At 39.8% G+C, this 115,343-nt stretch carries 84 protein-coding genes, 4 tRNA genes and 1 pseudogene (2 of these 89 cut by a window edge); 31 read left to right on the top strand and 58 right to left on the bottom strand.

Annotated features, from left to right (window positions below; genetic code table 11):
* The 9 genes from ACRD64_RS03460 to ACRD64_RS03420 all read left to right on the top strand — a co-directional run.
* A protein-coding gene (locus tag ACRD64_RS03460) for an ABC transporter permease (RefSeq protein ID WP_430931768.1) crosses the window boundary here: on the top strand, nt 1–1,828 show its 3' portion. It extends 611 nt beyond the left edge of the window; the window shows 1,828 of its 2,439 coding nt (coding positions 612–2,439); its start codon lies beyond the left edge, outside the window; its stop codon occupies nt 1,826–1,828.
* Between the two features lie 202 nt (nt 1,829–2,030).
* Nucleotides 2,031–5,033 (top strand): protein translocase subunit SecDF, encoded by a 3,003-nt coding sequence (gene secDF / locus ACRD64_RS03455; RefSeq protein WP_430931767.1) that lies wholly within the window; start codon nt 2,031–2,033, stop codon nt 5,031–5,033.
* A 186-nt stretch (nt 5,034–5,219) separates the two neighbouring features.
* Nucleotides 5,220–5,642: a Sec-independent protein translocase subunit TatA/TatB gene (locus ACRD64_RS03450; protein ID WP_430931766.1), complete on the top strand. Its 423-nt coding sequence runs from the start codon at nt 5,220–5,222 to the stop codon at nt 5,640–5,642.
* Nucleotides 5,643–5,668: 26 nt separating this feature from the next.
* Nucleotides 5,669–6,595, top strand: coding sequence for a calcium/sodium antiporter (locus ACRD64_RS03445; protein ID WP_430931765.1), 927 nt, complete (start codon nt 5,669–5,671; stop codon nt 6,593–6,595).
* Between the two features lie 80 nt (nt 6,596–6,675).
* The gene (locus ACRD64_RS03440; RefSeq protein WP_430931764.1) at nt 6,676–7,326 is read left to right on the top strand and encodes an ABC transporter ATP-binding protein; all 651 of its coding nucleotides are present in this window, start codon (nt 6,676–6,678) and stop codon (nt 7,324–7,326) included.
* Between the two features lie 6 nt (nt 7,327–7,332).
* Complete coding sequence (locus ACRD64_RS03435; RefSeq protein ID WP_430931763.1) at nt 7,333–8,094, top strand: TIGR02757 family protein; 762 nt, start codon at nt 7,333–7,335, stop codon at nt 8,092–8,094.
* A gap of 106 nt (nt 8,095–8,200) precedes the next feature.
* A complete protein-coding gene (locus ACRD64_RS03430) occupies nt 8,201–8,911 on the top strand; it encodes a tRNA1(Val) (adenine(37)-N6)-methyltransferase (RefSeq protein ID WP_430931762.1) in 711 nt (236 codons plus the stop codon).
* 13 nt (nt 8,912–8,924) lie between these two features.
* Nucleotides 8,925–10,292 (top strand): MATE family efflux transporter, encoded by a 1,368-nt coding sequence (locus tag ACRD64_RS03425; RefSeq protein WP_430931761.1) that lies wholly within the window; start codon nt 8,925–8,927, stop codon nt 10,290–10,292.
* 28 nt (nt 10,293–10,320) lie between these two features.
* Complete coding sequence (locus ACRD64_RS03420) at nt 10,321–11,037, top strand: 2-phosphosulfolactate phosphatase (RefSeq protein ID WP_430931760.1); 717 nt, start codon at nt 10,321–10,323, stop codon at nt 11,035–11,037.
* 71 nt (nt 11,038–11,108) lie between these two features.
* Here ACRD64_RS03420 and ispF read toward each other — a convergent pair whose 3' ends face one another.
* From ispF to porU, 3 genes are all read right to left on the bottom strand, one after another.
* Nucleotides 11,109–11,588, bottom strand: coding sequence for a 2-C-methyl-D-erythritol 2,4-cyclodiphosphate synthase (gene ispF, locus ACRD64_RS03415; protein WP_430931759.1), 480 nt, complete (start codon nt 11,586–11,588; stop codon nt 11,109–11,111).
* A 216-nt stretch (nt 11,589–11,804) separates the two neighbouring features.
* Nucleotides 11,805–12,917, bottom strand: coding sequence for a type IX secretion system outer membrane channel protein PorV (gene porV, locus ACRD64_RS03410; protein ID WP_430931758.1), 1,113 nt, complete (start codon nt 12,915–12,917; stop codon nt 11,805–11,807).
* Nucleotides 12,918–12,974: 57 nt separating this feature from the next.
* Complete coding sequence (porU, locus tag ACRD64_RS03405) at nt 12,975–16,808, bottom strand: type IX secretion system sortase PorU (protein WP_430931757.1); 3,834 nt, start codon at nt 16,806–16,808, stop codon at nt 12,975–12,977.
* A gap of 431 nt (nt 16,809–17,239) precedes the next feature.
* Here porU and gldJ point away from each other — a divergent pair, with 431 nt between their 5' ends.
* Nucleotides 17,240–18,706 (top strand): gliding motility lipoprotein GldJ, encoded by a 1,467-nt coding sequence (gene gldJ, locus ACRD64_RS03400; RefSeq protein WP_430931756.1) that lies wholly within the window; start codon nt 17,240–17,242, stop codon nt 18,704–18,706.
* A gap of 240 nt (nt 18,707–18,946) precedes the next feature.
* Nucleotides 18,947–20,245 carry a UDP-N-acetylmuramoyl-tripeptide--D-alanyl-D-alanine ligase gene (locus tag ACRD64_RS03395; protein WP_430931755.1) on the top strand — a complete coding sequence of 433 codons (1,299 nt, stop codon included), beginning with the start codon at nt 18,947–18,949 and terminating at the stop codon, nt 20,243–20,245.
* A gap of 40 nt (nt 20,246–20,285) precedes the next feature.
* Here the strand turns inward: ACRD64_RS03395 and ACRD64_RS03390 are convergent, their stop codons facing one another.
* The 10 genes from ACRD64_RS03390 to ACRD64_RS03345 all read right to left on the bottom strand — a co-directional run bounded on the left by ACRD64_RS03390 (nt 20,286) and on the right by ACRD64_RS03345 (nt 30,782).
* Nucleotides 20,286–20,615, bottom strand: a complete 330-nt coding sequence (locus tag ACRD64_RS03390; RefSeq protein WP_430931754.1) for a winged helix-turn-helix domain-containing protein — start codon at nt 20,613–20,615, stop codon at nt 20,286–20,288.
* 258 nt (nt 20,616–20,873) lie between these two features.
* Entirely contained in the window at nt 20,874–21,956 is a 1,083-nt protein-coding gene (modC, locus tag ACRD64_RS03385) for a molybdenum ABC transporter ATP-binding protein (RefSeq protein ID WP_430931753.1), read from the bottom strand.
* Between the two features lie 17 nt (nt 21,957–21,973).
* Nucleotides 21,974–22,672, bottom strand: a complete 699-nt coding sequence (gene modB, locus ACRD64_RS03380; RefSeq protein ID WP_430931752.1) for a molybdate ABC transporter permease subunit — start codon at nt 22,670–22,672, stop codon at nt 21,974–21,976.
* A gap of 4 nt (nt 22,673–22,676) precedes the next feature.
* A complete protein-coding gene (modA, locus tag ACRD64_RS03375; protein ID WP_430931751.1) occupies nt 22,677–23,480 on the bottom strand; it encodes a molybdate ABC transporter substrate-binding protein in 804 nt (267 codons plus the stop codon).
* A gap of 105 nt (nt 23,481–23,585) precedes the next feature.
* Nucleotides 23,586–24,830, bottom strand: coding sequence for a hypothetical protein (locus tag ACRD64_RS03370; protein WP_430931750.1), 1,245 nt, complete (start codon nt 24,828–24,830; stop codon nt 23,586–23,588).
* 398 nt (nt 24,831–25,228) lie between these two features.
* Nucleotides 25,229–26,260 carry a glycosyltransferase family 2 protein gene (locus tag ACRD64_RS03365; RefSeq protein ID WP_430931749.1) on the bottom strand — a complete coding sequence of 344 codons (1,032 nt, stop codon included), beginning with the start codon at nt 26,258–26,260 and terminating at the stop codon, nt 25,229–25,231.
* Nucleotides 26,257–27,135: a lysophospholipid acyltransferase family protein gene (locus ACRD64_RS03360; RefSeq protein ID WP_430931748.1), complete on the bottom strand. Its 879-nt coding sequence runs from the start codon at nt 27,133–27,135 to the stop codon at nt 26,257–26,259. Before ACRD64_RS03360 ends, ACRD64_RS03365 begins: the two co-directional genes overlap by 4 nt.
* Before the next feature lie 2 nt (nt 27,136–27,137).
* Nucleotides 27,138–27,938: an inositol monophosphatase family protein gene (locus ACRD64_RS03355; RefSeq protein ID WP_430931747.1), complete on the bottom strand. Its 801-nt coding sequence runs from the start codon at nt 27,936–27,938 to the stop codon at nt 27,138–27,140.
* Nucleotides 27,939–27,970: 32 nt separating this feature from the next.
* Nucleotides 27,971–29,320: a tRNA (N(6)-L-threonylcarbamoyladenosine(37)-C(2))-methylthiotransferase MtaB gene (mtaB, locus tag ACRD64_RS03350; protein ID WP_430931746.1), complete on the bottom strand. Its 1,350-nt coding sequence runs from the start codon at nt 29,318–29,320 to the stop codon at nt 27,971–27,973.
* Nucleotides 29,321–29,459: 139 nt separating this feature from the next.
* Nucleotides 29,460–30,782 (bottom strand): PhoH family protein, encoded by a 1,323-nt coding sequence (locus tag ACRD64_RS03345; protein ID WP_430931745.1) that lies wholly within the window; start codon nt 30,780–30,782, stop codon nt 29,460–29,462.
* Nucleotides 30,783–30,885: 103 nt separating this feature from the next.
* On the opposite strand from ACRD64_RS03345, the gene ACRD64_RS03340 reads away from it, so the two are divergent.
* The 3 genes from ACRD64_RS03340 (at nt 30,886) to ACRD64_RS03330 (ending at nt 32,552) form a co-directional block, all read left to right on the top strand.
* Nucleotides 30,886–32,175: a bifunctional folylpolyglutamate synthase/dihydrofolate synthase gene (locus tag ACRD64_RS03340; RefSeq protein WP_430931744.1), complete on the top strand. Its 1,290-nt coding sequence runs from the start codon at nt 30,886–30,888 to the stop codon at nt 32,173–32,175.
* Between the two features lie 197 nt (nt 32,176–32,372).
* Nucleotides 32,373–32,447: transfer RNA gene (locus ACRD64_RS03335), tRNA-Val, on the top strand.
* Between the two features lie 30 nt (nt 32,448–32,477).
* Nucleotides 32,478–32,552: transfer RNA gene (locus ACRD64_RS03330), tRNA-Val, on the top strand.
* A gap of 109 nt (nt 32,553–32,661) precedes the next feature.
* Here ACRD64_RS03330 and ACRD64_RS03325 read toward each other — a convergent pair.
* From ACRD64_RS03325 to ACRD64_RS03150, 36 genes are all read right to left on the bottom strand, one after another.
* A complete protein-coding gene (locus ACRD64_RS03325; protein ID WP_430931743.1) occupies nt 32,662–33,162 on the bottom strand; it encodes an N-acetylmuramoyl-L-alanine amidase in 501 nt (166 codons plus the stop codon).
* On the bottom strand, nt 33,156–33,779 hold the full coding sequence (locus ACRD64_RS03320; RefSeq protein ID WP_430931742.1) for a 3TM-type holin: 624 nt from the start codon (nt 33,777–33,779) through the stop codon (nt 33,156–33,158). The genes ACRD64_RS03325 and ACRD64_RS03320 overlap by 7 nt, the downstream gene beginning before the upstream one ends.
* 307 nt (nt 33,780–34,086) lie before the next feature.
* Complete coding sequence (locus tag ACRD64_RS03315; RefSeq protein WP_430931741.1) at nt 34,087–35,721, bottom strand: hypothetical protein; 1,635 nt, start codon at nt 35,719–35,721, stop codon at nt 34,087–34,089.
* Between the two features lie 384 nt (nt 35,722–36,105).
* The gene (locus ACRD64_RS03310) at nt 36,106–38,100 is read right to left on the bottom strand and encodes an alpha-amylase family glycosyl hydrolase (RefSeq protein ID WP_430931740.1); all 1,995 of its coding nucleotides are present in this window, start codon (nt 38,098–38,100) and stop codon (nt 36,106–36,108) included.
* A gap of 174 nt (nt 38,101–38,274) precedes the next feature.
* On the bottom strand, nt 38,275–38,430 hold the full coding sequence (locus tag ACRD64_RS03305; RefSeq protein ID WP_430931739.1) for a hypothetical protein: 156 nt from the start codon (nt 38,428–38,430) through the stop codon (nt 38,275–38,277).
* A gap of 439 nt (nt 38,431–38,869) precedes the next feature.
* Complete coding sequence (locus ACRD64_RS03300; RefSeq protein WP_430931738.1) at nt 38,870–42,025, bottom strand: hypothetical protein; 3,156 nt, start codon at nt 42,023–42,025, stop codon at nt 38,870–38,872.
* Between the two features lie 19 nt (nt 42,026–42,044).
* Nucleotides 42,045–42,848, bottom strand: coding sequence for a hypothetical protein (locus ACRD64_RS03295; protein ID WP_430931737.1), 804 nt, complete (start codon nt 42,846–42,848; stop codon nt 42,045–42,047).
* 164 nt (nt 42,849–43,012) lie between these two features.
* Complete coding sequence (locus ACRD64_RS03290) at nt 43,013–44,215, bottom strand: hypothetical protein (protein ID WP_430931736.1); 1,203 nt, start codon at nt 44,213–44,215, stop codon at nt 43,013–43,015.
* 755 nt (nt 44,216–44,970) lie between these two features.
* The gene (locus ACRD64_RS03285) at nt 44,971–45,750 is read right to left on the bottom strand and encodes a hypothetical protein (RefSeq protein ID WP_430931735.1); all 780 of its coding nucleotides are present in this window, start codon (nt 45,748–45,750) and stop codon (nt 44,971–44,973) included.
* 25 nt (nt 45,751–45,775) lie between these two features.
* The gene (locus ACRD64_RS03280) at nt 45,776–46,069 is read right to left on the bottom strand and encodes a hypothetical protein (RefSeq protein ID WP_430931734.1); all 294 of its coding nucleotides are present in this window, start codon (nt 46,067–46,069) and stop codon (nt 45,776–45,778) included.
* 51 nt (nt 46,070–46,120) lie between these two features.
* A complete protein-coding gene (locus ACRD64_RS03275; protein WP_430931733.1) occupies nt 46,121–47,431 on the bottom strand; it encodes an ATP-binding protein in 1,311 nt (436 codons plus the stop codon).
* Nucleotides 47,432–47,437: 6 nt separating this feature from the next.
* On the bottom strand, nt 47,438–48,562 hold the full coding sequence (locus ACRD64_RS03270) for a hypothetical protein (RefSeq protein ID WP_430931732.1): 1,125 nt from the start codon (nt 48,560–48,562) through the stop codon (nt 47,438–47,440).
* A 29-nt stretch (nt 48,563–48,591) separates the two neighbouring features.
* Entirely contained in the window at nt 48,592–50,958 is a 2,367-nt protein-coding gene (locus ACRD64_RS03265; RefSeq protein ID WP_430931731.1) for a DUF4157 domain-containing protein, read from the bottom strand.
* An 8-nt stretch (nt 50,959–50,966) separates the two neighbouring features.
* Entirely contained in the window at nt 50,967–51,299 is a 333-nt protein-coding gene (locus ACRD64_RS03260; protein ID WP_430931730.1) for an LEA type 2 family protein, read from the bottom strand.
* 14 nt (nt 51,300–51,313) lie between these two features.
* A complete protein-coding gene (locus ACRD64_RS03255; protein ID WP_430931729.1) occupies nt 51,314–53,149 on the bottom strand; it encodes an eCIS core domain-containing protein in 1,836 nt (611 codons plus the stop codon).
* 3 nt (nt 53,150–53,152) lie between these two features.
* Nucleotides 53,153–54,592, bottom strand: coding sequence for a contractile injection system tape measure protein (locus tag ACRD64_RS03250; RefSeq protein WP_430931728.1), 1,440 nt, complete (start codon nt 54,590–54,592; stop codon nt 53,153–53,155).
* Nucleotide 54,593: 1 nt separating this feature from the next.
* A complete protein-coding gene (locus ACRD64_RS03245; RefSeq protein ID WP_430931727.1) occupies nt 54,594–58,796 on the bottom strand; it encodes a hypothetical protein in 4,203 nt (1,400 codons plus the stop codon).
* 11 nt (nt 58,797–58,807) lie between these two features.
* The gene (locus ACRD64_RS03240) at nt 58,808–61,576 is read right to left on the bottom strand and encodes a hypothetical protein (RefSeq protein WP_430931726.1); all 2,769 of its coding nucleotides are present in this window, start codon (nt 61,574–61,576) and stop codon (nt 58,808–58,810) included.
* On the bottom strand, nt 61,564–64,800 hold the full coding sequence (locus ACRD64_RS03235; RefSeq protein WP_430931725.1) for a hypothetical protein: 3,237 nt from the start codon (nt 64,798–64,800) through the stop codon (nt 61,564–61,566). Before ACRD64_RS03235 ends, ACRD64_RS03240 begins: the two co-directional genes overlap by 13 nt.
* 32 nt (nt 64,801–64,832) lie before the next feature.
* Nucleotides 64,833–65,249 (bottom strand): GPW/gp25 family protein, encoded by a 417-nt coding sequence (locus tag ACRD64_RS03230; RefSeq protein ID WP_430931724.1) that lies wholly within the window; start codon nt 65,247–65,249, stop codon nt 64,833–64,835.
* Between the two features lie 337 nt (nt 65,250–65,586).
* Nucleotides 65,587–65,877 carry a PAAR domain-containing protein gene (locus ACRD64_RS03225; RefSeq protein WP_430931723.1) on the bottom strand — a complete coding sequence of 97 codons (291 nt, stop codon included), beginning with the start codon at nt 65,875–65,877 and terminating at the stop codon, nt 65,587–65,589.
* A 6-nt stretch (nt 65,878–65,883) separates the two neighbouring features.
* Complete coding sequence (vgrG, locus tag ACRD64_RS03220) at nt 65,884–67,629, bottom strand: type VI secretion system tip protein VgrG (RefSeq protein WP_430931722.1); 1,746 nt, start codon at nt 67,627–67,629, stop codon at nt 65,884–65,886.
* A gap of 5 nt (nt 67,630–67,634) precedes the next feature.
* Complete coding sequence (locus ACRD64_RS03215; RefSeq protein WP_430931721.1) at nt 67,635–68,336, bottom strand: CIS tube protein; 702 nt, start codon at nt 68,334–68,336, stop codon at nt 67,635–67,637.
* A gap of 283 nt (nt 68,337–68,619) precedes the next feature.
* On the bottom strand, nt 68,620–68,778 hold the full coding sequence (locus ACRD64_RS03210) for a DUF5908 family protein (protein ID WP_430931720.1): 159 nt from the start codon (nt 68,776–68,778) through the stop codon (nt 68,620–68,622).
* Nucleotides 68,779–68,780: 2 nt separating this feature from the next.
* Nucleotides 68,781–69,212 (bottom strand): phage tail protein, encoded by a 432-nt coding sequence (locus ACRD64_RS03205; RefSeq protein ID WP_430931719.1) that lies wholly within the window; start codon nt 69,210–69,212, stop codon nt 68,781–68,783.
* A 2-nt stretch (nt 69,213–69,214) separates the two neighbouring features.
* Nucleotides 69,215–69,649, bottom strand: coding sequence for a phage tail protein (locus tag ACRD64_RS03200; RefSeq protein ID WP_430931718.1), 435 nt, complete (start codon nt 69,647–69,649; stop codon nt 69,215–69,217).
* 30 nt (nt 69,650–69,679) lie between these two features.
* Nucleotides 69,680–71,596 carry a phage tail sheath family protein gene (locus ACRD64_RS03195; protein WP_430931717.1) on the bottom strand — a complete coding sequence of 639 codons (1,917 nt, stop codon included), beginning with the start codon at nt 71,594–71,596 and terminating at the stop codon, nt 69,680–69,682.
* 18 nt (nt 71,597–71,614) lie between these two features.
* Nucleotides 71,615–72,400 (bottom strand): hypothetical protein, encoded by a 786-nt coding sequence (locus tag ACRD64_RS03190; RefSeq protein ID WP_430931716.1) that lies wholly within the window; start codon nt 72,398–72,400, stop codon nt 71,615–71,617.
* A gap of 89 nt (nt 72,401–72,489) precedes the next feature.
* Nucleotides 72,490–73,083: a DUF4255 domain-containing protein gene (locus tag ACRD64_RS03185; protein ID WP_430931715.1), complete on the bottom strand. Its 594-nt coding sequence runs from the start codon at nt 73,081–73,083 to the stop codon at nt 72,490–72,492.
* Nucleotides 73,084–73,315: 232 nt separating this feature from the next.
* Nucleotides 73,316–73,981 carry a LuxR C-terminal-related transcriptional regulator gene (locus tag ACRD64_RS03180; RefSeq protein WP_430931714.1) on the bottom strand — a complete coding sequence of 222 codons (666 nt, stop codon included), beginning with the start codon at nt 73,979–73,981 and terminating at the stop codon, nt 73,316–73,318.
* 237 nt (nt 73,982–74,218) lie between these two features.
* Complete coding sequence (locus ACRD64_RS03175; RefSeq protein ID WP_430931713.1) at nt 74,219–76,738, bottom strand: glycoside hydrolase family 2 TIM barrel-domain containing protein; 2,520 nt, start codon at nt 76,736–76,738, stop codon at nt 74,219–74,221.
* 101 nt (nt 76,739–76,839) lie between these two features.
* Nucleotides 76,840–78,645 (bottom strand): arylsulfatase, encoded by a 1,806-nt coding sequence (locus tag ACRD64_RS03170; RefSeq protein WP_430931712.1) that lies wholly within the window; start codon nt 78,643–78,645, stop codon nt 76,840–76,842.
* A gap of 362 nt (nt 78,646–79,007) precedes the next feature.
* Entirely contained in the window at nt 79,008–80,603 is a 1,596-nt protein-coding gene (locus ACRD64_RS03165) for a sulfatase family protein (protein WP_430931711.1), read from the bottom strand.
* A gap of 116 nt (nt 80,604–80,719) precedes the next feature.
* The gene (locus tag ACRD64_RS03160; protein ID WP_430931710.1) at nt 80,720–82,915 is read right to left on the bottom strand and encodes a T9SS type A sorting domain-containing protein; all 2,196 of its coding nucleotides are present in this window, start codon (nt 82,913–82,915) and stop codon (nt 80,720–80,722) included.
* A gap of 143 nt (nt 82,916–83,058) precedes the next feature.
* Nucleotides 83,059–84,540 carry an alpha-L-fucosidase gene (locus ACRD64_RS03155; protein WP_430931709.1) on the bottom strand — a complete coding sequence of 494 codons (1,482 nt, stop codon included), beginning with the start codon at nt 84,538–84,540 and terminating at the stop codon, nt 83,059–83,061.
* A gap of 56 nt (nt 84,541–84,596) precedes the next feature.
* Nucleotides 84,597–85,781, bottom strand: a complete 1,185-nt coding sequence (locus tag ACRD64_RS03150) for a uroporphyrinogen decarboxylase family protein (protein WP_430931708.1) — start codon at nt 85,779–85,781, stop codon at nt 84,597–84,599.
* A gap of 149 nt (nt 85,782–85,930) precedes the next feature.
* On the opposite strand from ACRD64_RS03150, the gene ACRD64_RS03145 reads away from it, so the two are divergent.
* The 14 genes and pseudogenes from ACRD64_RS03145 (at nt 85,931) to ACRD64_RS03080 (ending at nt 101,047) form a co-directional block, all read left to right on the top strand.
* Nucleotides 85,931–86,791 carry a helix-turn-helix domain-containing protein gene (locus tag ACRD64_RS03145; RefSeq protein ID WP_430931707.1) on the top strand — a complete coding sequence of 287 codons (861 nt, stop codon included), beginning with the start codon at nt 85,931–85,933 and terminating at the stop codon, nt 86,789–86,791.
* A gap of 208 nt (nt 86,792–86,999) precedes the next feature.
* Nucleotides 87,000–88,510: pseudogene (locus ACRD64_RS03140) on the top strand (IS1634 family transposase).
* Nucleotide 88,511: 1 nt separating this feature from the next.
* Nucleotides 88,512–89,573 carry a transposase gene (locus ACRD64_RS03135; protein ID WP_430931706.1) on the top strand — a complete coding sequence of 354 codons (1,062 nt, stop codon included), beginning with the start codon at nt 88,512–88,514 and terminating at the stop codon, nt 89,571–89,573.
* A gap of 157 nt (nt 89,574–89,730) precedes the next feature.
* A complete protein-coding gene (locus tag ACRD64_RS03130) occupies nt 89,731–91,404 on the top strand; it encodes an N-acetylmuramic acid 6-phosphate etherase (protein ID WP_430931705.1) in 1,674 nt (557 codons plus the stop codon).
* Between the two features lie 255 nt (nt 91,405–91,659).
* Nucleotides 91,660–92,133 (top strand): hypothetical protein, encoded by a 474-nt coding sequence (locus ACRD64_RS03125; RefSeq protein ID WP_430931704.1) that lies wholly within the window; start codon nt 91,660–91,662, stop codon nt 92,131–92,133.
* A 579-nt stretch (nt 92,134–92,712) separates the two neighbouring features.
* Nucleotides 92,713–93,282 carry a DUF502 domain-containing protein gene (locus tag ACRD64_RS03120; RefSeq protein WP_430931703.1) on the top strand — a complete coding sequence of 190 codons (570 nt, stop codon included), beginning with the start codon at nt 92,713–92,715 and terminating at the stop codon, nt 93,280–93,282.
* 80 nt (nt 93,283–93,362) lie between these two features.
* A complete protein-coding gene (locus ACRD64_RS03115; protein WP_430931702.1) occupies nt 93,363–94,322 on the top strand; it encodes a calcium/sodium antiporter in 960 nt (319 codons plus the stop codon).
* A gap of 93 nt (nt 94,323–94,415) precedes the next feature.
* Nucleotides 94,416–94,853: an ATP-dependent zinc protease family protein gene (locus ACRD64_RS03110; protein WP_430931701.1), complete on the top strand. Its 438-nt coding sequence runs from the start codon at nt 94,416–94,418 to the stop codon at nt 94,851–94,853.
* Complete coding sequence (rimK, locus tag ACRD64_RS03105; RefSeq protein WP_430931700.1) at nt 94,850–95,758, top strand: 30S ribosomal protein S6--L-glutamate ligase; 909 nt, start codon at nt 94,850–94,852, stop codon at nt 95,756–95,758. Before ACRD64_RS03110 ends, rimK begins: the two co-directional genes overlap by 4 nt.
* Before the next feature lie 11 nt (nt 95,759–95,769).
* On the top strand, nt 95,770–96,705 hold the full coding sequence (locus ACRD64_RS03100) for a succinylglutamate desuccinylase/aspartoacylase family protein (protein WP_430931699.1): 936 nt from the start codon (nt 95,770–95,772) through the stop codon (nt 96,703–96,705).
* 431 nt (nt 96,706–97,136) lie between these two features.
* Nucleotides 97,137–97,958: a mechanosensitive ion channel family protein gene (locus ACRD64_RS03095; RefSeq protein WP_430931698.1), complete on the top strand. Its 822-nt coding sequence runs from the start codon at nt 97,137–97,139 to the stop codon at nt 97,956–97,958.
* Nucleotides 97,948–98,763: a magnesium transporter MgtE N-terminal domain-containing protein gene (locus tag ACRD64_RS03090; protein WP_430931697.1), complete on the top strand. Its 816-nt coding sequence runs from the start codon at nt 97,948–97,950 to the stop codon at nt 98,761–98,763. Before ACRD64_RS03095 ends, ACRD64_RS03090 begins: the two co-directional genes overlap by 11 nt.
* A gap of 19 nt (nt 98,764–98,782) precedes the next feature.
* Nucleotides 98,783–100,090: a magnesium transporter gene (locus tag ACRD64_RS03085; RefSeq protein ID WP_430931696.1), complete on the top strand. Its 1,308-nt coding sequence runs from the start codon at nt 98,783–98,785 to the stop codon at nt 100,088–100,090.
* A gap of 111 nt (nt 100,091–100,201) precedes the next feature.
* Nucleotides 100,202–101,047 (top strand): transglutaminase family protein, encoded by an 846-nt coding sequence (locus tag ACRD64_RS03080; RefSeq protein ID WP_430931695.1) that lies wholly within the window; start codon nt 100,202–100,204, stop codon nt 101,045–101,047.
* Between the two features lie 133 nt (nt 101,048–101,180).
* Here the strand turns inward: ACRD64_RS03080 and ACRD64_RS03075 are convergent.
* The 3 genes from ACRD64_RS03075 to mutS form a co-directional block, all read right to left on the bottom strand.
* Nucleotides 101,181–101,267: transfer RNA gene (locus ACRD64_RS03075), tRNA-Leu, on the bottom strand.
* A 22-nt stretch (nt 101,268–101,289) separates the two neighbouring features.
* Nucleotides 101,290–101,362, bottom strand: a tRNA-Gly gene (locus tag ACRD64_RS03070).
* 215 nt (nt 101,363–101,577) lie between these two features.
* Nucleotides 101,578–104,202 (bottom strand): DNA mismatch repair protein MutS, encoded by a 2,625-nt coding sequence (mutS, locus tag ACRD64_RS03065; RefSeq protein WP_430931694.1) that lies wholly within the window; start codon nt 104,200–104,202, stop codon nt 101,578–101,580.
* Nucleotides 104,203–104,413: 211 nt separating this feature from the next.
* Here mutS and ACRD64_RS03060 point away from each other — a divergent pair, with 211 nt between their 5' ends.
* The 3 genes from ACRD64_RS03060 (at nt 104,414) to ACRD64_RS03050 (ending at nt 107,141) form a co-directional block, all read left to right on the top strand.
* Nucleotides 104,414–105,766, top strand: a complete 1,353-nt coding sequence (locus tag ACRD64_RS03060; protein ID WP_430931693.1) for a saccharopine dehydrogenase C-terminal domain-containing protein — start codon at nt 104,414–104,416, stop codon at nt 105,764–105,766.
* A 666-nt stretch (nt 105,767–106,432) separates the two neighbouring features.
* Nucleotides 106,433–106,795 (top strand): CoA-binding protein, encoded by a 363-nt coding sequence (locus ACRD64_RS03055; RefSeq protein WP_430931692.1) that lies wholly within the window; start codon nt 106,433–106,435, stop codon nt 106,793–106,795.
* A 13-nt stretch (nt 106,796–106,808) separates the two neighbouring features.
* Nucleotides 106,809–107,141 carry a thioredoxin family protein gene (locus ACRD64_RS03050; RefSeq protein WP_430931691.1) on the top strand — a complete coding sequence of 111 codons (333 nt, stop codon included), beginning with the start codon at nt 106,809–106,811 and terminating at the stop codon, nt 107,139–107,141.
* 177 nt (nt 107,142–107,318) lie between these two features.
* Here ACRD64_RS03050 and ACRD64_RS03045 read toward each other — a convergent pair whose 3' ends face one another.
* The 6 genes from ACRD64_RS03045 to ACRD64_RS03020 all read right to left on the bottom strand — a co-directional run.
* Complete coding sequence (locus ACRD64_RS03045) at nt 107,319–109,331, bottom strand: urocanate hydratase (RefSeq protein ID WP_430931690.1); 2,013 nt, start codon at nt 109,329–109,331, stop codon at nt 107,319–107,321.
* 160 nt (nt 109,332–109,491) lie between these two features.
* Nucleotides 109,492–110,763 carry a hypothetical protein gene (locus ACRD64_RS03040; protein ID WP_430931689.1) on the bottom strand — a complete coding sequence of 424 codons (1,272 nt, stop codon included), beginning with the start codon at nt 110,761–110,763 and terminating at the stop codon, nt 109,492–109,494.
* A 166-nt stretch (nt 110,764–110,929) separates the two neighbouring features.
* Nucleotides 110,930–112,417, bottom strand: a complete 1,488-nt coding sequence (gene nrfA / locus ACRD64_RS03035; protein WP_430931688.1) for an ammonia-forming cytochrome c nitrite reductase — start codon at nt 112,415–112,417, stop codon at nt 110,930–110,932.
* A 103-nt stretch (nt 112,418–112,520) separates the two neighbouring features.
* Complete coding sequence (nrfH, locus tag ACRD64_RS03030; protein ID WP_430931687.1) at nt 112,521–113,102, bottom strand: cytochrome c nitrite reductase small subunit; 582 nt, start codon at nt 113,100–113,102, stop codon at nt 112,521–112,523.
* A 227-nt stretch (nt 113,103–113,329) separates the two neighbouring features.
* Nucleotides 113,330–114,775, bottom strand: a complete 1,446-nt coding sequence (locus ACRD64_RS03025; protein WP_430931686.1) for a sensor histidine kinase — start codon at nt 114,773–114,775, stop codon at nt 113,330–113,332.
* Nucleotides 114,765–115,343: the 3' portion of an alpha/beta fold hydrolase gene (locus tag ACRD64_RS03020; RefSeq protein WP_430931685.1), read on the bottom strand. 252 nt of this gene lie beyond the right edge of the window; the window shows 579 of its 831 coding nt (coding positions 253–831); the start codon falls outside the window, past its right edge; its stop codon occupies nt 114,765–114,767. Before ACRD64_RS03020 ends, ACRD64_RS03025 begins: the two co-directional genes overlap by 11 nt.

Here is a 115,343-nt window from a genome sequence, read left to right as displayed (position 1 = left end):
CAGAAAATTGTTCAAAGGCAAAAAAGAATATGCCGAACCGGAGAAACCTGACTGGCTAAGAATCGATTGGTACACTTACTTTGTTTTGCGCAACAAAAAAGATGCAACTTTGCTGGAGGAAAGAATTCAAAAAGAACTTCACAACAAGGTACAAAATCAAATTGCCGGTCACATAGAAAATAAAGATAGTGCGATTAATGAGATCAAATCCCTCTCGTTTCACCTCCAGCCAGTGGAAAGCATTCATTTACATTCTAATTTGGATGACGAACTTGAACCGAACTCCAAATATATTTATGTGGCCCTATTCCTAACGTTGGCCATATTTGTATTGTTGATTACCTGCATCAACTTTATGAATTTGACAACGGCCAGGGCTTCGATACGAATAAAAGAGATCGGTGTGCGTAAATTGGTTGGCGTAAATCGCAAGTCGTTGATGATGCAATTTGTGGTGGAGGCTATCACGTATAGCTTTGTGGCACTTTTCATTGGTTTGGTGCTGGTTGAGCTTTTACTCCCTGTTTTTAACTCCTTGTTCGATTTAAACCTGGGATTAAATCGGATTGAGGGACGTTTCGATCTCTTATATATTATTTTGCTAACCTTTTTGGTTGGTATTTTTTCGGGTATTTACCCTGCTATTTCTTTCTCCCGGCTAAACGAAATCTCTATTTTCAAAGAGGGTTTTCAGCCCCAAAAAAAAGGTGTGATAGTGAGAGGGGTATTGGCAGCTATGCAAATGACGGTAACCACATTCCTTATCATACTTTGTTTGTCAATGCTATGGCAGATCCAATACCTGAGGAACAAGGATTTAGGTTTTAACAGCGATAATATTATTGTTGTAGAACGCGGCTATTCTATTGGCAAAGAACTTGATCAATTTAAAAGGGTACTCAAATCCATACCCAACATACAAGAAGTTTCGGCCTGTTCCATTTTACCCGGAGAAAAAGCCTCACTAAATTCAATTAATTATCCTAGCAAGTCCGGCGACAAACTCGTACTTCTCCCCCTCAATTTTGTTGAAAAGGATTTTTTTAAAACCTTAGATCTAAAATTGGAAGCCGGAGCCATTTGGGATGATAAAAAGAATGAACACATCCCAGATTTGGTTATCAACAAACAAGCACAGGATTTTCTGAAAATGAATAAACCCCTGGGGCAACGAATGACCATCATGGGTAAACACAGCAAGGAATCTTCCATTAAAGGAGTGGTGAAAAACTTTCATTTCGAACCGGTTCAATTTCCCATCAGACCTTTGATTCTGCAGAATATACATCAGGACAGTTTTTACGACAACCTGCTAATCAAAGTTGGCCCCAAAGGCGACCTTAACCACATTATAAAGCAAGTTAATGCCCAGTGGAATAAGTTTACAGATAACGATCCGTTCGAATACAAAATGCTCAACGAAACCTTATCCGATAATTTAAATGAAGAATCCCTGGTTTTAAAAATATCACTGATCATTATGCTCTTGTCCATGTTGGTGGCCTGGTTAGGGTTACGGGCTTTTGCCGCTTATATTGGCGAAATGAAAGAGAAAGAATTCAGATCGAAAAAAATTATTGGGGCATCATCAAATCAAATATTGTCCGAGTTATTTATGTCTATCAGTCATTATGTGCTGCCCGGAATTCTACTCTCTATTCCAATCTCGTTTTTTGTGATTTCATTATGGCTTAATGGTTTCGCATATTATAGCCGCTTGCCGTTACTGTTTATGTTTGTTATTTCAGTAATTGTCTGGGGCATTTGCTTTCTATTGGTGCTAATTCATTCCGGCAAAAGTGTTAAATCAAGCCCCGTTGATATTTAATACGATTACACTGCCGAATACTTTCTCATCCTCACGAAATCTGTATTGATATATTCTTTGGGTTGATTTGGAGCATATTAAATCTAAATAAATGCCCTTGTAATTTAAGAACTGGTATTTCTAAAAAAAAACAATATATTTGCGCAATTCTAGAGAACAGAATCAAATTTAATACGACAATAAAAATAAATCTTAAGTACAGATGCAAAACAAAGGAGCAATCAGGGTTTTTGCTATCCTTCTGGCTTTGGTGAGTTTATACCAATTGATATTTACTTATCACACCAGACAGGTAGAAAAAGAGGCAAAAGAAATTGCATTGGGGGATCCACAAGCAGAAATTAATTATTTGGATTCAATTGCTAACGAACCAGTATATAATTTCTTAGGAATAAGGAAATACACTTACAAAGAGTGTAAGGAAAAGGAAATTAACTTTGGCCTCGACCTAAAAGGGGGTATGAACCTTATCCTTGAGGTAAAAGTGGCCGATATCCTTAAAGCCCTTTCCAATTACAACACGGACCCTACATTTAATGAGGCTTTACAAATAGCTGAACAGAAAGAAAAAACATCTTCCGAGGACTTTATCACACTATTTTATAATTCTTTTAAAGAATTAGATAGCGAAGCTCGTTTGGCGGCCATCTTCAACACGGTTGAACTAAAAGGTAGAATCGACTACAACACGTCCAACGATGAAGTCATTAAAGTGGTTAGAGAAGAATCCTCAAGTGCCATCGATAACGCTTTTAACATTCTTCGTACCCGTATCGACCGCTTTGGTGTTACCCAACCAAACATACAGCAACTTGAAAAAGCCGGTCGTGTATTGGTTGAGCTTCCCGGTGTTAAAGATCCCCAAAGGGTTCGTAAACTATTACAAGGGACTGCGAGTCTTGAGTTTTGGGAAACATATGAAATTGGAGAGTTGGTTCAGAACTTGATTCAAGCCAACCAGAAAGTGATTGAAATAGAAACTGCTAAAGCTGAATTGGCAAAAAGCGACGTACCTTCTGAAGTAACCGAAGAGGTTGAGGCGGTTCAAACAGCCGAAAATGCTGCCAGTGATTTATTAAGCCAGTTAGATTCGGATAGCACACAGGTAGATTCTTTGGCTACGCAGGAAATGAGCAGGTCACTTTTCAGTGTTCTTTCACCAAATCAGCGTCAGCAAGGACCTCTTGTTGGTTATGCCTTAGCCAAAGATACATCAAAGGTAAATGCATACTTGCAAAATGAGCATGTTAGCGCTTTGTTTCCAAAGAACGTAAGATTTATGTGGGGTGTTAAACCACTACCTCAAAGAGAGCTGGCTGATGGAACAAGAAGCAAAGACGAGATTTATGAGTTGATAGCTATCAAAGTTTCCAGCCATGACGGTCGTCCTCCGCTGGAAGGTGACGTAGTTACCAGCGCACGCGCCGAAACAGGACAAAGTGGCGATTATGAAATCAGTATGGGCATGAACGCCGAGGGTTCTAATGTATGGGCTCGTCTAACAAAAGCAAATATAGGTAAAAGTGTAGCTATCGTTTTAGATGGTTATGTATACAGTTATCCAACCGTAAATGTTGAAATTAAAGGCGGCAGAAGTTCTATTACAGGAAACTTTACGCCTGAAGAGGCGAAAGACCTTGCCAACATTCTTAAGTCAGGTAAACTGCCCGCCCCTGCACGTATCGTTGAGGATACGGTAGTGGGACCTTCTCTGGGAGAAGAAGCTGTAAACTCAGGTTTTTCATCTTTCATCTGGGCATTTATCGTGGTACTTGCTTACATGATTTTCTTCTACGGGTTTAAAGCTGGTACGGTATCCGACCTTGCGTTATTGGCTAACATGTTCTTTATCCTGGGAGTTCTTGCTTCTTTTGGTGCGGTATTAACTTTGCCGGGTATTGCCGGTATTGTACTTACCATTGGTATGTCGGTGGATGCTAACGTACTTATTTATGAGCGTATCCGCGAAGAAATGGCTGCGGGCAAAGGTGTTCGTTTAGCTATTGCCGATGGTTATAAGAATGCATTCTCAGCCATTATTGACTCCAACGTAACTACCTTCCTAACCGGTCTCATCCTGTTCGTATTCGGTACAGGGCCTATTAAAGGTTTTGCGACTACCCTGATGATTGGTATTGCCACTTCATTCTTCTCGGCAATTTTTATCACTCGCTTAACTTATGAGTGGTTATTAAACAAAAAGATTGAAGTCAAATTCAGCACTAAATTGACGGAAGGGTTCATGAAGAACACCAAGATTAAATTCTTGGAGAAAAAGAAATCTTTCTTTATCATTTCAGGAATTATACTCTTGGCCAGTGTTATTTCTTTAGCTACACATGGTTTAAAATCGGGGATCGACTTCTCGGGAGGACGCACGTATGTGGTTCGTTTCGAAGAAAAGGTTTCAGCTTCAGATATTCAAAAGGCTTTGGCCACAGAATTTGAAGATGCGCATGTTGAAGTAAAAACTTTTGGTGGTGAAAACCAGGTAAGAGTAGCTACAAACTACATGATTGACGAAAATGGCACCGAAGTGGATAACGTTATTGAAGAGAAACTTTTTAACGGTTTAAAGGGAACTTTAGGCGCTGATGTTTCATTTGAGAAATTCATCAACGATTACCGAATGAGTTCACAAAAAGTGGGACCAACCATTGCTTCCGACATTAAAGCTAAAGCGTATAGAGCCATCTTATTCTCACTAATTGTTATCTTCTTGTACATCCTTATCCGTTTCCGCAACTGGGAATACGGTTTAGGCGCATTGGTTGCGTTGGTGCACGATGTTATTGTGGTATTAGGAATTTTCTCCATGTTATACAGCATAGTACCTTTTAGTCTTGAAATTGACCAGGCATTTATTGCTGCCATACTTACGGTAATTGGTTATTCGATAAATGATACCGTGGTTGTATTTGACCGTATCAGGGAATATTTAGGTTTGCATCCGAAACGCGACAGAGTAGGAGTGGTAGATTCTGCCTTGAACTCAACCATCAGCCGTACCATTAATACGTCATTAACAACCTTTGTGGTATTATTAGTCATCTTCTTATTTGGTGGCGAAGTAATTCAAGGGTTTGTGTTTGCGTTGATGTTAGGTGTTGTGATAGGTACCTATTCTTCATTGTTTATAGCAACTCCAGTTGCCTTCTCGGTAATTGAAGCAAGAGAAAAGAAGAAAATAAAAGCTAAAAAATAAGCACTGTTAACTTATAATTTGCTCACCCTTTAAACCTTTGTGTTTAAAGGGTGTTTTGTTTTTATTATCTTTGGGGAATTAAAAAATACCATTCATCGGATAACTCAGTAATATACTGACTTTAGTGTTCTGATGAATCGTTATCAAGTAATCCGGTTTATAATCTAATAGTCTAAACAAAAAAATATGTATTTCGGTTTGTTTTCTTTTGGTGGTGGAGAAATTTTCATCGTATTGATCGCTGTTTTGGTGTTATTTGGGGCGAACAAAATTCCTGAATTAGCCAGAATGCTGGGCAAAGGAATGAATGAGTTCCGAAGAGCTACCGACGACATTAAGCGCGAGTTCAGAGAAGGAGCCGACGAGTTTAAAAAAGACCTGGAGGACAGCAAAAAGGACATCGACAACCATATTCACGAAATAGGGGAAACATTTACGGAACAGGATGACTACGACCCGTACGAGGATTTGGATGAAGATGAAAACGAAGACAAAACGAGTAAGGATGTTACCTCCATTGAAGAAAACACATCAAGTGATGACAAAACGGATCCTGAAAGCTTCACTCAGCCCCGCCCTAATAAATCAGACAAAACAGAAACTGAATAGAGAAGGAGAATTAAATGGCGTTTTTAATGGTACTGGCAGGATTCGTCCTGCTTTTTTTTAGTGGTGATTGGTTGGTGAAGGCCAGCGTCCAAATGGCCAGATACTTTAAAATATCCACCTTGGTGGCTGGTATTACCGTAGTGGCTTTTGGCACCTCGGCCCCCGAATTGATTGTGAGCCTAAACGCCGTTTTTGATGGCGTACCGGATATCTCAGTGGGAAATGTCATAGGTTCCAACATTGCAAACATAGGGTTGGTACTCGGGATAGTTGCTGTTATTATGCCCATAAGTGTAAAAAAAGACAGCTCTGTATTTTTCGATTGGCTAATCATGATGGTGGCCTCTCTTCTATTTTTATTATTTGTACAAAACCAAAAACTGGAACTGTACGAAGGAGTAATATTCGTGGTTTCCATTACGCTATACTTAATATACTCGGTGTATAAGTCGCGCAAGACGATGGGCAAAACAGGTGAGACAATCCAAACACCAAGCATGAAGATTATCTATGCTATCGGATTATTGACAATTTCAGCCGTTGGTCTTTATTTTGGTTCTGAGTTACTAATTGATGGAGTGGTTATCATTGCCAAGGGATACAATATCAGCGAGCGGGTTATTGGAATCTCGGTAGTGGCTTTGGGCACCAGTGTTCCCGAGCTGGCTACATCCATTATGGCAGCCATCAAAAAAGAAACAGCCATTTCCATCGGTAACATCATCGGATCCAACATATTTAACATATGGGCCATTTTAGGAATAACATCTATACTTAAGCCTGTTCATGTTTCACAAGTATTAATTTCGGTGGATGTGTGGTGGATGATTGGCGTGGCCGTTTTGTTACTGGTTACTTTGTTACCTATGAAACGAAGCGTGATAACAAGGTGGGAAGGCCTGATAATGATGTGCACATATCTATTGTATATGTTTTTACTTTTTAGTTCATAATACAAGAAGGTTCTCATGCATGAATATGTAAAATTCCACAAATTCATGGGTGGGTTCTACTTTTGAATAAATACAATTTAATGATTTCAGCAAAAGGCATCAAAAAACAGTTTGGCGATTTGCAAGTTTTAAAGGGAATAGACCTTGACATCAAAGGTGGCGAGGTGGTTTCAATTGTGGGACCCAGTGGCGCCGGCAAAACTACCCTTTTGCAAATATTGGGCACCCTGGACAAACCCAATGCAGGAAATGTCATTATCAACAATACCCCTATTCAAAATTTGTCTGAGCGGGAATTAGCCAAATTCCGCAACGAGAATATAGGTTTCGTTTTCCAGTTTCATCAGCTGTTGCCTGAATTTAATGCGGTCGAAAATATTATTCTCCCTGCCCTTATTGCCGGAAAAAACAAAGCCCAAAGCGAAGAGAAAGCGCGCCATCTGCTTTCCTTTTTAAACTTAAAAGACCGGGAAACACATAAACCTGCCGAACTTAGTGGCGGCGAGAAACAACGTGTTGCCATTGCCCGTGCCTTAATAAATGACCCTGCAGTAGTTTTTGCCGATGAGCCAACCGGTAGTCTGGATTCGCAGAACCAGGAGGAACTGCATAAGTTGTTTTTTCAGCTGAGAGACGAGTTTAAACAAACTTTTGTAATTGTGACGCACGATTTACATCTGGCACACTTAAGCGACCGGGAAATAAAAATGAAAGACGGTTTTATACAGTAATCGGATATGGATTTTAATGAGCTCAAATCTTTTTTAGATGAAAAAGTACTGCAATACAATGCACCTTCGTTCATAGAAACCGATCCCATATCCTTACCTAAACTTTTTACGAGAAAAGAAGATATTGAAATAGCAGGTTTTATGGCCGCAACCATTTCGTGGGGACAACGCAAAGCTATTATTAAAGCAGGGCATAAAATACTGGATTGTATGGCACATGAACCATACGATTTTGTGATAAACGGAGATATCGATGCAATTCCCGACGGTTCGGTATACCGAACCTTCAAAGGGGAGGATTTAAGATATTTCCTGAAAGCTTTACGCAATATGTACCAAACCCACGGCGGACTCGAGACCGTTTTCACCCAGGGTTACCTGCCCAATAAAAGTATGAAAGATTCTATTGCACACTTTCGTGAGACATTTACTTCGTTTCAAGAACCTGTGCGTACGGCCAAGCACTTGGCCAATGTACTTAAAGGATCCTCGGCAAAACGGATTTGCATGTATCTCAGGTGGATGGTCAGACAAGATAAGATGAAGGTGGATTTTGGACTCTGGAAAAATATCGACTCCGCAAACCTGATGTTACCTTTGGATGTACATACCGGCAATGTGGGAAGAAAACTGGGCATCTTAACCCGAAAACAAAGCGACTGGAAAGCTGTGGAAGAAATTACCGCCAATCTAAGAAAGTGCGACCCTAATGACCCAATTAAATACGATTATGCACTGTTTGGGTTAGGAGTTTTTGAAAAGTTTTAGTTATACCGATTATTTACAGAACCTAGTGCCAGATTCGCTATGCTGCTGAGCACCATTCATGAATATATCGATGTTAGCCGAGGTATTAATTTTAACATAAGGAATCATGCCCAACAACTATTTTAAATTTAAGCAATTCACAGTACATCAGGGATTGGCTGCCATGAAAGTAGGTACCGATGGCGTTTTACTGGGTGCTTGGGCTTCGGTTGAAGGAGCAAAATCAATATTAGATATTGGAACCGGGACCGGCCTCATCGCCCTCATGCTGGCTCAACGTAACTCAACTGCTAGAATAGATGCCATCGAAATAGATGAACAGGCCTGTGAACAAGCCATCATTAATTTTACGGAATCAGCTTGGGCTGAAAGATTACACATAGTCCACACTGATTTCCAATCGTATAAAGTGGATATAAAATATGACCTAATTGTCAGCAATCCACCATATTTTAACCATGCATTGAAAAACGATTGTGAAAAGAAAAGCAAGGCCCGGCATACCGATAGTTTAAGTTTTTATGACTTAATAAAAGGTGCTGGCAAACTATTAAATGCGGACGGTCTATTTTGTGTTGTTTTACCCGCAAACGAAAAAAACAATTTTAAAATGTTGGCATCCCAGAATAACTTATACCTAAATAATGTGTTAAACATTAAGCCAACGCCAACCAAGCCTGCTAAAAGGGTATTAATGAGTTTTTCATTGACAGAAACAAAGTTAACTGAAGAGGAATTAATTGTTGAGGAGTTTGGTAGGCATCAATATTCAGAACGCTACAAACAACTCACTGAGGATTTTTACCTGGCATTTTAATATCAAAACGTTCATGTTTAAATATTGTAAAAAATCGTTTTACCAGGACTTCACTCCCCATTACATGCCTAACATTAAACTGGCCTTACCCGTGGTATTGTCGCAAGCCGGACAAATGGTAGTCGGTTTAGCCGACACCATTATGGTAGGTCAGTTGGGAGCAACAGAACTGGCCGCGGTATCCTTTGCCAACAGTATTTTTATCATTGGTTTAGTGGTAAATATTGGGCTGTCCATTGCCGTTACGCCATTAGTTGGCAAAGCCCATGGAGCTGCCCATCCCGAAAAATGCGGTTACTGGCTAAAGCAAGGTTTATCAGCGAACCTAATCTTTGCCTTGTTGCAGGTAGTCATTATGTATGCTGTCTCCTTCGCTATGCCATTAATGGGTCAAGAGGAAGCGGTGGTTCAAACGGCGAACTCCTATTATTTAATTCTGGTATCTTCGATTATTCCTTTTAGCATTTTTATGGTATTTAAACAATTTGCAGAGGGAATTGCGAACACCAGAATTGCGATGATTATTACACTTGCTGCCAACACCATCAACATCATCCTTAATTACCTCTTAATTTTTGGCAAAGGCGGATTTCCTCAACTAGGGATTGACGGTGCCGGATGGGCAACATTTATCTCCAGAATTATTATGCCCATGGCTTTTGCAGGAGCCTTTATGCATCTATCCTTTTTCAAACGATACAAGGAAGCCTTTATAAAAACAAAAATTCACCTTAAGGAAATACTAACTGTCATAAAGGTAGGCGTTCCCATTGGGGGACAGATGGTTATTGAAGTATTTGCTTTTAGCATGGGTGCCATCATGATGGGATGGATCAACCAGGAATCAATGGCAGCGCACCAAATAGTAATTTCCATGGCCAGTGTTACGTATATGATGTCTACAGGCCTGGCCTCGGCAGCTACTATCAAGGCAAGCAACTACCACGGTGCCGGAGAATGGGACAATCTAAAATATTCTGCTTACGCCATTATTCATAAGGTGATGATATTTATGGCTTTCACGGGTATTTTATTTATTTCGTTACGCCACTTTCTACCCACCTTGTTTGTGGATGATGCCCACGTAATATCCATTGCTGCCAGATTAATGGTTGTGGCCGGTATTTTTCAGTTGTTCGATGGCTTACAAGTGGTTTGGCTGGGCGTATTACGAGGCCTGGAAGATGTTAAAATGCCTTCGGTAATCGCATTTATCACCTGGATAGTATTGGCTCTTCCCATTTCTTATATTTGCACCTTCTCTTTAAAGATGGGTGCAGTAGGCATTTGGATTGGATACCTTACAGGATTATTTGCAGGAAGCGTGTTTTTGCAAATCAGGTTTGCAAACATTTATAGAAAACTAACCTCGATGAAATAACAAATCAGAATCGACTAATTAAAAAAATATGACTGTAGACATAATATTAACTGCCCGAGAAATATATCCCGAAAAAGTTGAAGGGAAAACTGTGATTGTTATCGATGTGCTTAGAGCTACTTCCGTTATGACAACCGCATTAGACAATGGAGCCAAACAAGTTATTCCGGTATTAACTCCCGAAGAAGCCTTCGAGTTACAAAAAAAGATGGGAAAAGAAAAGGTGGTGTTGGGTGGCGAACGAAATGCGGTGCCCATTGAAGGATTTGACTTTGGAAATTCGCCCTTTTCGTACACACCGGAAATCATCAAAGACAAAACTTTGGTTATTACAACCACCAACGGAACCCGGGCCATAGTAAATGCTAAAGGGGCTAAAAATCTTTTTGTGGGTTCGTTCCTTAATGATAGGGCCATTGTTGAAACGGTCAGAAACGAACAGGAAGTGGTAATAGTAGCTTCCGGATCGCACAATTTATTTACCATGGAAGACTCGCTTTGTGCGGGCAAAATAGCGCATGACCTGGAACAACGGGTCGGCGCTCAGCTTAGCGATGTAGCCATTGCTATGGCCAGCTTATACGAGCAAAATAAACACGATATCCATGCTTTGGCATCAAAAGGAAGACATTATAACAGGTTAAAAGGATTGGGTGCTGAAAAAGACCTGGCATATTGTTTTAAGTCGAATGAAACAGATGTGGTTCCCGTTTATACCAAAGACGGAACTTTGGTGCGGTGGTAACATCAAAGAATTGGCAGTAAACCTAACAGGATTACGTAACCTGTTAGGTGTTATCCGTTCGACAATTACCCCTACCCATTCTGAATCAAAACCGTGGCATAAGCGGCTATACCTTCTTGAGTCCCCACAAAACCAAGTTTTTCGGTGGTAGTGGCTTTAATTGCTATATCTTCAACATCCATTGCCATCACCCTGGCCAAAACCGACTGCATCTCAGGTATCAGATCTTTCAACTTTGGTTTTTCCAGGCATATAGTACTGTCAATGTTATTTATTTCGAATCCTTTTCCTTTTATCAAGTCAATTGTCCTGCCTAAAAGTATTTTACTGTCAATACCTTTTAAGTCCTCGGATGTATCCGGAAAGTGAAAACCTATATCGCGCATATTTGCAGCCCCCAGTAAGGCATCGCAAATAGCATGTATCAATACGTCACCATCGGAATGGCCTATGGATCCCTTGATGTGCGGAACGTGAATTCCACCGATCCACAACTCTTCCCCTTCACCTAATTTATGAACGTCGTATCCAAAACCTACTCTTATTTTCATGTATATAAATTTAGACAAGAGATTGTGAGATATTAGATAAGAGATTACAGTCGCTTTCTAATTCCCATCTCCGAATTTAATCCGGAGCAGGCTATGCCCTTGTTTTTTAATTAATTTTCAGTTATCCAACCGATAATCGAATATATGCACCATGTAAGCATATAAAAAATCCCGAACAAAATAGTTCGGGATTGAATAATATAATGTTATAAATAATTATCTTCCAATTTCATCCAGGTTAAAACCAAGAGAGAAACGAATGGTATTGGCCAATGGATTATTCTGGGCCACAGCAATAATGTATGAGGCATCAATGGTGAACATATTAAATTTAAGACCTGCGCCTGCCGTGGCAAATTTTCTGTTACCAATCACCTCATCCTCGTGATAGTAACCAGCTCTAATGGCAAACTGCTCGTTATACCAATACTCACCACCAACCGAGATTCTTAAATCCTCAACGGCAAAGTCACCAAACGACTGGAAGAATGAAGCAGGTACAGAAAGGTCGCTTTTATCGTTACCCTCTTCATTTTTTGCCACCATTATTCTATTTACATCCAGTGAGAAGCCTACCTTGTTGTATCTGTCAATTTCCACATTGTACGCACCTCCTATTCTTAAATTGGCAGGCAAGAATTCCTGGCTTGCCCCATCATCATACGATATTTTTGATCCGATATTAGAAATATTGATACCTGCAGAAACATCTCCTTTTCTGCCGCCCCATTTTACTTGATCCAGATAAAAAAAGTTTAAATCAGCCGCAAAGGCGTTCCCGGCAACAGCATCACCTGTACTTGATCCATTGTTTATATCTGAACGGATATATCTGAAAGCCACCGAACCCGATATATTATCGGACAGTTTTAACGAATAGGCTGCATCAATGGCAAATTCATTGGGATTACCTCTAGCCGTCTCAAGACCTTCGTTATCCGTAAATATGATTGAACCCAATGAGAAATACCTTAACGAAGCACTCACCGTTTGCATTTTATCAATACGGCGAAAAAAAGTAAGATAGTACAAATTGATATCATCTACTAAATCCCTTAACCACGGGGTATATGAAAGGGACACTCCCATCTCCTGATCCAGGAATGCATACTTCGACGAGTTCCAGTGCTGTGAATAAATGTCGGGTGAGGTTGCTACACCCACGTCTCCCATGGCTCCTCCCCTTGATTCAGGCGTAATGGTTAAGAACGGCGTTGTTGTACGCGGAAAGGCTTCTGTTTTGTTAACCGTATTCTGACCATTCGCTCCAACAGCTGAAATTACAATGAACGAAAGGATGACCAACGTTCTAACATATGTGTTATGCATAAAAATGTTCATTAATTATTTAGGACTACAAATGTAAACTCAAAAATTCTAAAAATATTATTGCGCTACCATAAATTTTCCTGAAACTACCCCTTTTCTTCCCGTTTGGGAATAAACAACAACTTTATATAGATAAACGCCAGGATCAAGAGCGGCGCCGTCGCTTGTCTCTGCCTTCATCTCAATGGGCGGAACGCTATCTATCAAAGATATCACCGAGCTATTTTGTTGCGATACAAGCTGGCCTGCCAAATTAAAAAACATAATTTGGACTTCGAGCCTCGAATTTGGATCATCATGGTTAAATGACAAATAACTCTCGATACCTTGTTTAACTGGGTTTGGAAATACAACTGGATCAGAAACTGCCAAAGCACCATCGCTCGATACCATAAAGTTTATACTACTGGTTGACGAATTATTATGCGTATCCCAAACCTTAAGCGTTAAACTGTGACTCCCCTCTACCAACGACGATAATTGATAGTTAAGGTACCCGTGTTTATAGTTATCAATTGCAGCTTCAAAATTATCGTTTAATATGATTGGATTGGATTGGACCCCATCAATAACACATGTAATATCATGGCCAATACCACTTCCTGTTGTGTTAATTCCCGAAGCATCTAAAATTTCAGCTAATAATACGGGATTGTTTCCTACCTTGTCTCCACTACTGAAGCTTTTATTGTTCAACCAAAGGTTTATTTGAGGCCCCTCATTGTCTTCTTCTGCACTATTATCAATCCCCCCTACAATCACATCCGAAAATGCACCGAATGCTTGTTGGGTGCTTTCGTCGGAAAAAGCATAATAACTAATTTTACCATTATCAAAATTATACCTTATATCCTTAGGTACAACAAATTCCAATTTAAACTCACCATTATTAACGCTGGCCGGCCCCTTAAAAATAACGTTGTCAAAAGTTTCATACTGAAATGGTTCTGCACCATCGTTACCCCTGGTGGTAATTTGAGTCTGCTTATCAAACACTGAAACAAAAATTTCACCGTCAAAATCAACCCTCGACGTATCTGACAGGTCCACTACTTCACCCATTAAGCTAATTGCACTCAACGCCTTGATGGTATCTATTGGCCCAGATTCAGCACCTTCAACCATTTTATCATTAATTTTCAAAGTCCTGGTGCCCAGTTCTGGATATATTAATCGAATTGCAGGATCCCCCAGCAGCGAGAAATTTAATTTATTGACACTGGCAGAAAGACCGTTTTTGGTATGCATCATAATCTCGCCCAATGTATACGGTTTGCCATCATCGTCACGCTCAAAGGCAAAATTGTAAAAACTGGTATTAAGTGCTTTATTTAAACTTGAATATACAATTCGGGTCGTGGTATACAACGCAATCCCTCCGCCCAGCGGGTTTAAGAAAACCTCCTCTCCTGCCGAAGTATAATCTTTATCGTCGTAACGGCTAAACTCACAGGTAGCAGTTACAAACAAGGCCAGTTTGTCAATATTGTTCCAAGTGCTAATATGCTCTTTGGTAATAATTCTTTCATGCGCCAATACGGAGGTCCCTCCGTGGCCGGTATAATTGAATACTAGCGTACCTTCATCAATGGCATTTGCTATATCCTCTTCTATTTCGGGTATTGAGTGTCCTGAAATGGTAGTGACTTTTTCGTAATTATCGAAATAAAACTTTGAGATATTGTATTCAGGATGACTCTTTGCCAATTTGATGGTCAAACCATTGGCATCGTCCATATGGATATTGTTATCACCATCATCCCCAACAAAAGTTAAATCACTTTTCCATTGATCGTTGGCTTGTTCGTAATAATATTTGTAGGTTTTATCAACAGCATTCTTGGCTTCTTCAATTGTATTAACAGGAAAACGACCAATACCTATGTCCAATTTATCCGATGTAATATTATCTCCTTCGCCATCATCCAAAAGACCCATATAATCATCCGTTACATACGAGTTGGTATTATGGATAGAGTTATCCGATTGATAGGTTAGAATTTTATCCGTGTTATTCGCAATCCCTTGTCTATTATCATAGGAACCGTCACCAAACAACAACAAGTTTTTAGGTTTATCACTATTGTCTTCTCCAGCCCTATCGTACAACATTTTAACAAAACTACGTATCGCGGTCACATCCGGTTTACCCGATGAAAACTCGTTGTAAATTTGTTCACTGGTTACCACCAGGTACGTTGTACCGTTATAATCATTGTGTATTTGGCCAAGTCGGTTTGCTTCACTTACAAAATCAACATGACTGACTATTACATAATCTACAAAGTCACTGGCATGCAAGTCCTGGTTGGCCACATTAGCTTCAAATTCAGGCGAAGGAAAATTGCCCGTAGGATCAAAGGCCACAAACTGTTTTAAATCGTCGGCTTCATAGTTAAAACTTGAGGAAGTACCCGACGACAATAGACTTATTTTTAAAGGAACCAAAGGGTTTGTGACATCCCAAAGTTCCACTCCCTGACTGTTCCCGATATTATATTTAACCGTATTGCCATCATAGACTACATCTATGTTTCTGAACAAAAGTTCGTCTTCCACAAAGCTCAATTCGCGCTCCACATTCAAACATAAATAATCCAAATAACCAATGGCAGAAGCACTTGTCTCGTCCAATTCGAAATCTATTAATAAGTTAATACTGTTTAAAGTATTGGTAAACTCCCCTTTTAAGAATCCTTCGCGCGCATAATAGCTGGTATGGCTTGACGTATTGATATTATAGATATCCACTCTGTCAATTGTCTCGCCATTGGCTGACATTGCGTAAGACGTTGACACACCAGACCTGGCTGCCAACTTTGCATATGCCTTGGCTTTGGAAGCAGTCCTCACATTGTCAAAGTTGAAATCAAAACTGTGACTTTGCTGAGCGTAATAATCAAATTTTTCCCCGTACCACACATTTCCCGATTTCAACAAGTTTAAGTTATCCTCCTCATGATACTCATAGTCTTGAAAATAATCTACTTCCTGATTGTAACTGTCTGACTGCAAATCAGATTCCTGTACTATTAGCGAAGACGCATTTTTTTCAGTAATAAAATAGTACGAAAAATTACTGTATCGGTGTTTTTCGTGAATGAACATCCCGGCAGAAGTGTTGTAGTCCCACACAACCGGGCCTTCCGCAAAAAAATATATGGCATTATTATAATGCCATATCGCATTTTCCACCAAATCGTCATTACGAAACGCACTATTGTCAGCCGGAATCATCCTACCTCCATTACCGTATATCCCAACATTTTGAGGGTTTGAAATGCCCCAGTCGGCTAGTTTGGAATAGCTAATTTTGTGAATTCCTGTTTTCTCGACACTAACTTTTACCCAATCACCGGAATTAAGCACCGAATTTTGGGCATAATTATCCGATTCAAGCGCACTTTTCAAGGATTTCTTTTCTTGTTTATTGTAAGCGATATTTATCGTATAGGACACCAGCTTCTTAAATGTTTGCGCATCAGCCGGTTTTATCAACGGATCTAAGGTAAAATCAACAAAGTAATTATTCCCACTTTGTGATATTGAATACTGAAAATCAACCTGTTCTTGTCTTACTTTATCAACAAATAAAACATGCTCTTTGGGTGTTGGCCACACAAATTCCATATTACTAATCTGAACAATAATATCTTCAGGTTTACCAGCTGTAGCAAGTTTAATTGATTTTGATAAGGCAGGAATTTCTGTTTCCGGATTGATATCTCCCATATCGGAAAACTGCAGTAACGTAATCTGTTCCCCGTGCTGATCAATAGTTACCGGCTCCGACCACTCTACCGTGTTTTCGTGTTTTTCATTAATTTGCCCATTAAGAGCCATGCTTAAAACACCCAACAATCCCCACAACCCAATCTTTTTAAATCTCATATATCAATGTTTTCTAGCTAACAAATATCTATATCTTGTAAACGCCACAACCTCGCTTGTTGTTTTACAGTGAGCCACAAAAGTAAAAAAAAGTATAAAAAAACTCTTCTTATACACGATTTCAGAAAATATAACGTTTACTTACAATGAAATATTACATGCAATTATTACAGTTCAACGAAAATAAGTGGAAAGAGGTTACTTTTAAGGAAGAGGCAAAGAGTTAATAATCCCTATTTTAATAGGCTGATTTGCTAAACTTAAATAAAAAAATGACAAGAAAAATTTCAGGATTATAACCTTTTTCTATTTTTGCAGTATAAGGCTACAGATGTAATTTCCAATAGAGATTGAATACGTACAATTGAACAAAAGAGATAACTTAAAGATTATATTTCGCTATGAGGCTTAAAATTAGACTTTTCCACGTCATGCTTGCACTAGGAGTTGTAGCACTGACTTCTTGTAGTAAAGGTGGTTCCGGTAATGTTTCTTCCGCAACAGGATGGGAGTATAACACTCCAGAAAACGGGGGATTTGAATATTATGAAGGATACGAACAAGAACTTGGCCCCGGACTTAGATTTATTGAAGGTGGTACCTTTATAATGGGTAGGGTTGAACAGGACGTACTTTACGATTGGAACAACGTACCTCGACGTGTGACTGTTCCTTCGTTCTATATGGATGAAACAGAAGTTAAAAACGTTGATTACCGTGAATATTTATATTGGATCAACAGGGTTTTTGTTGAATATCCCGAAGTATACAGAAAAGCACTTCCGGATACTTTAGTATGGCGAAGAGCATTGGCTTATAATGAGCCTATGACTGAAAACTATTTCCGACATACTGCTTATAGCAAATATCCGGTTGTTGGTGTCAACTGGTTACAGGCTAACGATTTCTGCCAGTGGAGAACAGACAGGGTAAATGAGAAAATTCTTGTTGATATGGGCGTTCTTGAAATGGACGTAAACCAGCAGGGCGAAAATAACTTTAACACAGAATCATATTTGTACGGACAATACGATGGGATTGCCGGCAAAAAACCTATAGAAGATTTAGATCCTAATAAAGATAGCAGACGTGTTCGTTGGGAAGATGGATATCTTTTACCGCGTTACCGTCTCCCAACCGAAGCAGAGTGGGAATATGCTGCACTTGGTTTGATTGGCAACTCTCAGGAAGAGCGTATGACTAATCGCAGGATTTATCCTTGGGACGGACATATCACCAGAAATGCCGATAAAAAAGAAAGAGGTAGAATGATGGCCAACTTTGTTAGAAGCCGAGGTGATTACATGGGTATGGCAGGGGACCTTAACGACGGTGGTGACATAACCGTTGATGTTCACTCATATTATCCTAACGATTACGGATTGTATTGTATGGCAGGAAACGTTAACGAGTGGGTGGCTGACGTATACCGTCCGCTTTCTTTCGACGAAGTTGATGAGTTCAGTCCGTTTAGGGGCAATGAGTTTAAGACCAAAGTACTGGACGAAGAAGGGTACCTGATTGAAAAAGATAGTTTGGGTAGAATCCGTTATAGAATTGAAACTGACAAGGATATCTTAGACAGAAAGAATTACCGAACCGGCGACAACCGTAACTTTAGTGATGGTGATGCACAATCGAACATTTCAACTGGTGATCAGTGGTTAGACAATGAGCGGGACACCAAGAACATGTACGGACAACACACCGGAACAATGGGTTCGTTAATCTCGGATAGGACGCGTGTATACAAAGGAGGTTCCTGGAGGGATAGAGCTTACTGGTTAAGCCCGGGTACCAGAAGATACCTGGACGAGCGTGAAGCTCGCGACGATCTGGGCTTCCGTTGCGCAATGACCAGGGTTGGTAGTCCTATAGATGCTGGAAACAGAAAGTAATATTGAAAAAGTAAAACATAAATACCCGAAAGGCTGGTTCATTTGAACCAGCCTTTTCTTTTTGCAAAACTTAACCTTTTATTAAGTTAAAAGTCAGGAATAAATGGTTTCATGCCTGTTGGCGTTTCCTTGAATCAGCATTGTTCGGTACTGATTATGTAATCAATTTAGCATTTAGAGCACTTTGTTTATAAATGTTGCTTATTTTTGGCATCATACAAGAAGTATAATTTTTGCAATATGATGAGCATAAAAGATATCTACCAAGTCTTTAAAACTTCTACGGGAGTTTGTACCGATACCAGGCAAATCAAAAAAGACGGTCTGTTTTTCGCCCTTAGAGGAGCTAACTTCAACGGGAACCTATTTGCATCGCAGGCGTTGGAACATGGTGCAGTAAAGGTCGTTGTTGATGATGCCGATGTTGCCAAAAACGAAAATTATATTTTGGTAGAGAATGTTCTAGCAACCTTGCAGGAACTTGCTACCTTTCACCGCAGAGAATTAAATATCCCAATTGTTGGAATTACAGGAACCAACGGAAAAACCACCACCAAAGAATTGGTAAAAACCGTTTTGGATAAGAAATATAGATCTTTTGCCACGGTTGGTAATTTCAACAACCATATAGGCGTACCACTCACCCTTTTATCGATAGATGAAAAAATAGAAATTGCCGTAGTAGAAATGGGAGCCAATCATCCAGGAGAAATAGATTTTTTATGCAAAATAGCAGAACCTAACGTAGGCTTAATAACCAATGTAGGCAAAGCCCACCTGGAAGGATTCGGCTCGTTTGAAGGAGTAAAAAAAACCAAGGGAGAATTATACCGCTTTATCGAAAGCAAACAAGGACTTTTGTTTGTCAACAAATCCAACACGCATTTGTTAGGCATGCTAAATTCCGGTGCCGAACTGTTTTATTATGGCCATAATACCGATTGCAAGGTGCGCGTTACAGAATTGCGCAACACGCCAAATCTATCCTTTGGATGCAAAATAAACGAAGAAGAAATCCACATAAATGCCCAACTGATGGGAGGATACAATCTGGAAAATGCACTGGCCGCCATTTCTGTCGGCACATACTTTGGTGTGGAACCCCATAAAATTGCCGAGGCAATTAACGAATATACTCCAGAAAACAATCGGTCGCAAATGGTGATTTCCGATAAGAACAAAATTCTATTTGACGCTTATAACGCCAATCCAACCAGCATGAAAGCGGCATTAGAGAATTTTGTTGCTTTAAATGAAAAAAACAAGGTTGCTATCCTGGGTGAAATGAAAGAACTTGGTGACGACAGCAGGCAGGAACATATGAAAGTGCTCCACTTTTTACGAAATAAGAATCTGACGGATGTATATTTGGTCGGAGAAAACTATAAATCAATGTTACAAGATGAAGATGGATTTAAATGGGCGGATAATGTAAATGTACTTATTGAAGAAATCGCCACCACACCTATCCGTAATTCCTTTATTCTGGTAAAAGGATCTCGAAGCAATAAGCTGGAGCTGCTCAAAGGGATTTTATAGTATTTATGCAAGTCTATGGTTAAAACTGACAATACTTTAATCACAGCTCAATCATGTGATCCCCAATAAAATTGTTGAAATCTGCTTCCAGTTTTTTATAATGGTCCAACAACGTTTGCCCACTGTGGGTTAATTCTGCAATTCCTCCTCCATTGCCTCCCCGTTTGGTAATCAACAACGGAGACTCTAACTTGCAATTGGTTTTATAAATTAAACTCCAGGCATGGGAATATGACATACCCAAAGTTTTCACCGCAGAGTTCAGCGATTTTGAACGCTCCACCTCTTTCAATAACTCAATCACTCTGGGGTGAATGGTAAAACCGTCGCCCGTTTCAATGGCAAATGCACCTTTTATTATTAGCTCCATTGGTTTAAGTATTTATTTTTCATTGCTTTCCGGTTTAGGTTGATTTTTTAACCGAATACTAACCAGTGTCCAGTCATGCATAGCCTTACGGGCCACGTCTTGTTATTATTGATTTTTTCTTCACGATAAAAAGGCTCACGTCCCGCTAGCTAGCTGGATACTTACTTTTTCTCCTATTTAAAATTTCAATAATAATGGCAACTTACCCGAAATTCCATACCTGACTTAACACGAGTGATTTATTTTGTAACGAATTGCCTATCCAATTACATCTATCGCTACTGATTTAAACAGGCACCAAATAGAACTCCCTTTTGAAATGGCTAACTTTTTCATAGAGTCCGCGGTCACTTCCACAATCAAAGGAAACCCAACATTTACAATACACAACTTAAAATTGTTGCGTTCAATAATATCCGTAACGGTACCTTTAAGTTGATTATGGACTGAAATATCTTTATTGTATACTTTTGACAAAGCGATATCGTCGGCGTTAATAAAGACCTTAATTACCTCACCCAACTGATATTTTTCCTTGCTTTTAACACAGTACACCTTCACTTCTTCCTTTAAATTGATACTGGCAAGCGTAGTCAGCCCTAGGTCGTGGTCCACATCTGCCACACACATATTTACCGAATTCAACAAACTATTGGGTCCAAATACATGGTTTAATTCAGGTTTCTTAATCAGTTGATGATAATCATCGTGCCCAATACACTTCCCCTCCTTCACCAGAAAAAGGCGATGACTGAGCTTAAGTAAATCTGTGATATCATGACTGACAACAAGGATGGGAATATTTACGGTTTGATGAATTTTAAGTAAAAAAGGAATAATTTCACTTCGGATATGTGTATCTAAAGCGGAAAACGGTTCATCCAACAGTAATATACTCGGACAGGAAAGTAATGTACGTGCCAATGCCGTCCGCTGCCTTTCCCCTCCCGATATTTTTGCAGGTTTACTATTCAGTAAATGTCTTATTTTAAGCAGGTCAACCACCTCATCAAAACTCAAACGCTTACTTCCGAACCTTTTTTCCCCGTAGCGGATATTTTTTTCAACCGTCATATGCGGAAAAAGACGCCCTTCCTGAAATACGTAGCCAATATTTCTTCGGTCCACAGGTTGATTGATTTTTTTAGATGAATCATAAATTGTTTTTTTGCCGATGGTGATCCGACCCTCATCAGGTCCAACAAGGCCCGAAATGGAATTAAGAATGGAAGTTTTCCCGGAACCACTGGCGCCGAAAATCCCGGTAATACCATCATCAAAAACCTGGTTTACATCAATATTAAAATCTTTTCTTTTTAGCTTTATATCTATATGAATCATCTTAGGCGTAATTTGAATTATCCATTCGCTTTCTTCATTCGTTTAATCATCCATTCCGACATTATCATGGCCACCAAAGCAATACATACAGACACCAAAACAAGACGGAAAGTAGCGCCCTCGCCGCCCGGCACCTGCATGTAGGAATAAATAGCCAAGGGAAGGGTTTGTGTTTCGCCTTGTATATTTCCGGCAAACGTAATGGTAGCTCCAAATTCACCCAATGAGCGGGCAAAACAAAGTATGGTTCCGGAAATAATTCCGGGCAAGGCCAATGGAACCGTGATACGAAAAAATGTTTTAATCTTTCCGGCACCTAAAATCCTCGAAGCCTCTTCCAGGCCTGGATCAACCATTTCAATGGCAGTTCGAATAGAGCGAACAATTAGCGGGAAAGACACAAATATGGAAGCTATAACTGTAGCCCGCAGTGTAAAGGCCAATTTAATATTAAATGATTTGTATATCCATTCACCAATTATTCCATTTGAACCCAAAATTAGCAACAGCAAATATCCGGTTGTTACCGGAGGCATAACCAACGGGAGATGAATGACACTCTCTATTATCGATTTACCCCAGAATTTACGGCGTGCCATAATGTAGCCCAGCATCAGCGCTATGGGTAAAGATATTAAGGAACAATAAACCGCCACTTTAATTGATAAAACAACAGCTTCAAGTTCTGCACCATTTAAACCGAATAGTTCATTCATAATACTAATTTTTGAAACCGTGTTTGTTCCATACTTGCTTGGACACGGCCGAATTCAGAAATGCATAGAAATCTTTTGCCCTAGGATTATTTTTACAAACGGAAGCGATAAACAAGATAGGCTCATGTGATGTTTCAGGAAAAGTACCCAATATTTTTACCTTTTTGGACTTAAGCGCATCCGTTTTGTACACAATGCCAAGAGGTGCTTCCCCAAGCTCCACAAACATGAGCGCAGATCGAACATCTTTAGCCGGAATTGATTGTTTTTTCACCTGGTGATACCATCCGTAATGCGTAAGCGCCTGTTCCGCGTATTTCCCCGCCGGAACATGAGAAGGGTCTCCAATCGACAATCGTCCTGAGCCTAGCGCTTGAACTATATCAAACGAACTTTCTATGGCGGCAATTTTCAAATTGCTTTTAAGGGGCGCAATAAATACAAGTTGATTGGAGGCAACTACTGTTTTATAATCCGGTTGAACCATCCCTAAGCTATCCACATAATCTGCCCATTTTTTACTGGCTGAGATGTATACATCCGGTGCTCCAACCTGTTGTATTTGGCGGGCCAGCGTGCCACTGGATGCAAAGTTGGTTTGAACCCTTACATCATTATTGATTTCGAACGAATCAATAATTTCCGTAAGCACATCCGTTAAGCTTGCGCCTGCAAAAATCATTAAAACATCTTTTCCCGCTTCAGTACCCGAAACTTTAGGATTAGAAAAATCACATGACGCAAGAAACAATAAAAGAATAAAAGTTCCCGATATGATTGATTGACATTTTGAATATTTGTTTTTCATATACGCTAAAATTAATTGGAAAAGATATTGATGTAAATATTATCGTTCTTACATATATGTTTTCTGCCAAACGTGTTATATGGACATAAAAAAACACTAATGATGTTATAGTTTCAATTGGCATCCTAACCCAAAATAATCACCGGTATTTGGCGAAACACTGCCGCTTTGAACCAGATAGTGTGCCGATAATTTAAGCTTCTCTTTATTCAGATACCAATTAACGCCAACATCCACTGTGTAATCGTCACCTATATATTTGTAAACCGACTTAGCGCCCCAACCTTCAAACTTATCGTAGGTAATTACGGGTTCAAAATATTTATTTCCGGCCACAAAACTATATCCTAACCTGACATGCCATTCAGTTCCATTAAAGTCATCAAAACCGCTTGCGCTGCGATAAAACCTAAAATACTCTGCGTCCAATCTGAAACCCGTGTAACTAACTAAAATATCTGTTCCAAATGAATTTGATGAATCAAAATATACAGAATCATTAAGTGCACCATTCGTTTGAGAGGACGCGCCTACCCCCAAAGAGACACCTTTTCTGCTGCGCCAACTATTTCCTGAAAGCCTGTATTTATAGGCGTTTTGTTCAGGCTGGCCAAAAGTAAAAAGCACATGTCCTGTGTAGAGTCTGCTGCTATATTCAAAACCGGAATAAGCCTTCGGTTCAAAAGTCCCAATCCTGTACGAAAATCCAAACCCGTTATAATTTTTCAATCCCCCCAACGCAATACCAGTTTCGATGCCATTTCCCTTGCCTGTCATAAACCTGCGCAAATACCAGTTGGCTCTAGTTCTGTCAAATGAACCTTGCGACCATGCAACCGTGCTATACTCCCTGCTTATTTGCGGCCAGAAATAACCCAAATGTAGATTCAACAAGTCACTTTTCTTTGACAGTTTAGCGGTGACAAAAGCATTCCAAACATCCAATCCCTGATATGAGCCTTTGGTTGAAGCGAAAGAATCTTCGCCCAGTCGGTCCATACTAAGTTGTAAACAATAACGAAGCCATGGATAAGGCGACCCGATTCCTCCAAACCGTATCCTCCGTAATGAGATGTCAACACGATCGGCATATTGATTTTCAACTGTCCTTTCGTTCATACTATATGTAACCCAAGCTTCGAGAATAACAAAGGGCTTGAAGTATCTGTCTCCTTCAAATTCCTGCCACAATAAAGGGTTTAATTTTTCTTTTTGGGGATTCGTATTTTGCGAAAACAACCAACCAGAAAACATAAACAAAAAGACAAACACCTTTATGCCAGCAAATTGACATATGCACAATCTCCTGTTGATTAAATAAACGATGTTACCATTAAAAAAATTCTTCATCCGGTTCAGCCTTGATTTACCGATTTGTTTTTAACATGCCGCATAACCCGGCTACTCCCGTTCGGCAGCTTTAAATATCGTTCGGCATAATTTTATACCAATGGTATTAGGTTCTTAACCCAATCCAACCTTCCGTTATTCTAAATTGGAATAACGTCGATATACCCATTTCAGATAACGTGCCAGATATAACAGGCAGAAGAATCCTGTGATTATCTATTAACCACTTAATATGATACTTATGGAGATAGTAAAGAAAAGAATATGGTGAGTCAGCCCATGTTAAGCACTACATTTTTGTAGGATTAACCATCGGATATCAAACCAAAATGTAGCAAATATGTTATGGATGAGAACGAAAAAGAAAGAAATAACATTGATGAATCCATTCCGATGATTTAGAACTTTATATCATCCAACTCATTATATTTTGTTTTATTTTTAATAAAGAACTGAAAAACTATTGAATGAGAATATATTTCAGGATGATGACTAAGGGTGACATGTTTTAGATTATAAATCCTTTTCTTGTACATTTTCCCGAAGAATGCGTAAAAACTCAGGTGTGCTCTTATCACAGACCAAAAATTAACAAACTCTTTGGAAGCCAAGAATTTGATTGCCGCAACACCATCTAACACCATCCTTTGGGACAACTTATACAGCAATTTATGCCTGGCAATATTTTTAGTGAGTACAAACAGGTTATTACGGAAATTTAGATAAACCTTTCTCGGATTTTTATAATCGAGCGTGGCACCCCCAAGGTGAAACACTTCACTATTGGCAATGTATTTAACATCCCATCCCCTGTTTTTCAAACGCCAGCAAAGATCAATTTCTTCCATATGCGCAAAAAAATCCTCATCTAAACCTCCCGTTTCAAAATATAACTTTGAGCGTATCATCATAGCTGCACCACTTGCCCAAAATACCGATGATGATTGATCATATTGTCCCTTATCCTCCTCGATCTGATTAAAAATACGGCCTTTACAAAAGGGAAAACCATATTTATCGATATAACCACCAGCAGCTCCTGCATATTCAAAATGAGTAGGTTGGTGATAGCTTTTTATTTTGGGCACACAAATGGCCGTCCGCGGATTTCCTTCCATCTCTTTAATCAATGGCGGAAGCCAGTCTTTCCCGGGAGCAATGTCTGAATTCAGCAAAACAATGTAATCTGATTCAACCTGTTTTAATGCTCTGTTATATCCGCCTGTAAATCCGTAATTTTTGTCTAATTGAATGATTTTAACGGAAGGGAATTTGTTATTTAATATTTGAATGGATGCATCAGTTGAGGCATTATCCGCCACAATAACCTCTACACCATCAACTTTCGAGTTTTTAATTACTGCCGGAAGAAATTCATTTAAAAGTTTTTCTCCATTCCAATTTAATATTACAACTGCTACTTTGGTCATGCTAATTTAAATACGTCTTCTCTTTTATGCTTCCATCTTTTGTGCGACCAAAGCCAAAATTCAGGTTTTTCCTTAATAATATTTTCCAGGTACTTTGTATGCAAATTTGTTATCTCATATTCTTCGGTTTCCTGAGGATTTTCCACTAAGGGCTCCACGGTAAGCTTGTAATACCCACGTTTTAATTTATCGAACCGCAGAAAAACGACTGGACTATTTAATTTAACGGCCATTTTTTCCGCGCCAAGATGAATCGGTGTATCTTGGTTTAGAAACTCAGAATAATATTGAATCTTGCTTTTCGCCGGCGTTTGATCTGAAATCACCCCAATAACAAATCGCTTGTTCATCATCTTTAACTTGTAAATTGATCGGTACGAAGTTTTCATCGTGAAATTTAAAGTACCCCATTTCGATCGTAAGTCTAGCATAAATTTATCATATGCCTTGCTTTTTAAAATATGATAGATCTCACATCCTTGTGCTTTTATAAAGAGGTTAATGGACGGGATCCACTCCCAATTTCCATAGTGTCCCAACACAGCTACCACATCCTTACCTTCATCGTAATACTTATCCAACAACTCCATATTCTCAACCTGCACCCTTTCTCTTATCTGCGCTTCGGTGATACTCACCAGCTTAAACGTCTCAAAGAACAAATCGCAAAGGTGATGAAAAAACTTTTTAGCGATAAGCTTTAACTCCTCTTCCGATTTTTCAGGAAAAGAATTCCGCAAGTTGGTCATAACCACGTTTTTCCTGTACCCCGATAACCTAACCAATAAATAAAAGCAATCAGAAATAATAAAGAGAACCCGGAAAGGCAGGTGTCCAATTAGTTTTATAAAAAGAAGGCCAATTTTTACGCCCATTGTTATTTTTTATTGTTAGAAGTCATTAATTCCTTAATGATTCCTTTAAACTCATTAAAAATTAAAGCATTGCTCGAAACGATTTCTTGTCCGTAAACATAATCATCTCCACCTGAAAAATCACAATTGCTACCACCGGCGTTTTTCACTAAAATAACACCTGCTGCCACATCGTATGGTTTTAAACCATACTCGTAAAATCCTTCGAACCTGCCGCAAGCTACGTAAGCCATATCGGTTGCTGCAGAACCCAGCCTTCTTAATCCGTGCGAGTTTTTCATAAAATAGTCCAACGATTCCATAAAACCATTCATCTTGCTATAATCGGAATACGGAAAGCCTGTAGCCAGCAAACTATCTTCAACTTTAGACGCCTGCGACACTGAGATTTTTTTTCCATTCAGGTATGCCGGGGCGCCCTTCCAGGTATAGAAACACTCGTCCAAGCCCAATTCGTAAATTACGCCGAGCACTATCTCCTCCCCGTCTTCAAGGGCTACGCTAATGGCATGCGGTGATAAACCATGAATGAAGTTCGTAGTTCCGTCGATGGGGTCTACGATCCAATTAAATCGTTCCCCTTTTTTGTTAGAGGTACCTTCCTCGGCCACAAAACCCGCTTCGGGTAAAAGTTTCGACAATCCTGCCACTAACCTCTGTTCCGATGCCTTATCGATATGTGTAACAAAGTCGTTTTTCCCTTTTACTTCTATTTGTTTACTTTTTGCCGATTCCTCTCTTATGTATTGCCCCGTATTTTTCACGAGCGCAATAACTAACTGGCATATACTTGCTAAATCCATGGTTTGTTATATTTACACGCAAATCTAAGAAATCAATCGATTAATTCTGCATCAAACACCATTTCTTCAGGTACAAATGATTTTAGCCTCACTTTTCTGACCGTGTTTTTTAACGCGGCATCATAAGGAAGTTTAACTTTCAAATAATTTTCGGTGAACCCGTTCATTATACCTTCGTTTTCGCTTCCTTCAAGCAATACGTTAGCCCGTTGACCTACAAATTGACTGTAAAAATGACGTGTTTTTTTATCTGATATCTGATGCAACACCTGACTTCTTATTTTTCTTTCGGATACGGGTACTACATGATCAATCGTCAAAGCTTTAGTATTGGGTCTCTCCGAATAGGTAAAAACATGTAATTGCGAAATATCCAATCCATGAATAAATTCCAAGGCCTGGTTAAAATGCACATCTGTTTCGCCTCGAACACCAACAATCACATCAACCCCAATAAATGCATGCGGAAGCAAAGATTTGATTTTATCTACCCTATGGGCGAAGAGCTCGCGATTATATTTGCGCTTCATGAGTGCCAACACCTTGTTAGACCCGGATTGCAAAGGAATATGAAAATGAGGCATAAATTTATTTGACCTCGCTACAAATTCAATGATTTCATCCGTTAACAGATTAGGCTCAATACTCGAAATTCTAAATCGCTGGATTTCTTCTATCTTATCCAACTCCTGAATCAGCTGAAAGAAATTTTCATTGGTGCTTTTCCCAAAATCTCCGATATTAACTCCGGTCAAAATTATTTCCTTTGCGCCTTCCGAAACGGCTTTTTTGGCCAACTCCACAGTTGTCCTGACGTCTGCATTCCTGCTTTTTCCCCGGGCCAAAGGAATCGTGCAGTACGAACAAAAATAATCGCAGCCATCCTGAACTTTTAGGAAAGTTCTGGTTCTGTCCCCCATTGAATAGGATGGAAAAAACTCTTTGTTGGTCATTATCTTACCCGCATGCACTTCGCCGGAAGCTTTCTTCTGCAAGTCTCCTAGGTAATCGGTCATTTTAAATTTCTCGTTGGAACCCAATACCAGATCAACGCCATCCATCTCTGCAATCGTTAATGGTTTAAGTTGAGCAAAACATCCCGTAACAACCACAAAAGCATTTGGATTTTGCCTTATGGCTTTTTTTATGGCCTGACGACACTTTTTATCTGCAATCTCCGTTACCGAACAGGTATTAATCACATACACGTCCGCAAAATCGTCATATTTAACCTTAACAAATCCTTCGTCGGTCAATGCCCTTGCTATGGTCGACGTCTCACTAAAATTCAACTTGCACCCTAACGTGTGAAAAGCAACCTTCTTCTCTAAAAACAACGACTTATCAATCATCTTAACTCTTTCTCCTATATTTAATAACACATCCGGGCTGATCCTTTTTCGAAATCTCAAAAAAGTGCACAAAGATAACGAAAAGAACTTAATAATTAATTGCTCAGTTTTGAGGATAAAAAAGGGTCGGAATATAATTCCGACCCTTTTCATAGAATTTACTTGTCTTTTATAACAAATCACTGGCCAATTCCGCTAAATAGCTTCGTTCACCTTTTACCAAATTTACGTGGGCAAAAACATCCTGACCTTTCATTTTTTCCGTTAGAAATGCCAATCCATTGGATGTTTTATCTAAATAAGGTGTGTCAATCTGCTCAATATCTCCAGTAAAAATAATCTTTGTGCCTGCGCCTGCGCGGGTAATGATGGTTTTTACCTCGTGCGGCGTTAGATTTTGAGCTTCATCTACAATAAAGTAAACGTCGGATAAACTTCGCCCTCTAATATACGCCAATGGGGTAATCAGCAATTGCTCGTCGCGCTGCATCTCCTCAATCAACAAATTTTCGCGGCTCTTAGGGCTATGACAATGCTTTATTACGCTCAAGTTATCGAACAATGGTTGCATGTACGGGCCTATCTTGTCGTTCACATCTCCAGGCAGGAATCCCAGGTCTCGGTTGGACAAAGGAACAATGGGGCGTGCCAGTAATATCTGCTTAAAACTTTTGTTTTGCTGCAGCGCTGCCGCCAAAGCCAGCAATGTTTTACCGGTACCTGCTTTCCCGGTTAACGAAACCAATTGTATATCCTGGTTCATCAAGGCATTTAACGAAAAGGTTTGCTCAGCATTTCTTGGCTCAATTCCAAACGCACCCTGTTTTTCAACTCGCTTAATTAAGTTTGTAAAAGGATCGAAGGTTGCCAGCACACTTTTGCTGGCATTTCTTAATACAAAGTACTGGTTCGCCGGTAATTTCTGAATTGGGAATTCTTCTTGAGATACTCCATCCGAAGTATACAGTAATTCTATTACCTTGGGATCGAAGTCATCATTGATTTGAACTCCCTTGTCAAGAACATCAATATCTTTAACCTTATCTGTGGTATAATCTTCGCTGTTTAAACCTAAAGATTTGGCTTTCATCCTAAGATTAATGTCCTTGGTAACTAAGATAACCTCCCTTGTTTTGAATTTTTCCTCCACATACAATGCGATTGCCAGGATCCTGTGATCCGGGGATTTTTCGAAGAAAGAATCCTGCATGGCTTGGGTGAAGGGTTTTCCGGTAGCAATAAAAAGCTTTCCTTGCTTGGGCCCTAGCACAATACCTTCCTTAAAAAGTTTCTCGCCGGAAATTTTATTCAGGTCGCGCACAAACTCCCGGGCCTGATAATTAATTTGATCGTTACCCTTTTTAAACTTGTCGAGCTCCTCCAGCACAACAATTGGTAGGATTACGTCATTATTCTCAAAGTTGTATATACATTTGTGGTCGTGAAGCACCACATTTGTATCCAGAATAAAAACTTTTCGTTTTTTGGGCATATTCAGCGGTTTTAAAAAGTTGAACGTTTTTTAAATATATTTATTTTTAAATAAAAAACATGGTGTTATTTGATTAATATTATAAAATTAAAATTGAGCTAAGATGTTATATGCCGAGGTATTGGATTTCCTGTTTTCGCAATTACCAATGTATCAGCGTACGGGAAAGGTTGCTTATAAAGCCAATCTGAATAATACGTATAAATTAGACGACTATTTTAAACATCCACATAACAGCTATAAAACAATACACATTGCCGGAACCAACGGAAAGGGGTCTGTATCACACTGCTTGGCTTCCGTTCTGCAAGAAGCAGGCTATAAGGTTGGCCTGTATACATCTCCTCATTTAAAAGACTTTAGGGAAAGAATTAAGATTAATGGGACTTGCATATCGGAACAAGATGTTATCGATTTTGTTGAAAGACATCGATCATTTATTCAGGAGCTTAAACCATCATTCTTTGAAATGACGGTAGCCATGGCATTTCTCTATTTCCAACAGAAGAATGTTGATGTTGCAATTATTGAAGTTGGGCTGGGAGGCAGGTTGGACTCAACCAATATTGTAACACCGGTATGTTCCGTCATTACAAATATTGGGCTTGATCATGTTGCTTTGTTAGGAGATAGTATTGAAAAAATTGCCATTGAAAAGGCAGGTGTTATCAAAACAAAGATTCCTGTGATTATTGGAGAAACCGATAGTAGGACCCAAACAATTTTCAAAAAGGTTGCCCAAAAAACCGATGCTCCTATTTATTTTGCCGATTCAGAGTACGATATCCCGGTAGCCATGAATGGTATTGATGCCACTCAAATTTTACAGGTTTATAAAAACAACACATTACAATATACCGATCTAAAATTGGATTTATTGGGCATGTATCAACAAAAGAATATTAAAACTGTATTAAAAACTATTGATATTTTAATTGAAGGAGGTTTTCGCATACAGTCGGATCACATATACAGTGGCTTAAATAAGACTGTGCAAAACACAGGTCTTATGGGAAGATGGCAAGTGCTCGGGGCTAACCCTACAATTATCTGCGATACCGGCCACAACGCGGAAGGTGTAAACGAATTAGTTAAACAGATTTCTCAAACACCATATAAATCGTTGCATATTGTCTGGGGAATGGTAAATGATAAAGACTTTAGTAAGATACTTCCTCTTTTACCCAAAGACGCACGGTATTATTTTGCCAAGCCTAATATTCCGCGAGGATTAGATGCCAAAATTCTAAAGAAGGAGGCTGAAAAAATAGGTTTACTTGGCGAAAATTACAATTCCGTTTCAGAAGCTTTAAATAATGCAATAAAAATTTCAACCCCTAATGATTTGGTTTTCATTGGAGGAAGCACCTTTGTTGTTGCCGAAGTGGTATGATTTCAAAAAAAATTTTGCAGATACAAAAAAGACATCTATATTTGCATCGCTTTTAAAAACAAGGACAACACATTATGAAGATAATCTGTTGGTTTTTCAAGATAAAAGGCAAATCTTTTATCGGGCGAATAGGTCATTCAGAGATTCCTGTTTTAGACGGGACAGTTAGAGTTTGATCTAGATAAATTAAAACATTGGGGCGATTAGCTCAGTTGGTTCAGAGCACTTGGTTTACACCCAAGGGGTCGGGGGTTCGACTCCCTCATCGCCCACCCAAAAATAAAAAAGCACGAAGAAATTTCGGGCGATTAGCTCAGTTGGTTCAGAGCACTTGGTTTACACCCAAGGGGTCGGGGGTTCGACTCCCTCATCGCCCACAAAGACCTGCAAATTGATTTTGCAGGTCTTTTTTGTTTTATCATAAACCATCTACAAATGTTCCGTATTCACGGATCACGGATCCTCACGAAAGTCAAAAAATATAACCTAACCTACTATTGATTTATACTTTTCGTAGTTATTTCGCCATAAGGTTAAATCTAATCCTGCACAGTGCGGTTTATTCTGATCCAGATTGCTATGCTGGAGGATATCGATATCATGAAACTGTAATTCCAAATCATATATTAACCGAAGCGAGGTATTCATCTGTGCTTCTGTAAACTGACCGGACTTACCTATCAAACATATACCCACCGAATTAGAGTTATAACCTTTAACATGTGCGCCTACTTCCTTTCCCAACACAACCAAATCATCATCTAACGGACGGCCGGTTTCCACATATCCATCAAATTTAGGATGAAAGATATTGGAAGCCAGCCACCCATTCAGTATCACATAATGATATCCGATTCCACTCCATCCCCTTCCCTTGTATTTCTTTCCGTTTTGGACAACTTCTTTAGCAGGAAGACTATGCCATTTGGCAATTAGGGCTGCATTGCCAAATGCGGAATCCGAACAGTGTAATACAATCCTTACCATTTTATATCTTTCAACTTGGTTTTAACCTTATTTATTAATTCTTGCTCCTTGGCCTTAGCGATATTTCCCGAATTGGGCCCTGTATCACCGGATGTCCAAGCAACACGGGTTCCTCGTTTTTCAACCGAACGTCCAACAGCATATACCCCTACAACGCCGGCCCAAGCTGCTAAGAATACCTTAAAAATGGAATCGGAGCTTTCAATAATCTCAAGTGCATTGTTACCTAAATCCAAGCTGTTTAAAATCAAATGTCTTAATCCGAAAACCTCTAATAAAATAAAAAACAAACCGACATACACCACGGTAGGCCTGGCTCGTTTGGTATATTTATCATCTTGTTTGAGCTCGGCAACAATTATTTCTTTTTGGGCATCCAGTTCTGTCCTAATGGTTTCTTCTATCTCGCTTTCCCTTTTTTGGGTCAGCTCTTCCATCTCTAACAAAAACCTACGTTGGTTTTGCCTGTGTTCCTCGTCCAGCCTTTTTATTTCCAGTTTTAAAGCATTGCGCTCATCAGGATTGGTAATAAACCGATCAACAGTATCCCCAATAGTATCAATAATGTTACCTCCTGCACCAGCAAAAAAATCTCCAATCTTCTTTAATAATCCCATAACAACGATTTTAATATTGACTAAAGTTTCAAAATGTTTTTACAATCAATCGTATTTCATATACTCTAAGTTTGACTTCATTTTCCATATGGCATGCTCGATGAATTTTAATTCCCTTATCAAGTTCGTGACAGGCTATTCACTAAGGTATGTTTTAGAAAGCTAAAATTCACGATCGTTTCATGTGATATAAGTTCCGTATTTTATGTCAGAAATACCATAGCTGAAGCTATATTTCTCCTCATTACTTGACAAACGCTCACTTTCAATCTATTCATGCTCATGACCAATCCTTGATTTAGACGTTTTATAAAATATCAACTGCTCTTTTATACGTTTTACAGACAAAACCATTTTCACTGGTTGATGTAAAAGTATTAGGTCGTCCACCATTTAAATCAAGACATAAAAACAACCTGTCATCTTGTAATTTATAGATTCCTTTAACTGTTCTAAATTGATTTAGAAAGTACAAGTTTACTTCCAAAGGATCAGTTGCTGTTAAAAAGTAAATTAACCCGTTATCAATGCTGGTTTCTTTCTGAACTTTAAATTCAAAGTCCTTGATTTCAATTGTTTCAATCGTTACCTCCTCACGTATTCCTGCTTTTGAATACTCCTTCAATTCCCATTTTCCATCTATAATAACGTTATTGGTATTAATTCCATAATCCAATATATATTTTAACAATAGCTTATCCTTCTCTTTCTTGAGCGTTGACTCATAATTTTTCACTAAATACTGAAGCGCCCGCTCCCTAATTATATTGAAGTCTGCAGCATAACTTACAAACAAGTCGTCGATATATTGTTTTAAATAGGTGAGATGGTCAGCCTTTGCCCTTTCCAAAATTTCAAGAGGAAGAATGTCGGACTTATTGTTGCCTATGCTAATAAATGTGTTACGAATATTTTCTATTGATTGTTCTGATTCTTTCTTGTTTTTGGATTTCTTAAAATCAATCATAAACAACTCTAGTAATACGGTGTAGGCGATACCATAATCCGGCAACATATTTATTGATTTGTTACAATATAGTTCTGTAGCTTCCCTGAACTTTGAAGTTCCATAAAATTCGTAATAATTACAGGCATTAATAGCTATATTTGCAAAAGTTTCCGGTTTCAGGTTCAAAGATTTTTCGTACTTTTCAACAATACTGATCATCTTATCTCCAAAGCTTCCTTTTATCTCTTTCTTGTAGTAATAGCAACGTATAATACAATCTATCAATTCTATTTTCTTATTGTCGCTTACCTGTATTTCATCGTTCTCCAACAATTTATTTAAGGAGTCGATTAAATCATCACCAACATAATTCCGCTCTTTGGCTTTCCTGATATTATCATCAACGATATCGTCCCATATAAAACTCAAAGTGGAATTAATTTTGTTTTCGATATATTTATTGGTGTCAGTCACATAGGCATCCTGTAATTCCTTCATATTGATAACCAGAGCCCGAACCTCTCCAATTCTATTGTCGATATTATTTTCTTTATGGGAAAAACTCTCGGTTAATATTGTATATTTTTGGTTAATTTCATTTACATGATCACTTAGCTTATCTGTTATTTCTTTTATAAACAAACGACTTCTTTCTTTGACCTCCCTGGTTTCCTCGTTGATTCTGGCTTCCATCTTTTTCCGATAGTTTTCGGTAAAAAAATATTTTAATAGGAAGCCTAACAAAAAACTCAGTATGCCCCAAAGAGTCAGTATCGCCATTCGCCGGCTGTCCACCCAGGTCTGTATTTCATCTTTAACCGAATTTCTTAGTTTTTGGTCGAAATCCTGAATGGGAATATATGTATAATGTTCCTTTTGCAATGCACTCTCCAATGTTTCAATACGTTTTTGCAGTGAATCAACAGAAAGCTGTTGGGAATACAGTCCCTGAAATGAGCAAAGTACAATCAAAATCAACCCCAATTTTTTCATGGCTTATTCCTTTTATCATTATTTATGTGATGTTTATTATTTATATAACGAGCAATAGAAGAGTTGTTTGTCTTAATTTAAGACAATAGATGCAGATTGTCAAGCGAATAAGAGCTCGGTATTTGGTTTGACAATACTAACAGTGGCATGAGAAATAATCCCATGCCACAATTTTTAAATATCGGCGCACCCAATTCTCATATAACGATCAAGGACATACTGCAGGATCCCTTTCGAAGGTTATGCAAACAACAGGTCTATGCCCAAGGCCTCAACTGTAAAAGCGGCGACGCCCTTTTCACCTTCCCAAGCGAACAGTCTGCCGAAAACGACAAACCTGTCTTTTTTGTCAGCCATGAATTGTCCTCCTAAAATCCTTAATTATTAAAATCTCAAACACATCACCCTTCCGAAATTACCGGGGATACTAATCCATTCCAGGGAAGTAGGATCTTTTATATCTTGTGCAAATGCCTGACTGCCCTTATAGCTGCTGTCCAAGATATCTGTCCATCTTCCAGTGAGTCCAAAAGGTACCGGTGCATATTGTTCATGATCCGAAAAATTCAGTACCACAAGAATCACTTCCTGGTTGTTCCAACGTCTGTAAACAATGACCTGATCTGAGGTACTGCAATATTCTTGTTTGGCATATTCGCGGGTTCCCTTGAGCGATGGGTAATCATTTCTCAACTTACCAAGATGCCGGTAAAGGGTAGTTAGGGGAAGCACTGTATCAGTAGATGGTAAAGCCGATACGTTATAAAAATAATCCCAGTGAAGCGGCCGGTAGCCTCTTATCCTGGTCATATCCATATGCGCCATACCATAGTTTTCCGCGAATTCCTGACCGGCCCAAAGCATTGGAATTCCTACCCCCGTCATCAGGGCAATAGCATAGGGCTGTAGTTTCCACCAACGCAGTTCGTCCAAACCGTGTTGAAAATCAAAACCACTGTCTTTTACCTCATGTCCATGTTCGATTAAATATAACAGTCGGCTGTCATCGTGCGATTCGATATACTGAATGACATGCGACTGGATGGTATCGTTGCCCACAGCTTTTTGGGATTTATATCCTGCCTTGTCAAATCGTTGGTCAGAAAGCAACAGTTCGGAACATAGATCTTCGGACAGATAATTATAAGTTGCCATGTTGCTTACAACACCGAACAATCCTTTTTCCCAATTCCCGTTGATGGCGCTATCCGAAACGGGAGAGAGCTGATAGGCACTCTGAGTAAGATCTTCGGATATTTGAATAATATTTGATGATCCATCTGCTTCCGACAGAAACCGCTGATAGTTTTTGCTCTGGTTGTACGTTGAGATGGTAAGAGAACGAAGGGATTTAAATGTTGGCCGGTTTTCCTGACTGTACCAGTCAATACGATTGTCTCTTTCAAGCGGTTTTCTGTCCAGGAATCCATTTACATGATCGTACCTGAAACCGTCCACATGATATTCATCGAGCCAGAACTGATTCACGGTGTTGAAAAACTCTTTTGTCGACTTCATACGCCAATCATTTTTCCTGGCAAAATTGGCATATTTGCTCACCATTGGATTGGGCGAACGGTGAATGCCATCAGCATCGCTATAATGGTCGTCTTTCCAAAGGTGGAAAAAACGTTCGTACCCAATTTGATAAGGAAACATTCGATCGGCATGCGCATAAACCACATCCAATATGACTGCAATGCCATGTTTATGACACTCATTGACCAAGTGTTTTAAACCTGTCGGCCCTCCGTAACGTTCTTCGGGGGCAAAGTAAAAGACTGGGATATACCCCCACCGATACGGTTCGGCAATACTGCTAACCGGCAACAGCTCAATGGCATTTACCCCCAAGCTTTTTAAATATGGAATCTTTTGAGCAACTCCGTTAAAATCCCCCGCAAATTCGGCAACGTTCAATTCGTATATTATCAAATCATTGGTTGGAGGCACTTTATAGTCTTCATCTTCCCAAAAAAAGATGTATTGATCATCGATACGAAATACTGAAAACACACCTGCATCTGTTTCCCTGGCACACGGATCCCCAAAAAACAAGCTTCGCACCTCATTCCCGTTTTCTTTTGACGGGCCTGAAATTTCGAACCTATAAAGCCATGTTCCCGGAACCAATTGAATCCAATTGCTCATCCAAAGTGTTTTATTATAGTCTCCCCATTCTTCATCCGCAACATAGCCACCTGGCGAAGGTGTCAGATTATGTTGCTGAGCCGGTTTATCAGCGTCGAACTGGCCTTGTTTATCAATAAGATAAACCTTAACCGAGAAACCATTGCTTTTATCTATGTTAGGAAGGTAAATTCTGAAGCGAACCTCTTTGTTTCTGAATTCCGGACCGGTTTCGTTTATTTTGAACATGTTCAACTCCTTTCTATTTTAATTTTACAATTGTATTTTATCCCGCTTCTTCGCCAGTAATGAATAAAATCCGACGGTTGTGTCTATTCCAAGTGTGCTTTAAGCTGGCATTCCCCACTACCTTAAACGGCCGGTCTATTACATCATAATCTCCTGTTTCCGCGCTTTCAACAACTACCTCTTCGTACGCATTTCCGGTATAGCCGAATATGAGTTTATTTTATAATTGACGGCATCGCTCTCGATATGCTCGCACGGAGTGGCTGGTACCTGCGATTCATAAGAACAACGCGCCTCCGCACAAACACCATCGTTCAGAAGATTTTTCATGGCACTCCTGATATCCGTGCCATCTTCAATATCAGGGAAACTACCTATCTTTTTGGCTTTTCATAAATAAACCATGAAGATAAGTTGATGGAACAATCTCAATCTTTTGTTTCCTGCCATTGTTTCATTGCCCCGCAGGCAATTCCCACTCAACTGCCCTCCGATCCCTGATTCTCAACAGGGATCACCGCATCGGTATAATCGACCTTTTCGGGCAAATACAACCGTCTGGAAGAGCGGACAATACAATCCCTTAGATCCACAAGTACCTTTTGTTAACCTAAGCGCTTTTTTATTTCTTCTTTTTACATAACCATTTGTTTTATGGCGCATTGAAACTATTTGCTAACACTATCAAAGGAATTTTCACTTTCATATCCTGCCTTATAACCAGCACTAATTTGACTTCCTTGATGCTCAATCCATAGTCAAAATGGTATTACTTCCGCAAGCTATTTAGCTTTATCAATAAATCGTAATGGGCTTTTTGAAGATGTTGAGGGTTTCTCAGCGAGCTATTCATTGCCCTCAACTCTTTGGTCAGGTTAATACGGAATGGTTCAACAACCTCAGCTGTTTTTCTGTAAACATCCATCAAATTATTGATCAGTTCACTGTAATCTCTATAATTAGCCTGATTTGTATTAAATGCCTGATAAAACTTATCAGATTGTTTGATCAGCTCTTTTGAACCATCCATTTCCTTGAGCACTTTTATGGACTTATATAATTCTAGCTGCCAATACATGTTCTGCAAAATGTCGGCCACGTCACCATTTTTTTTGTCGAGGTAGGTTAAAAATGCATCCATCTTATGATTATAACCTGCATGTGCAATCATTAATTTAGCCGGATCACCGCTAGAAACACTATTCACAAGCTCCGTAAAAGCAAGTTTAACACCCAATGGATCTATACCGCCATTTTTGTCCAAAACCACTCTGGTCAGCTTTTGGATAAGCTCTTTATGGTCTTTGATATAAGCCAGGTATTTGTTTGGGTTGGCACCGGGTTTGATCAAATCTTCAATGGTTTTTTCGCTTTCTTCGAGTGCATCATTTAACTCAAATAAATGACCCATCCTGAAAAACACTTCCGCATGAAGTCGGTAATTGTCGAAAATCGCTTCCTTGTCCGGACCCGATACAACGGCAATAGCAAAGCCATTAACGGCTATATTGTCCACCACCTCTGTAAAGTTTATGGCAGCCATCTGATCGCCTAAGTTTACCGAGGCCGGAACGGTAATCCCTATCCAACGGTTTTCGCCGGGTTTCATTTTTGAGATGACAACCCTGTCATTACCTACTTCAACTCCCTGTTCAATTCCCGGAAATTCAAACTTTGGTCGTTTGAAATGTCTGGCAAATGGATTGTTTATTTCATACTGCAAGATAAAATCCCTTACATACGTAGCTGCATTATGCAGGATGGCATAATAGGTAATGAAACCACCCTCGGGAGATGTGCCTGTTGAATAGACTCCCATGTTGCGTTGCCCCTTATTGTTGTCGTATAAAACAGATAAATCGGTATTGGGCCATCCTGGAGCCCGACCGAGCAAGGTAGGTGTAACCACAGGGTCGTTTGTAGTATTGGTTTCAACTGCCAGGCAAGTGTGTGTTGAACCCGAATTGGTCAAAGTCCACTCGTAACCCGAAGTCATTGTTTTTACCAGTTCGCCGGAAGCGAAGCTTAAAGTTGGGTTGGCAGTAGTATTGGCATTCACATAATTGCTGCCGGTACCCAGCTCCGATTTTAAGAAATGCAATGTAACCGTTTCGGCAGTCCCGGTTCCTTTCCTGTGAACCCGGGCAAAGGCAAAATTATTTCCCAGAGTAGAAATCTGAGGATCGAGGCTCTGCGGCTGGTCGTTGGTATTAAACCCGCCTGCTGCATTCAATCGTCTGTTCCACACGTCGCTAGTTGCGTAAAAAACCGGATTGGTGGATGGCTCCAAACCGATGTCCAACGTTGTTGCATTGGTAGTCCAGTCGCGCACGTAGAAATCCCGGTTGTCCGGAATCTGTTGCACCTCGAAAAAGAACGGGTCGATAGACACGTTCACATTGGCCGTATTGGCGAGGTTCCGGAGGTTATTGGTAGTAAAATTTGCATTTCGCTGGTACGTTACCCCATTGGGGAAGTTGGCATTGTTGGGCGTGTTGTTGGCCGAAAAAACACCATAAAAATCCTTGCCTACCGATTTTAATCCGGCATAGTCGCCCAGATAAGGACTAAATGCGCGTACGGGGGTGTTTGAAGGTGCCTGGGAAAGGGTATTGTTGTTCCAATTGGCTCCTCCATTATTCGATTGTCTAAAAAGTGTTGTCCATTGCTGGTTAGGGGCGACTCCGGTTAGTTGCTGGTACAGAATGCCCACGTCGCCCCTGATGTTCACGGCCAACTGGGGACATATCACATTGTTAATTGTCAACAAATCAGCGGACCAATTTGCTCCTCCATTGGTAGATCTCCTGACGTGCAGACGGGTTGAACCCGCCGCGGCGCCGGGAGCGAGATCCACATAGGCAATATATACTGTTTGGCTGTTTCTGGGATCTACAGCTATGCTGGCCCTGTCACCTATTCTTTCCTGTCCCATTCGTGGGCCGCTCCATGTCCAGTTGATCCCGGTTGCAACCCGTATCCCAGCCAAGCCATCTCCGGGGTCTGTTAAATTATTGTACGATGGGGTTCCCTGTCCCCAGTTGTCGTCTCTCACAACCACAACATTACCCGTACGAGTGGATCCGACGGAATTTGTACGCATGTAAAAAATGGCATATACGGTTCCATTGGGATGCGCTGCCGTGCGTATAGGTGGCCCGTCCTGACCAAAAGGATTTCGCACTTCCAGCCGTATGGTGTTTAGATTTGCAGGCGCAGGGGCCGTGGCGGCGTTCAGCGACTGTTCGAGCGAGGCCGTACGGTTACTGGCCGCGTTAAAATCGTTGTGCCCAACATAAACATGATCGTTGTTGCGCTGGGCCCCACCGAGAGGTGTAATTACCTCTACGTAAGGTTGGTCTTCACGGATACGGACCATTAATTGATTCATCACGGCAGGAGCCAGATAATTGTTGGATCTGAACATCTGCATTTGCGTTTCATTGGGACTGGCCGGATTAAAATACCCGCCGGTCAGAATACCGGCATAAAGGATGTTATTTCTACTCAAGCCAACAGTTATGTCACCTGTGTTGCCGTTTAAACTGGGAACAATATTGTTCAACACCCATGTGTTTCCTCCATCTTGTGAAATATAAATCGGTGCGGTATTATTTACCCCGGTGGGATTACTGGTGAAAGCCGTGCCAATAATTTGTAGGGGGTTGTTGGGATTAATCCCAATATTAGGTTCGCTATCCTGACTGCTTTCGTTGCTTAGCGCATTGGGAACCATATTTACTACCCGAATGGTTTGAGCACCGGCTACTAAAGAAATAAACAAAAAAAGCAAAATAAATATCTTTGGTTTCATCTTTTTAATTTTAGCTGTAACCAATGGAACCCGCATGTTCTTAACCATCCTACCCAAACCGTCGTGGGATTGGTTCTGTATTTTAAATATATCCAAACTTGGTCGTTTCATGATTGTTAGATTTAGGTAGTTATTTTTTCAGTAGTTTTTTTACCAGATTCAGTTCTGATTCAGGCAGAACATCCTGAGGGTCAATAAGAACATAGGCATTCTTGATACCCATGAAACTGTCAGTTCTTTTAAGTAGATAAATGGCTTTTTGTTCTTCTTTTAACTTGGGCGCATTAACCCATCTCACATCATCGCTGGCCGAAAAATATACTTGAACTTGATTGCCTTCTGTATTGCCTTTTAAAATATTTTCAACCTCAACAATAGCAATGTTCCATATTGGAGAATGCTCAGATTCCTTAGATGGTCGTTGTACGTCGGCTTCGTTAATCTTTGATACCCGACCAAACATTACCAACCCTGAACTTTTAAGCCGTTTCTGCAAGTTTACTTTTTTAACACTGTCGCGGTAAAGCGGTAATTCGTCCTTTATTCCATCCGGTTTATCCGTCATGGGTTCTACATGGTTTGCCCTTACGGCCAAGGTGCTACCAAAAAGCCAGGTATGTGTATAGAAAACATAACCTGCCCCTTCTTTTAAAGTCGGTATTTTATCGTCAGCGGCAACAACGGTAATATTTTCCCCTTTAAAACTTTCGTGCCCGCTTGAGGCAAGAATAATATCGTTCACTTTTACAATGTGAGTGTTCTGGTCATCCGGCACAACAGGCAAGTTCGATTTTTTTGTCTGCACGACTTCACCTTTAAAGATATAGTCGGAAGCATCAAACTGCTTGGCATGAGGGATTTTTGTTACTTTGCAATTGCTAAAAGCACATAAAAGCAACAATACACATAAGACTTTATAAACGTAAGTAACCATAGCAATACAATTAGAAGAGTAAAAGAAAAAGAATGCTGTCCATTATCTGGTTTTTATAATTTTGTAGTTCTTGCTGAGTAGGTTCCCCTGCAGATGTAGACCATATTCTATAATAAATTACAAAACACGAATCCTTTTATGCCTCAAAAATGAACCTGCAAAGCCTAATTGGGATTCTTTCTTTTTTTATATGGTTTGACCAGACAATACAGGATAAAACACAATAGCAGTGCCCTACTTATTAAAGAAAGGACTTTTATCGTTTCGGCATTGATAAGGCTATTATCTTCGATGGATATAAATTTGAATAGTATGACAATACCCGATTCAAAAAAATACCATGAAACCAATAAAAACAAGAGATAAACACATACAGTCATTAAAGTCGAGAGTTTTCCCCGATATGTTAAAGTCCACAAGGAAGTGTAGCTGGGATCTTTGGTACTATTCTTATAAAAGTTGAGTTCCTTAGCTAGAATGTTAAAATGCGAAGAAAGGCCAATTGCCGTATAAAGTACATAGCTTGCCAATAGTATGATGATAAACGGATATAAATAAACCATTTGTTCTACCGATATCATACCTTTAAACCATTGGGGAAGTATCTCATCCATTTTAGCCCGAAGGTCTTCCAGGCTTTGTTTCAGTTCAGAATAGTCAGCTTTGCTTGTAATTTCTTCTAAACGCCGAACCAGCTCTTTCTGTTTTGATTCCAGTATTGGCTTATCTTCATCAATAATGGAAGATATGTTATTCAACTTGTCGCCAAGCGTTTGGGATAATGTTTCAACATGTGCTTCTTTCGAATGAATTGTACCGTACCAATATTTGCCAATATTCTCCGTTTTCCAGGTATTCACAACTGAAGGCAACGTTTCAAGCTCCCTATGTAATTTATCGCTTAAAAATTTATTTCCTACAAAAGAATCAGTAACAAAATCTTGTATGGGTTTGGTTACTGTTTCGCTTACCAAGGTGGATATAGCAATAATGGTGGAGTCCGCTTTATCCTGATATTGCGACCGGCTTACACTTCCTATTCGGTTCATCTCGCGATATTTCAATATTAGCTTCCGGGTTTCTGAATTCCAGGGTCTTTCTTTTACCAGTTTTTGAATATTATCAAGTACAATATTTAATTTTTCCAACGTTAAATTTGAGGCCTCAACTTCCTTTATCTGATCTTCATATTCCTGTATCTCAACTTCGATTTTTTTCTTCTCCTTTAAGCCCTGTGAATATGGCCTTAATACGTTGACAAGAATAAATAAACCGAACAAAACACTCGCAAACACGGTTCGCTTAACAAGCTTTGTTTTTTCCTCCAACAGTCTTTTATGCCTATCTATTCGATATTGGCCGTCCATGTTATTTTAATACATATAATATCGGAATACTTTGTAATATAAGGGATGCACATGCGTGTCAAGAGTCCTCAATAAAGTGCTAAACTAAACATAATCGATCAATCATTAGGCGTTTAAATAACTAAATATCATCATGCATGAACCATATTGCTTTAATTCCTTTAAAACGGAACCAGTTCCGATGTGCAAGTATTTATATGGCAGTTTAATTTTAACCCGGATTATGCATTAGAACTTCGTCGTGAACATTGAAAGTGCAATAAAACAAGGCTTTACTGAAACGAGGCATAACTTGTCCCGATTACTTTCGGGAGCATCGTTATGGTGAGCTGAAGTGAAGCAGTGGAGTGTCTTGTTCTGAAACAATTTCAATGTGTAATAGATTTTCTAATGCATATTGCGGGTTTAACCTAGTTGAATGACAACATGAGGAGTATAAGTCAACGTTAAAAAAAAGAGAAAGATGCAGGATAGATACAACTCCGCCATGGTCATTCCCAAAAAAAATGAAACTGGTATAACCCTGTAGAATAAGTTCCTAAATAAATTTATCAAAATCCATCCTCATTTATAAGGATATTTAACTGTTATTATAGTAAGCAAATATAATATTTCACACCTAAAACACTACTATACTGATTTTTAAAAGAAATGGCACGAGTTATATTCCCGTGCCATTATTAATATTAACCGATAATATAGTTTATAAATTATTGTTGCAACATATCTTCACTACGTATGAATATTCCAGTCGCTTACACGTCTTCATAAGCAGATAAAATCTCTTTGTACTTTTTGCGGTATAAACTTTTTACATCCCCCGACAAGCCTTTAAACATTGCTTTAAATCTCTTTTTCACGTCGGGCTCATCCAGATTATCCTGTAGGTCTTCCATATCCGATATGGTTGTGATATCTGCATAGGTTTTAAATCCTTCCACTGCTGTATCGATAAAATCACCTAAACCATCAGGCCTATTTGTTAAAGAAAGAAGTTCAGCTGCATTTTGATAGTACTCAAAATCTTCGTAAGCGGGTTGATTTTCCGAGTTCACCTGCATTACAAAATAAGCGGTCTCCCGATATTCTTTGCCGTTTTCATCTACAAGCCGGTTTTTTTTATTTAAACAATACCCTGCGTTAATGATTTCATCGTCAGTTTTTCCTTGTACACAGACAACGCGTCCGCTTTGTAAACGTGCAACGTGTGGCCGGTTAAAAAATAAATCCAGTCTAAGACCCGGCACTATTGGGTCGTCACGGTCTAAGATTTTAAATAACCTTCCCAACAAGTCTAACCCAGATTTTGCAATAGCCACATATGGCAGGTACTCAGCAAAAAATGGGAGGTCGCCAATTCTTTCAATTCCTGACGTTATCTGACTGATAGTTTTTTCAGGATTGTCCAGCTCCATGATTTTTGACGTCAACTTTATCGGCTCACCGATATAACTCTTTGTATAATAAATCAATTCATGTCCATAAACATCTGCACCAAAATTCACCACGTCGGCAGACCCATTATTGAACTTCATTTTTGGATCATAAAAATTAATCGATTCAGCTGCTGCTTTTTTTTTCTTCTTCAGTTTTTACAAATGTAGAAACCATTATTTCCTGATGCTTACTATTTGCATTATCGAGTTTTAAAAAGAAATACAAGTACCTAACTACAAGCGGCTTGCCAATTTCCACAGGTATATAGGCCTGGTTTCGTACTTCCTGCTCACCAGGTTCGTAATATGGCGAACGTAATTTTCCATTTACACTAAGTAGGCTCGTGCTTTTTGCAAACAATGAACTATTTTCTGTACCAGATTTCTTTTTACGTCTGTTACCTACTAATCTTTTCATAATTTATGCTTTAAGTTCTCGTTATGATAATTCACATCGTACTCTCTTATATTACCGCATCATCTTCCCCTCTTTTTTGTATTCCTTTTGTATTCCTTTAATCAAATCGTCGTAAGTAATGGTGGAGGATTGTTTTTCGAGGGTTCGTAAGCTTACGTACTGGATAACATTTACGATATTGGCCCCGGTGAGATCATAATTTCGGGCCACGTCTTTAAGGCAGATTTTGGATTCGAGGGAGGCCGATTTAGGTAAGTAATTTTGCCAAAGCTGAAGGCGTTCCTCAGTCTTTGGGTTTTCGAATTCTATCATACTGTTAAAACGCCGGATAAAAGCGAGATCGATATTCGATTTCATATTGGAAGCCAGGATCACCAACCCGCCAAAGTTCTCAATACGCTGCAGCAGATAGGAAACTTCCTGATTGGCATATTTATCGTGAGCATCACGCACATCGGTGCGTTTTCCGAAAATGGAATCTGCCTCGTCGAAAAAAAGTATCCAGTCTTTATGGTCGGCTTTGTCGAAGAGTTTGGACAGATTTTTTTCTGTTTCGCCAATATATTTAGATACCACTAAGGATAGGTCAATCCTGAATACATCACGTCCTGTATACTTACCTAGTAAACTTGCGGTCATGGTTTTTCCTGTTCCGGCCGGTCCATGAAAAAGAACACGATAACCTGGTTTTATTCTTCCACTCATTCCCCAATCGTTCAGTAATTTGAAGTTAAACTTGAGCCAGGTCTCAATTTCTTTTATTTCACTCAAGGTTTTTTGGTGCAACACCAGGTCGTCCCATTCCAGTTGCGTAGTGATTAGTTGCGCCGGGAAACTACTGCTCAGTTTTGGTTTTGAAACATTGCCTGAAACAAATAATTCCACATATTCTTCGTCCATGATTAATCGACCGCTCATTTTGGGTTCTCCCGAATTAACGTTCTCAATATAAAGTACATTTTTTTGAGCAAACAGGTGTGATTCACCAAACAACTTTGCTATTTCTACACGTTTGGCAATGTCTTTTCCACCTAAAATGTACAATACTGTTTCGCCGGTAGGTAGAATGCCACGATGGTTTTTACCTTTGACTCCACCGAAATCCGGGAAATCTCCGCCACCAGGCAAATATTTTTGGATAATTGAATTTATAAAGGATGGTAGAATATGAGGCAGAATGGCAAGTAACAGGATGGCAATCTCCTGTTCGGCAAGCTCATTTTCTTTGATAAATAGAGACAGTGGAGAATGATTTAACACTTTGATATCCAGCTCTGGGAAAACTACAGCATTTCCCTTTAATTCCAATTCGAGTCGATACTGAATTAATAGGGAGATATATTTTATTAACGGAGAATCCATCCAAAATTATAAGCTTGAAAAACGACTGATTTGCACCGACCAAATAAAAGGAACATAGGTGTTTTCTGAATTGGTCACGTAGTGTTGCAGATAATACATAGCGGACAGTCCCGGCAAATAACTCCAGGCATCACTAACCCCAGCTCCATAGTGGTCGAAAACACGATAGGTAACATCGAGATTTCCACTTGAAGCATCAATCTCAACTGCCAAACGTTGATAACCGCCCATAACCGCCCATGAAAACAAACTATCCAATCCTCCAACATAATTGGGGCGGGTTCTAATAAGCTCTGCCTGACAGTCGAAGCCTGCTAAGGTTTGGTGCTCATCAAAATAAACCCGGATGGATGTTTCAAATTCACGGGCAAAAGAAGTAAACGCATCGGTACTTCCAATTTCCCTTGCCATATCACTTCCCGTACCAAAATGGATTTGCGATCCGCTTCCGGATGTAAAATTATCGAACAGCCTGTTATCGTCTGTTGTGTCTACACCGAATGTTCCTGCAAAAAATCCTATCTGAAAATCAGAGAAAGCACCGGATTCTCCCAATATAGTATCGTAAATCCAAATATCAGGACTTCTATCATCAGGATGATGAATGTCCTTATCTAAATCATGATCCCCGTTATTATTAATATCACGTCCATCATCACAACCGAGATCTGTAATTGGGTCTGTTACGGATAATATATCTAAGGGATATTTATTGATCATATCACCAAAAGGAATGTTTTCAATTTCTGCCGACAAGCCAAGTTCGGATTCCTCTTCTTCCCTTTCACAATCAGCGCATAGACCATCTGATAATTCATCCGAAGAGCTGAATTCCTGCGAAATTCCATTAACAGCTACTATAGATTGTTCTTGAAGTTCATCTTGTTCATCAGGATTAACTTCTGGCTGAATTTGAAGAATATTAGAATCTGATGAAGGAAAGAAAGATGTATTTAAAAAAGAATCGGGTTGAGTTGAACTTTCAATAATAGTATCGGCCGTATTATCCGCCTCCAATTCAAACTTATCGCCTGATTGTCGCTCTTTTAGCTTAGGCTCGATAAATGAAGTATTAACACCATTATTGTTTGATGAATATTGGGCATCGGATAGGGTTTTGGAAGCAAGCATATTTCCTTATTAATTGAAACTATAAAGTTTTATTGGCAAAAATTATTTTCGGGATTTACCTGATCTGCTAACATGGTCAAACTATTATCTACAAATCTTGTTACATAAACGGTTATCTCCACTTTTCTATATCGTTGCCAATCATTTTCTGGGTCTTCAGTTTGTTCCAATCCTTCTTCTGAGCCCCGACTTTCTTCTTCAAAATCAACTTCGGATGCTGGTGTGCCCTCTTCGCAAACTCCATCTGAGATAATTGAAATAGGTGGTAATTCACCATCGAAAGCATTCAGTCCATCATATAACAACAAACTGGTATTCTGAGCTCTTGTCAAGGCGAGGTTCAAATTTTCTAACGCAGCCCGTTCTTCGGAAGCTCCAGTCCAAAGTGGTGAAGCATGTCCTACTACCGAAATAGTTATGGAACTCAAGAATGTATTATCCAGGTTACCACTTACAGCAGACAGGATTTCGTTAAGAGCAACCCCGTTATTGGAAGCATGTTCGCCGGTATGAACATCACTTTCCCCTGTTTCAAAGTACAACATTCGTGTAATGAGTGCCTCCCTTACCTGTTCCAGGTCCGAGTTATCACAAATACCTACACTGGGTTCCAGATCACCAGGTGTGCCTTCAAAACCACCAACGGCAAATTGTCCTCCTCCTTGAATGATATTGATTGCTGGCAAATTCATATGACCTCCTATTTCCAGTCCAAAGCAGGCCCCTGAGGTATTAAAGAAAATATCCGGCTTTCCGGGAATTACCAGATATAAATAAGCAGCACTAACATCAGCCGTTAAACCTAAACCTCCACTAACACCGAATGATTGTTCAACAGTTCCTCCGGCAAAATCTTTAGGTCCATACCAATCAGGGGTTGGATCCGGGTCTGCCGAACCAGAACATAAGTCTTCACTACCAAAACTAGTATCAACGGATGGACCAATAGAAGCCCCAACAGAGCACTCTCCGGATAATCCTACATTAACTTGCAGATAGCCTTGTTCCCATGTCATACCCAGATTATTGGCATAACGGAATACCACATAACCTCCCCCTACTCCAACTTTAAGAAAACACCCTATTTTTACTTTACCAACTGGAGTTTCCATAGCACCACCAAAGCCAGCTCCCGCTGCAGCAATATCATCCGTTTTTCCAACTGCCACAATTACGTTTATAGTGTAGTGGTGTTCCACCTCATCTCCCGGATTGAGTTGAAAGTAATTCTGAAACGTATTGCTGGTATTTCGGTCGTACTGCATCCATTCGTTAATCAAATCGAATTCCTGCAAGCTTATTCCCAACTGAAGCCCAGTCCCTTCGTCGAGCATTCTGCGTATTTCGGTATGATCCGAAGGGATCACCAATATCATTGACTCGGTGCAATAGAAATCCGTATTATATAAAGAGTCGAAAGCGCCTAGCAAGGGTGATATAGATGGTATTTGTCCACTTACCGTAGCATTATCCCAATTGACTTGATTTCGCCAATCTTCCCAAGTACTTATTTCTTGGTGAAATGTCGATAAGAAGTCTTCTATTTGACTTTGCCCTAAAGCATCAATGTCACCACATTCACTAGGAAGTGTGTCATTCACATCAAGGGGAGGTTCTGTATTTTGAGGAGCTTCTGTAGCTTCATCATCCACCTTTTGCACTAACAAATCGGATGAACCTGTCAATTCTTCGTTAATGCAATCACATTTTCTTTGTACCGCTGAATGATTCTGTTGGATTGTGTGTGTTAATTCATGAGCCAATAAGTGCTTACCACCCTTACTTTCAGGATTATACCTTCCTTCATTAAAGTAAATATCGTTTCCAACTGTAAAAGCCTGTGCATTCAGTTCCTGACTCATTTGAACAGCTTCTGAACCTGTATGAATTTTAACTTCACTGAAATCTGCACCAAAGTCCGTTCCCATTTCTTGCTGGATAGACGAATCCAAAGGTAAGCCACCTTTAGAATTTGTTAATTGTGCTTCAATATCTTGCTTTACCTCAGAATCTCCCGAAGATTTTGTTTGCAACAGCTTTTCTTCCTTTTCGCACTCTTCACATTTACCTTGCAAAATATCATCATCAACATTTAATTGTATTGCTTCCGATTCTCCTAGTTCTTTTTCTTGAATTTCTTCCAGCTCCTCCGGATTGTTTTCGGGCAGTGATTGTAACTGAGATGAATTACTTTCGGGTGATGGGAAAAATGATGAGTTCAGAAAATTATCTGTTTTGGTGTTTCCTTCCACCATATTATCGGCCACCCTATCTGCTTCAACTTCGAATTTATCTCCCGGCTGTCCCACTTTTAGTTTGGGTTGGATAAAAGAAGTAGAAAAATTGTTACCCGATGATTTGGAGGATTCCGCTATGTTATTTTTTGATGTGAACATGAAATAGTTTAATCCTGTACTTTTACAACTTTTAGTTGAGTTTCACCCTTCCACAGAAGTTTCAACTCAGATGCTCCCTTTTCTGAAAATAAAGCCTTACCTAGTGGCCATTGTACCGTTTTGGTTTGATGCGAAGGCACACTAAAATTAATGATAGTCCCATTTTGAACTGCTAAATCCCAGGCGACACTTTTGTTTCCATTTATAAAAAGTGAAGTTTCAGAAATATCGAAATGTAAAGTTTGTGATGTTGGATTATAAACAGATACACCAATTTCAAAATCGCCCAATCTATCAAAGGGTACTTTTTCGCTGCTTGTTAAAAGATTTACCCGAAGCATCTAATCATTAAATTTTATATCACCGTATTATTTATAAACCTAATAACGAGAGCTCCGGCTTTGGTAATCATCATGGTACCGGTGGATGTCATAAAAAAGGCTTGCGTTGTGTTGGTAAAAATCTTTCCTTGCGAATCCGGTTCTCCATCTATTTTATACAAATTAGGGATCACCCAGTCAAATCTACCACCTGAAAAAGGTGCCGGAACACCATGCCATGCTGCATGGTCCGTCAAACCAGTATTGTTATCATTAAAAGGTAGGAAATTAGGGTTGGGGTGATGAAATATTTGATCGGCAGTAAACCTTGTGAAATAGCCGGAAACATTGGAAGCTGGGCCGGCCACTTCGAGCCATTGCGTTCTGCCAAAGTTCACATTCATCGGATGGATAAATACATTGTTCTGCATACATGCACCGGCAGTTCCCGCGGGGATTGCGTGTCTCCCACCTACAGTCATGGTAAGAGAATCGGGCGCAGTAACAGTCATATGGATGGATGTTGCACCACCTGTTGTTGTTAAGGAAATGGTTGGTGATGCTGCTATAGGTGGGGCTTCCCATACCATATTAACCCCATTATTGTTACCAATAATCCTACCTGTTGTGGCAGTCCATGTTCCGGCGGTATCCCCTGTAAACCGCACCCTTTCCCCAACACCTACCGTTGTTCGCGTATCAGCAGTGCCATCCGGAGCTGATGCTATGGTTTCGGATGTAACTACGGGTACTGTTCCTGGCGGCGGATTAACAGGTACCGCAGGTGGCAATACAGGAGTTCCACCTGAGTAAAGCGCATCTAACGACGACATGGTAGCTACATCCAACACACCTGTATCGGGGATAGATGAAGCCCGTTGGAAATTCTGAATGGCGGTTCGCGTTTCATTACCGAAAATACCGTCAACACCAAAAACCGGCAATTGGAATCCCACATCTACCAGGGCTTGTTGCATAATGCTTACCGGAGCACCGCTGCTTCCGTTTTGCAGTGTTTGTTCTCCATCGAAACAAGCTTCTAACACCAGGTTTCCGGAAAATCGGGCAGATGACAAATCGTGATTGTCGCCTATGGTCATTTGCAGATTCAGTGATACCTGACCCGTTTGCTGAATGGTATGGGTCAGCTCATGGGCCAGCAAATGCTTGCCGTCCGTTGATTCAGGATTATATTTTCCCTTATTAAAATAAATATCGTTTCCATGCGTAAAAGCCTGTGCCCCTAATTGCTTGCTTATTTGAACGGCGGTAGAATCGGTATGCACATTCACCTTACTGAAATCAGCCCCAAAACTTTGTTCCATTTCGCTCTTGGTAACGCTATCCAATTTACTGCCGCCACCTTCGTTAGCTCTTAGGGTAGACTCAATATTAGGTATAGCCCTGGAACTTCCAGATCCTTTTGTTTGAACCATTTCTTCTTCCTCTTCGATAGATTGAGCCTGAAGCACTTCCTCTTCTTCCTCAACAGGCTGGGCCTGCAACATTTCTTCCTCTTCTTCTTCGGCTTGTGCCTGTAACATCTCTTCTTCCTCCTCCAGAGGTTGAGATTGAATTACGTCCTCCTCCAGTTCTTCCTGTCTTTGAAGTAAGGGGCTAATTTGTTCTGCCAATGGCTCTCCTTGCAGCTGTTCCTGAATGAAATTTCCAGAATCAGCCTTTGATTGAATTCTTTTGCTACCTGCTACCACCTTATCCGCAATATGGTCGGCTTCTTGTTCGTACCTGTCACCTGGTTGCCCAACTGTTAGTTTGGGTTGTGCCATGAAAAAACCACCATCCTCTTTATTTGAAAAAAAAGGACTACTGCCCTTTTCTTTTCTTCTTATTCTCCTCTGCTTAGTTTTCATCAGTTACCATTCTACATACAACAACTCTTTCTGCCACGGTAATTTTACAATGGAAATGCCCCATTGCAATTGATCAAGTAACACGTCTTGCGCTTTGCACTCAACGGTTAGTTTATATCCTTTATCTGTTTTTTGCAGTTTCCCATCTCTATAAAAAAACATTTGGCGTAATCCATCGGGTGATGTGCTTTTGAGTGCTGGCCAATGTTTTATTACTTCTTTTAACAAAATTTCTGCCTCCGTTTTTATATACTCGTTGATCAGGCTGTAGGTAGGAATCGGTATTTCCAAAGGAATTCCGCATAAAAACTTTTCCAAAATCATATCAGATTCAAAATATTCGTCCTTCCCAGTCACCAGAAAATGAAATGCATGCAAGGCTACAAAACGGCTTTCTTCTTTAATTGCACCCTCTTTATCTAAAAAGGCCAGGTTTTCGAAATAGGACTTCAAAAAGGGATGTATTAGGATGAGGCCCGCATTGTTTACGAATATTTCATCATTATCCTGTTTTAAAAACGGGTGTGCAACTTCCCCTTTTCTGTCAATTTCCTCAAAATTAGCCCGAAGAACTATATCCGATGTCTTTTGCAACAAACTATTTTTTAGTGTTTTATCCTTGGGATTAAAGCGTATTCTACCTCCAATATTTTTTAAGAATGCCTTTTCTATGACCGTATTAAATTCATGAATTATGGAAAGATGTTCTTTTTCATTCCCTGATATGCCCAGAGAACTGTAGAATTCTGAAAAATCAAAGAATGAATTTTCACTTTCCGTATTAACCGTTTTCGATATGAAATAACTTAAAAAAACAGACCTGAAATTATTAGATAATTTATCCACAAAAGTTATTAAGATCTTCTTTCCTGATACATTTAAAACACCCAGTGAATCGATGAAAGACAAAATATTATTTGTTGAAAGCTGGTAGACAAAACGTTTTACCGCATGTCCGTCTTTCTGCAACAGTAAACCTATCTTTTTAGCGAATGATTGTTCTTCGAGGTTCTTTTCCCATTTGTCCGGGTGCGTAAACTGTATTACATCCTCTTTTTTTCCATACCAGGGCAGATAGCCATGCTCCAGAAAATACAGAAAGATAGACGCTGCGTTGTTTCGTACATGGATTTGAATTGAGGCTTGATCGCTTCCTGTGCTTTTTGATAGGTGCGAATCCGGATTATTTAAACATTTTAAAAGTTCCTTTTCCAATTTGGAAACAACTTCATTTGTATTTTTCCAATCCTTTATGGCTAATTCCAAATCCAGAATATCAACCCTAAGTATCTTACCCGAATCATACTCTTCAAACAATTTTTCTATTCGAGGAAATATCTGATCCTGCAAAAACCGGCTGATATTATCTTTAATGAAATACGCCTCTTTCTCGCTGGCAGTATTTACATCAACCGTTACCTTATGAATGATATGATTCGACAAACTATATCAAATTACCTGCTATTATTCTCTCTACATGGTCCTTCAACATCTCAACATCAGAAATCTTTTTAAGATAATCTGCAATAAATGATTTCATGGTATCGCTGAACACAACGACTTGCTGATTTTGAAGTAGCCTGAGCAGTTCCAGAATTTGTTCCAACATATTTTTCAGAACATCAGCATGCTTAAATATTGCATCGTTATCCTGGCAACCTAAAACATTGTAGAATAAGCGCAATTGCAACTCAAATAACTGAACCAAACGAGGCACCACATCTTCCTGCCCACTCATTTCCAATATCATCTCAGTCGTACGACGAAGAAGCAATGTGAACATTCCATCCAATCGGTCGTTCGCTTCACCCTCCAGGAATTGATCAATGGCATCCGTCACACCCTCGTTAAAATCGCTGGTGCCACCATACACAACCGCCGTTTGTTTCCAAAATTCATCCACCACACCATTGTCATCATGTTTAATGGCATGCAAAGCGGTATGATCTATTAAAATATCGGCCTTGGTTTCGTCTATACAGTTTTCCTCAGGCTCATTGTTATACTTTGTATTAACGGTAGTTGTCCTGCTGCGATGCGGTGGACACACGGCTGCTCCGCGAGCCTGAAGACTAATTACCCACGAAGTTGGGCTGTCTGGCGTAAGATTGATAATATACGGATTGGCGTCACCTCGCTCAAACTCCTGACCGTTGATGGTCCATATAAACTGATTTGCGTTTAACGAAGTATTGGTAAGTATTAATTGGTTGCCTACCTGCTGTGCCGTAAAACTGGCAAAAGGAGCAGCTTGAACTACTATGGTTAAATCACTGGCTTCACCATCCAACATAAATGAATGAGTACCAGCACCTGCACTGGTCGGATTGAACACAAAGTTACCCGCTGCATTTTTACTAACACCAGGACCTGCTATTTCAACATCAGCTCCTGCAGGTGTTACATTAAACGGATAAGTTGATTTGTCATTTTCGCAATATTCCTTTTCTTCCAGATCGATGCTTGCCGGTATAGCGACAAACTCAATTCCGTGTTCAACGGAAGATGTACAGATACCGTTTTCAGCAGTAGCCGTCAGGCTTACCACCACCTTGTTGTCCTCGCCCACAGGAAGATTGTAAGTATGCGTAGGACTGCGATCTTCCGATGTGGTTCCATCCCCAAACGCCCAAAAGAATTTGACTCCCTGAACATTACCAGTCGCAACAAAAGTGAAAGTTGTTTGGCTGGTTGGCGATTCCGGAACGTTAAAATCGACCTGAATACCTTTGTAAACGGTAAGCACGGCATCCGTAACCTGATCGTTAACAGTAAAGCGTATCTCTTGTCCGATTAATTCTTCGGGGAAGAGAGCCGGAATTATAACCAAACTATTATCCTGAATAGTAATAGCCTCGGTTTCAGGATCTGATTTAACAACACCATCTGCCGGTGATATTTCAAATAAGACAGGATCTGTATCTGTGCCCAAACAATATTTATCTTTTTCCAGACGCAAAGTTGCCGGTGGTTTGGCCACAATGTAATTGATAGGCTTGCACTCGGAACAACACAAATAAGGCAGCGCAAAATCCGCAACCACCGTATTGTCAGGAATATCCGAAACCTTTACGAAAGCACTCAAAGATTCCAACCGGTTAGCAAGACTATCTTCCAACTTTAGTAAATCACTTACCCTGTTTAATACAATATTTCGTTCAGATGCACTGTATTTATTTATTTTTAGTAGGTCGTTGGCCAACTCTGCTGTGGCATTATTGAATGCATTGGAGCTAGACAAATCATTTACACTTAATTCCGGTCGCTGTAAAACCTCTTTATTTTTATATACGATAATAAAGGTACCACCAGGCACAACCCCTGCCACATGTTCGGCACCCGGATGATTTTCAATAAATTTGGAAAGCTGCAATTCCAACAATATTTTTTCTTTCCGTTTATTGATTTCTTCCAATAATATCTCCAATTTTTTACCTGAACAGCATACCGTAGACAGCTGATTAATTAAAAGTCCCATAAATGCTCGTAGCGCTACCGATAGTTGAAGAGACTGATAAGCAGCTTTCATTTTTTGAACCAGATCGCACAGTTGTACTAGTGTTATTTTATAGTCGTTCACCTTAATGGTATCCACCACAGCCACTTCTGCAGGCATACGCTGAGTAATAACATGCGTATAAGCCATCAGCTCAACCCCTTTCTCCACCACAAAAAACTTTAATCCAGGATCAGCATTCCATTCATCGGTGTTTACTTTTTCTGCCAGTTTCTGGCTGGCACTGGCAATAATATCGTTTACGGAGCCTGCCTTATTTTCTTCTATAGCAGCTTTCATCTCAATACCCAACGTATCCTTTGCAGTATTCATATTATCGGTTACAACACTGTTTACGGTATAAACGCGTTGGTACAGGGTATTCACATTCAAATAGGAAATATCTTTTCCTGCTGTTGCAGACTTTAAGTCCCCGGAATAAACCGATGCCAGCCTTGCACTGGCCTTATTTGTTAAAACCAGTTCCGATTCCTTCATGTTCTTCCCGGGTTCGGCCGTGCTAAAACTCGAAAAGAAGCTTGCCACCTGAGCGAGAATGCAATCTTGTTCGGCTTTCCACGCGTTCAGCATGACTTTTAAATCCTCAAACTCGCATTCATAATCGTCAATGTCCAGTGTTTCATCCGTCAAATTAACTGCCAGTGCCTTCACATCAAAGGCCAGTCCGTATTTCACCTTTAAATCGTTGAGTGTTTCCAATGCATCCCGGTAGTCCTTGCCCTGATGGCCTTCAATCCTAAGAAAGTCGTATTTGTCGATATTGTAAGCCAACGGGTTTTGAATATGAGGGGCAGCTGCCAGATTATCTGTATGGTAGCCCAGGTTATATTTCTCGTCTCCTTTTGATGTTTTGTGAAAGCTCCAGGACCTAACCAAAACATCGTTATGTTTGTAATAGTACGGTATGGCCTGCTGACCCAAATCTTTTAATCGATTTGATGGTATAATTTTAATGTCCCCGGATTTTACACCATATGTATCGATCAACACAAATAATCTATTAATTAAACTTTTACACAACAACAACTTATCCAATCCGCAACTAATGGCCGGGGATTTGTAGAAAGAATGCCTTAATTGTTTGGGTTGGATATTAACTTCGCTGATTAATCCCAACATCAAATGCTTTGGGAATGCATTGATATCGGGCAAGCAAATACCTTTCAAATCAAGCAATAATGTCTTTATTTCGCTGTAAGTATCTATTATATTCTTTAGAAAATCGTACCTGTACTGAATGTCAAAAGGTACCGCATAGGCACTAAAATTGAAAATAGATTTGAGCTTAGTTATTGAGGTATTTAAGATGGTTGTTGAGATATTAAGCTGTAGGATAGATTCAAAATTTTGAATGATGCGCGTGATTCCGTTTGAAAGATGTTTAACAAGGTTATCACTATTAATTACATTGTAATAGGTTCTTTTAAGTTCTTCGTACTTAACCGTGTTAATTTGATTTAACACTACCCTTCGAATGGCTATTTCCGGCAGATTAAAGTAATGGTTGAAAACATTGAAGGCACTGAAAACGGTATCCCTTTTGGCTATCAAATCCGCATCCGTTTTTGAAACCAGAAGCACTTTTAATCGATTGATTTGTTCAACGCCCTGATTGTCGCAATCGATAGTAGTACAAAGTTCATCTTCCCTGGCAAAGGACTCCAGGTAAAGTAAAACTACTTTGTTGTTCAAATCGGGTATGGTATGCAGTGGTTGAGTATCTTCAAGTTGTTCAGGAAATAACTCCCATAGATCCATTACCTGCGATTCGCCTCCAACCTGCTTTCTGAACTGATTGTAGTTGGCCACATCATCTGCAAAACTTTTATAGTACGAATACTTAACGGGTTCACTGGCTAGTGTTTTTAAATCGGAACCCGGTATTGAAACTTTCATTTGTAACAAATCACCATCGGTTGTGACACCTACTCCCGGTGTTATGGTTATGGAAGAAGCATTTAAAGATAACTTAAAGCCGCATACTATACCTACCCCGTACAGGAATACCCTGGTAAGTCTGTTCTGGTCATCAAAATAGGTAACAAACTCGTTTAACTGATCTTTGGTTAACACCTGGTTATCAACAAACGTATGATATTTGGTTGTAATTTCTGTTAATTTCGATGCCATAACTTCTTCAATTAAAGGTTTCCAATATTTGTACGGCCTAAAATAATTTTGCCTTCCGACACATCCTCTTCATCATCGCAATCTATCAATCTGCCCGAAGGATAAATTGAGTTTAGTTCAGTAAGTATTTTTATCAATGCTATCAATTTCTCTCCGTCTTGTTCCTGTCCCAGACTTGTTTTGGCCTGCAAGAATTCTTTATATGCTTCTTCAAACAGAAGCATTTCGTTCTCTTCGTCGGGCACACTTCCTGTTCGGTGGCCTATCCAGCAAATGCGGGCCAACACATGCGCCGGCAATTCCTTTCGAATCAAATCTTCCATAAAGTTTCTAAAATCAGGGTTGCCGAAACGATAGGTCCAACCCGGAAGTACGACCGTAACACGATAGGAATATGGGTCAACAGGCTGGCAACTTTCACAGTTTTCGGTGCACACAGGCATAAACTGACTTTGCGGCACTGTTGCCTGGGTAACATCAGGGCGAAGCAGCATATGTTCTACAATAAACATCCCTTCTTCGGTAAAGTCTTTGACAAAAAACCTGATAATTTCCAGAATTGCCACTTCTAGCTCTTCCTGCGTATCGTAATACAAAAATTGCCTGGCAATAATCCAGTCTGAACTCGAAGGATCAGCTTCACGGTTGATCACATCAAAAGAATACTTATTTCCGGGAGATATCTGAATCTTAAAATTACCGATCTCCGCCTCATCCTCCACTTCTGACTTAAAAGCTTCTGTAATGGTTTTTACCGACGTTTCAACTACCCTTACTACTGATAAGTACAGTTCATCTATGGCAGCCCTTGGTGTTTTATGATCGTAATTTTCTGTGGCGGAAAGTATTTTAACACCCTCATCCGTAGTAATTCGCCAACGGTAAACCTTATCGCCATCCGAATCGATTAAATCATATACCTCTACAAAAGATTCTGACAGGTTTCTACGGTTAAAATTCTTCATCCCGCAAAGACGGGCTATTCGTTTTTGGGCACCTGCAATATTATCGGTCTCCCATAGTTCGCTTGCAGGTTGATCGAAATAATTAAATGCTGTCCCTCTCCAATTGCTAATGCCCTTATTTACAGTCGAACCTGAATCATTAATCATTTCACCATATTCCGAAAGAAAAACCTCTTTGGCATTAACAATAGATTGTTCTGCAAAACTGCCATACAACTCTTTCATCAAGAAAGAAAACTCGCTAAATTTTTCGGCGAAGCGTGCTATCAAATGGTCGAGCAATTCGTTCTTTCTTATGATATTATCATCTAGATCCGAAAGCAATTTATCCGTTAAATCATCATCGTTCGCGATGGGGTAATCGCGCACTAACTCGTCAAAATCCTTGATATCCTTTACGGCTTGCGTAAAATAAGTTTTTGACAACTTGTTATCTACCGAAAGCAAGTGCTTTACTTTTTCGAGATGTGCAAAATAAGTGGCAAAAATCTGGTCGAAAAACAGCAAGTATCCTTTTAATTGCTTGACTTGTGCTTTTCTTTCAACGGTTGAACGAGGGGGCAACCCTACCTGACCAATCCCGTACGTTTCGGGAAAGTCGTTTTGGACGGTGGTTGTAGCTCCGGTTCCCCAATATTTACCTTTCGGGATTTCTATTTCCTGACCTATTTTAGCCAATTCCTTTTTGGCCTCCTCTTCCGCTTCTAATTGTTCATTGTAGGTTTTTACTGCGTCCTCATTCACATTTACCGGTAACACTCCTTTGTAATAACTGAACGCACTTTTTTCGCAAAGGATAGGTTTCTTGTCCTCTTCGATACATAACAGCCACACATCCTTGTCCTCTTCGACAGGGTTAGAGCAATCGTTAATGGATATATCTTTTATCACCTTTACACCTTCCACTTTCATGATCAGTTGAACAATATCTGAAAGGCGAACCTCAGAACGAAGTTGGGCATTGCTTAATTCCTCCGGATCAATAAAACCATTGTTAAGTACCGGCCCTTCAAATATTTGATCCGAAGTATACCCCTTATCAAACATCTGCTGAAGAGAATAAAACCAGATATCGGGCGAAAAATAATTATCGAGAATACGTACTATTTGCGCATGCACCATCTCTTCGTCCGCCTCCTGATAAAGCTCCACATATGCACAAACTTTTACCGCTTGCGTTTCAACCTGTTTGACCTCGATTAAGTCTTCACAAAGATTCCTGTTTTTATGATAGGTTGTTATAATCTCATTTTTGATTCGATCAATTTCGGCTTCTTTATCGGCATCGGTTGGAAAGTCATCATCGCTTAATTCGTCAAAATCTACCAGCAGCGTATAAAGGCCGTTTAAATCAAATTCTTTCCTATCCTGATCATCTGATAATTCAAAATCACCTTTATCGTAAGATAGGAGATCGTTTCTGCAATCGACATATACCGTTTTCCTAAACTTCTGCAACCAGCAGTTTTTTACACCCTCCATGTCGATAAACAATTTACGGTAATCATCTTCTGTTACCGGTTTTCCGGGTAAAATTTGGAGTGCTTTGAAAAATTGGTCTTCTATGAAACCTTCTTTTTCGGGGGTCAGGATATTTTCGATGGGCATTTCTATCCGCGACGACAAATCGGTAATCGCATAACAGAGCATTTCCAGCATGGTAATACCCGGATCATGCGAATTATAATCGGTCCAGATATTGCCCGCCAGCTTTTCGATATACTCGAGCCCCTTTTCTTTCAGGAATTGATAATCCAGGTCGTTGCTGGTTTCAACGCCTTTGGGAATGGTGATATGTTTGGTTACGGTTGACATATTTCTGCTGGTTCTGGGGTTGAATTAGTGCAATCATTCAAATCGGTATCTATCACATGGGTTTTGGCAGAAACCAGAATTACCTCAGGACTGGAGGGTACGGCTTCATTCACCTCGGAAACTACTTTGGTGGCAGCATTTTGCTGATGGAGTTTAACTTCCGCTATAAAATCGACATATGGCAGTTTTTCGATATAATTTATAATTACACTTTTATGCAAGGACTGACCGAATTGCAAACTTGAGGCGGAATCGAAAGCCCAAGGAGAAAGGAGCTTGGTGATATCTTCTTCTAATACCGTTTTATAATATACCTCATCATAACCTTTATGAAACTTGACTTTAAGCTCTACTGTTACTTCTTCGTATTCGGGGTTGATAACATCTACATTGACCAACGAACCAACCAGTTTTTTCAAGAAATCTGATATTTCGTTAAGCCTTGCCTTGCTTACCCTGGGCTGATAAATATCAAAAACATTTTTATCTGCGATATCTGGAATAACTACCACCACCGCGTTTCCCGGCGCCAGATAATTGGTCACTCGTTTATTGTTTACAATCGCAGTACTGGTATGGCTCAAGCACTTCGTTTTATGAATATCAGAGAAATTCTGCAGCACCAAATGTTCGTAATCCCAAATGGTAATAGCCCTGTTTTTATGCCGAAGCCGTTCGCTTACCCTTCTGTAAAAGTCTACATCAGATTCCCCTGGCCTTCCATCAAACGAATTGTATGGCTGCGTAACCGATTTTACCTTAGGAATACGGTTAATCAGTTTTGAGATGGTTTCAGACGTTAATCCTGTTTCGAGATGTTGCAGGTTATTGTCATTGTCTTGCAGCACAGCTTTAACAACCTGAGCATGAATCCCAATGACTTTACAAACCGCATCATAAGATTTATGGTTTTTTGCTTTTACCCATAGGTAACCCGATGGCAGTAAGGTATTATCGTTATTGGCTTCTCTGGGTATGGAGAATTTTACAATGCCTGATTTCAGAAAATTATCAATTTCATTAACCACCATATAACTGGTATCCAACTCTTTCCACTCGTTATTGACCATTATATGCCATTCAATTTTTTGTTTGCCAACAAAAGATTCGGCTTCGGGGTTTTCGCTTCCTTCCAGCACCTGAATAAGCAGCGCGACCGTTTGTCGGGGTTCTGCATCTTCCAGGCCAATAAACAGCTCTCCTCCCTTACAATAAGTGGGAACTAAATTTAATGATGGATTAACCCCTTCATCGAGCAAACCGTTTTGAAGTTTTAAATCCAGGTTTTCTTTTGATTGCCCGAACGGATGCTCATGGAAGAGATACAATTCTTCCTTTTCATATTTTGAACCGACCACCGAAATATTAGCCGATGCTGTATAATTTAAGGTAATTTCCTCCACAAAAGGAGTATAGGGTTCGTTGGGAATAAGGGTACTATCGTTCTCGCTGCTCATGGCCAAGGCATAAATCCTGGGAAACAATTCATGCAAAAAAGTTTGATTCAACGACAAACGAACCGGCCCGTTTTTATCTTCTTCATAAGCATCTATTCTGTTAACCGTAAAATTCATCCCAAAAACATCGTCATCTTTATTGAACATTTCTAAGGCATCCATGCCGGTTACTGTTTCCCAGTCTTCTTTATTATTTATCTCGACTGCTACCTTAAAGTGGGAATCGTCGTTTACAATTAAATCCGTGTAAGTAGGACTCATTATAATGTTTAAATTCTCTTGGAGCACAAGATCCTCGATTTCAGATGATGTTTTCTTAATCGCAGCTGCAGGAACACTAGTCAAATCAAAAATCCCGTTTAAATAACCATATGGGCTTATTTGGGTGATAAATGTGCTTCGGTAGGCCAGATACCATTCCTGAAAATCATCGGGCGTATTTTTCCATTCGATAGCAACATCAAAATCATCCCAGTTTTTTTTAAACAATTCCGGATAGTCGATATAGAATTTGGATTTTTTAAATGGCTGCGTCCCAAAAGGATAGAATGGCGTTTCGGCATTAATGGTTCCAATATCGTTCGAAAGGGAAATCCCTTTAATTCCTGTCACATCAACACTCACTGACAGATTTGAAAGTTCTTTTTCCACGATATCGCGATATAGATTGTGAGCCTCGGTGTTTTCAGTTTTAACAAGCACACGGCATATTGGATACGAAGTGTTATAACTACCTAGGTGAACTTTAGCTTCATATTTTGTAACCGGTTCTTCTTCTTTCGGAATTTCAAAGGCTATGCTAAGTTTTTTACCGGACATATTAACAGATGAGGTAAAACCGGTTACACTAATTACAGGAAACGGTCCCAGCCAGCCTTTTTCGCCGGTACAATAAATTTCCAGATGGGCGTTCAACTGAGCTTGGGTATATGATGCACCCGGAGCCGATGCAAACTCTCCGGTTATCATTACTGTACGTATTCCTTCGCTCAACTCGAGTATTTCACCCGATAACGAGAAACCGACCGTTGCATCAGCCAATTCGGGATATTCGTTATCAATACCTTCTACTTCTTTTTTATAGTATCCAAAGGGCCACCATTTCACTTCATCGTTCGGAAAATCCTCGCCCTTACCATCGTATGAATTGGCAATTTCCGCAGCTTTTAACTTGCTTGCGTCATGATCGTTACAAACACTTTTTAATTGAGAGACTTTTGTTTTGTTGGCAATTAGTTCTTCCGAAATCTGATAAATTAATTTGTTGCCATCCGGATCTTTACCCGCATCCAGTTCCGTTTCGGCCGATATTTTTTCGGATGTAGCATTTTTAGCCAATTCGAACAAGATATGAACCGAATCGGGTGAAGAAGGCAATTTACCAATTTTTAATACCTCTTTGTAGTAAAAATCAAGATGTCGCTTGGTTAGTTTATTGAAACGCTGTTGGGTTAATTGTAATAGTTTAATGAAACTTACATACAACGCCAAGTGCGGAGTAATGTCGTTTCCTTGATTAACCTCCTGCAAAAAAGCGTTTAATTCCGACTCGGATTTAAAGAAATCTTCCCAGAATCCAACAGGTATTTTCTCGTTAGCAATTCCGTAGTAGTTTACATGCGATGCAAAAGTGTAGGCAAATTGCATCCACTCTTTCAACTCAAAATCGTTAAGCTTTAACGAAGCCGGATTTAATGCAGCAATATATCGTTGCATTTGTTCCGTTCCTTCGCGTCCGAATAGTATTTCTTTTCCGCAGTTGGCCATTCATTTACATTTTGGCAATATTCATCGCATGACTATACATTTGTTTCGCTTCCTTCTTCTTTGTAGAATGGGAATACCATATTCTTCCTTGAGTTGGTAGTGCGTACAATATATTCGATGTTTATTAGTAGTTCTCCCTGCAATTCGTTGGTTGGGTCAATGTCAATCTTAATCACGTCGATTCTGGGTTCGTGGTATAGGATGGCCGATTTAATCAGGTCGGTCACATAGGTTCTCACGGTTAAGCTTAAGGGCTTAAAAATCAGCTCGTCCAAATTACAACCATAATCTGGCACCATAATACGTTCACCCAAGCGGGTAGAAAGCAATATCTCAAGGCTACTTTCGATATCAGTTTCTCCTTGAAGCAACTTGACAGATCGGTTTCCTTTTTCGAATTCCGGAGGAAAACTCCATCCGGAGCCTAAAAACGATTGATTGATTGGCATAATATTTAGTAATATTAGTTTTTTGGTTTTTGGTATGTGGTCGGTCCCGAAGAAGATAAGTTAAAAGGGTACGGAATTTCAATTCGTTCAATATTCAGTTCACAGCTCCATATACAACTGACAACTATTAACCAGTGACTATATTTTCCTAACAAAAAACAACCGCAGGTGAAAGCCCATGATATTTACAAAAAGTGTTAATACCAGGACATCTTAACTATCTATTGATTAAATCGATTCACCTCTAGCTTAGGGGTCTCCTTATTGTTGGCCTAACCCAAAAACGAAGCAAAAAAGTCAAGGCTACCTGAAAAATATCATTTGCCCGTGGAACAATCTAGCCAATAAGCACAGTCGGACATCCAGCTACGATTACGCCTCCGTGGGCTGTTGAATCGCCCATTCTTGCAGCGGGCATACCTCCTATCATCACCGTTCCTGAACCCATCGCAATCATGTCGGGCGGCCCAACACAGGTTGCCATATCTCCAACACGGGCAGCGGGCATTCCACCAATTAAAACCGTTGGCGATCCCGGTGGTAAAACCGGGCCTCCTACATGAGGAACGGTACCTGTTACCATCGGACAAGTATGCATATCTGTTATTCTTGCAGCAGGAGCCCCCATCTTACATTAATTTATCTGTACCAATGAACCTTGGATTTTTGCAATGGCACTTGATATTAAGTCAGCACCGGCCGAACCTTCGGCCTTGAACTGAGCGTTGGCTTTTATCTCCACATTGGTGCCTTCTATTTTCACATCTCCCGTAGCTTTAATGGAAATATCACCCTGACTTTCCAGGGTTATCCCGGCGCTATCCATTGTGAAAGTATTGGAGTTTTCATCTTCCAGTTGTATTACCCCGGCATCCTCATCTACACTAATCTTTTTTCCGGCCGGTGTTTCCAGCACCACTGATTTTTTGTCGTCATCAAATAATAGTTTCATCTCGCTTCTGGTCACAAAACCTTTTTCGTGATTGTCGTCACTGGCTTGCAGTGGGGCCGGTTTTGCGCTACTGTTCATCATGCCCAGAACAATTGGATCGCGCGGGTTTCCGTTGATAAAACCGATAATAACCTCATCGTCAATCTCAGGACGAAAGAAGGAACCCCTGTTCTCCCCGGCATCTAAAGTACATACCCTGGCCCAAACACCTTGTTCCTGATCGTCGACCACCGGCATACGAATCAATACACGATCTTCACCATCCGGGTCGCCTTCGAGTTGAGTTACCTTGGCCACTTGCAATCCGTTTACAGCCGCCAACAGACCAGATGCCGGCAGGTCATTTATTTTATTAGACTCTGTAAACCATTTGGGATTGATGCCAAATTGCGCAGTGCAAGTCCAGTTACCTTCCGATATTTGGTGGCGAACCGCCGAAACATAAACCTTGCCGTTAAAACGCTCACCCACACCCACTAATTCAAGTGTGGTATCGGGTTTTACTTCAGGCATTCCCTGGAATTTCACACTCCCCCTTACCTTTGAAAGTTTATTGAACAGACTTTTAGCATCGGCCCATTCCTGCAACTCGCTTTCATTCATCTCGCCACCGTCCTTTAATTGCAGATTATCAAGTCCTATTACCTGTGACAAATCGTCCGAAGTTAAGTTTCCGTTGAGGAAAATATTTGTGTCATTGGCTTCTATTTCAAACATCTCCTGGTCAGCTGCATTCCAACCATATGAGGTAGTTGTTCCAAACTGATTTCGGGCATCTATCTCCGCATCAAAATCGAGGATGGTGGCGCCATAGACCAGCGATATTGCTTCTTCCTGTTCGTAATCGGGAGCTTTAACTGAAATTTTACCATCGTCAACAACACATACTTTTCCATTGGCTTGTGCCCTAGCTATCATAAAATCCCAATCGCTTACATCATATTGAACCATCTCGGCATGTTCTACATTAGTGTTGTCAATGTCTTTATCTATGCCATATTGCCCAATGATATCCTGAATAATGTCGCTATCGTTGCTATCGTAATAGTATTTACTTTTTCTCCCAACCGTGAGTTTTACAGCCACATCTTTACATTCAACAATCAACATCGATTTGCCTGGTCTTATTTTTAGGTTGTGACGGATCACGATGCCTTTAAAGATAGTTTGATCTTCGGAATGATAGCCCGCTTGAATCTCTATCTCCTTACCCGGCACAAACAGATCCTCGTTACTGAGCGGAAAATCCTCTGCTGACGGATCGCCATCCCGAAGAACCATTTTTGCCCATGGTATTCGGTTTATTTCTTTTTCTACCGCAATGTTCAATACCTGATACGTAGCAGATAATTCTTCCCCTTCAATTAAAACTTTATAGGTTGTTAAATCGGCTGAACGAGAAGTTTGTATAACTCTTTCTTTGGGCATATTAATTAAGTTGTTTTTTCAAGTGGAGGAAAGAAAATCTCCTGCCCCACTTTAAGCTTTCTGAAATTGGTCAGGTTATTTACCTTGGCCACCTCAAGGTAATACTTTGCGTCGCCATATATACGGTGAGCCATTAATGGCAAGGTATCACCTGCCTTTACAATACGGATATGGGTTAGGTCGGGTGATGAATTGTTTTCCAGTGCCACCCGCAAATTATCTTCCACAAAACCTTTAAACTTTGCCCTGGCTGTTGCCCGTAAAGGTGCACCATTGGGGCTGAATAACTTAAAGGTAATGTCCATCTCGCTAAGGGTGCCTTTAAATAATAAGGAACCCCAAGAAATAACCAGATAGTTTGGGCGATGCTCGTCTCCATTATAATCAAAAACTATTCGTTTGAACCGGTCCACATCGTCAACTACCCCAACACCCTCGTCCGTCGACAAACTGTTATTGGTAGTATTAACCACAACACCCGAACGATCGAAGATAAATTCCAGTTCCAGATCCTCGGGAGGCATCTTGCTAAATCTTGGAGCCGAAGAACTGGTTCCCGAAGCCTGGTCCTCGTTATGCTCAATCTGGTATTTAAGGTTATATTTCTCAGGATTTAACAAGGTGGTAAATTCGCCATCGGCCACCTCGTTATTGAACTGCTCGTCGCTATATGCTTTTATTTGTAGTTTTACCAGTTCTCCAGACATTTGGAATAATAATTAATGCTAAAGGGAAATAAAGGGTTGTTGGATGATGCGTGATATCCAGGCCCAAACATAACTTGCGTATTTCAATTGAATCGTGATACGCCTCACCGTCTTTTGATGGTTCGGTTTAATTCATATCTTGTTTCTAGGGCAATAATCCCTATTCCTTCGCCATAGTACTTCCTCCTAAAAAGGGAAAGAACCTCCTCTCCACAATCCGGGCAGACTTCGTACCCGGGAGCAAGGTACCCATCACTTTTAGGAATAAAAAAGACACTTCGATTTACCGCTCCTCCTTCTTCGATAGAATTTCCATTACCTGTTCCACGCAGGCTTCTATAATCTTGTCTTTATCGCTACTGGAATTGCCCGAAGGCCTTATGCGCCTCGAATCGTCACTAACATTTATTTTAATATGGAGCTCTTTGATTTCAATTGGCATAATTAGAGGATATTAAAGTAGTTGTACGATAATTCTATAGTCTCTACAACCAGTTTGCTTTCTTCCGCACTGAAATCAGTTACCGACCATTTAAGCGGCCAGGCATGTACAATATTCCACGTGGTAAGGGGTTCGTGTTCCTCATTCAACAAGGTGACTTTAACATTGGTTGGGGAGATATCAAAGTTTTCCACCGCATCCCTGCACCATTTTATCAGTCCGGAGCCCACTACCGCTCCACGTTTCAAAACCAGGTTGGGATAGGAAGTACGAGTGGGCAGTTTGTGTTTAAACCTGTTTTCTCCCCCCTCGGCTATTTCTTCCGTTTGCAGTTCAACCGATAATCCGGCCACTGATTGAAATTCCGATTCGCCATCTATATCATCGAACTCAACTTTAAAATGAAATCCAAGTGGGGGATAGTATTCGGCCATTGTTATTCATTTTGAATGATCAGACCTTCATGAACCAATTCCATGGATTCTATAGCCACCTCGTTACCATCCGCCTTAAGGTCGGTGGATTGTACTTTGATTGGCCATGCGTTCTTAACCTTCCAAACCACAACAGGTTCGTGTTCTTCGTTTAACAAACTTATGGTAATATCACGGCGTTCAATGGTGTTCAACTTTACAGTATTCCACCAGTTGTAATACTCGTTGTCGGAGGCAAAAGTGCCGCGTTTAAGCGTTATGTTGCTAAATTTTTGCATCCCGGGCATTTTTATTTTGGAGTACTCGGGACTGGCACCATGCCTGTATTCTACCACCTCGGTTTCCACATCTAATCCGGAAACTTCGGTAAAGCCTATTTTTGTTCCACCCCAATCAACCTGAAAGTGAAACTTTACGATTGGATATGCTGTTGCCATAATTGTATATTTTATTACTTATTAAATAGGTTATGATTCCTGCATTTTGTGAGAAAACTTAAGGATAATGAATTCTGCCGGACGAACCACTGCCATGCCTATTTCAACATTCATATACCCGTTCAGGATGTCCTGTGCTGTCATGGTTTGTCCAAGACCGACTTTCACAAAGAAGGCATCATCGGGCTTGGCTCCGGCCAATGCACCTGCACGCCATTGCAATATCAAAAAGTTTTCGATCATACTTCTCACCTTCACCCAGGTATTGGCATCGTTGGGCTCAAATACAAATTGAGCGGTAGCTTTTTTAACGGACTCTTCCACCATGTTAAAAAACCTGCGAACAGAAACGTAACGCCATTCATTGTCGTTTCCGGCCAATGTTCGGGCACCCCATATTAAAGTGCCTTTGCCGGTAAATGCGCGAATAGCATTTACAGATTTACCGGCTTCGGTATCTATATTAAGGCTTTCCTGATCTTCGTGGGTAATGCGAACAGCCGGAGCTTTTACTGCGGTGATGCTTACATTGGCAGGTGCCTTCCACACTCCCCGATTTTCATCCACAGCAGCATAAATACCCACAACTGCACCACTTGGTGGCAGAACGACCCCCTGCGTGTTTATGGCGTCCAATATTCCTTTATAAACCGGATCAGTTTGAGCGAGTATTTCTGTACGGCTTTCGCGTACAGCCGAAAGCTCGGTATAGAAATCATCAATCAATGTTTTCAATTTTTCGAGCAGGGCTTTAAAATATCCTGAAGCGGTTTGGGCGGTTTGGGTGGCCGTATATATGTCGTTTCCATCGGTGGCCGGTGCGGCAAAGGTAAATCCAAAGTCCGCATTAAAATCTTCACCTAACAAAGCCGCATCCCAAGTAGGCGAAGGCGCATCACTGTTGGCGGATTGACTGAAATGGTTGTAATCGTACAATGTGACCAACAGACCATGGAAATTTGAATTCTCGGCGGTAAACCTACCATGCACGCTAACGGCTGAGTTGGTATCTGTTGCATCATTATCGGTAAATGTTAGGTCGAAGAAAGCCTCGAAATAATCATAGAGGTCCTGTGCCGCTGTTACCAACTGGGTGCGGTTGGCAATATCACCCATCACAGGTACTATTAAGCTTGATTTAGCGGCCATATCCAAATCAACATTGGCGATACCTGAAACCAGGCCACTGTTAAACAAGGCTGTAATATCAGGAACAGCAACGCTTTCCTTGGTAAATGTTCCGCCAACCACGGCGTCATAATTAACACTAAACGGCAGTGTTGTTTTTAACCAAGGGTAATAAGCTGCCCCATATTTTAGATAATTCATACCTACATTATTCCTGAAATTGGCTACAGGATCGTCGGTTGGGGTTGCCTCATCATCCCCGTCCACAATATCCATAACCGCAAACCTGTCTTGCAATTTGTTACATTGACTAAGCATAGCTGCATGTACCTCACCTGATTCCGATTCGGAAAGATGAACTGTTTCCGGAATAACCAGTAATGTAGGTAAATCCTCTTTCTCCAAAGAGGCAAGTCCATCCAGTAATGCTTGCTTGCTAACATTGCCTGCCGCCGTATTATATGCCCCAACAGATACGATATAACAATCACCTCCGCCATTGGCAAAGAACATACGTAGTGTATCGTAAATTAAATTAATACCATTCACGTTGGTGGAGTTCACTGAATTGTCGGCATTCAAATCAATTTCTAGCGTTGTTGGATCGGGAGCACCTCCGAAGAAGAACTCATACTCTTTTAACGAACCTATTTTTATAGGCTTGATGATACTGCCTGCGTGGTAATCAACCCCATCAACAACCGCTGATTCAGTATAGCCGATAAAAGCGGGGATCGCGGTTTCAACCTGTGCGACGGATGGTGGAAAAATGGATATCTCCTCCACATAAACGCCCGGTGTTTTGTACGATGTTGCCATAACTGTTCAATTTAAATTTCACATATATATTTCTGAATATATTTTGTCGTTGGTGCTGTCGGGCTTTATCAGCCTGTAATCGGGGTTGGGAAGCTCAACTCCACCAAGTTCAATGGATACAAATCCTTTTTCGGTAAGGGGTTGGTCGGTTTTGGTTACCAGTATCTGGCTATTACCATTTTCTGTTTCCAAATCATCCAAACCAGTGACTGTCTGGTCAGTGTCGAAAATATATCGCCAGGTAGTCTTTCGGTTTTCGAAGAGTATCTCGAAGCTTTGATACGGATCGGGTATATGACCGGTTGCATCGGTAACATTCCAGGCTGTTTCATCACCTTTCATTACAATACGAATTATACCAAAGAGGTTTTCTTTTTCTGCAACCGTAAGTCTTTCCAGCTCATTGGTTGCTCCGGTATCTGATAAAACGAAACCATCATCTACTGCCACATTGTCTCCTGTTCTACCTATCAATGGATAAGATACTGGTTCGCTATCGGGCACTTGGTTTGAGAAGAAGAAAAGATTTCCGGCATTTTCGAGGGCAAGCTCTGTATAACTAAAAAAAAGTGAATCTTTTAACTTAATCAAGAAAGTCAATTCGAGTTCATCATCCAATTCGATAAAAGGTTCCGTGATATCGGTTGGCGTTACCTGGCTCCAAACTGTAAATCCGAAATCTGTAGCCCTGAAAACCAAATTATGCCCCGATATTTTTTGCTGACTCTCTGATGTAGTCACAAACGTCAATGTATTGGAGATGTCATATTCAGCAAACTGCTTATCCTTATCTTCCTGATTCATTGACAAATATTCATCCGAACCTTTATTCAGAAAAAAAAGGTGAAGAATACTGACGTCGAAAAGAGGTTTGTATAAGATGGAAAAAGACATTATTTGATGTGGTTTAAATCCCCGCCTATATGGGTGATCACTTCTGAGGTAGCCAGTTTTTTATCTCGTTCTACCTGAATCAATTGCACTTTGTAGATTACCGAAGGTAGTTGTCGCCCACCCAATGTACCCCAAATATTATTGAGCTGCTCGAAACTTGCCGTGTAAATCTGCACGACAAACTTAAAGTAATCAAGCACATCGAAGGACACATTATTGCGGTTGTACACCGTGTTGGATGAGGTGAATATGGTTTTTGCCTGAAAAAACTCTATGGTTTTCGAAATGCTCCTTAAAGATCGCTCGTAAGTGTCGCAATTGGCACTAATCAGCAAGAACAAGTTTAAATTAACGGGGGGGTTTTTGTATTCGGTTCTGTTATTAACCACCTTAAATGAAGGCGCGTTTTTAAGTGTCGATTCTTCTTCTATATTTAATAGGGTTAATATCACATTTCCGTTCAAATCCCTGGCATCGTTACTGCCCGACTCCCACAGGGCAATATTGCCCAACATAATATCTTCTTCCAGATTAATATCCTCGAAATATTTTTCAAGTTGTTCCTTAAGAATTTGAAGGGTTTCGTAAATCATCCGTTGAAAAAAAAAAGATGGCGTTCAGCCACGTGAGAAAAGATATTTTATGGTATGCATCAATTTACCGTAGGATAGATAAAACTATGCAGCTTCGCCACGTCAGTTACATCTAATCCTATCATACAATTATTCTAATTGCAATTTCATCTAACTTTTTGTAAAAATCTATCCTGATTTATGAGGATTTTCGCTTTTTTTTATGATAAACACAGCGAACGAAGGGGTGGATTCAAACAAAATTGGCGAAAGCCGCTATCTTAATAAGTTCGGCAGTATTTTTTGCGTTCAGTTTTTCTTTAAGATGTTTCCGGTGAGAAACCACTGTGTTTTCACAGATGTTAAGTTTACGGCCAATTACTTTGGCCGAATCACCTGATGCAATTAATCGTAACACCTGTTTTTCCCGGGAAGTAATATTGTTGACAGGAGGTTTTAAACCTATTTTCGGTTCAATTTCTTGAATATATCCAATCAATTTATTAGGCGCTATCCTTTTGGTACTGCGTTGATTTATAACATGTACCTTAATATTCACCCAGGCATTTGTTTTATGTTTCAACTTACAATACACTGTGTTAACTAACACGCAATGATTTACTTCATGAGAATCGGTACGTATAAATGTAACTATGTCACAAATTAGTTTGGAATAATCATCCGGGTGAATCAAGGTCTTAAAAAACAAGATTCCTTTGTTCATAAATTCGTTTGGTAAGTAACCGGTAATTCGCCAGATGTATGGAGAAATGTATATACACTTATCTTTACAATAGTCGTAAATAAACGGTGAACTGTTTTGAGTCTTGTTGAAGAGGTGGTTTAAATTACGCGATTCAAATTCGCCTCCCCCCTTACAACTATAATCTGTTAAGGATGACAATAGTGTATTTTCCATAACCATAACATCTATGAAACGTAACTTTTATGGTACCTAATATAATACCATATGGAACAGACGTCAATAATGAGGATTAAGTTTATCGACAATTTTTCCAAAACAACAATAATTGTAACAGCTACATCTTATAGTCAGCCTCGAATTACACGAATTGGTTTATGTTCAGAAAACAGGACCCTGGCTGACCAAAGCTATGGTTTTCGGAATTTTATAAGTTTCCATGAATAAGGCGAGTTACTTCATCCCAATCTTTATTTCTTGACCTTTTATATCTCCAGTAGATACTGATACCGATGCTAAACCTTTTTTACCAGTTGACCTGATAATAGCCCGGGCTTTTCCATTATGTGTAGTTACTTTATTGGTATTGTGCGGAGCCACATTCATTTCCCATCCATTGTCAACAGCAAGCAATTCTGCATTTCCAGTTACATCAAAAACAATCTCTGTCTCAAGATCTTTTATTTCAATGCCTTTTTCATCATATAGTTTTACAGTTACATGGGCAACATCGTAATTATCGGCTTTTAAAGTAGCTTTATCGCTCTCAATCTCAATTCGGGCTACTTTTCCTGTAGATCCCAACATATATTCGTCCACCGCTTTCCCACCGTTATAACCTACAACCTTTAACTCTCCTTTATGGTAAGGAACTTGCCACTTTATAATATTATCAGTTTCAGAATAATTAGCTAAAGCCTGTTTGCCCAGACTAATTCCGTTTAAAAAGAGTTCTGCCTCCTGGCAATTGGTATAAGTTTGTACAATGATATTTTCGCCCTTTGAATAGTTCCAGTGCTCATTTACCTTATACCATTCCCATAAACGAAGTTTATTCCATACCGGCGGAGGTGTCATATGCATATCGAATTTCCATCCTTCTTCTTTGGTATATGAAAATTCAGATTGGCTGGCAGGAGTTGTTACCATATATACTTTTGGGTCTGTTTTCCACAAACACTCAAAAAAGTGGCCCCTAGGATTTTTAAATCCTGCGAAATCGAACAATGATATATTCAGTCCTTTACGAGGCCATGGCCCCGCTTCGCCACGATAGGCAAAACCAGTCCAGACAAATATGCCAGGAACAAAGTCGCGATTTATACTGTTTTTCCATTCGGAATAGGCCACCCAGTTTTCTGAACCAAGAATGCATTTTTCGGGGAATGTTTTGTGAAAAGCGTCATAATCAGCCGCCCTGTAATTCAATCCTAAAATATCCACTGCCTTACCATAACCATTCGTCATTGAAACTGATGGAATAACGCTTCCGCAAATAGTTGGCCGCGATGTGTCCTCTTCTTTTACCCAAGCGGCAAGTTGAGTTGCCACAATTGTTAAAGAATCGATACCTCCGGTAATTTTTTGGAATGTGTTTCCAATCAAAACTGTATCATACGAAGGTGTGGTATAATATCCATCAATATCTTTATTCACGGTTCCGAAAGTTTCTGCATACTCAGGAAAAGTCCATTCTATTTCATTGCCAATGCTCCACATTATCACGGAAGGATGGTTGAAGTCGCGACGGATCAGATCTTTGAGATCATTCTCTGCCCATTCGAAAAAGACATCACTGTAACCTTTGGAAATATCGTGACTGGCAGCTTCGTCGCCCAAATAGTTTATGCTTTTCCCTTTAGGATTATGCCATTCGTCAAAGAACTCATTCATCACCAACATCCCTTGTTCGTCACACACATCCATTAACAATGGGGAGTGCGGGTTATGAGCCATGCGTACCGCATTTACGCCTATCGATTTTAACTGACTGATCCGATATTCCCAAATGCCTTTAGAGTCTGCCGAGCCGACAGCTCCCATATCGTGGTGCAGGTTAACTCCTTTCAGTTTTAGGTTTTTTCCGTTTAAGTAAAAACCATTGTTCGAATCGAAACGGAATTCCCTGATACCAAATCGTTGTTCAACCTGATCTACAACTGCACCATTTTGTTTTATGGAGATAAGTGCGGTATACAAATTGGGATTTTCTACACCCCAAAGTTGAGGGTTTACCATTGTGATACTTTGTTTCGCTATTTTTTTACCATCCGTATTTTTGCTATATGATATTGCATGTTTATCTGCATCAACAATTGAAATTTCTACTTCAATATCATCGTTAGTACCTTCAACCTTAGTTTCGATTTGAACAGTGGCTTCACTTGAATTTACCTTAGGCGTAGTGATTCGAACTCCCCATTGCGGAATATGCACCTTGGATGTTTTTACCAACCGCACGTTTCGGTAAATACCCGAACCCGTATACCAACGTGTATCGGCATAAGCACTGTGGTCTACTTTAACGGCAATAATATTGTTGGCTCCATAATTAAGATGTTCGTTTAGTTTATATGAGAAGCTGGAGTAACCGTTAGCCCTGTATCCTAATTTCTCGCCATTTAAATAAACTGTTGAATTACAAAATACGCCATCAAACTCAACCCATATAGATTTACCCATATCTGATGCCGGAACTGTAAAGTTTTTTCTGTACCAACCAATTCCCCCTTCAACAAAACCAGTACTGGCAGCCGTATTTTCTTTTTGGTAACCTGTAATGTTGCTCCAATCGTGAGGTAAACGTATGTCTTCCCAGGCAGAATCGTCGAATGAAACCTGTTCTGCATTAGTTTTATCCCCCAGTGTAAACTTCCAGTTAAAATTAAAATCGTCGATGGTACGAGGCTGCTCTTTTACACAGGACGATAAAAGTATGGCTACGAATAATAATAAAGTGCTTATTGCTTTCATTGATGAATCAATTTAAATTGTGTTATATCTTCTGTCAAAATTATAAACCTTTAATGTTATTGTCAGGAATATATTCTGATTATATACATGGTGAAAATGGCTTATTTAACTTTTGCTAGATAAATGTAATAAGTACCAGCTATTAATTCTCCTTCCTGATTAAACATGGTTCCCTTTACAGTTGTGTCACCTTTTTGTAAGTTCAGTTCAAAAACTATCTCTTTATCGTTGCCATTAACTTTTTTCGTTTCGGAATGGCTTCCTACTTCAAGTTTAATTGTCTGAATGTGTAAAATTTTCGTTTCATTTCCATAAATAAATTTATCAACTCCTCCATGTATAGTCCACGAATCCACTTTTTTTATAAAGGTTGGAACACCCTGGATGGGCGCATTGGTTTCACGAGGCCAACGCCTTACTTCAAAACGGTATAAACCGTTCTCCGAAACAGTGATATCCCATGCTCCGACTTCGGGGCTTCCGGCTGCAACCTGAGCATGGTTCCAGGGTACTTTGGGCAGATACCAGTCGGAAGGGCTTAAGAAGATTTCAGGGTCTTCTTTCTGACCAACAATAAACCGTGGTTTGTCACGGTCTCCAGGCGATACACGTTTCCAATAAGCTTTGTAAGCTTTTCTGATTTTATGAGCCACTTCAGGGTATTGACTAATCACATTGTTTTTTTGTCCGAAATCTTTCGATAAATCATAAAGCTCCTTGTTATTTACAAGTCTCCAGTTATTCATCATACCTGCTGTTTGATGCCATTGTTGAGAAGTAAAAGTCCGTTGGTTTTCAACAAAAAGAACTCTATCGGATAATTTCAATTCCGGTTTAAGTAATTGCTTTTTAAAACTTCGTCCATCGAATTCCACTTTTTTCGGAGCCGATAATCCACAATGGTCTATTAATGTAGGGAGTACATCGAAGTGAGCCGTAATGTCAGTTACATCTTTTCCATGTTTTAAGTTTCCATCTGGCCAATGAATAAAAAATGGAACCCGGTGACCTCCTTCGTAAGGCTGAGTTTTTTTACCTCTCATTCCGGCATTGTATAGTTTGACTCCAGCCGTTCCTCCGTTATCGCTCATAAAAATAAGGATGGTGTTTTCAGCTTTTCCCGTTTCTTCGAGCACCTTTCTCAACTTGCCAATATTCTGGTCGATGCGGTCAATACCAGCAAAAAAGTAGGCCACGTAATCCGAAATACTACCTTTATACTTATTAACCATTTTTTTATCAGGTACCGTATGAGGATCGTGGGGAAGATACGTGGCCAGATATACAAAGAAAGGTTCATCATTTTCGCCCTCTTTTATGAAGTCTGTTGCCGCATCAAAAAATACATCGGGAGCATAACCCGCTCTCTTTTCTCTTTCTCCGTTATGCCAATACATATCATCTACCCGGTCGTTGTCAAACCAATCGTCTGTGGTCCCAGTGCCGCCATCACCATGCCCTAACCACTCGTCGAAACCACGATCCATCGGACGATACGGGTAGTTGGAGCCTAAATGCCATTTCCCAAATGCTCCTGTACGATAACCCGAAGCTTTAAACACATCGGCCATCGTTATTTCCGAAGCTCGCAGGTGATTACCTCCGGCTATGGTATGCCACACTCCGGCCCGGTGTGAATATTTACCCGTCATCAAAGCACCCCGGGTAGGGGCACAAGTTGGATCTACATGAAAATCGGTAAATCGTACAGATTCATCATACAGCTTATCAATATTGGGTGTTTTTATTACGGGATTGCCATGGCAACTAAAGTCACCATATCCCTGGTCGTCAGTGACGATAAGAATCACATTCGGACGCTTAATTGCGCTTATTACCTGAGCAGTCATCCATAAAATAATGAAATGCAACAGGAATAGCTTTATTTTATTAGCTGATATACGCATATCAATTTAAACTTTTTCTTAAAAGACTTTATTTCCAAGAGAACCATCTTTATTTTGTTCTAGTCGCAAGGCTTTTACTTGTTTTATACAGTCAAAAAGGTCCGCAGACTGCACCCTTCGCTTACCCACTATTTTCTTTATTTTGAGACAGAAAGAACTCCCTGCGGTCAAACAGCTTTCTGTCTTTCCAAAATTAAAGAAAAGTGGGTTATAAGCTACATTGCTGATGTCGGTAGCTTGACTTGAAACTTTGCATAAGATAAATGCGTCTCCCCTGATTTAAATGGAAGCCAGTATACAAAAATGAAAAAACACTTCGTTTGAAAACTCAACCATTGACTTAAATTCGAGTCAAGACTCTATTAATCCCAATATTTTTCAACAATCGCTTGTATCTCCGGATAGTTCTCGTCCGTTTCGTTATACTCTTCACGTTGCCTTTTTAGTTCGGCTTTTAGCTCTGTGATTATTTCTTTGTAAGCAGGGTCATCGTAACGATTATTCATTTCCTGCGGATCGTTTTTCAGGTCGTAAAATTCCCAGCTGTGAGGTGTTTCACGCTCTATACCAAAATACTGTTTACCCCAATAGTGCTTGCTAAATTCCGATTCAGGCAAATAGTGCTTACCATAATAAAATACCAGCTTATAATCTTTGGAGCGAACCCCAAAATGAGCAGGAACATAATGATGAATGATGTGCATCCAATAGCGGTAATAGGTTGCAGTACGCCAATCTTGTTCTTCTTTTCCTTTAAGGGTATTGATAAAGCTTTTTCCTTGCATATACTCAGGAGCTTCTCCCCCTGCCAGTTCAATCATAGTTGGTGCAAAGTCCGTATTGTTAATCAACAAATCCGTTACCTGACCTTCTTCAATCATTTTTGGATAGTGCATAATAAATGGCATACGCATCGACTCTTCGTACATCCAACGTTTATCCTGCAGATCGTGTTCGCCCAACATCATACCCTGGTCACTGGTATATACAATAACTGTATTTTCCCAAAGTCCTTCTTTTTTCAGAAAATCAAAAAGTCGACCTAAGTTATCATCGATCCCTTTTACGCAACGTAAATATCTTTTCAAGTAAAGTTGATAGGCTAAATGAGCGGAATTATTAATTCCTTCCAAAGAATCTTCGAAAAAAAATAAATTATAATCGCGGTACATGTGCCTATCGGAAATGGAAGTGCCGATATAGTTTATTAAAGAGTCATTTTTTCCTCTTGTCCCTTCAGAACCCCAATTGGGCTGGTAGTACAAACTTGCCGGCTCAGGAATTTCTGTGTTTTCCAAAAAAACATCATAACGTGGCGCATTCTCAAAAAAGTCGTGAGGTGCCTTGTAATGATGCATCAAAAAGAAAGGCTTTGACTTATCAACATTCTTTAGGTAATCAATGGATAAGTCGGTGATAACATCACTGGAATGACCTTCGGACTTAACCTTGTTTTTGGGCCAGGTTCCTTTTCCCTTTTCATTAAATGCGGGGTTAAAATACTTACCCTGCCCGGGTAATACTTTGTAATAATCAAATGCCGAAGGTTCTTCGTGCAAGTGCCATTTTCCTATAACGGCAGTACTATACCCTAGTTTTTTCAACTCTTGTGGTAAATACTGCTTTTTAGGATCAAGGTGAATATCTAAATCCAATACTCCATTGGTTTGCGGGTACTGTCCTGTGATGATCGAAGCACGGCTAGGGGTGCAAATTGAGTTGTTACAGAAAGCATTCTCAAAACGTATTCCTTCTGCTGCCAGTTTATCTAAATTGGGGGTTAAGTTTAAATTCGATAATCGTCCACCATACGAGCCAATGGCATGTGCAGCATGGTCATCGGACATGATATAGATGATATTGGGTTGTTTCTTTTTTGAAAACAAACTAGTGCATACCAATAACATTGCAAGTAATACACAGGCTCTTTGAGCTACGCAAATATGTAACCGATTCATTATGTAGGTTTTTATTGTTTGTTAAAATTTCTGGAAATACAAAATAAACTCTAATGCAATTAATATGAAATAGGAATAATTGTAATAATGATGGATTAAATTGTAAGGATATTTTGCTATTTTTTCACAATCTTTTTTGTGTAAACATTGTCTTCCGTTGAAAGCCGAATGATATAAGTTCCATTTACATAAGTTGACATGTCGATTTCAAACGTACTCGAATTAATGCCAATGGTGTTCCGCAAAAACAGACTTCCAGTAATATCAACTACTTCAACACTTTTAATTAACTCTCGAGATTGGTTAAATTTTATGTAAACTATTCCAGACGAAGGATTGGGGCAGATACTAAAATCTTCCTTTATAAAATCGTTTTCTCCTATTGAAATATCAACACTAGCCTTATGAATCATAATGTTTGAAATTGTATCGCTCACCATTTCAAACTCCTCACTTTCTGAAATGTAGGTTATAATTGCTTTATATTGGTCATCGGTACTTAGTGTCGATTCCACATCCATTTTACGACTAATGATTCTATTACCATACCGTTCTTTTCTGTATTCAGATGCGACAATATTATCATCCTTATCTAATAAAAGAATAGATAAGTCCCCATCAGTCTTAGTGGCATAAGAAAACTCAATACCGATAGTTTCATCGTCTGTGAATACGCTATCCACTTCAAGAATCTCTATTGTAGCTTCCCAAGGGTCTTCAACATTAAAAAATAAGTTGCCGAGGTTAACAGCCTGGGGATCTTGCCAATTCATCCCATTTCTAAACATATATACCCTAAAATAATAGTCCGTCCCATATTCCAGAGGCGAAGACAAGTTTATGTTAAACTTCATAGTGCCTTTACCAGCTTGCACTATTTGACTATCCCATGAAAGTCCATCGCCGTTAGGTTTATGTACTTCAACCACTAACTTACATACCGTATCTGCTTCGTAGGCTACATCAAGGTTAATTGAAGATGCCGGTTCAAGAGAGGTAGGAAAGCTTTCTTTATAAAGAATTTTAGTCAAAGGCTTCTCTGTAAACGAGATTTGTACAGAATTGGTAAAAACCACCGTTCCTTCATCTTCGATACTATATTTAAGCGTATAATTATCGCTTGCATCAGTGATGGATGCGGTACTAAATTTAAGAGACAGGGAACGAACACCTTGATTAACACTTATAGTAGTATCATCTATTACTTCATTGGTCGGCGATAACAACTGAGCTGTAACAAATTGGTTTTTACAAGCAGAATAAATCAAGGTAGCGTTAATATTCTCACCCAGATAAGCGTTCTGATTGGCTTCATAGACTTCAATGTTATCTTTATCTTCATTAAAGTCATCGGGATTAACATCAACTAACTTCCATGTTCTAACCCAATCGTATTTTACCGCTCTTTGGTCACGTGTGCGGAAATCATCCTCCCACATCCACTCTTCGGGTTTTGGGTTTCCGGCATTATTTTCTTCTTTACCAGCAGTGATATAGGTTTCCATGGATAAAATCAATGCCATGGGTATTTTAAAATCCCTCGCAGGGGTAACAGTGCTAAAAAGTCTGTCATTATTATAAAAATGTGCAGTTGTAGCGTTTTCCCACCACATACCCACGGTAAAGAAGGCATGAGGGTCTTCTAGTGTGTAATGGTCGGCACCTCTGGAATCCCACGCATCCCATCCTTCATAAGGAACGCAATTACCATCGTTGTCGATATATTTTAGATCTTTTGTATGACTATTTACATGTTGTACATAATTAAAAAAACCACCCCTGTCATCTTTTTCTCCTGCTCCCGGACCAGTATAACCCATGTTTTCGATTAAATCCAGTTCCGTTGAGTATTTATCGAGACATTCGGTAGCTGTAATCTGTCGCGAATTCATAAACACTCCGGATCCCATTGGGAAATCGGAAGGACGGATACATACTTCGAAATAACCATAGGTTTGAAGGTTTTTGGTATCCAATGCTCCTCCTGCAAAAGTAAACGTACGATCCAATTTATCGCTGTGCCATACTTCATCTTCATAATACCAGATTGGGTTCATTGTCAAGAAGTAATTGCTATCGTTATCAGGGTCTTGCTCGGCTCTAATAGCTTTGGGGTCAAATGCGGCAGTTCTGCCCCACGACCTGTCTTTGGTGTACACATTAAACACATCGGGGTTTGCTCCCTGCGGACCGAATTCATCGCTCATAAGCGGATTCAAAATCCATACTTTACCGGCAGGTGGGTCTGGGGGACCTGCATGTAGCGAGATGGATACCACATAAAACATAAGAGCTTGCAGAATCTTTTTCATAACATTTTACTTTTCAACAGGAAGTAAATTTCAGAATTAAAAATATTAGACAAAGGCGGTTTTTTTAGATGTGTACAGGGAGTTATATGCTTTGAGTACAGGTTATTTAATAACTCCCTTTTAACTAAGGCTATTTGTTCCTCTTAATTCACCCTAAACACAAAAGCATGCTCACAAGGCTTATTTTCGGGTAATTGAATCTCTAAAGCATTTTCCATTTGTTTAAAAACTATTTTAGATTCACTACCTATTAGTTTTATACTTTTAACCTTGCCATTATAATTGCTGGAACCTAATGACTTTATTGGAAGTACTCCTGACTCCGGCCATCCCAAGGCAATGGCGTATAACCGTCCTTCACGGGTTGTAAAGCGGATGTCCTCATCACCAAAACCATCAAATTTCATATCTGCTAAATGCCCTGTTTTTGTTTCGGTAGGGCCTTCTCCATAGATTAACCAAGGACGACTTTCGTAGATAGCTTCACCGTTAAGTTTTAACCATTTTCCTATTTCCCTAAGCCGTTGCTTTTGATCCTCAGGAATGGTGCCATTGGGGTGTGGTGCCAAGTTTAATAGTAAGTTACCGTTTTTACTCACAATATCTACCAGGTCGTCAATCAGATTGTTTGTAGGATAACATTCCAGTTCTGTTGTCCATATCCATAATTTTTGAGAAATCGAATTGTCGGTTAACCAGGGCTCAGGATATATTTTAGGCATCCTGTTGCGCTCCAGATCAACCGTTCCTGTTCCTAATGGAAAATCAGGACGCTTGAAAGTTAGTACAAACTCCTGATCATTTTTTTCGGCATGATTATAGGCATACGCCATCATTTCCTGACGTGTTTTTTCCGAAAGAATCTGAACACGATTGTCGAACCACAATAAGTCGGGTGAATAGCCATCAACTACCTCCTTACATTTCTCCAACCAAACCCGCTCAAACTCTGCACTTGGCATTGGATTTACTTTGTAGTAACCCTTTGTGTCTTTAGTCCTCCATGCGGTTTCAGGTACTTTTTCGCCATATAGTGATGCATTGGCAGGATCGGCACAATCGGTATTTTCGTCCCAGGTTGGGTACCACCCCCATAACCACGAGTGGTGTAGGCTTACCACATATTTTAAACCGCGCTTACGAATAGCCTTTCCCAACTCAGCAACAATATCACGCTTAGGTCCCATATCAACTGAATTCCACGGATTAACTTTAGAATCCCACATCGCAAAACCGTCGGCATGTTCTCCACAAGGTCCTGCAAAACGTGCCCCCGACTCTACAAATAAGTCAGCCCATTCATCGGCATTAAATTTTGGTGCTGTAAACAGGGGAACCAAATCCTTATAACCGAACTTGTTCACTGCTCCGTACGTCTCGGTATGAGATTTATAGTTGGGATGATTTTTATAATACATATTGTGCCCGTACCAATCTGAAGGGCATTCGGGAACGGAATAGACACCCCAGTGCGTATAGATACCAAATTTGGCATCCCGGAACCATTCAGGGCATTCGTATTGTTGCAGGGATTCCCAGGTTGGTTTATACATTTTTTGTGCATTGGCCAAAGTTGTGCTTATGCAGACGATTATTATGCAGGTTGTTTTTAATAGCTTGCTCATTTGTTTGTATTTAACTGATTTGCATTATTAAGCGGGATGTATTTGTTGATTTTCAATTATGATTTAATTGGATAATTACCGTTCTCTCTTACTAATTTCATGATATAATCATAGGTGAGACCTGACACTTCGCTGGATACGGAATGGTCGGACTGGAAAATAAATCCTCCTCCTTTAGCTGCTTCAAGTTTTCTTAGAATCTCTTCTTTTATGCGTGTTTCATCTCCCGATTCCCAATTCATCACGTTGTTATTGCCGCAAAAACCAATGTCATGACCGTATCGCTCCCTTAATTGATTCACATCCATATTTGCTTTCACTTCCAGAGGATTATAAAAGTCAATGCCTATTTCGATATAGTCTTTAAAAATGGAGTTCACATTTCCGCAACCATGGTAAATTACCATTAATCCTTTTTCGTGACAATAATCTACCATTTTTTTTACCCATGGTTTAAAATGTTCACGCCAATATTCCGGGTCGAAGAACATTCCGTTTTTATAGGCCACATCTCCCCAAATAACCATTCCATCAAGTAGCCCATTGGCTGCCTCAACCTGGGCTTTGCAAATATCCAAATAAAACTGTCCTACTTTTTCAACGGCTTCAGGAAAACGATCGTAATGCATCATAGTCCATAACATGGCATTTTCCTGGCCTATTAAACGGGTAAGGCATTCGTTAATCTCCCCTACTCCCCCAAACACGGCAAAATCGGAATAAAAGGATTTTACCCGCTCAAAGTATGCAGGTGTATTCCTGTGGAATGTATCTCCAACTCCATTTATATGATCATCCCCGGCTTCAAAATACCGACGTTTATCGTATGGATCATCAAACTCAAATTCAAGTAATTTATCGATGGTATCCACATTCCATTTCATCATTTCGGGCATAGGAAAATCATGACGCTTTCGCATCACTACCTCATATCCTGTTTCAACATGCACCTCCTGTTCATCTTCATAAATAACATCGAACTTTTTAATATGAGGATCCATATTGGGGTTCACCACTATCCAGTCTAAATTGTAATGGTAATAAGGATTAGCATCTTCGGGCAATCCAAGTTCCCTTTTCCACCTATCTATAAAACTGTTCCAAAAAAACTCCCCAATAGGAATCCTATCTGGTTCTTGATGGTTGGCTGCCTGTTGCAATCGCTTTACTTTTTTTAAAGCATTATCGCTACGTTTTGTGTTATCCGATTTTCCTGTATAATTGAACATTATATTCTGCATTAAATTTAATGTTAAATTTAGAAAGTGAAGTAATAAAAGTGTTTTACAAACCAAACAAGTTATTGTCCATTTGGAACATCGCAATTTTGAAACCTCGCTAATATCTGCATTTTATGTTATTTTTGTCTTCTATAAACAAAACATACAACATGAACCCCTCTGAGCTTTTGAAAAACATATCTTTTAACCTTTCATCTGTAGGTAGTTGCAAGGTGGGGACTGAATGGAATTACAGAAATATCATTAGTTCATTTAGCAGATTATATTTAGTAACAGATGGAGAAGCAAGCATCTACATAGGTGAAGAAAGAATTCACTTGAAGAAAGGACACCTTTACTTAATACCGAGTTTTACACACTGCAGTTATGTGTGCGAAAATGAATTGTCTCATTACTATGCTACATTTACCATTCAGCTTCGGAATAATTTAAGCATTTACCAATTGTTTAACTTTAATTATGAGATTGAAGCCTCAGTGGAGCATTCTGATTATTTCAAAAGACTTTATGAGACAAATCCCAACATGGAACTGCCTGCAAAAGACCCCAGGATATACCAACGCCTCAGCAGCAAATCCTGGAATCATCCGATATATGATGCAGATCGAAGTTTAACATCATCGGGATTACTATACCTGTTGTTATCAAAATTTGTAGGTTACCCTAAAATCGACCTTGAAAAAGGAGATGCCAGTGATATTTTGTTGTCTTTAAAATATATTCATTCCAATTTAGAAACCGAACTTACAGTTACTAGGTTGGCTGAATTGTCCTGTTTATCTACTGGTCATTACACCCGAAAATTCAAACAATTAATGCAACTAACACCATTAGATTACATTAACAAACAACGTATAGAAAAAGCCCAGCTACTATTAAATACCACTTCACAATCGTGTATTGAAATAGCTGAAGCGTGTGGATATAAAAGCAATGCATACTTCTGTAAGGTTTTCAAAAAACATATTGGCAAATCGCCGGGAGAGTACCGTATTAATCAGGTTTTATGAGACTTACAGACATATTCCCACAGTAGTTTGTTATGAACATTAAACTGAAAGAAGCATGGTGATTAATAAAAAAAGGTTTCCTCTGCTTTAGAAGAAACCTTTACTTGGTACTCGAGGCGGAACTTGACTTCCGCACTTTTTCGGGGCACCCTCTGTATCCCTTGTTACTGAGTTTCTTTTTTAACTTGGGTGACCCAAATATATTTCAATGTTCATTCGTAAAAAACGCAATAGCTCTGGAAGCGTTTCTGTACAGGTGATACAGAAGGTTAAGGGTCGGAACAGTCTTATAAAAACAATAGGATGCGCCACAACGCAACAGAAAATTAAAAAGTTGGTTGAGGTTGGATATCAAGAAATTGAAAGAATAACTGGTCAAAGCAACCTTTTCTTATCTGATAAGGATAGCCTCGCTGAAGAAACCCTACTCAATATCGGTAACTCAGACATTAGGACTATTGGTCCAGAATTAATATTTGGAAAGATTTATAATCATATCGGTTTCCAATAAATTGAAGAAGAATTATTCAGGCACCTTGTAATTTCAAGGTTGGCTTTTCCCTTAAGTAAGTTGAAAACAGTTGAGTATGTTTACCGTTACCAAGGCGTTCGTTTAAGCAATGATAAGGTTTACCGTTTTTTGGACAAGCTAAACAACAAGCAGAAGGGACTGATTGAACAGATAGCCTTCTCGCACACCTTAAAAATATTGAACGGCAATGTGTCAGTTGTTTTTTATGATATGACCACACTGTACTTCGAAGCAAGCGATGAAGACGATTTAAGAAAAACAGGTTTTAGCAAGGACGGGAAACATCAGAAACCTCAAATCTTTTTAGAATTGCTCGTTGGGTTGGGTGGTTATGCAATAAGTTACGACATTTTTGAAGGAAATATTTATGAAGGTCATACACTCATCCCTTTTTTAGAAAAGATAAGCGCTAAGTTTAATTTGTCAAAACCCATAATTGTAGCTGACTCAGGTTTACTCTCAAAAGATAACATTATTGCTCTAGAAAAAGAAAATTACGAGTACATCTTAGGTGCCAGGTTAAAGAGTTGAAACAGCAGATATTAAGGCTTTCTCTTGAGGATGGAGAAGTGTTTTGTATTGACAAACCAAGTGGGCAAAGGCTTATTGTTTCCTACTCTAAAAAAAGAGCATCTAAAGATGCATATAACCGAAAGCGGGGGTTGACAAGACTGGAGAAGAAAGTAAAATCCGGGAAACTGACAAAATCAAGTATTAACAACAGAGGGTACAATAAATACCTTACCATGTCTGGCGATGTTACCATTGCAATTAATTATGAAAAGTTTGAAAACGATGCCAAATGGGATGGGCTAAAAGGATACCTAACAAATACTAAACTTAAAGAAGAAGAGGTTATAAACAACTATGCCAACCTGAGGCACATAGAAAGGGCTTTCAGAATGTCAAAGACAGACCTTCGCATACGCCCGATATACCATAGGTTAAGAAGTCGAATAGAGGCTCAAATTTGTATTTCATTTACAGCATACGCTATTTACCAGGAGCTTGAAAGAGTTTTAAGACTTGAAGATACTGACTTGTCAATAAGGAAAGCTGCAGACTTAACTCACAATATGTACCAGATAACATACACGCTACCTGACTCCAAACTTAATAAATCTTGCCTATTGAAAATGACCCCGGATCAAGTAAAACTATACAATATTGTATTAAAATATTGTTAGGGTGACCCAATGCGAAAGTCAAGAAAGATACCGACAACAATTTGAAAAACCATTCGATTTCTTAACATTCAACAAAGAACTTGTTTTGTCGCATGGAAGTGGTCGGTATGTAATAGCATTTGATCCTTCTTATATCAGCAAGTCAGGGAAGAAAACACCTGGACTTGGTTACTTTTGGTCAGGATGTGCCAATCAATCTAAATGGGGTTTGGAAACTGGAGGATTGGCAGCAATAGATGTGGATAATCATACCGCTTTTCACTTGGAAGCCATTCAGACAATACCAAGCAAGGATCAGTCATTGGCAGATTGGTACGCTGGAGTCATTAATGAACGTAAAGATGTACTAAAAACAATCTCACCGTACCTAGTTGCAGATGCCTGGTTTTCCAAGAAAATATTTGTTGATCAGGTTTTGGAATGCGGCATGCATATGGTAGGCCGACTCAGGGACGATGCCGACCTTTGGTACCTATACCAGGGAGAGCCAACAGGAAAACGGGGAAGGCCCAAAAAATATGTAGGTAAAGTTTACCATCATAATATCGACATGGATTATTTTGCTTTGTGCCATAAAGATAAAGATTCATCAATATATAGCGGCGCGGTATATTCCAAATCGCTTAAAAGGAACATTCGGTTGGTACATGTTGTATATACCGGTAAAAATGGAAAACAAATTTACAAACTCTATTTTTCAACCGATACAAAACAAGAACCATTGGAGATCGTGAAATATTACAGGAGCCGTTTTCAAATCGAATTTCTATATCTGGATGCAAAACAGCACACTGGTTTAAATGACTGCCAGGCCAGAAATGAAAATAAACTCGATTTTCACTTTAATGCCTCACTGACTTCAGTTAATCTCGCAAAAGTTACAGGGTGGTTAAACGTGCCAAAAGAACAACGAAAAGCGTTTTCTATGAATGATATTAAAACCATAAACCACAATATATTACAGCTGAATCTATTTTTTGACAAGTTCGGGTTAAATCCGTACTCACCAAAAAAAATGAAAAGGGCTAACGAGCTCATATTTTACGGCACTATTGCCTCTTAATTTTTTAACTAACTATTGTGTATAAAACAACCCAAAAACTGCGTCATATTTTAGTACCTTTCCAATTATTTTACAAGATCATCTTTGGGGTTTTGCTCGTCCAAAATGATAAGAACAACGACAAAGCACTTATAATTCAAATCACACTTTAGAAGTCATGATACTAATTGCAGACAGCGGATCGACGAAAACAGAATGGAGGGGAATTTACAACGGCAGTTCACAAACCTGCATCACTAAGGGAATCAACCCATTCCACCAAACCTCTGAAGAGATATTTAGGAGCTTAAAGGACGATTTCACCATAGATCAGACTACAATTAAAGAAATCTATTTTTATGGTGCTGGATGTGCGAACGAAGATAAGATTAACATCGTTAGAAAAGCACTTAGAGACTTTTTTAACATAAACAACATAACTGTAGAAAGCGATCTGACGGGAGCAGCCCGATCTCTTTGTGGCAGTAAGCCAGGAATAGCATGCATACTCGGAACCGGATCCAACTCTTGTCTGTATGATGGCAGAAACATAAAAGACAACGTTTCTCCATTAGGCTACATCATTGGCGACGAGGGAAGCGGAGCCGTTATGGGTAAAAAACTCATAGGTGACATATTGAAGAACCAACTTCCGGAACAGGTCATAAGGCTATTTTTCCGGGAACACAATACCAACAGGGCACAAATACTGGACAACATATACAAGAAGCCATTGGCAAACCGGTACTTGGCCCAGTTCACCAAGTTTTTATCCAAACACATCGAAATTGAGGAAATCTACAATTTAGTGACCAACGCATTCGATGAATTCATCAAACGCAATTTACTTCAGTATAACAACGTTTTACACCTTGAAATAAATTTTACCGGTAGCATTGCCTATCATTTTCAAGAACAACTGATAAAAGCATTAAACAAAAATCATTTAACCTTGGGTGCAGTTACCCAGTCGCCCATGGATGGTCTGGAACAATATCACTCAAAAACTAAAAATTGCCTCGTGGCAAAAGCAAACAAAACTAAACCGAGCGTTACTGAATCCTCTTCCAAATTCGACAATCTTGAGATTATGTCGGTGGAAAAGTTAATTACATCCATTAATCATGAGGACGCCTATGTACATGTTGCCGTTGCAAAGGCATTACCCCAGGTCAAAGAACTTGTGGAAAGAATTGTTGACCGCATGCAAAAAGGCGGTAGGGTTTTTTATTTAGGTGCCGGCACTAGCGGAAGATTAGGGGTACTGGATGCCTCCGAACTTCCGCCTACATTTGGCGTGCCAGACAACATGGTAATTGGTTTGATTGCAGGAGGTGATGCCGCTTTGCGCAAAGCCGTTGAAGCTGCCGAGGATGATCCCGACAAAGCCTGGAAAGAACTTTTAGCTTTTGATATTAACGAAATGGACACAGTAATAGGAATTGCAGCATCAGGTTCCACCCCATATGTTGTTGGGGGTATCAGACAAGCCCGCTATAATGGGTTATTAACTGGCTGCATCACGTGCAACCCGAACAGCAAAGTGGCCCAAGTAACAGAATACCCCATTGAGGCCATTGTGGGGCCCGAGTTTGTTACCGGGAGCACACGCCTTAAAGCAGGCACTGCACAAAAAATGATTTTGAATATGATGACCACGACCATTATGATTAAACTGGGAAGAGTTAAAGGCAACCAGATGGTCAACATGCAGCTGACCAGCGAGAAACTAGTCGACAGGGGATCAAGGATGATTATGGAAGAAACAAAACTAGCGTACGAAGATGCCAAAAGACTCCTTTTATTGCACGGATCGGTAAAGAAAGCTATTGAAGCATATCGCAATATATAAATACCCATATTTGGAAACAAAGAGCATACAGGTTACATATAGATCTCAAGGATATCTACGACCATGAACCAAAAAAAAATGTCCGTAGAAAAACATTTTATTTATGTGACTTTTTTTTTATACACAGGTCTAAATTATAAAGAGAGAAACAAACTATTGTTTAACTTTTTCAATTAGCTAATTGAAATTGATTTCCTCTCCTGAGGAACCTTTCGTTATTTATGGTAATAGATGACCCCAAAAAAATCAACGATTATGAGTAAATCAGAAATTGAAGCGCATATTCTTAAGGCGGAAGCCCATAAGGTTGCTATTAAACATCTGGAGGAAAACCTTGCACAAGTTAATCAGTTTATTGCTAATATACGTGATGACGAGGACGGTGTCAAACAAGGTGAAATAGAGCCCGAAACACTGTCGCACAACACTGAAGATCAGGACATGACATTGGCCATGCAACAAAAAGCGAATTTAATAAAAGCACAGATCAAACTTATTAACGGGTACAAAAACGCTAAACCAACCGCAATTGTGGATCCTGGTTCACTGGTATTTGTACAAGATCATGTTTTTTATATTTCGACCAGCGTTGAAAGTTTTAACCACAAGGGTTATAAAATCACATGCCTTTCTGTGGAAGCACCTATCTATAAAGCCATGAAAGGTCTTACAACAGGAGATACTTTTGAATACAACGGCAGAAGTTACACGATAAAAAAAATAGCCTAAATTATTATACACCGCTTTAATAGGTTCGTTATATACTTTGTAATTCGCGCAGATAGGGCTTAGCAGCCTGTATTTAGCTATATAATGAAAGACGTTTGTAGGTGCCCGGCACTAAAGCGTAACCCTAAATAGTTTTTTGTAAAAATTAGGATACTCGTTTATGAACTATTTTATTAGTTCCGGAAACGATTATCACACTGATGTGATTCTTTCCTTCCAATTTTTCGTTGCACCTTTAACAACTGAGTTCAGTTGCTCGGATGAAGCATAAGTTTAGCGAGAATTGGCCTTATTTTCGGAACCACTACGAATAAATTTTATTGAGTTTGCAGTTTAATCCAATATAATTATTCTTGCGGGAAACATGGGAGGTCACTTTATTTTATCATGTAAACTCTATATGCCATCTGACTTTGCTTTACCTTAAAGTGGAATTAAGACTATCCCTAAGCCAATATTGAAATATCCCTGATTGCTGTTTGGACCTAGGAATGTTAAATGAATTACATACATTTGGTAGATCAAATGCCTAAAAAGACATGAGAACAGACTTTTACGAAATTTCTAAACTTGACAGCCATGAAAGCACTAATAAATTATTTTCTTCAAGGCCTCCTTTTCATAGCCCCGATAGGAATTACCGTTTATATAGTTTATGTAATATTCAAACTTGTTGATGACATCTTACAGCAATGGCTGAAGGAGTCTCTTGACATAAACATCCCGGGCCTGGGAGTGGTAATTATTGTTGCACTGCTTGTATTCATTGGTTTTGTGGGACAGACCTTTATCGGCCGGCCCTTTAAGTACTTGTTTGGAAAGCTAATAAAAAAGGCGCCATTGGTCAAAGTAATATATTCAGCTTTCAACGATTTATTTTCAGCCTTTGTAGGGAAAGAAAAAAAATTCAATAAACCTGTATTGGTAAAAGTGAATATGCTTTCAGATCTTGAAAAGCTTGGGTTTCTTACAGAAGAAGATTTATCGTTAATTGATGAAAAAGATAAAGTGGCTGTATATTTTCCTCACTCCTATAACTTTTCGGGAGAGATGTTTATTGTTCCCAAGGCTCAGGTAAGGCCCATTGATATTTCACCGGCTGAAGTAATGAAATTTATTGTTTCGGCAGGGGTTGCCGGATGGAACTGAAAGATGTAGTAAAACATAAGGTGTCCGGAAACGATATTTGGAGGGGAAACTGGACGCCAACGAATTAAAAACTAATCGTAATGATAATATCAATTCTACTTTTAGTTGTCGGCTTCGGTCTACTTATAAAAGGCGCTGATTTTTTGGTAAACGGTTCTTCTTCCCTTGCTAAAAGATTTAATGTATCCGAGTTGGTTATTGGACTAACCATCGTAGCCTTTGGAACATCAGCGCCCGAACTCGTGGTCAACACCATTGCGTCGGTAAACGGTTACGACGATGTTGTCATGGGCAACATCATCGGAAGCAATATTTTTAACCTTCTTTTTATATTGGGAGTATCAGGCATTATTTACCCAATTACGGTTCAGGTGAGTACAATATGGAAAGAAATACCATATTCGTTGGCAGCAGCAATTATTCTTATCGCTTTGGCGAACGACGCCCTTTTGCTTAAGTCAACAGCTAATACTATTAATCAAACAGATGGAATTATATTACTGGTCTTTTTTTGCCTGTTTATGGTCTACATCTTTTTTAGTGCGAAAAAGGAAACAAATGCAGATATAACACAAACCAAACAGCTAAGCCTGACGAAAACAGTCATTTATATCATACTCGGTCTGACGGGATTAGTTTTGGGTGGTAGGTTTGTTGTCAATAATGCCATACAAATTGCCCGAATGCTATCAGTTAGTGAAAAACTTATTGGATTAACCATTGTTTCAATAGGGACATCGTTACCCGAATTGGCTACCTCTGTAGTTGCAGCCATAAAGAAGAAAAGTGATTTGGCCATTGGAAACGTGATTGGCTCTAATATTTTTAATATTTTTTTAATCCTTGGAATAAGTTCAATTATTTCTCCAATTGATTACAGCGCTGCATTCAATTTTGATATTGGAATATTAATATTTTCCAAGGTGTTTTTATTTATAGCCATGTTTACAGGAGTACGTAAAAAGCTGGACCGATGGGAGGCCGGGGTGCTGTTGCTAATATTTTTAGGTTATTTGGCTTTCCTTATAATAAAAAAATAACTTGCACAAATCAACATAAGCCAACCAATTAAAGATAGCTTTGATATATGAAAAGTGACCGTTGAAATTATTTTAGTCCAAATGATATATTCTATGATAACAATCGGAAGAAAAGATAAAGTTGATTTGCCAGGCCTCGAGTTAAATAACATCGAGGCAAAAATAGATACCGGAGCTTATGGATGCACGCTACATTGTCATTCCATTGGATTAGTGATGAGAAATGGCAAAGAAATTCTGGCATTTAAGGTACTAGACCCTTCACATTCCCTATACGAAGACAAGGTTTTTTATTTTGAAGAATTCAGTGACAAATTGGTCAAAAATTCCGGAGGCGAAACTGAACACCGCTATACCATAAAAACCGAAATGATTGTTTTTGGAGAGAACAAAGCCTTTGATTTCTCCCTAACGAACCGAAATAAAATGAAATACCCGATACTATTAGGAAGAGAGTTTCTTACTGGTCGATTCGTGGTAGATGTCGCATTAAAAGATTTATCATTTAAACTAAAAAAAACAGAAAAATGAAAATAATAGTATTGTCACGAAACCCTAAGCTGTACTCTACGCAGCGATTAATGGAAGCAATTAAACAAAAGGGACATGAAGGAATGGTAATAGATCATCTTAAGTGCGATATTGTCATGGACGACGAGGGGCCATCTATTTTTTATTCAGGTGAAAAATTGACGGGGATTGACGCCATAATTCCGAGAATTGGGGCATCGGTTACCTTTTATGGAGCGGCCGTTGTTAGGCAATTCGAGATGATGAAAGTATTTAGCACACTTGATTCTCTTGCGCTCACCAGATCCCGGGATAAACTGCGGAGTTTACAAATTTTGTCCAGGGAAGGAGTTAGAATGCCAAAAACGGCATTTACAAATTTTAGCAAAGAAGACGATAAAATATTAACCCATATAGGAGAGGCACCTGTGGTCATAAAATTACTGGAGGGAACACAAGGCGTGGGCGTTGTATTAGCTGAAACCAATAAAGCAGCCAAATCGGTTGTACAGGCGTTTGACAGCGTAAAAACAAGAGTTATCCTGCAAGAATTTATTGAAGAAGCAGGAGGTGCTGATATTCGCGCATTTATTGTAAACGGAAAAGTAGTTGGAGCAATGAAAAGACAGGGTAAAGAGGGCGACTTCCGCTCTAACCTGCATCAAGGCGGTAATGCAACCATCATCAAATTGAGCAGGGAGGAGAAATCAACTGCGCTGAAGGCTGTCAAGAGTATGGGGCTGGCCGTAGCCGGAGTTGATATGCTGCAATCGAAAAGAGGCCCTATGGTATTGGAAGTGAATTCTTCACCTGGCCTGGAGGGAATTGAAAAGGCTACCGGTGTGGATATAGCCGGAAAAATAGTGGAATATATCGAGAGTTCAGCCAACGGTAAGAAAATTCCGAAAGATAAAGTTAAGGCGTAACCCAATTTTATATGATAATCAATAATACCGAGATACGTCCGGGAGATAATGAAAAACTGGAAGTTAACATAGCCAGACTTCCTTCTCATTCCCCAATAGACATCGTAATTAACGTGGCAAGGGCGCTTAAACCTGGTCCAGTCCTCTTATTAATTGGAGGGCTCCATGGCGATGAAATTAATGGTATTGAGATAGTCAGGCGAATAATAGAAGAAGGCAAAAATGTACCTGAAAGAGGTACAATAATCTGTATACCCATAATCAACGTATACGGCTTTATTCATTTTTCAAGATATGTACCCGACGGAAAAGATGTTAACCGATCTTTTCCGGGAAATAAAAATGGTTCCCTGGCCAGCAGAGTGGCTAATTATTTAATGAAAGATATCATTCCTAAGATTGATTATGGTCTGGATTTTCATACTGGCGGTGCCGAACGCACTAATCATCCCCAAATAAGATGCAATATGAAAAAAAGCATTAATCAAGAATTGGCAAGTATATTTAACGCACCCTTTACGGTACATTCAGCTTACCGTCCAAAATCCTTGCGTTATGCCGCTAACAAACTGGATAAAAACATACTTATATACGAAGGCGGAGAATCATCACGTTTTGACGAATATGCTATTCAACAGGGGTTCAATGGAGCCATCAGGGTAATGAAACACTTGGGAATGACCTCATCGGAAACGATTAGCCCCGACTACGAGAACCAAATAGTTAAAAGTTCCTCATGGATTAGGGCTCATACTTCAGGAATTTTTCAGAGTATGATTTCAAGTGGCGAAAAGGTCACCAAGAATCAGGTCGTTGGATCTATTACAGATCCATTTGGGGATTTCAAAATCTCGGTTAAATCGCCTGCTTCAGGTTTTGTTATTGGATTAAACAACAACCCCATTCTCCATCAGGGGGATGCAGTAATGCATATCGGAATTGTATAGGTTCTGAAATGGCCCCAACATGATTAATTTTTATCATCAAATGTGAATTATGTGTATTTTGATAAATTAACCGAGATCTGTCATTAGGAATCTAAAAAATTCCTAAATATCACCAGGTCTCAGCCTTAAAGAGGGAAACCCGATGTAGGCAATCTCACATTGCTGTGTTTAAGTAATGTTTGGATTTTTACTCATCGAATGGGTATTTTGATGAAGTCTAACGACAATATTATGATTAAATTTTAAGATTAGGGACAACATGGCCATCAAAAGATCACTAAACCAATTTTACCGATAGCCACATTGGCTATACGTTCCATTGCCAGTAAAAGTGACCAACGACTCTGGAATCCGTATTAATCTAAAATTACTGTGTAGATATTTGTAATTTTATTATATTAAAAATTGTTATCATTAATCACTACATGAAGATGAATACCATAATCAATGAAGTTAAAGAATTACTGAACAATTTAATTTCTGAAATAATTCTGCACATACCGGATTTACTGTCGGCTATTCTTGTTTTGTTCGCCAGTCTCGTGCTTGCCAGAGTTGTCCGAAAATTAATAAAAAGGTTTATCCTATACCTCCATCACTTTATCAACGACAAATTAAACAACAAGAGAGTAAATGTTGACTTACAAGGTTCAGCCAATTTTATAGCCACAACCTTTTATTGGATTATTCTATTATTTTCAGTAGCGATCATCACTCAAATTTTAGAATTAACTTTTCTGACTAAATGGTTCGATAGCCTCATTAATTATCTTCCAAATGTTATTGCAGCCCTGATCATAGTTTTTTTAGGTTTCATTGCCGGTAAATTGACTAAAGACCTTATTATTTCGCTTACTGCACACACAGTTGTAACCAATGGAAAACATCTTGGAGGCCTTACTAAATATTGCATTGTTGCGATTAGCGTAATTGTGGCTATTAACCAACTTGGAATTGATATCGCTTTTTTGACAAATATTATATCAATAATATTAGGCGCGTTGTTGTTTGGAGCAGCATTGGCCTTTGGTCTTGGTGCAAAAACTTCGGTTAGTAATATTCTGAGCTCCTATTACATTCAAAAAACCTACAAAACGGGAAACACCGTTCAAATTGGCGAAGTAGAAGGAGTAATCATTGAGATTACTGCTACCTCCGTAACACTGGACACCAAATCAGGCAAAGTTGTTATACCCGCTAAATATTTTAACGAAACAAAAACCGTCATAAAAGATATGACCCATGAAAATTGAACCATATATACTTGAGCGTTATATTGAAAATCACACCAGTGATGCATTGCTTGCCTTAGAGAATATGCCAATAGACCACATAGTCCTTTTTCTTGGATCAATTCCGTCGAATTTGGCGTGTTCATTACTGTGCCAAATGGATCGAAATAGAGCTGCCGCATGTCTGGAAAAGATTACACCTGAATTGGCCACCGTACTAATTGAACAATTGCCTATACCTAATTCCGAAATATTATTGAGACTTATTAACGTAGATTTACGGAACGATATATTGAATCAATTGCCCGAAAAAACATCCCAAAATATTCGTCAAATATTGAAGTATCCCAAAAACACGGTTGGTGCATTCCTAAATCCGACAGTCTTTACTTTGCACGAAGAGCAAACTGTAAAAAAAGCGCTGGCTAAAATAAAAAAAGAAAAACCTCATCTACCACAGCATATCTTCATTCTTAACAGGGATCAATTATTAGTTGGTCATATAGAGTTAAAGCAACTTATTACCAGTGATGAGAATACATTCATCCAAACCTTTATGAATCCTAATCCATCTAAGATTTCAGCAACAGCAAATATTTCAGCCGTTACAGACAAAGCAACTTGGACTGAATCATTGTTTGAAATCCCGGTAGTTGACAATAAAGGAGTTTTTTTAGGAATAGTATCAAAAGAAGCTTTGAAAAAACATACTCCAAAAACCAGTAGTTTTGATAATGAGTTATACCAAACAGGTGCAGCACTTGGAGAACTGTACAAAATAGGGCTTGCAAGTTTTCTAAGGAATAATCCGGGAAGTACAAAGTAAAAACCGTAAAGAACGAAACATGGAGACAAAAGAAATTAAACATACGCTAATCAATAGGTTCTTGCAGCGTTTTCCTTCGGAAGCCGCAGATGTTTTAAACAAAGCTTCCGTTTCTGAAATACTTAACTATTTAAAGGACCAGCCAATAGATATAGCAAGGAGAATATTTGTTAAGCTCGACAAGGCAGTATCTTCAGCCTCTATAATTGATATGGAGGATTCTTTTTTTGTAGAACTATTCCAAGGTATGGACGCTTATCATGCGGCACTTATCCTCTCAAGAATAGGTACCGAGAAAACGGAACTAAAACTTCGACTATTGCCCGACAATCTATCCAAGGAAATAAATGAGTTAATGACCTATCCTTCTGATTCCGCAGGCTATCTAATGGATACAAAGATTTTAACATTTAATATCGAAAACTCGGTAAAAGATGTTCTAAAAAAACTTCGATTACTCAAAGACCGCAAAATTACATCCGTATATGTTATCAACAAAGAGGGACAATTAGCAGGTAAAATACCTATTCAGGTGATTGCTATTTCCTCGCCGCAAGAGCTACTGAGTGATTTAGCGGAAGAATCCAAATCGGTGCATATAATGGATCCCAGGGAAGAAATTGTTGAAATCTTTAAAGACAGCAATCTTTTTAATCTTCCGGTTGTCGATTTAGACAACAATCTACTCGGAGTTATCCGACACGACGCCTTGGTGGAGGCGACTCAACAAGATGCAACAGAAGACCTTCAGGCAATGTTTGGTGCAGGCAGAGAAGAAAGAGCGCTTTCGAAAGTGGGTTTTGCAGTTAAAAAGAGGTTGCCTTGGCTTGAAATAAACTTAGCAACGGCGTTTCTTGCTGCTGCGGTAGTTGGCATTTACGAAGATACCATTGCACAAATAACCGTGTTGGCAGTGTTTTTACCTGTTGTGGCAGGCCAGTCGGGAAATACAGGCTCCCAAGCGCTGGCAGTGACTATGCGCGGCCTCTCCCTTCGCGAAATTCGTCCGTCTCAATGGTTGAAAGTAGCCAGAAAAGAGGCAACCGTTGGTTTTGTAAACGGCATAGCGGTGGCCTTAACCACCTCGGTTATTGTTTATTTCTGGGCATCTTCTTTTGGGTTGGCCCTGATAATTGCTATTTCCATGATTTTTTCGATGATTATAGCCGGATTCTCCGGAGCCGTTATTCCCATCTTTCTAAAATCCATTGGACAGGATCCTGCACAATCTTCTTCCATAGTTTTAACCACCGTTACCGACATTGTAGGTTTTATGAGCTTCCTGGGACTTGCAACTGCATTAGGGTCTATGCTGGGTATTTTTTAGTGCCTAAAAAACACCCAATTCGTTGAGCAAATATAAGGGGATTATGCGAAAAATGCCAAAGAAGAACCCGAAGCAGAAAATAAGGAAGAACTAAATTTAGATGGATCCAAAATGAAATTTAAAATCATTCACTTATCGGAATATCATTTCAGCTCCAAGGTATTTCTGGAGCCTCATTATTTAAGATTTAAACCAAAGTTTACACCCCATAATATACCTGATTCTTTTGATTTGCAAATTTCTCCCGAACCATCTGGAATATCGGAACATCTGGATGCGGAAAATAATCTGCTACATTTATGCTGGTTTGATGGGTTAGTGGATAAGCTTAGAATTAAGGCTGAATCCGTTGTTCACACATACGAAAATAATCCCTTTGGTTTTATCTTATATCCTTCGAGCTGTTTTATTTTACCTTTCGCCTATCCAGATTCAGTACAAAGTGTTTTGCGAAATGCTTTGGTTTATTCTGAGATTTCTGAAGCCCTTATTGAATACGGACGTAGAATTGAAAAACAATCCAAACACCAAACAATACCTTTTTTAACACAACTTACCAGACAAATTCACACAGATTTTACTATTGAATCCCGCGAAACTGGATATGCCTACGCAGCGGACAAAACATTTCAACTAAAAACGGGTTCCTGCAGAGATGTGGCCTGGATGCAGATCCAATTATTAAGAAATATGGGCATTGCATCGAGGTTTGTCAGTGGGTACTATTATATACCTATTGAAAATCCTGAATTTGAATTGCATGCCTGGATTGAAGTGTATCTGCCGGGTGCCGGTTGGGTTGGTTTTGATCCAAGCAACGGTATTGTCGCTGGTCATACACATATTCCGATAGCATCGAGCGTACAGTTTGAAAATACCATGCCGGTAACAGGCACCATAAGAGGTAGTGCCACTTCAGTTTTAACAATAAATTTATCGATTAAGCCATTGGATTAACAGCTAAATAAACCATATTTTTTAACAGACCCAAACTTTGTGCGTGATCCGTATTTTATGCCATATGCACAAAAAACAAAAAGCGCTTAAAACCTTAGTTTTAAGCGCTTTTGTATCAAAATGATTTTTGATTTGGTACTCGAGGCGGGACTTGAACCCGCACGTCCTAATGGACACAAGATTTTAAGTCTTGCGTGTCTACCAATTCCACCACTCGAGCATCCTGGATTATTCATCCGGAGAGCGAAAAACGGGACTCGAACCCGCGACCCCGACCTTGGCAAGGTCGTGCTCTACCAACTGAGCTATTTTCGCCTTTTCAAACACTCTGCAACCCCTAATGCCTGTCGTTACTCGCATTTTATATTTCCTGATTGCGGATGCAAATATAGAGCATTTTCGATTACCCACAAACTTTTTTTTTATTTTGAACAAACTTTTTTTCGACCCTCTTTTTAGCCCATTGATAATCAGACAAAAATATCATAGGATATCTGGTTATAGCTAGATCTATCCATCAGAGTTATGGATTATTTGATACCTGTAAACTTTTTTATTTCATTCAACTTATTCAAAGCTTCCATCGGTGTAAGATTGTTAATATCCGTATTCGCAATCTCGTCACGGATTTGTTTGAGTACGGGATCGTCAAGCTGGAAAAAGCTCATCTGATACCCCTCCCGATGCTGACCCAAATCCGTGACAGGTTTGGAAAGGTTTCCTTTTCGTTTTGTCCCTTCCAGTTCTTCCAAAATTTCATTGGCACGGCTTACCACACTTTTGGGCATACCTGCCATACGTGCCACATGAATACCAAAACTGTGTTCACTTCCTCCACGCACCAACTTACGCAGGAAAATCACCTTGTTGTCCACCTCTTTTACGGAAACATTATAATTTTTGCAACGATCGAACGAACCTTCCATCTCGTTTAATTCGTGATAGTGGGTGGCAAACAGCGTTTTGGCTTTGGCGCGTTTATTTTCATGGATATATTCAACGATGCTCCAAGCAATGGAAATACCATCGTAGGTACTGGTTCCTCTGCCGAGCTCATCAAAGAGTATCAGACTTCGCGGTGAAATATTATTCAGAATACTTGCCGCTTCGTTCATCTCCACCATAAAGGTTGATTCCCCGGCCGAGATATTATCCGAAGCACCAACACGGGTAAAGATCTTGTCCACCACACCGATTTTAGCCGATTCTGCCGGTACAAAACAACCTATTTGCCCCATCAACACAATCAATGCGGTTTGGCGAAGCAAGGCCGATTTCCCGGCCATGTTGGGTCCTGTTATAATGATTACCTGTTGCTTCTCGTTATCCAAATAAACATCGTTGGGAATATATTGCTCCCCCGCCGGCAGTTGTTTTTCAATGACCGGGTGACGGCCCGATTTGATATCTATCACTTCACTGTCCTCAATGATAGGGCGTACATATTTATTTTGAGCCGCTATGGTTGAAAACGACAGTAAGCAGTCTATTTTGGCCAACAAGCTCGCATCCAGCTGAACAGCTGCCAGATATTCACCCAGGCTTATTACCAGATCACTGAACAACTGGGTTTCCAGTGTAAGAATCTTTTCTTCGGCTCCAAGAATCTTGGCTTCATATTCTTTTAACTCTTCCGTGATATATCGTTCGGCATTCACCAAGGTCTGTTTTCTGATCCATTCCCCCGGAACTTTATCTTTGTGAGTGTTTCTAACCTCGATATAATATCCAAAAACGTTGTTGAAGTTAATTTTAAGGGATGGTATACCTGTTCGCTCAACTTCACGTTGCACCAGGTTGTTTAAGTAATCTTTCCCGGAAAAAGCTATTTTGCGCAGTTCGTCCAGCTCCTCTGAAACACCCTCCCTTATCACGTTACCCTTATTGATTTGTGCAGGTGGGTCCGCAGCAATTTCGTTTTCTATCCTATCCCGAATGGTAATACATGGATTTAACTGTTCACCAATACCTTTCAACGTTTCGTTATCGCTATCCTCACATCCTTTTTTTATGGGCTCAATAGCCCTTAAGGCCGTTTTTACCTGTACTACTTCCCTCGGGGAAATTCTTCCCACTGCCACCTTTGAAACCAACCGTTCCAAATCCCCAACAGGGCGAAGGTAATCTTCCAGTTGTTCCTTAAAATCCGGTGCTTTAAAAAAATATTCCACTGCCGACAGGCGATCTTCAATCAGCTTTACTTCTTTAAGGGGCAGCGCCACCCATCGTTTCAACATGCGGCTACCCATAGGCGAAACTGTTCTGTCGATCACCGAAACCAAAGCGTTTCCTCCTTCGTTTACTGTTCCAAAAAGCTCGAGGTTACGGATGGTAAATTTGTCCAGCCAAACATATTTATCCTCTTCAATCCTCGACAAGCCTGTTATGTGCTGTACCTTATGATGTTGCGTTAAATCCAGATAGTGCATCACGGCACCTGCGGCAACGATGCCATATTTTAAGTTGTGAACACCGTATCCCTTTAACGATTTGGTTTCAAAGTGTTTTAATAATCTATCGTGTGAAGAATCCTCGGTAAATACCCAATCCTCCAGGCCATAAGTGTAAAATTTGTCGCCAAAATTTTCAATAAACTGTCCTCTTTTACTTTTTTCAAAAAGAACCTCCTTTGGCTTAAATCCATTTAACAGTTTGTCGATATATTCAAAACGACCTTCCGCAGTCAGGAATTCTCCGGTTGAGATATCCAGGAATGCCACCCCAGCCACATTTTTTTCCAAATGTACCGAAGCCAAAAAATTATTCTCTCTGTGTTCCAATACGTTATCACTAATAGCAACACCCGGCGTTACCAACTCTGTTACACCACGTTTTACAATGGTCTTGGTCATTTTGGGATCTTCCAACTGATCGCATACCGCCACTCTTTGTCCGGCGCGTACTAACTTAGGAAGATATGTATCCAGGGCGTGATGCGGGAACCCGGCCAGCTCAACATACGAAGCAGCTCCATTTGCCCTTCGGGTTAGAGTGATCCCTAATATTTCTGCGGTCCTTATCGCATCATCCGAAAATGTCTCATAAAAATCACCAACCCTAAAAAGTAAAATTGCATCTGGATGTTTATCTTTTATGGAGTAATATTGCTTCATCAACGGAGTTTGTACCGCCTTTTTTACTTCTTTCTTAGCCACCGAATATTATTTATCTGTTTATAACCCAAATCATTGCTCCGTTCATCATTGCTCAAGAACACTTGGTGCCGCCTACACTAATATGTTCATGTATTCACCGGACTTGAATTTTATTGCGCAAATATAAAACTAAAAATCGGTAAAGATAAAGTTTAAGCATGGGCGAATAAATATTGATTTTATAAAGAATGCATTGTATATTATGGTAGATATGAACAACACAAATCAAATACTAATATTGGGCGCCGGAAAAGTGGCCGCACCTCTTGTTAAATACCTGTTACGCAAGAAATTCATGGTGACTGTGGCCTCAGAATTCCTTTACCAGGCTGAGTTGATTATTGAAAATAATCCTTTGGGAACAGCAGTCGAATGGCATTCCGACAATCTCGATATGTTAAACTCTTTAGTAATGAAACATAAGGTTGTGGTAAGTTTATTGCCTTACCAATTACACATTTTTGTATGTGAGGCCTGTGTCCGCAACAAAAAGAGTTTGGTGACCACCTCCTACCAACAACCCGGCATGGACGAATTGCACTCCGATGCGTGCAAGAGCAACATCACCATCTTAAACGAAATGGGTCTCGACCCAGGCATAGACCATATGTGGGCTTCAAAAATGATAGACTCTATTAAAGATCAAGGTGGTAAAGTTGAGAAATTTATTTCGGTGTGTGGGGCTCTCCCATCTCCCGAATCTTTGGATAATCCTTTCAGATACAAGTTTTCATGGAGTCCACTGGGGGTAATGAAAGCGAGTTCGTCCCATGCCACATATCTTAAAGACAGTATGGTGATTGAACATGCACCCTCTGAGTTGATGAAAAACACCTTTCATCTTGTGGTTGATAACGTAGGAGAACTGGAAGCCTATGCCAACAGAAACGCACTCAAATACATTAGCTTGTACCGCATCCCTGAAGTTGAAACATTTTTTAGAGGAACCTTAAGGTATAAAGGCTGGTGCGAAGTTATAGGTGCACTGATCGATAGCGGCTATCTGTCGGAAGAGGCTTTCCCCGAAAATATAACCACCTATGCCGAATTAACATCTTATTTAAACGAAATAGAAAACATGGAGACCTTGAGGGATGATTTCGCGAGGAAATTAAAGATCGAAACGCATTCAAACGCCATCATGTCCATGGAATGGGTAGGGCTTTTCTCTTCATCGCATTTCAGTCCGTCCGCACGCAATCCAATTACCGTACTCACCAATAAAATGGTCAGCAAAATGAAAATGTTACCTTCGGACAGGGATTTGGTAGTGCTTAACCATCAAATATTGTACAAATTACCAAACGGTTCCAGAAAATTAGTAAACGGAACATTTAAAATGCTTGGGGTAGACCATGAGAACACAGCCATTGCCAGTTCCGTATCATATCCTGCTGCGCTTGCCACAGAATTGCTCGCACAAAATAAAATAGCGCGTAAAGGTATCATTCGACCCTTTTATAAAGAGATTTACGAACCCATACTTCACAAACTGGAAAAAGATTTTAAATTTGTGTTTAACGAAGTGGAGTTAGATCCCGAAAACTGGTCGTCGGATTGGTAGTATCTTACATTATTATTTAACGATGAATTGCTTCTTGAAAAATATAGGTTTGTTGTTTATTATATCAGGTGTAGCCTTGCTTTTGTCCTATACCACACAAAACCGCATATCCAATGCACACTTTATTATTGCCGGAGCTTTTGAACTCGCTGGATTAATTATCTATGTTCTAACCAATAAACATATTCAGGATAAAAATAAGTCGGACTCATGCTAGGACCGTAAATCCACTAGCCTTATATATGCACATTCTGCAATGTTTAAGATGTAAGGGTTAACCCTAAGTTAGTAAATCACTATTTGCGGTAAGGAATAAAACCCATGAAGATGATGCACTACATCTAATCCACAAAAGTCCCAACTAGTTAACTTTTAAAGCCCTTGCGGATATTGGGTGATCAGAAACTAGAATACAAATATCCTACACAACGATTGCTTCAGTCATATTTGGGCGAAGATGCTCTATCTGCCGACACACAGGTTCGCTTCGTTCAGCATGACAATTAGTTATACAACTAATAGAAACGGGTATTTGCAATATAATAAATTGATAGTTTTCTTAACAACAACTGCAAGTCCGCACATCAGCGCACATATCTATACATTTGGATATATTTATATATTATATTACATTTGCTCATTCATTTTATTAAACCAGAATAAACCATGAAAAAAAAGACTTTAGTTATTGGAGCCAGCGAAAATCCGGATAGATATTCTAACAAAGCCATCAAGAAGCTAAACGAAAATAACCATCCCGTAATCGCCCTGGGGCTAAGAGAAGGCAATATAGATGATGTACAAATCACTACTGAGGTGGGTACCGAAAAGGATATTCATACAATAACGATGTATGTAGGCCCAAAAAACCAACCGTCATACTTTGATATTATTGCAGAACTTAAGCCGGAACGAATCATCCTCAATCCAGGCACAGAAAATCCTGCCTTGGAAAAACTGGCAGAGGACAATAACATTGAAGTAGTGCATGGGTGTACGCTTGTAATGTTAAGCACACAACAGTACTAGCCATTACTTAGAAATGATAGATATAAGATCAGCACAAGGACTGAAGGAAGTATTATCAACCAACGATTTTGTGTTGGGTTATTTTTCACACGATAAATGTACTGTGTGCAAGGCATTGCTCCCAAAGGTTGAACAACTTATTGCAAGCGATTTTCCGAAGGTAAAATTAGCGTACTGCAACATTGAACATGCACCAAGGTTGGCTGCGCATGCAGGTGTATTTACTGCCCCTACGTTGATTCTTTATGTTCAGGAAAAAGAGTATGTCAGGTATAGTCGCAACATTGGGTTGGATCAACTAGCCCAATCCATAGCCCGGCCTTATCATATGCTAATGGAAAATTAATATTTGAACCCGGATTATATATTAAAGCTACGTAATGATCATTTAAATACCATAAAACAAGGCGTTGCTGAAACCAGTCAAGCAACGCTCTGGCGAGTTGAAGCAACTCAGTGAAACGCCTTGTTTTGAACCGTTGAATTACGTAACAGGATGTCTAAGGCATATGGCAGGTTAAATTTACTCGGCAAAAATTTCATCCATCAGATTATCATCAGCCATATTGGGTATGGTGACTTTAAGCTGGGGGTGTAGTGCCATGGCTCGTTTGATGGTAAATACGGCACCTTCGTTCCTCGCCCAGCTTCTCCGCGATATACCGTTATTCACATCCCAAAACAACATAGATTTCAATCTTTTGTGCGCCTCTGTGCTGCCATCAATCACCATTCCAAAACCACCGTTGATTACTTCTCCCCAACCAACTCCCCCACCATTATGGATAGAAACCCAAGTGGCTCCCCTAAAGCTGTCCCCAATCACATTCTGAACCGCCATATCAGCCGTAAAACCTGAACCATCATATATATTGGAAGTCTCACGATATGGACTATCGGTTCCCGAAACATCATGATGATCGCGACCCAAGACGATGGGAGCAGAAATCTCTCCATTTTTGATCGCATTATTAAAAGCCTCTGCTATTCGCATCCTTCCTTCAGCATCTGCATATAAAATACGTGCTTGCGAGCCTACCACCAACTTATTCTCACCTGCTTCTTTTATCCAATGAATATTATCGGTCATCTGCTGTTGGATTTCGGCCGGCGATTCCTGACGCAGCTGTTCCAGTACTTCACATGCTATTTTATCCGATTTTTCAAGATCTTTATGATTATTGCTGGTACAAACCCACCGGAAAGGGCCAAAACCATAATCGAAACACATAGGTCCCATAATATCCTGCACATAAGATGGATATCTGAATCTGCCATCAGCCTTAAAAATATCGGCTCCTGCCCTACCTGATTCCAACAAAAAAGCATTCCCATAATCAAAAAAATACATTCCCTGGGCAGTTAGCCGATTGATGGCGGCAACGTGTCTCTTTAATGATTCCCGCACCTTTTCTTTAAACAGATCAGGATCATGGGCCATCATCTCATTCGATTCTTCATAGGACAACCCAACCGGATAATACCCTCCGGCCCAAGGATTATGCAGCGAAGTCTGGTCCGAACCTAAATCTACGCGAACACCATTTCTGGCAAAGTGTTCCCATACATCTACCACATTGCCTTTGTATGCAATAGATACTATTTCTTTCTTTTCCCTGGCCAGCCTCACCCTTTCTTCCAGTTCCGTTAGGCTTTCTGCCACCTCATCGACCCAACCTTGCGAATGGCGGGTATGCAATGCCTTGGGATTAACTTCTGCTGTAACGCTTATACATTTGGCAATATTAGCGGCTTTCGGTTGCGCTCCACTCATACCTCCCAACCCTGCAGTGACAAACAACCTTGGCGTGCCAGAATCCAGTCCTGCCGCAAGTTTCCGAATAGCGTTTAACACTGTAATTGTTGTACCATGAACAATACCCTGTGGGCCGATATACATAAACGAGCCGGCTGTCATCTGTCCATACTGGGACACCCCTAACGCATTGAATCTTTCCCAATCATCGGGTTTTGAATAATTAGGGATTACCATCCCGTTGGTCACCACAACTCTTGGTGCGTTAGGGTGTGACGGATAAAGTCCCATGGGATGCCCCGAGTACATCACCAATGTCTGTTCATCGGTCATGGTAGCCAGATATTGCATGGTCAACAGATATTGCGCCCAGTTTTGGAAGACTGCCCCATTCCCTCCGTAAGTGATCAATTCGTGCGGATGTTGCGCTACCGTACAATCCAAATTATTACATATCATCAACATAATGGCAGCTGCCTGCTTACTTTGATGCGGATATTCATCTATATGCCGTGCTTTCATCTCATAGTCGGGACGGAAACGATACATATAAATCCGACCATAGTCCCTTAACTCTTTTAAAAATTCAGGAGCTAATGTCTTATGGTGATTTTTGGGAAAATATCTCAGGGCATTTTTAATCGCTAATTTCTTTTCCTCATCCGTAAGAATATCCTTGCGAACCGGAGCATGATTTATCGTGTCATCATAGTTCTTTTCCGCTGGCAGCGTATCGGGAATCCCAGCCAATATCAAAGACTTAAATTGATTAATATCCATGGTGTGCTTCTTTTCAATTTACACACCAAGATAACAGGTTCGATCCTCTTTAAAAATGATAAAACACACCACTAGCATCAAGTCAATTGTAGAATGAAAAAAGTGACAATCTTGCAAAAAAAAGGAATTACAAGAAGGGGCATATGTGTTGGTGCATTAATTACTTAATAAAAGTAGGCTTAACGGTTAACATGACATAAGCCCATTGCTGGAAAACTTCATGGTCGCCGCCTTTTAAATACTGCATATTTTCCGATGCAAACATGGTTGACCACCCAAAACTAAAATCCACCATGGGTTTAAATGCCCATTCTAACGACAAATCTATTTCCGTTCCTAATCCTTTATCTGCATTAGCAGACTGTTTGGCGGCAGTTGCAAAATAATGGATATGTCCTCCAAAGGTAAGTTTATCTACCTTATGCGTTACTTTAGCATAAATATCAACTAAACCTTCATCCCTATCTAAATGGTTTCCTACATAAAAATAATCCATAAAACCATTAAATTTATGGTTAGTACCATAAAACGGCGAGAAGGACTTATTTTTATCGTTGTCTTCATCGTATCCTGTACCTGATAAAATTTCAAAACCACCAGTAATTCCTGTCTGTTCAGATATTTTACCAGAAACCTCCAGCATTACGTTGTACGCACTTAAATCTCTGTCAGAACCATCTTTACCCGTTTGCAAATAAGCATTGGCGGCAACGGTCACGGCATCAAGCCCTGTAACAAATCTCCCCCCAAAGGTTTGACTATATCTCGTACTCTGCGTTTGGTTATCCGCAGGGTCTTTAGGATCACCAATACCGTTATTTAAAAACAACAAGCTAAGCATTGTGGCATCCCACTCTTCGTGAGCCCAGACAAACTGCATTGATTTATAGGCATCATCACCGTTAAAATGGTTATTATACAGCTCATCGTTTTGATGGAAGGCAAAACCAGCATGAATATCCCATTCTCCTTTATATTTAAAAAGAAACATATCGTGAGAGCGGGCTTGCTGCGCCCAACCCACACTACCAAATATTCTATGATCGTCATAAATCACCTCCTGACGTCCTGCTTTAAGACTAAACTCCTCATTAAATAATACCTCAGCCCACGCTTCGTGTATTGACACAGCCATATCTTCATTTTTAACCAGTTGCGCTTGACTCCCCCATTGACGAACATCCTGCAGCACCAGCTTGGTTAGTACATATTCATTCTTAAACATACCGTTTAAACGGGTGCGCTGGGTGGTAATTAAAGAAGCATCCTGATCTTCCACAGCCAATGTCTTGTAGCCATGGTTAAGTTCTGTACGAGGTCTAAATTCTCCGCTCAGTGTGAACTGAGCATCCATCATACATGGCAACATAAAACAAAGTAACACGCTTAAAGGGATAAACTTTAACATGTGAATTGGGTTAGACTTTTTCATGATCGTTGATTTTTCGGGTTAATTTCAAACAGTACCTTACAAATCATATTCCGGTAGAGTTTGATTTGCAAGGTACGTAATGTGCCACAAACAGTTAATGAAGTTTTAAAAAAGCAACAGTTATTATAGAAGGACAACCATTGCTTAAATATATTACGTATTGATACTACCAAGATTTTTCGCGAGCCTGTGCTTCCTTAATCCACTGAGGAACAACATTTTCTTTAAACCTCTTCTTTTCCTGGTATAATTGGACCATATCCAAACCTACAAACTTTTGCGCTTTGGCCTTGGTTGAAATATCCGGATAAGGCACTTCTTTGTTATGCCCGAGTTCTGCCAATAATCTGGCCAATTTAACCCGTGTTTCCTGGGCTACATCTATTCCGGTCCCAATGACCCTGCCAATTTCAACTGGCGCATGGAATGATCCACCATGACTGGCTGCCGCATAATCCCAGCGCCATTGGGCGTGACGAATTCCCATCAAGATATCTTTCATTTGTGTTTCTGTCGCACCCAGGTCCCATGCTTTTTTCGCTTCAACATGTGCTCGAACCACCAACTCTTCCAACTTATCTCGGTTTTCTATAATCCGATCCTGGTTAGCGTACACATTGGCTATTAAGTTAGCAGTTTCCTGGCGGTGACAAACCTGACAGGAGTTAGCCACATTATTGAGCGGTGATTGAATTTTGTGATCGGTAAACTTCTGACCGCCTTCGCTTTTATATGGCATATGACAATCGGCACACGAAACACCTCTATCAGCATGAATACCTGTCAAATACACCTCATATCCGGGATGTTGGGCTTTAAGCATGGGTGCCTTACTTAATTTATGCGTCCAATCTGCAAACGCCATTTCGTCATAATACTCCTCCATGGCCTCAACGTTCATCCCCTTATCCCAGGGAAAGGTTAAGTAGTTTGCACCTTCCACTGTTTTTTTGTTAAAATAATATTCCACATGACATTGTGCACAAACCAGCGAACGCATCTCCTGGTGCGAGGCTTTGGTAATATCCTTACCCTGACGCTCAAACGCCTCAATTAATGCCGGACGGGTAATCCGCAAATTCATGGTTTCCGGATCATGACAATCGGCACATCCGATAGGATTGACCACCTCAGCACCTAAGCGGGCCCATTTCCCCTTATAAAATTCGGCCACACCGTGCTCGTTCATCAATCGGGGAACATCAGGACTTTTGCATGTCCAACAGGTGGAAGGCATTGGTCCCGTTTTTTCATCCTCCGGCCCCCCGGTTCTTAGTGTATTCACCACATCGGTTACCGCATAGTAATGTCCCCTACCCTGATTATAATCTTTTGAAAAACCGTAACCAGCCCACAACACCACCAACCGCGGATCCACCTCGAGCATATCGATCATGGCACTCCCGTTATATTTGCTGGCAAAAGTAGTATCCGAAGTTTGATAATACGACTGAAATTCTCTTGGATAGTTCTCCCCCCAAACTTCGTTCCTTGGCTCAAATTCCGAAAGCTTAGCTTTGGGGACATTAACAAACGAAGCTTCAGCCCTGCGCTCGACAATAGAAGAAGCTAAAAGTCCTAACAAGAAAACCACTATTACCGTGGCAAAAAATATTAACCATGCTAACCATGGACGTTTATCAAACAATTTCATCTTATTAAAATTTAAGTTTATTAAGGTAATCGATGGAACACACCGGCATTGATCTTCTTTTAAAAGAATCATTGCTAAAGGTTCGTTTCATAGGATACTATTTTTATGGTTTATTTTTTTTAGTATATTTTTTTAACCAATCGGGAACCGGACTGTCAGGTAACGGCACTTGTGCATTAGGGGTACTCGAAATGCTGTTAACCCTTCCGTGGGGCACTTCGCGATGACAATCCCAACATTTTCGGTCCTGGGTGTGAGCCGAATAACCTTCAACCATCGCGACCAACTTAGGGTCGGTAATTTGTTGATGGTGACAGCGAATACAATTTTTATGAACAACCTCCGCCCCTTCTTCCTTAATAAATATGACTTCAGGCTCAGCCCGCATGGTAAATACGGTAGCATGCCTTAAGCCGTCTTTTGCTTTGAAAAAATACTTGTTAAACACATTGTTATGCGGAACATGACAATCATTACAGTTCGTCCACTCTCTATGCGAACTATGGTTCCATGTGGCATACTGCGGCGCCATTATGTGACAATTCACACAGGTTTCAGGATTATCTGACAAATAGGATGGCGCATTGGAAACTTTTAACGTAAAAAGCACCAAGCCAATAAAAATGGCCATCACCATCATAACCGGGAATCGCCATTGAGGAGGCGGAATGAAGCGTTTTAGCATAGCATCGGTATCATTGAGTCATTAAGCTATCTAAATTTAATCATTCAAGTTGCCAATTGCTGTAACAGATGTTACAATAATTATTTTTTTAGCCATCCGACACTAATTTAAAATCGTTCTATTTAGCCTGAGCCGTGATGTGGTGACCAGGGCTTAACACATATGGCATCAGTAACAAACACATTAAAACGATTAGGGAACCTGTGGCTTAACAACCGGGCAATAGACTATTTGTACACGATACAGTTCTCGCCACAAACCGCTTTACTTAATATATCGAATCTAAAAATTGAACCTTGCCCTATGGACGACTCCACTGAAATCTTACCTCCCAACATTTCAACCAGTGTTTTTGAAATGGCAAGCCCCAGTCCATTACCCGCAATGGGTTTGGTGATATCATCGGACACCCTGCTAAAACGATTAAAAATCAGGCTTTGTTTTTCGGCAGCAATTCCAATTCCGTTATCTTCTACGGAAAAATCAACTGATCGGCGATTCATTTTATATTCAATTACAACAACACCTTGAAACGAGAATTTAATCGCATTACTTAACAAATTGATTAGTATTTGTTTAAGCCTGAGCCCGTCAGTAAAAATTATGGCAGAATTATCGGGAGAAGATTTACGAACTTCAATTTTTATGTTGTTCTTTTTGTATTGTTTGAGTAACATCATCCCCAAGGAATTAACATCATCAAGAATTTGGTTGATATTAAAACAAGCGCAATGCAATGTCAACTGATTCGCTTCTATTTTTGAGAAATCCAACAAATCATTGATCAAGTTAAGCAAAGATAAACTGTTACCATATATCAAACGGGAGAATTCTTTTAGTTCACTTTCTTCGCAGGTTCCACTTTCCATCAATTCGCTGAAGCCCACAATAGCATTCATTGGGGTACGAATTTCGTGACTCATATTGGCCAGGAAAACAGATTTAAGCTTGTCTGAATCTTCCGCTTTGTTTTTAGCCAAACGCAATTCCTCCTCTATCGCTTTACGTTCTTCGATCTCGTTTAGCAGTTTGCTATTTATTTGAGATAAGGCTTTGGTCCTTTCCACCACCCTAATTTCAAGACCTTTGTTAAGTTGTTCAATTTGTTTGATATAGGATAACTTTTCTATCCGTTCAAGCACCATGTTTATAGCTTGGCGAACAACTAAGATTTTTGTCTTCAGTGAATATCGTTTCTTCTCGTCCATAAACAAAAAGATTCCGTTTTTAATCCAGTTGTTCTGAAACTTAATAATAAGCAGCTCAGTTTTTTCGGTAACGGGCAGCTCATATTTATTTTCTATAATGCCATTTACATAACCGCAATAAATTCCTTTCTCCTGAATTTCACCGAATGCACCCTTGCTAAGAACAATTTCTTTAGGACATTGATTTTTATATGGGGCTTCCACATAACATTCAACAAGTTTATACTTGCCATTAACCAGTTCGTAACAGGAGCACCAAGGAATATATTTCAGAATCGATATCTTTTCCAGCAGCTCCTCCATTAATTCTTGTTTTTCTTCCAAGGTTGAAATCGTATCTCCCAAAATACTCAAGAGCAACACTTCCCCGGCCCTCTCCGCCATGGATTCATTCTCTTGCTCAAGCTCTTTTACACGCTCCAGCAATTCGTTATACGAAATTTTCTGTTTTCCGCTATTCTTCATGCCGATGAATAAAATCAAGTAGTGCATTTGCTATTAAACCTGGTTCGTCCTCTTGCATATAATGCCCTGCTGTTGGAATAACAACGCATTCAGAATGTTTTAAATTCTTGGCCAGCTTTTCCGTAATCGAAGCACCGAGGTACGCATCTTTCTCACCCCTTAGAATCATAAAGTGGGTGTTCAAACGGTGAAGTGTGTCTGAAATCATTAACAGGTCAGTATTATCCAGACAACCGGCAAAATGCATGAAGGCTTTTCTCCCCTGTTTCGTTTTATACTGCAATCTGAACAAATTGAACAACTCACTATCCAGCACCTCCTTATGAAACAAGCCCTTCTTAACCATCAGTTTTAACGTGCCCATATCCAACGTTGCCACGGCCAATTGTCGAATCACGGGGGTACGCATTGAAATGATGGGCTGAACCGGCCAAAAATCATATGCTACAGTATTCAGCAATGAAACTGATAACAAAGCCGAAGGATTATTGGCACTCATGACTTGCGCAATACCACCGCCCACATCATGGGCCACCAAATGAAACTTACCCAGTCCCAGTTTATCCAT

The organism is Saccharicrinis sp. 156 (genome assembly GCF_050589685.1).
Classification (GTDB): Bacteria; Bacteroidota; Bacteroidia; order Bacteroidales; family Marinilabiliaceae; genus Saccharicrinis.
The sequence above is the reverse complement of the archived record's forward strand: the minus strand, read 5'-3'. Positions and strand labels throughout refer to the sequence as shown.

Excerpts from the sequence above, each read along its gene's own strand:
- secDF (WP_430931767.1), top strand. The coding sequence starts at position 2,031 with ATGCAAAACAAAGGAGCAATCAGGGTTTTTGCTATCCTTCTGGCTTTG.
- ACRD64_RS03450 (WP_430931766.1), top strand. The coding sequence starts at position 5,220 with ATGTATTTCGGTTTGTTTTCTTTTGGTGGTGGAGAAATTTTCATCGTA.
- ACRD64_RS03445 (WP_430931765.1), top strand. The coding sequence starts at position 5,669 with ATGGTACTGGCAGGATTCGTCCTGCTTTTTTTTAGTGGTGATTGGTTG.
- ACRD64_RS03440 (WP_430931764.1), top strand. The coding sequence starts at position 6,676 with ATGATTTCAGCAAAAGGCATCAAAAAACAGTTTGGCGATTTGCAAGTT.
- ACRD64_RS03435 (WP_430931763.1), top strand. The coding sequence starts at position 7,333 with ATGGATTTTAATGAGCTCAAATCTTTTTTAGATGAAAAAGTACTGCAA.
- ACRD64_RS03430 (WP_430931762.1), top strand. The coding sequence starts at position 8,201 with ATGCCCAACAACTATTTTAAATTTAAGCAATTCACAGTACATCAGGGA.
- ACRD64_RS03425 (WP_430931761.1), top strand. The coding sequence starts at position 8,925 with ATGTTTAAATATTGTAAAAAATCGTTTTACCAGGACTTCACTCCCCAT.
- ACRD64_RS03420 (WP_430931760.1), top strand. The coding sequence starts at position 10,321 with ATGACTGTAGACATAATATTAACTGCCCGAGAAATATATCCCGAAAAA.
- ispF (WP_430931759.1), bottom strand. The coding sequence starts at position 11,588 with ATGAAAATAAGAGTAGGTTTTGGATACGACGTTCATAAATTAGGTGAA.
- porV (WP_430931758.1), bottom strand. The coding sequence starts at position 12,917 with ATGCATAACACATATGTTAGAACGTTGGTCATCCTTTCGTTCATTGTA.
- porU (WP_430931757.1), bottom strand. The coding sequence starts at position 16,808 with ATGAGATTTAAAAAGATTGGGTTGTGGGGATTGTTGGGTGTTTTAAGC.
- gldJ (WP_430931756.1), top strand. The coding sequence starts at position 17,240 with ATGCTTGCACTAGGAGTTGTAGCACTGACTTCTTGTAGTAAAGGTGGT.
- ACRD64_RS03395 (WP_430931755.1), top strand. The coding sequence starts at position 18,947 with ATGATGAGCATAAAAGATATCTACCAAGTCTTTAAAACTTCTACGGGA.
- ACRD64_RS03390 (WP_430931754.1), bottom strand. The coding sequence starts at position 20,615 with ATGGAGCTAATAATAAAAGGTGCATTTGCCATTGAAACGGGCGACGGT.
- modC (WP_430931753.1), bottom strand. The coding sequence starts at position 21,956 with ATGATTCATATAGATATAAAGCTAAAAAGAAAAGATTTTAATATTGAT.
- modB (WP_430931752.1), bottom strand. The coding sequence starts at position 22,672 with ATGAATGAACTATTCGGTTTAAATGGTGCAGAACTTGAAGCTGTTGTT.
- modA (WP_430931751.1), bottom strand. The coding sequence starts at position 23,480 with ATGAAAAACAAATATTCAAAATGTCAATCAATCATATCGGGAACTTTT.
- ACRD64_RS03370 (WP_430931750.1), bottom strand. The coding sequence starts at position 24,830 with ATGAAGAATTTTTTTAATGGTAACATCGTTTATTTAATCAACAGGAGA.
- ACRD64_RS03365 (WP_430931749.1), bottom strand. The coding sequence starts at position 26,260 with ATGACCAAAGTAGCAGTTGTAATATTAAATTGGAATGGAGAAAAACTT.
- ACRD64_RS03360 (WP_430931748.1), bottom strand. The coding sequence starts at position 27,135 with ATGGGCGTAAAAATTGGCCTTCTTTTTATAAAACTAATTGGACACCTG.
- ACRD64_RS03355 (WP_430931747.1), bottom strand. The coding sequence starts at position 27,938 with ATGGATTTAGCAAGTATATGCCAGTTAGTTATTGCGCTCGTGAAAAAT.
- ACRD64_RS03345 (WP_430931745.1), bottom strand. The coding sequence starts at position 30,782 with ATGCCCAAAAAACGAAAAGTTTTTATTCTGGATACAAATGTGGTGCTT.
- ACRD64_RS03340 (WP_430931744.1), top strand. The coding sequence starts at position 30,886 with ATGTTATATGCCGAGGTATTGGATTTCCTGTTTTCGCAATTACCAATG.
- ACRD64_RS03325 (WP_430931743.1), bottom strand. The coding sequence starts at position 33,162 with ATGGTAAGGATTGTATTACACTGTTCGGATTCCGCATTTGGCAATGCA.
- ACRD64_RS03320 (WP_430931742.1), bottom strand. The coding sequence starts at position 33,779 with ATGGGATTATTAAAGAAGATTGGAGATTTTTTTGCTGGTGCAGGAGGT.
- ACRD64_RS03315 (WP_430931741.1), bottom strand. The coding sequence starts at position 35,721 with ATGAAAAAATTGGGGTTGATTTTGATTGTACTTTGCTCATTTCAGGGA.
- ACRD64_RS03310 (WP_430931740.1), bottom strand. The coding sequence starts at position 38,100 with ATGTTCAAAATAAACGAAACCGGTCCGGAATTCAGAAACAAAGAGGTT.
- ACRD64_RS03305 (WP_430931739.1), bottom strand. The coding sequence starts at position 38,430 with ATGAAAAATCTTCTGAACGATGGTGTTTGTGCGGAGGCGCGTTGTTCT.
- ACRD64_RS03300 (WP_430931738.1), bottom strand. The coding sequence starts at position 42,025 with ATGAAACGACCAAGTTTGGATATATTTAAAATACAGAACCAATCCCAC.
- ACRD64_RS03295 (WP_430931737.1), bottom strand. The coding sequence starts at position 42,848 with ATGGTTACTTACGTTTATAAAGTCTTATGTGTATTGTTGCTTTTATGT.
- ACRD64_RS03290 (WP_430931736.1), bottom strand. The coding sequence starts at position 44,215 with ATGGACGGCCAATATCGAATAGATAGGCATAAAAGACTGTTGGAGGAA.
- ACRD64_RS03285 (WP_430931735.1), bottom strand. The coding sequence starts at position 45,750 with ATGAAGTTCAATAATGGGTCTGCCGACGTGGTGAATTTTGGTGCAGAT.
- ACRD64_RS03280 (WP_430931734.1), bottom strand. The coding sequence starts at position 46,069 with ATGAAAAGATTAGTAGGTAACAGACGTAAAAAGAAATCTGGTACAGAA.
- ACRD64_RS03275 (WP_430931733.1), bottom strand. The coding sequence starts at position 47,431 with ATGGATTCTCCGTTAATAAAATATATCTCCCTATTAATTCAGTATCGA.
- ACRD64_RS03270 (WP_430931732.1), bottom strand. The coding sequence starts at position 48,562 with ATGCTTGCTTCCAAAACCCTATCCGATGCCCAATATTCATCAAACAAT.
- ACRD64_RS03265 (WP_430931731.1), bottom strand. The coding sequence starts at position 50,958 with ATGTTCACATCAAAAAATAACATAGCGGAATCCTCCAAATCATCGGGT.
- ACRD64_RS03260 (WP_430931730.1), bottom strand. The coding sequence starts at position 51,299 with ATGCTTCGGGTAAATCTTTTAACAAGCAGCGAAAAAGTACCCTTTGAT.
- ACRD64_RS03255 (WP_430931729.1), bottom strand. The coding sequence starts at position 53,149 with ATGAAAACTAAGCAGAGGAGAATAAGAAGAAAAGAAAAGGGCAGTAGT.
- ACRD64_RS03245 (WP_430931727.1), bottom strand. The coding sequence starts at position 58,796 with ATGGCATCGAAATTAACAGAAATTACAACCAAATATCATACGTTTGTT.
- ACRD64_RS03240 (WP_430931726.1), bottom strand. The coding sequence starts at position 61,576 with ATGTCAACCGTAACCAAACATATCACCATTCCCAAAGGCGTTGAAACC.
- ACRD64_RS03235 (WP_430931725.1), bottom strand. The coding sequence starts at position 64,800 with ATGGCCAACTGCGGAAAAGAAATACTATTCGGACGCGAAGGAACGGAA.
- ACRD64_RS03230 (WP_430931724.1), bottom strand. The coding sequence starts at position 65,249 with ATGCCAATCAATCAATCGTTTTTAGGCTCCGGATGGAGTTTTCCTCCG.
- ACRD64_RS03225 (WP_430931723.1), bottom strand. The coding sequence starts at position 65,877 with ATGGGGGCTCCTGCTGCAAGAATAACAGATATGCATACTTGTCCGATG.
- vgrG (WP_430931722.1), bottom strand. The coding sequence starts at position 67,629 with ATGCCCAAAGAAAGAGTTATACAAACTTCTCGTTCAGCCGATTTAACA.
- ACRD64_RS03215 (WP_430931721.1), bottom strand. The coding sequence starts at position 68,336 with ATGTCTGGAGAACTGGTAAAACTACAAATAAAAGCATATAGCGACGAG.
- ACRD64_RS03210 (WP_430931720.1), bottom strand. The coding sequence starts at position 68,778 with ATGCCAATTGAAATCAAAGAGCTCCATATTAAAATAAATGTTAGTGAC.
- ACRD64_RS03205 (WP_430931719.1), bottom strand. The coding sequence starts at position 69,212 with ATGGCCGAATACTATCCCCCACTTGGATTTCATTTTAAAGTTGAGTTC.
- ACRD64_RS03200 (WP_430931718.1), bottom strand. The coding sequence starts at position 69,649 with ATGGCAACAGCATATCCAATCGTAAAGTTTCACTTTCAGGTTGATTGG.
- ACRD64_RS03195 (WP_430931717.1), bottom strand. The coding sequence starts at position 71,596 with ATGGCAACATCGTACAAAACACCGGGCGTTTATGTGGAGGAGATATCC.
- ACRD64_RS03190 (WP_430931716.1), bottom strand. The coding sequence starts at position 72,400 with ATGAATCAGGAAGATAAGGATAAGCAGTTTGCTGAATATGACATCTCC.
- ACRD64_RS03185 (WP_430931715.1), bottom strand. The coding sequence starts at position 73,083 with ATGATTTACGAAACCCTTCAAATTCTTAAGGAACAACTTGAAAAATAT.
- ACRD64_RS03180 (WP_430931714.1), bottom strand. The coding sequence starts at position 73,981 with ATGGAAAATACACTATTGTCATCCTTAACAGATTATAGTTGTAAGGGG.
- ACRD64_RS03175 (WP_430931713.1), bottom strand. The coding sequence starts at position 76,738 with ATGAAAGCAATAAGCACTTTATTATTATTCGTAGCCATACTTTTATCG.
- ACRD64_RS03170 (WP_430931712.1), bottom strand. The coding sequence starts at position 78,645 with ATGCGTATATCAGCTAATAAAATAAAGCTATTCCTGTTGCATTTCATT.
- ACRD64_RS03165 (WP_430931711.1), bottom strand. The coding sequence starts at position 80,603 with ATGAATCGGTTACATATTTGCGTAGCTCAAAGAGCCTGTGTATTACTT.
- ACRD64_RS03160 (WP_430931710.1), bottom strand. The coding sequence starts at position 82,915 with ATGAAAAAGATTCTGCAAGCTCTTATGTTTTATGTGGTATCCATCTCG.
- ACRD64_RS03155 (WP_430931709.1), bottom strand. The coding sequence starts at position 84,540 with ATGAGCAAGCTATTAAAAACAACCTGCATAATAATCGTCTGCATAAGC.
- ACRD64_RS03150 (WP_430931708.1), bottom strand. The coding sequence starts at position 85,781 with ATGCAGAATATAATGTTCAATTATACAGGAAAATCGGATAACACAAAA.
- ACRD64_RS03145 (WP_430931707.1), top strand. The coding sequence starts at position 85,931 with ATGAACCCCTCTGAGCTTTTGAAAAACATATCTTTTAACCTTTCATCT.
- ACRD64_RS03130 (WP_430931705.1), top strand. The coding sequence starts at position 89,731 with ATGATACTAATTGCAGACAGCGGATCGACGAAAACAGAATGGAGGGGA.
- ACRD64_RS03125 (WP_430931704.1), top strand. The coding sequence starts at position 91,660 with ATGAGTAAATCAGAAATTGAAGCGCATATTCTTAAGGCGGAAGCCCAT.
- ACRD64_RS03120 (WP_430931703.1), top strand. The coding sequence starts at position 92,713 with ATGAAAGCACTAATAAATTATTTTCTTCAAGGCCTCCTTTTCATAGCC.
- ACRD64_RS03115 (WP_430931702.1), top strand. The coding sequence starts at position 93,363 with ATGATAATATCAATTCTACTTTTAGTTGTCGGCTTCGGTCTACTTATA.
- ACRD64_RS03110 (WP_430931701.1), top strand. The coding sequence starts at position 94,416 with ATGATAACAATCGGAAGAAAAGATAAAGTTGATTTGCCAGGCCTCGAG.
- rimK (WP_430931700.1), top strand. The coding sequence starts at position 94,850 with ATGAAAATAATAGTATTGTCACGAAACCCTAAGCTGTACTCTACGCAG.
- ACRD64_RS03100 (WP_430931699.1), top strand. The coding sequence starts at position 95,770 with ATGATAATCAATAATACCGAGATACGTCCGGGAGATAATGAAAAACTG.
- ACRD64_RS03095 (WP_430931698.1), top strand. The coding sequence starts at position 97,137 with ATGAATACCATAATCAATGAAGTTAAAGAATTACTGAACAATTTAATT.
- ACRD64_RS03090 (WP_430931697.1), top strand. The coding sequence starts at position 97,948 with ATGAAAATTGAACCATATATACTTGAGCGTTATATTGAAAATCACACC.
- ACRD64_RS03085 (WP_430931696.1), top strand. The coding sequence starts at position 98,783 with ATGGAGACAAAAGAAATTAAACATACGCTAATCAATAGGTTCTTGCAG.
- ACRD64_RS03080 (WP_430931695.1), top strand. The coding sequence starts at position 100,202 with ATGAAATTTAAAATCATTCACTTATCGGAATATCATTTCAGCTCCAAG.
- ACRD64_RS03060 (WP_430931693.1), top strand. The coding sequence starts at position 104,414 with ATGAACAACACAAATCAAATACTAATATTGGGCGCCGGAAAAGTGGCC.
- ACRD64_RS03055 (WP_430931692.1), top strand. The coding sequence starts at position 106,433 with ATGAAAAAAAAGACTTTAGTTATTGGAGCCAGCGAAAATCCGGATAGA.
- ACRD64_RS03050 (WP_430931691.1), top strand. The coding sequence starts at position 106,809 with ATGATAGATATAAGATCAGCACAAGGACTGAAGGAAGTATTATCAACC.
- ACRD64_RS03045 (WP_430931690.1), bottom strand. The coding sequence starts at position 109,331 with ATGGATATTAATCAATTTAAGTCTTTGATATTGGCTGGGATTCCCGAT.
- ACRD64_RS03040 (WP_430931689.1), bottom strand. The coding sequence starts at position 110,763 with ATGAAAAAGTCTAACCCAATTCACATGTTAAAGTTTATCCCTTTAAGC.
- nrfA (WP_430931688.1), bottom strand. The coding sequence starts at position 112,417 with ATGAAATTGTTTGATAAACGTCCATGGTTAGCATGGTTAATATTTTTT.
- nrfH (WP_430931687.1), bottom strand. The coding sequence starts at position 113,102 with ATGCTAAAACGCTTCATTCCGCCTCCTCAATGGCGATTCCCGGTTATG.
- ACRD64_RS03025 (WP_430931686.1), bottom strand. The coding sequence starts at position 114,775 with ATGAAGAATAGCGGAAAACAGAAAATTTCGTATAACGAATTGCTGGAG.